At 72.1% G+C, this 114718-nt stretch carries 88 protein-coding genes, 4 tRNA genes and 2 pseudogenes (2 of these 94 running past the window's edge); 53 read left to right on the top strand and 41 right to left on the bottom strand.

Annotated elements, in window-relative coordinates; genetic code table 11:
* Together OEIGOIKO_RS27040 and OEIGOIKO_RS27035 are read right to left on the bottom strand one after the other, a co-directional pair.
* On the bottom strand, positions 1-1091 hold the 5' portion of the coding sequence (locus OEIGOIKO_RS27040; RefSeq protein ID WP_125056174.1) for a dihydrodipicolinate synthase family protein. Its footprint begins 37 nt before the window's first position; 1091 of the gene's 1128 nt are visible here — the first part of the coding sequence; the start codon lies at positions 1089-1091; the stop codon falls past the left edge of the window.
* Entirely contained in the window at positions 1088-2239 is a 1152-nt protein-coding gene (locus tag OEIGOIKO_RS27035) for a Gfo/Idh/MocA family protein (RefSeq protein ID WP_125056173.1), read from the bottom strand. Before OEIGOIKO_RS27035 ends, OEIGOIKO_RS27040 begins: the two co-directional genes overlap by 4 nt.
* 223 nt (positions 2240-2462) lie before the next feature.
* On the opposite strand from OEIGOIKO_RS27035, the gene OEIGOIKO_RS27030 reads away from it, so the two are divergent.
* From OEIGOIKO_RS27030 to OEIGOIKO_RS27010, 5 genes are all read left to right on the top strand, one after another.
* A complete protein-coding gene (locus OEIGOIKO_RS27030) occupies positions 2463-3719 on the top strand; it encodes a LacI family DNA-binding transcriptional regulator (protein WP_125058992.1) in 1257 nt (418 codons plus the stop codon).
* A gap of 42 nt (positions 3720-3761) precedes the next feature.
* Positions 3762-4721, top strand: a complete 960-nt coding sequence (locus OEIGOIKO_RS27025; RefSeq protein ID WP_125056172.1) for a bifunctional helix-turn-helix transcriptional regulator/GNAT family N-acetyltransferase — start codon at positions 3762-3764, stop codon at positions 4719-4721.
* Between the two features lie 29 nt (positions 4722-4750).
* A complete protein-coding gene (locus OEIGOIKO_RS27020) occupies positions 4751-5560 on the top strand; it encodes a sugar phosphate isomerase/epimerase family protein (protein ID WP_125058990.1) in 810 nt (269 codons plus the stop codon).
* Between the two features lie 809 nt (positions 5561-6369).
* Positions 6370-8193: a glycoside hydrolase family 3 protein gene (locus OEIGOIKO_RS27015; protein WP_125056171.1), complete on the top strand. Its 1824-nt coding sequence runs from the start codon at positions 6370-6372 to the stop codon at positions 8191-8193.
* 344 nt (positions 8194-8537) lie between these two features.
* Entirely contained in the window at positions 8538-9215 is a 678-nt protein-coding gene (locus tag OEIGOIKO_RS27010; RefSeq protein ID WP_125056170.1) for a hypothetical protein, read from the top strand.
* A 187-nt stretch (positions 9216-9402) separates the two neighbouring features.
* Here the strand turns inward: OEIGOIKO_RS27010 and OEIGOIKO_RS27005 are convergent, their stop codons facing one another.
* From OEIGOIKO_RS27005 to OEIGOIKO_RS26985, 5 genes are all read right to left on the bottom strand, one after another.
* Positions 9403-10824: a S28 family serine protease gene (locus OEIGOIKO_RS27005; protein ID WP_125056169.1), complete on the bottom strand. Its 1422-nt coding sequence runs from the start codon at positions 10822-10824 to the stop codon at positions 9403-9405.
* A 237-nt stretch (positions 10825-11061) separates the two neighbouring features.
* Entirely contained in the window at positions 11062-15099 is a 4038-nt protein-coding gene (locus tag OEIGOIKO_RS27000; RefSeq protein ID WP_125056168.1) for an ABC transporter ATP-binding protein, read from the bottom strand.
* Between the two features lie 110 nt (positions 15100-15209).
* On the bottom strand, positions 15210-16481 hold the full coding sequence (locus tag OEIGOIKO_RS26995; RefSeq protein ID WP_125056167.1) for an esterase-like activity of phytase family protein: 1272 nt from the start codon (positions 16479-16481) through the stop codon (positions 15210-15212).
* Positions 16482-16576: 95 nt separating this feature from the next.
* Positions 16577-18283: a penicillin-binding transpeptidase domain-containing protein gene (locus OEIGOIKO_RS26990; RefSeq protein ID WP_125056166.1), complete on the bottom strand. Its 1707-nt coding sequence runs from the start codon at positions 18281-18283 to the stop codon at positions 16577-16579.
* Positions 18284-18551: 268 nt separating this feature from the next.
* Positions 18552-21470, bottom strand: coding sequence for a discoidin domain-containing protein (locus tag OEIGOIKO_RS26985; protein WP_174857224.1), 2919 nt, complete (start codon positions 21468-21470; stop codon positions 18552-18554).
* 205 nt (positions 21471-21675) lie between these two features.
* On the opposite strand from OEIGOIKO_RS26985, the gene OEIGOIKO_RS26980 reads away from it, so the two are divergent.
* The 5 genes from OEIGOIKO_RS26980 (at position 21676) to OEIGOIKO_RS26960 (ending at position 28926) form a co-directional block, all read left to right on the top strand.
* Positions 21676-22488 (top strand): ATP-binding cassette domain-containing protein, encoded by an 813-nt coding sequence (locus tag OEIGOIKO_RS26980; protein ID WP_125056165.1) that lies wholly within the window; start codon positions 21676-21678, stop codon positions 22486-22488.
* Entirely contained in the window at positions 22460-24874 is a 2415-nt protein-coding gene (locus OEIGOIKO_RS26975; RefSeq protein ID WP_125056164.1) for a YhgE/Pip domain-containing protein, read from the top strand. The genes OEIGOIKO_RS26980 and OEIGOIKO_RS26975 overlap by 29 nt, the downstream gene beginning before the upstream one ends.
* A complete protein-coding gene (locus OEIGOIKO_RS26970; protein WP_125056163.1) occupies positions 24871-25575 on the top strand; it encodes a TetR/AcrR family transcriptional regulator in 705 nt (234 codons plus the stop codon). The genes OEIGOIKO_RS26975 and OEIGOIKO_RS26970 overlap by 4 nt, the downstream gene beginning before the upstream one ends.
* Before the next feature lie 175 nt (positions 25576-25750).
* Positions 25751-27436, top strand: a complete 1686-nt coding sequence (locus OEIGOIKO_RS26965) for an NAD-dependent malic enzyme (protein WP_125056162.1) — start codon at positions 25751-25753, stop codon at positions 27434-27436.
* Positions 27437-28008: 572 nt separating this feature from the next.
* Complete coding sequence (locus OEIGOIKO_RS26960; protein WP_125056161.1) at positions 28009-28926, top strand: nitroreductase/quinone reductase family protein; 918 nt, start codon at positions 28009-28011, stop codon at positions 28924-28926.
* Between the two features lie 454 nt (positions 28927-29380).
* Here OEIGOIKO_RS26960 and OEIGOIKO_RS26955 read toward each other — a convergent pair whose 3' ends face one another.
* On the bottom strand, positions 29381-29806 hold the full coding sequence (locus tag OEIGOIKO_RS26955) for a MarR family winged helix-turn-helix transcriptional regulator (RefSeq protein ID WP_125056160.1): 426 nt from the start codon (positions 29804-29806) through the stop codon (positions 29381-29383).
* Positions 29807-29933: 127 nt separating this feature from the next.
* Here OEIGOIKO_RS26955 and OEIGOIKO_RS26950 point away from each other — a divergent pair, with 127 nt between their 5' ends.
* Positions 29934-30764, top strand: a complete 831-nt coding sequence (locus OEIGOIKO_RS26950; protein ID WP_125056159.1) for an SDR family NAD(P)-dependent oxidoreductase — start codon at positions 29934-29936, stop codon at positions 30762-30764.
* Between the two features lie 239 nt (positions 30765-31003).
* Here OEIGOIKO_RS26950 and OEIGOIKO_RS26945 read toward each other — a convergent pair whose 3' ends face one another.
* Positions 31004-31963 carry a DMT family transporter gene (locus OEIGOIKO_RS26945; RefSeq protein ID WP_246177554.1) on the bottom strand — a complete coding sequence of 320 codons (960 nt, stop codon included), beginning with the start codon at positions 31961-31963 and terminating at the stop codon, positions 31004-31006.
* Between the two features lie 92 nt (positions 31964-32055).
* On the opposite strand from OEIGOIKO_RS26945, the gene OEIGOIKO_RS26940 reads away from it, so the two are divergent.
* Entirely contained in the window at positions 32056-33051 is a 996-nt protein-coding gene (locus tag OEIGOIKO_RS26940) for a LysR family transcriptional regulator (RefSeq protein WP_125056158.1), read from the top strand.
* Positions 33052-33261: 210 nt separating this feature from the next.
* Here the strand turns inward: OEIGOIKO_RS26940 and speB are convergent, their stop codons facing one another.
* Complete coding sequence (speB, locus tag OEIGOIKO_RS26935; RefSeq protein WP_125056157.1) at positions 33262-34257, bottom strand: agmatinase; 996 nt, start codon at positions 34255-34257, stop codon at positions 33262-33264.
* Positions 34258-34369: 112 nt separating this feature from the next.
* Here speB and OEIGOIKO_RS26930 point away from each other — a divergent pair, with 112 nt between their 5' ends.
* Positions 34370-35164, top strand: a complete 795-nt coding sequence (locus OEIGOIKO_RS26930) for a phosphatase (protein ID WP_125056156.1) — start codon at positions 34370-34372, stop codon at positions 35162-35164.
* A gap of 192 nt (positions 35165-35356) precedes the next feature.
* Here OEIGOIKO_RS26930 and OEIGOIKO_RS26925 read toward each other — a convergent pair whose 3' ends face one another.
* The 3 genes from OEIGOIKO_RS26925 to OEIGOIKO_RS26915 all read right to left on the bottom strand — a co-directional run bounded on the left by OEIGOIKO_RS26925 (position 35357) and on the right by OEIGOIKO_RS26915 (position 38263).
* A complete protein-coding gene (locus OEIGOIKO_RS26925; RefSeq protein ID WP_125056155.1) occupies positions 35357-36241 on the bottom strand; it encodes an acyl-CoA thioesterase in 885 nt (294 codons plus the stop codon).
* A 76-nt stretch (positions 36242-36317) separates the two neighbouring features.
* On the bottom strand, positions 36318-37475 hold the full coding sequence (locus OEIGOIKO_RS26920; protein WP_125056154.1) for an acyl-CoA dehydrogenase family protein: 1158 nt from the start codon (positions 37473-37475) through the stop codon (positions 36318-36320).
* A gap of 80 nt (positions 37476-37555) precedes the next feature.
* Entirely contained in the window at positions 37556-38263 is a 708-nt protein-coding gene (locus tag OEIGOIKO_RS26915) for an SACE_7040 family transcriptional regulator (protein WP_246177553.1), read from the bottom strand.
* Positions 38264-38414: 151 nt separating this feature from the next.
* Here OEIGOIKO_RS26915 and OEIGOIKO_RS26910 point away from each other — a divergent pair, with 151 nt between their 5' ends.
* Genes OEIGOIKO_RS26910 through OEIGOIKO_RS26895 form a run of 4 tightly spaced genes read left to right on the top strand, consistent with a single transcriptional unit; the run spans position 38415 to position 44163 of the window.
* Positions 38415-40040 (top strand): carboxyl transferase domain-containing protein, encoded by a 1626-nt coding sequence (locus tag OEIGOIKO_RS26910; RefSeq protein ID WP_125058984.1) that lies wholly within the window; start codon positions 38415-38417, stop codon positions 40038-40040.
* 32 nt (positions 40041-40072) lie between these two features.
* On the top strand, positions 40073-42070 hold the full coding sequence (locus OEIGOIKO_RS26905; protein WP_125056153.1) for an ATP-binding protein: 1998 nt from the start codon (positions 40073-40075) through the stop codon (positions 42068-42070).
* Complete coding sequence (locus OEIGOIKO_RS26900) at positions 42067-43005, top strand: hydroxymethylglutaryl-CoA lyase (RefSeq protein WP_125056152.1); 939 nt, start codon at positions 42067-42069, stop codon at positions 43003-43005. The genes OEIGOIKO_RS26905 and OEIGOIKO_RS26900 overlap by 4 nt, the downstream gene beginning before the upstream one ends.
* 3 nt (positions 43006-43008) lie before the next feature.
* The gene (locus OEIGOIKO_RS26895; RefSeq protein ID WP_125056151.1) at positions 43009-44163 is read left to right on the top strand and encodes an acyl-CoA dehydrogenase family protein; all 1155 of its coding nucleotides are present in this window, start codon (positions 43009-43011) and stop codon (positions 44161-44163) included.
* A gap of 101 nt (positions 44164-44264) precedes the next feature.
* Here OEIGOIKO_RS26895 and OEIGOIKO_RS26890 read toward each other — a convergent pair whose 3' ends face one another.
* Positions 44265-45878: a beta-N-acetylhexosaminidase gene (locus OEIGOIKO_RS26890; protein ID WP_246177552.1), complete on the bottom strand. Its 1614-nt coding sequence runs from the start codon at positions 45876-45878 to the stop codon at positions 44265-44267.
* A gap of 203 nt (positions 45879-46081) precedes the next feature.
* Between OEIGOIKO_RS26890 and OEIGOIKO_RS26885 the strand changes: the two genes are divergently transcribed.
* Together OEIGOIKO_RS26885 and glmS are read left to right on the top strand one after the other, a co-directional pair.
* The gene (locus OEIGOIKO_RS26885) at positions 46082-46357 is read left to right on the top strand and encodes a hypothetical protein (RefSeq protein WP_030018892.1); all 276 of its coding nucleotides are present in this window, start codon (positions 46082-46084) and stop codon (positions 46355-46357) included.
* Between the two features lie 71 nt (positions 46358-46428).
* Complete coding sequence (glmS, locus tag OEIGOIKO_RS26880) at positions 46429-48258, top strand: glutamine--fructose-6-phosphate transaminase (isomerizing) (RefSeq protein ID WP_125056149.1); 1830 nt, start codon at positions 46429-46431, stop codon at positions 48256-48258.
* Between the two features lie 675 nt (positions 48259-48933).
* Here glmS and OEIGOIKO_RS26875 read toward each other — a convergent pair.
* Positions 48934-49455 (bottom strand): universal stress protein, encoded by a 522-nt coding sequence (locus OEIGOIKO_RS26875; protein ID WP_031004673.1) that lies wholly within the window; start codon positions 49453-49455, stop codon positions 48934-48936.
* A 421-nt stretch (positions 49456-49876) separates the two neighbouring features.
* Here OEIGOIKO_RS26875 and OEIGOIKO_RS26870 point away from each other — a divergent pair, with 421 nt between their 5' ends.
* The 4 genes from OEIGOIKO_RS26870 (at position 49877) to OEIGOIKO_RS26855 (ending at position 52798) form a co-directional block, all read left to right on the top strand.
* A complete protein-coding gene (locus OEIGOIKO_RS26870; protein ID WP_246177551.1) occupies positions 49877-50149 on the top strand; it encodes a hypothetical protein in 273 nt (90 codons plus the stop codon).
* A 348-nt stretch (positions 50150-50497) separates the two neighbouring features.
* A complete protein-coding gene (locus OEIGOIKO_RS26865) occupies positions 50498-52000 on the top strand; it encodes a GlxA family transcriptional regulator (RefSeq protein WP_125056148.1) in 1503 nt (500 codons plus the stop codon).
* A gap of 5 nt (positions 52001-52005) precedes the next feature.
* Positions 52006-52614 (top strand): oligoribonuclease, encoded by a 609-nt coding sequence (gene orn, locus OEIGOIKO_RS26860; RefSeq protein WP_030018887.1) that lies wholly within the window; start codon positions 52006-52008, stop codon positions 52612-52614.
* A 108-nt stretch (positions 52615-52722) separates the two neighbouring features.
* A tRNA-His gene (locus tag OEIGOIKO_RS26855) sits at positions 52723-52798 on the top strand.
* Positions 52799-53138: 340 nt separating this feature from the next.
* Here OEIGOIKO_RS26855 and OEIGOIKO_RS26850 read toward each other — a convergent pair.
* The gene (locus tag OEIGOIKO_RS26850) at positions 53139-53789 is read right to left on the bottom strand and encodes an NAD(P)-dependent oxidoreductase (RefSeq protein ID WP_125056147.1); all 651 of its coding nucleotides are present in this window, start codon (positions 53787-53789) and stop codon (positions 53139-53141) included.
* Positions 53790-53935: 146 nt separating this feature from the next.
* On the opposite strand from OEIGOIKO_RS26850, the gene OEIGOIKO_RS43060 reads away from it, so the two are divergent.
* From OEIGOIKO_RS43060 to OEIGOIKO_RS26830, 3 genes are all read left to right on the top strand, one after another.
* Entirely contained in the window at positions 53936-55036 is a 1101-nt protein-coding gene (locus tag OEIGOIKO_RS43060) for an AraC family transcriptional regulator (RefSeq protein ID WP_246177550.1), read from the top strand.
* 303 nt (positions 55037-55339) lie between these two features.
* Positions 55340-56557, top strand: coding sequence for a glycoside hydrolase family 5 protein (locus OEIGOIKO_RS26835; protein WP_125056146.1), 1218 nt, complete (start codon positions 55340-55342; stop codon positions 56555-56557).
* Positions 56558-56610: 53 nt separating this feature from the next.
* Positions 56611-58104: a glycoside hydrolase family 6 protein gene (locus OEIGOIKO_RS26830; protein ID WP_125056145.1), complete on the top strand. Its 1494-nt coding sequence runs from the start codon at positions 56611-56613 to the stop codon at positions 58102-58104.
* A gap of 737 nt (positions 58105-58841) precedes the next feature.
* Here OEIGOIKO_RS26830 and OEIGOIKO_RS26825 read toward each other — a convergent pair.
* A complete protein-coding gene (locus OEIGOIKO_RS26825) occupies positions 58842-60026 on the bottom strand; it encodes a LacI family DNA-binding transcriptional regulator (RefSeq protein WP_125056144.1) in 1185 nt (394 codons plus the stop codon).
* A gap of 190 nt (positions 60027-60216) precedes the next feature.
* Between OEIGOIKO_RS26825 and OEIGOIKO_RS26820 the strand changes: the two genes are divergently transcribed.
* The 4 genes from OEIGOIKO_RS26820 to OEIGOIKO_RS26805 all read left to right on the top strand — a co-directional run bounded on the left by OEIGOIKO_RS26820 (position 60217) and on the right by OEIGOIKO_RS26805 (position 65044).
* Positions 60217-61548, top strand: a complete 1332-nt coding sequence (locus OEIGOIKO_RS26820) for an ABC transporter substrate-binding protein (protein WP_125056143.1) — start codon at positions 60217-60219, stop codon at positions 61546-61548.
* A 45-nt stretch (positions 61549-61593) separates the two neighbouring features.
* Complete coding sequence (locus tag OEIGOIKO_RS26815; protein ID WP_125058982.1) at positions 61594-62556, top strand: carbohydrate ABC transporter permease; 963 nt, start codon at positions 61594-61596, stop codon at positions 62554-62556.
* A 9-nt stretch (positions 62557-62565) separates the two neighbouring features.
* Complete coding sequence (locus OEIGOIKO_RS26810; RefSeq protein WP_125056142.1) at positions 62566-63408, top strand: carbohydrate ABC transporter permease; 843 nt, start codon at positions 62566-62568, stop codon at positions 63406-63408.
* A 181-nt stretch (positions 63409-63589) separates the two neighbouring features.
* Complete coding sequence (locus tag OEIGOIKO_RS26805) at positions 63590-65044, top strand: GH1 family beta-glucosidase (protein ID WP_125056141.1); 1455 nt, start codon at positions 63590-63592, stop codon at positions 65042-65044.
* Positions 65045-65145: 101 nt separating this feature from the next.
* Here OEIGOIKO_RS26805 and OEIGOIKO_RS26800 read toward each other — a convergent pair.
* From OEIGOIKO_RS26800 to OEIGOIKO_RS26790, 3 genes and pseudogenes are all read right to left on the bottom strand, one after another.
* Positions 65146-66084, bottom strand: a pseudogene (locus OEIGOIKO_RS26800) (chitinase); the annotation flags it as partial.
* A gap of 382 nt (positions 66085-66466) precedes the next feature.
* The gene (locus OEIGOIKO_RS26795) at positions 66467-67912 is read right to left on the bottom strand and encodes a sensor histidine kinase (protein WP_125056139.1); all 1446 of its coding nucleotides are present in this window, start codon (positions 67910-67912) and stop codon (positions 66467-66469) included.
* A gap of 94 nt (positions 67913-68006) precedes the next feature.
* The gene (locus OEIGOIKO_RS26790; RefSeq protein ID WP_031011274.1) at positions 68007-68699 is read right to left on the bottom strand and encodes a response regulator transcription factor; all 693 of its coding nucleotides are present in this window, start codon (positions 68697-68699) and stop codon (positions 68007-68009) included.
* 200 nt (positions 68700-68899) lie between these two features.
* Here OEIGOIKO_RS26790 and OEIGOIKO_RS26785 point away from each other — a divergent pair, with 200 nt between their 5' ends.
* Positions 68900-69487: a hypothetical protein gene (locus OEIGOIKO_RS26785; RefSeq protein WP_125056138.1), complete on the top strand. Its 588-nt coding sequence runs from the start codon at positions 68900-68902 to the stop codon at positions 69485-69487.
* 54 nt (positions 69488-69541) lie between these two features.
* Here OEIGOIKO_RS26785 and OEIGOIKO_RS26780 read toward each other — a convergent pair whose 3' ends face one another.
* Positions 69542-70408, bottom strand: coding sequence for a spermidine synthase (locus OEIGOIKO_RS26780; RefSeq protein ID WP_125056137.1), 867 nt, complete (start codon positions 70406-70408; stop codon positions 69542-69544).
* A 201-nt stretch (positions 70409-70609) separates the two neighbouring features.
* Complete coding sequence (locus OEIGOIKO_RS26775) at positions 70610-70996, bottom strand: hypothetical protein (protein WP_246178112.1); 387 nt, start codon at positions 70994-70996, stop codon at positions 70610-70612.
* A gap of 405 nt (positions 70997-71401) precedes the next feature.
* Here OEIGOIKO_RS26775 and OEIGOIKO_RS26770 point away from each other — a divergent pair, with 405 nt between their 5' ends.
* Entirely contained in the window at positions 71402-73027 is a 1626-nt protein-coding gene (locus OEIGOIKO_RS26770; protein ID WP_246177549.1) for an ATP-binding protein, read from the top strand.
* Positions 73028-73279: 252 nt separating this feature from the next.
* Here OEIGOIKO_RS26770 and OEIGOIKO_RS26765 read toward each other — a convergent pair whose 3' ends face one another.
* Positions 73280-73873 carry a histidine phosphatase family protein gene (locus OEIGOIKO_RS26765; protein ID WP_125046833.1) on the bottom strand — a complete coding sequence of 198 codons (594 nt, stop codon included), beginning with the start codon at positions 73871-73873 and terminating at the stop codon, positions 73280-73282.
* Positions 73874-74192: 319 nt separating this feature from the next.
* On the opposite strand from OEIGOIKO_RS26765, the gene OEIGOIKO_RS26760 reads away from it, so the two are divergent.
* From OEIGOIKO_RS26760 to OEIGOIKO_RS26725, 8 genes and pseudogenes are all read left to right on the top strand, one after another.
* On the top strand, positions 74193-75227 hold the full coding sequence (locus OEIGOIKO_RS26760) for a phosphatase PAP2 family protein (protein ID WP_125056136.1): 1035 nt from the start codon (positions 74193-74195) through the stop codon (positions 75225-75227).
* A complete protein-coding gene (locus tag OEIGOIKO_RS26755; RefSeq protein WP_371858969.1) occupies positions 75127-76464 on the top strand; it encodes a hypothetical protein in 1338 nt (445 codons plus the stop codon). The genes OEIGOIKO_RS26760 and OEIGOIKO_RS26755 overlap by 101 nt, the downstream gene beginning before the upstream one ends.
* Positions 76455-78008, top strand: coding sequence for a hypothetical protein (locus tag OEIGOIKO_RS26750; protein ID WP_125056135.1), 1554 nt, complete (start codon positions 76455-76457; stop codon positions 78006-78008). Before OEIGOIKO_RS26755 ends, OEIGOIKO_RS26750 begins: the two co-directional genes overlap by 10 nt.
* 164 nt (positions 78009-78172) lie before the next feature.
* A complete protein-coding gene (locus OEIGOIKO_RS26745; protein ID WP_125058977.1) occupies positions 78173-79456 on the top strand; it encodes an AAA domain-containing protein in 1284 nt (427 codons plus the stop codon).
* A gap of 99 nt (positions 79457-79555) precedes the next feature.
* A pseudogene (locus tag OEIGOIKO_RS43985) lies at positions 79556-79684 on the top strand (pentapeptide repeat-containing protein); the annotation flags it as partial.
* Between the two features lie 261 nt (positions 79685-79945).
* Entirely contained in the window at positions 79946-80335 is a 390-nt protein-coding gene (locus OEIGOIKO_RS26735; RefSeq protein ID WP_031011254.1) for a hypothetical protein, read from the top strand.
* A 260-nt stretch (positions 80336-80595) separates the two neighbouring features.
* Positions 80596-81285 carry a hypothetical protein gene (locus tag OEIGOIKO_RS26730; RefSeq protein WP_246177548.1) on the top strand — a complete coding sequence of 230 codons (690 nt, stop codon included), beginning with the start codon at positions 80596-80598 and terminating at the stop codon, positions 81283-81285.
* 141 nt (positions 81286-81426) lie between these two features.
* Positions 81427-81500: transfer RNA gene (locus OEIGOIKO_RS26725), tRNA-Lys, on the top strand.
* Between the two features lie 136 nt (positions 81501-81636).
* On the opposite strand, the gene OEIGOIKO_RS26720 is transcribed toward OEIGOIKO_RS26725, so the two are convergent.
* On the bottom strand, positions 81637-82863 hold the full coding sequence (locus tag OEIGOIKO_RS26720; RefSeq protein ID WP_246177547.1) for a M6 family metalloprotease domain-containing protein: 1227 nt from the start codon (positions 82861-82863) through the stop codon (positions 81637-81639).
* A 265-nt stretch (positions 82864-83128) separates the two neighbouring features.
* Between OEIGOIKO_RS26720 and OEIGOIKO_RS26715 the strand changes: the two genes are divergently transcribed.
* Positions 83129-85195 carry a putative bifunctional diguanylate cyclase/phosphodiesterase gene (locus tag OEIGOIKO_RS26715; RefSeq protein WP_246177546.1) on the top strand — a complete coding sequence of 689 codons (2067 nt, stop codon included), beginning with the start codon at positions 83129-83131 and terminating at the stop codon, positions 85193-85195.
* Positions 85196-85334: 139 nt separating this feature from the next.
* Here OEIGOIKO_RS26715 and OEIGOIKO_RS26710 read toward each other — a convergent pair whose 3' ends face one another.
* The 3 genes from OEIGOIKO_RS26710 to OEIGOIKO_RS26700 all read right to left on the bottom strand — a co-directional run bounded on the left by OEIGOIKO_RS26710 (position 85335) and on the right by OEIGOIKO_RS26700 (position 88429).
* The gene (locus OEIGOIKO_RS26710; RefSeq protein WP_371858968.1) at positions 85335-86480 is read right to left on the bottom strand and encodes an LLM class flavin-dependent oxidoreductase; all 1146 of its coding nucleotides are present in this window, start codon (positions 86478-86480) and stop codon (positions 85335-85337) included.
* Between the two features lie 139 nt (positions 86481-86619).
* A complete protein-coding gene (locus OEIGOIKO_RS26705; RefSeq protein ID WP_125056132.1) occupies positions 86620-87360 on the bottom strand; it encodes a maleate cis-trans isomerase family protein in 741 nt (246 codons plus the stop codon).
* Positions 87361-87499: 139 nt separating this feature from the next.
* On the bottom strand, positions 87500-88429 hold the full coding sequence (locus tag OEIGOIKO_RS26700; protein WP_125056131.1) for a maleate cis-trans isomerase family protein: 930 nt from the start codon (positions 88427-88429) through the stop codon (positions 87500-87502).
* A 208-nt stretch (positions 88430-88637) separates the two neighbouring features.
* Between OEIGOIKO_RS26700 and OEIGOIKO_RS26695 the strand changes: the two genes are divergently transcribed.
* Together OEIGOIKO_RS26695 and OEIGOIKO_RS26690 are read left to right on the top strand one after the other, a co-directional pair.
* Complete coding sequence (locus OEIGOIKO_RS26695) at positions 88638-89603, top strand: D-2-hydroxyacid dehydrogenase (RefSeq protein ID WP_125056130.1); 966 nt, start codon at positions 88638-88640, stop codon at positions 89601-89603.
* A gap of 56 nt (positions 89604-89659) precedes the next feature.
* Positions 89660-91084 carry an amidase gene (locus tag OEIGOIKO_RS26690; protein WP_125056129.1) on the top strand — a complete coding sequence of 475 codons (1425 nt, stop codon included), beginning with the start codon at positions 89660-89662 and terminating at the stop codon, positions 91082-91084.
* On the opposite strand, the gene OEIGOIKO_RS26685 is transcribed toward OEIGOIKO_RS26690, so the two are convergent.
* Positions 91065-91565 (bottom strand): DUF3830 family protein, encoded by a 501-nt coding sequence (locus OEIGOIKO_RS26685; protein ID WP_125056128.1) that lies wholly within the window; start codon positions 91563-91565, stop codon positions 91065-91067. The two genes, OEIGOIKO_RS26690 and OEIGOIKO_RS26685, sit on opposite strands and share 20 nt — an antisense overlap.
* A gap of 268 nt (positions 91566-91833) precedes the next feature.
* On the opposite strand from OEIGOIKO_RS26685, the gene ehuB reads away from it, so the two are divergent.
* The 6 genes from ehuB (at position 91834) to OEIGOIKO_RS26655 (ending at position 96210) form a co-directional block, all read left to right on the top strand.
* Complete coding sequence (ehuB, locus tag OEIGOIKO_RS26680; RefSeq protein ID WP_170251866.1) at positions 91834-92766, top strand: ectoine/hydroxyectoine ABC transporter substrate-binding protein EhuB; 933 nt, start codon at positions 91834-91836, stop codon at positions 92764-92766.
* Positions 92763-93494, top strand: a complete 732-nt coding sequence (gene ehuC / locus OEIGOIKO_RS26675) for an ectoine/hydroxyectoine ABC transporter permease subunit EhuC (RefSeq protein ID WP_125056127.1) — start codon at positions 92763-92765, stop codon at positions 93492-93494. Before ehuB ends, ehuC begins: the two co-directional genes overlap by 4 nt.
* Entirely contained in the window at positions 93491-94144 is a 654-nt protein-coding gene (ehuD, locus tag OEIGOIKO_RS26670) for an ectoine/hydroxyectoine ABC transporter permease subunit EhuD (RefSeq protein WP_125056126.1), read from the top strand. The genes ehuC and ehuD overlap by 4 nt, the downstream gene beginning before the upstream one ends.
* Entirely contained in the window at positions 94134-94967 is an 834-nt protein-coding gene (gene ehuA, locus OEIGOIKO_RS26665) for an ectoine/hydroxyectoine ABC transporter ATP-binding protein EhuA (RefSeq protein ID WP_031011223.1), read from the top strand. Before ehuD ends, ehuA begins: the two co-directional genes overlap by 11 nt.
* A 300-nt stretch (positions 94968-95267) precedes the next feature.
* Entirely contained in the window at positions 95268-96026 is a 759-nt protein-coding gene (locus OEIGOIKO_RS26660) for an IclR family transcriptional regulator (protein WP_125056125.1), read from the top strand.
* A 110-nt stretch (positions 96027-96136) separates the two neighbouring features.
* Positions 96137-96210, top strand: a tRNA-Lys gene (locus tag OEIGOIKO_RS26655).
* Between the two features lie 84 nt (positions 96211-96294).
* Here OEIGOIKO_RS26655 and OEIGOIKO_RS26650 read toward each other — a convergent pair.
* The 6 genes from OEIGOIKO_RS26650 to OEIGOIKO_RS26625 form a co-directional block, all read right to left on the bottom strand.
* Positions 96295-96882, bottom strand: a complete 588-nt coding sequence (locus OEIGOIKO_RS26650) for a lytic polysaccharide monooxygenase auxiliary activity family 9 protein (RefSeq protein WP_125056124.1) — start codon at positions 96880-96882, stop codon at positions 96295-96297.
* Between the two features lie 204 nt (positions 96883-97086).
* Positions 97087-97680 (bottom strand): lytic polysaccharide monooxygenase auxiliary activity family 9 protein, encoded by a 594-nt coding sequence (locus tag OEIGOIKO_RS26645; protein ID WP_125046807.1) that lies wholly within the window; start codon positions 97678-97680, stop codon positions 97087-97089.
* 168 nt (positions 97681-97848) lie between these two features.
* On the bottom strand, positions 97849-99036 hold the full coding sequence (locus tag OEIGOIKO_RS26640) for a hypothetical protein (protein ID WP_246177545.1): 1188 nt from the start codon (positions 99034-99036) through the stop codon (positions 97849-97851).
* Positions 99037-99100: 64 nt separating this feature from the next.
* Entirely contained in the window at positions 99101-100051 is a 951-nt protein-coding gene (locus OEIGOIKO_RS26635; RefSeq protein WP_125056123.1) for a C40 family peptidase, read from the bottom strand.
* A 24-nt stretch (positions 100052-100075) separates the two neighbouring features.
* Entirely contained in the window at positions 100076-101617 is a 1542-nt protein-coding gene (locus OEIGOIKO_RS26630; RefSeq protein ID WP_246177544.1) for an SPFH domain-containing protein, read from the bottom strand.
* A gap of 11 nt (positions 101618-101628) precedes the next feature.
* Positions 101629-103011 carry a peptidoglycan-binding protein gene (locus OEIGOIKO_RS26625; RefSeq protein WP_125056122.1) on the bottom strand — a complete coding sequence of 461 codons (1383 nt, stop codon included), beginning with the start codon at positions 103009-103011 and terminating at the stop codon, positions 101629-101631.
* Positions 103012-103342: 331 nt separating this feature from the next.
* Here OEIGOIKO_RS26625 and OEIGOIKO_RS26620 point away from each other — a divergent pair.
* From OEIGOIKO_RS26620 to glxA, 4 genes are all read left to right on the top strand, one after another.
* Positions 103343-103416, top strand: a tRNA-Lys gene (locus OEIGOIKO_RS26620).
* Positions 103417-103562: 146 nt separating this feature from the next.
* Positions 103563-104243: a FadR/GntR family transcriptional regulator gene (locus OEIGOIKO_RS26615; protein WP_125056121.1), complete on the top strand. Its 681-nt coding sequence runs from the start codon at positions 103563-103565 to the stop codon at positions 104241-104243.
* A 350-nt stretch (positions 104244-104593) separates the two neighbouring features.
* Complete coding sequence (locus OEIGOIKO_RS26610; protein WP_125056120.1) at positions 104594-106558, top strand: glycosyltransferase family 2 protein; 1965 nt, start codon at positions 104594-104596, stop codon at positions 106556-106558.
* Entirely contained in the window at positions 106555-108528 is a 1974-nt protein-coding gene (gene glxA, locus OEIGOIKO_RS26605; protein ID WP_125056119.1) for a radical copper oxidase GlxA, read from the top strand. The genes OEIGOIKO_RS26610 and glxA overlap by 4 nt, the downstream gene beginning before the upstream one ends.
* Positions 108529-108588: 60 nt before the next feature.
* Here glxA and OEIGOIKO_RS26600 read toward each other — a convergent pair whose 3' ends face one another.
* From OEIGOIKO_RS26600 to OEIGOIKO_RS26570, 7 genes are all read right to left on the bottom strand, one after another.
* Positions 108589-109662, bottom strand: a complete 1074-nt coding sequence (locus OEIGOIKO_RS26600) for a glycoside hydrolase family 6 protein (RefSeq protein ID WP_125056118.1) — start codon at positions 109660-109662, stop codon at positions 108589-108591.
* Positions 109663-110054: 392 nt separating this feature from the next.
* The gene (locus OEIGOIKO_RS26595; protein WP_125056117.1) at positions 110055-110768 is read right to left on the bottom strand and encodes a class F sortase; all 714 of its coding nucleotides are present in this window, start codon (positions 110766-110768) and stop codon (positions 110055-110057) included.
* Positions 110758-111546, bottom strand: a complete 789-nt coding sequence (locus OEIGOIKO_RS26590) for a hypothetical protein (RefSeq protein WP_125056116.1) — start codon at positions 111544-111546, stop codon at positions 110758-110760. The genes OEIGOIKO_RS26595 and OEIGOIKO_RS26590 overlap by 11 nt, the downstream gene beginning before the upstream one ends.
* A gap of 177 nt (positions 111547-111723) precedes the next feature.
* Complete coding sequence (locus OEIGOIKO_RS26585) at positions 111724-112503, bottom strand: HAD-IIA family hydrolase (protein WP_031012488.1); 780 nt, start codon at positions 112501-112503, stop codon at positions 111724-111726.
* Between the two features lie 196 nt (positions 112504-112699).
* The gene (locus tag OEIGOIKO_RS26580) at positions 112700-113761 is read right to left on the bottom strand and encodes a 2-aminoethylphosphonate ABC transporter substrate-binding protein (RefSeq protein WP_125056115.1); all 1062 of its coding nucleotides are present in this window, start codon (positions 113759-113761) and stop codon (positions 112700-112702) included.
* 66 nt (positions 113762-113827) lie between these two features.
* Positions 113828-114625, bottom strand: coding sequence for an ABC transporter permease (locus OEIGOIKO_RS26575; protein WP_125056114.1), 798 nt, complete (start codon positions 114623-114625; stop codon positions 113828-113830).
* Positions 114612-114718 carry the 3' end of a 2-aminoethylphosphonate ABC transporter permease subunit gene (locus OEIGOIKO_RS26570; RefSeq protein WP_125056113.1) on the bottom strand. Its footprint extends 805 nt past the window's final position, so 107 of the gene's 912 nt are visible here — the last part of the coding sequence; its start codon lies beyond the right edge, outside the window — the gene reads right to left on this strand; its stop codon occupies positions 114612-114614. Before OEIGOIKO_RS26570 ends, OEIGOIKO_RS26575 begins: the two co-directional genes overlap by 14 nt.

Raw genomic sequence — 114718 nt, 5'->3', positions numbered from 1 at the left:
ATACGAGCCGCCGCCAGCTCCGGGTCGGGGAACAGGTCCAGGCCGTCGGCCAGTTCGTAGGCTCGCTTCAGATGGGGCAGCGAGCGTGCCGACTGGAGGCCGCCGACCATGGTGAAGTGTGACTGGTGCCCCGCGAGCCAGGCGAGCAGGACGACTCCGGTCTTGTAGTAGTGCGTCGGTGTCTGGAAGAGGTGGCGGGCGAGCGCGACAGTCGGATCCAGTATTTTGCGGAAGCCGGCAGTGTCACCATCGCCGAGAAGGCGCACGGCTTCGGCAGCCAACGGGGCGAGCGGGTCGAAGATGCCGAGCAGCGCGTCACTGAATCCGTGCGCGTCGCCGGCGATCAGCTCGGGGTAGTGGAAATCGTCGCCCGTATAGCAACGCACACCCTCCGGGAGACGACGGCGCAGCCGGACTTCGCGGTCGGCGTCCAGCAACGACACCTTCACGCCGTCCACCTTGGCGGGGTGCTCGGCGATGATCTGAAGCAACGTCTCGGTTGCCAGGTCCAGATCCGGGCTGCCCCAGTAGCCGTGCAACGCGGGGTCGAACATCGGGCCGAGCCAGTGAAGGATCACGGGCGCGGCGGCCTGGCGCAGCAGGTGGCCGTAGATTTCCACGTACGCTTCCGGCCCGGTGGCCGTCGCGGCGAGATGCCGGGAAGCCATGACGATGGCTTGGGCGCCTGCGCCCTCCACCAGTGAGAGCTGCTCCTCGTAGGCGGCCCGGACATCGACCAGCCTTACTTCAGGCGCGGTCAGTTGGTCCGTGCCGACTCCGCAGGCGATGCGCCCGCCTGTCGCCGCGGATTCGGCGGCGGAGCGGCGGATCAGTTCGGCCGCCGACGACCAGTCGAGGCCCATTCCGCGCTGCGCGGTGTCCATGGCCTCGGCGACGCCCAGGCCGTGCGACCAGAGGTGATGGCGGAAGGCCAGGGTCGCGTCCCAGTCGATGGCGGCAGGGTCTTCGGGGGTGGTGTCGGCGAAGGGGTCTGCGACCACGTGGGCAGCGGCGAAGACGGTACGGGAGGCGGCGGGAGGCGTGCCGGCAATGGCTGGCTCTCCGGATGCTCCGCTCCCCCGGACGCTCATCGTCCGAGCTCCGGCACGTCCAGGCGGCGGCCTTCCGCCGACGACTTCAGCCCTAGTTCGGCGAGCTGGACGCCACGCGCGCCCGCGGTCAGGTCCCAGCGCCAGGGTTCGTCCCGAACGACATGGCGCAGGAACAGTTCCCACTGCGCTTTGAAGCCGTTGTCGAATTCCGCGTTGTCCGGTACCTCCTGCCATTGCTCGCGGAACGGTTCGGTGGCCGGGATGTCCGGGTTCCAGACCGGCTTCGGAGTAGCGGCGCGGTGCTGAATACGGCACTTTCGCAGCCCCGCGACGGCGGAGCCTTCTGTGCCGTCCACCTGGAACTCGACCAGTTCGTCGCGATGGACCCGCACCGCCCAGGAGGAGTTGATCTGCGCGACGACGCCGCCGTCCAGCTGGAAGATTCCGTACGCGGCGTCGTCCGCAGTGGCCCCGTACGGCTTGCCGTTCTCGTCCCAGCGACGCGGTACATGGGTGGTGACCTGGGCCTGCACAGTCCGTACCCGGCCGAAGAGTTCGTGCAGGACGTACTCCCAGTGAGGGAACATGTCGGCCGCGATGCCGCCGCCGTCCTCGGCACGGTAGTTCCAGGACGGGCGCTGCGCCGACTGCCAATCGCCCTCGAAGACCCAGTAACCGAACTCGCCCCGCACAGAGAGGATGCGTCCGAAGAACCCCCCTTCGACCAGGCGGCGCAGCTTGAGCAGGCCAGGCAGGAAGATTTTGTCCTGTACGACGCCGTGCTTGACGCCGGCTTCGTCGGCGAGGCGGGCCAGTTCCAACGCGCCGTCGAGGTTGGTGGCAGTGGGCTTCTCGCAGTACAGGTGCTTCCCGGCAGCAATCGCTTTCTTCACGGATTCCTCGCGCGCGCCAGTGACCTGGGCGTCGAAGTAGATGTCGACGCTGTCGTCGGCGAGCACCGCGTCGAGATCGGTGCTCCAGTGCTCCAAGCCGTGGCGCTCGGCGAGCGCCCGCAGCTTGTGTTCGGCGCGGCCCACAAGAATCGGTTCGGGCCAGATCACCGCGCCGTCACCGAGATCCAGCCCGCCGTGTTCTCGCAGCGCGAGGATGGAACGGACCAGGTGCTGGCGGTAACCCATGCGTCCAGTCACGCCGTTCATGGCGATGCGTACGGTCGTGCGTGTCACGGTCCGGCCCTTCCTTACGGAGAACTCCACTCACGGGGCGGGCGCGGTACGGGCGCCGGCCCGCACGGCGGGCGAAGAACAGCGGTTGACGTTTCATGACGACGGTGGCCAAGCCGACGGCGAGCGCGGACCAGAAACGCGCAGTAAGCGCTTTCCATCGCGGGAGAAGCTAGCCTGCGGCACGAGGCAAGGACAAGAGGCACGACAGGGGGCGGGGCGATCGATGGCAGTGACACTGGCGGATGTCGCGGCACGGGCGCGGGTGTCGGCAGCAACGGTTTCGCGCGTTCTGAACGGCAACTACCCGGTCGCCGAGAGCACCCGTGCCCGCGTGCTGCGCGCCGTGACAGATCTGGAATACGTGGTCAACGGCCCGGCCAGCGCGCTGGCCGCCGCCACTTCGGATCTGGTGGGCATTCTCGTCAACGACATCGCCGACCCGTTCTTCGGGATCCTCGCCTCGGCCGTCCAGTCCGAGGTGAGCAGCAGCTCAGGCACTCCGTCGGCTGGCGGAGCGGGCACACGAACGGGTGACGGCGGTATGCGCCACCACCCAAGCGCCCCGAACCCGCCGGCACGTACCGACGAAAAGCTGGCCGTCGTGTGCAATACCGGTGGCTGTCCGGAACGCGAGCTCACCTACCTCACGCTGCTCCAACGGCAACGCGCATCCGCAGTTGTCCTGACCGGCGGCGCGGTGGAGGACGCCGTTCACGCCGAGGCCGTGGCCGCGGCGCTGACACGGCTCGCCGGGGCGGGCACGAGGGTCGTGCTGTGCGGACGACCGCCTGTCACACCAGGGGCAGGCAGGCAGCGCCCTGGGGCCGGCCCGGCCCCGCAAACGCGCACCACAGCGGAAGGCTCCCACGCCCGCACCGCCCCTCATGGCGGCCACTTCGCCCCACAGCACATTCCCTCGCAGCATTCCCCCTCGCAGCTCGTCACCCTTGCATTCGACAACCGGGGTGGCGCCCGACGGCTGACGGAACACCTGGTCTCACTCGGCCACCGCGACATCGGGTACGTCGCCGGGCCGCCCGGCCGTACCACCACCCGCCACCGCCTGGAGGGCCACCGAGCCGCCCTCGCCGCGCATGGCATCCCCGACCCGGCCCACCGCACCGTCCACGGCGCGTACGACCGCGCCGCCGGCTACGACGCCGCCCAGGAACTGCTACGCCGAGACGCTTCCTTGACCGCCATCGTCGCGGCCAACGACACCGCCGCTCTTGGAGTGTGCGCCGCGCTGCGCGACCGCGGCCTGCGGATACCCGGTGACGTTTCCGTAGCCGGCTTCGACGACCTCCCGTTCAGCGCGGACGCGGCTCCGGCGCTCACCACCGTACGGCTTCCGCTTCAGGAAGCCGGCGCGCGGGCCGGCCGGCTGGCGATGGGGCGTGAAACGTCACCTCCGGGAGAAGTCGCTACATACCGCGCCGAGTTGATGGTGCGCGCGTCCACGTCCGTGCCGTACTCTTGACGCAGTCAACCTTGACTGGGTCAATGGTAAGGCGGGTGCGCCATGTCAGCCCACGAGGTCCAGGAAATCCGCAGGTTCAACCGCTTCTACACGAACCTCATCGGCGCGCTCGACTACGGCCGCCACCTCTACACCCCGTTCACGCTCACCGAAGCCCGGGTCCTGTACGAGATCGCACACACCCAGCAGGTGGACGCCGCCGATCTGCGCGCCTCGCTCTCCCTGGACGCGGGCTACCTCAGCAGGCTGCTCAGCAGGTTCGAAGAGAGCGGGCTGATCATCCGTGGCCCTTCCGAGCGGGACGGGCGGCGGCAGCGCATCACACTCACGGAGGACGGCCGCGCGACAGCGAAACTACTGGAGGAACGTTCGTGCGACTCCGCGGGAACGCTCCTCAACCGCCTTCCCCCCTGGGACCGGGCGCGCCTCGCGGAGTCGATGGCGACCATAAGAGAGCTGCTCGGCGACACGGCGAACCGACCGGAACCGGTGCTGCGGCTGCGCGCCCCCGCTCCCGGCGACCTCGGCTGGATGGTGCAGCGCAATGCCGCCCTGTATGCGCGGGAGTACGGTTTCGACCTCGGTTACGAGGCGTTGGTGGCCCGTATCGTCGCCGAATACGGCGAGCGCCACGACGCGCGCTGGGATCGCGTCTGGATCGCCGAACTGGACGGAGATCGGGTGGGCGCCGTCATGTGCGTACGGGACGGGATCGACACGGCCATCGCCCCGGCGGACGAGACACCTCCTCGTACGGCCCGGCTGCGACTGCTGCTGGTCGAGCCGGAAGCGCGCGGGCGCGGCGTCGGCCGAGCGCTCGTGTCCGCGTGTGTCGATTTCGCGCGCGAGACCGGCTTCCGTGAACTGGTCCTGTGGACGAACTCCGTACTGAGTGCGGCGCGCGTCCTGTACGAGCGCGCCGGCTTCGAGCTGACCGCCGAGAAGCCGCACCACAGTTTCGGGCGGGACCTCGTCGGACAGGACTGGCGTTTGCCGCTCTGATCTGTGTTCACATGGTTCTCATGAGCGATATGCGATATGCGTTCTCGACACTCGGAGTGCCCGGGATGCCGGTGGGCGAGGTCGTGCAGCTGGCGGCCGGCGCCGGATTCGACGGGGTGGAGCTGCGGGCCCACCCCGAGGAAGAGGTGCATCCGCGCGTCGGGTTGCGCGAACGGTCGGCAGTACGTGAACAGTTCGCCGACGCCGGGGTGAGCATTCTGGCGGTGTCGGGGTACGCGCGGGTGGCCGCGGCCCATGACGAGCGTGGCGAGGAGGAGCTGGCGGCGGAGCTGACCGAGCTGGTCGTGCTCGCTTCGGATCTGGGAGCGAAGTTCGTGCGGGTGTTCCCCGGTGGGGGCGACCGTCCCGCCGAGGAAGCCGATGCGGAGGCTGCCCGGCACCTGGCCGCGGTCGCGCCGTTCGCGGCGGAGCGCGACGTGCGTGTTCTTCTGGAGACGCACGATTCGCATCCCCGCGGTGCTGATGCGGCGCGCATCGTGGGCCCCGTGGGGCATCGGCACATCGGTGCGCTCTGGGACGTACTTCACCCGTGGCTCGGCGGTGAGGCGCCGGTCGACACGTTCGCGGCGCTGGCGCCGTATCTCGGGTTCGTGCAGGTCAAGGACGTTGCTTCGGCCGAGGACACCACTCCCTTGCCGCTCGGCGCGGGAACGGTCCCGCTGGCCGACTGCGTCGGGGCGCTCACTCGCGCGCAGTGGGACGGTTGGCTGTGCTGGGAGTACGAGAAGCGGTGGTATCCACGTGCCGCCGACCTCCCCGGGTTGCTGAGCGCGGGGCGCGAGCACCTGGAGCGGCTGGTGGCGTCGGCTGCGTCCTGAGCAGCGCGGTATCGGGAGGCCAAGCTGCGCGGGGCCGTCGGTCGCGTCTGGCTGCGGGAGTGTCGTCCGACAGAAGGCGTCATGCGTACACGTGTCGCGACGCCGAGGGGCGTTGAGCCGGCCTGGACGTACGGAGCTGCGGAGCCCCGGAGGCGGAGGTAAGAGAAAAAACGGGGCACGGGAGTCCGGATCCACGGAAGTACGGAACCAGAGGCGTACGGAACCACAGGCGTACGCAGCTACGGGTGTACGGAGCTACGGGCATGCGGGGTTCCCGCCCGTCACGCCCGGCTGCGGAAACGTTCCTGCGCCGCCCGCGCCCGCCTCAGGAACACATCGCCCCACATCCGTACCTTTTCCCGTATTCACGCCGAACCGGGGAACCCACCCGGCCCGCCGACCGTCAAAACGGTGTGCTGTGTGACCCCGCAGTGCGGTGTCGGCCTCGCTGCTGGCTGCGTTGCTGACCACCCTCTCCGCCGCCTGCGGCCGACAGCACCCGCCACCGGTGCACCCCCCTCCAACGCGCCGGTGGCGGATCACCGTCCCTGGACCGTCCCGCCACGTGCCCGCGGGCCCCGGACCGCCCACCACAGCCCAGCCGCCATAACCCAGCCCAGCCCCTGCGCACCGATTGCGCCTACGCGCCGCCCCATCCGCACCGCTGCCTACGCACCACCGCATCCCCCGACTGGCAGAGCCGTCGAGCATTGACCGGCATTCCTTTTCCGGTTACTCGTGACTTCTTGGAAGTTTTCTTCGGACCGCCGGGCAGCACTCGGCGAGGAAGCTTTCCGGAAGGAGCGCCGATGCACTCCAGACGTACCGTCCTGACCACCGCCGCGGCCGCCGCCTGTGCCATGGGTACGGGCGGCGGCGCCGTTCACGCCGTCGCTTCCGGCCCGCGTGCCGCAGGGGCCGCCGATGCCCGCGTCCGTGCGGCTCGACTCGTTTCCCGGATGAACCTGGAGGAAAAGGTCGGCCAGTTGTTCGTTATGCGGGTCTACGGACACTCCGCGACCGATCCGGACCCCGCCGACGCCGAGGCCAACCGCAAGGAGATGGGCGTTTCCAACGCCGCCGAACTGGTCGCCAAGTACCACCTCGGCGGCATCATCTACTTCGGCTGGGCGCACAACACCCGTGATCCCCACCAGATCGCCGACCTCTCCAACGGCATCCAGCGGGCCGCCGCCGCCCAGCGCGTCCCCGTACCGTTGTTGATCTCCACCGATCAGGAACACGGGATAGTGGCACGGATCGGCGCGCCCGCCACACTCTTCCCCGGCGCGATGGCGCTGGGCGCCGGGCGGTCGCGCGAGGACGCCCGCACGGCCGGCCGGATCGCGGGCGAGGAGTTGTACGCGATGGGCATCCGGCAGGACTACGCTCCGGTCGCCGATGTGAACGTCAATCCCGCGAATCCCGTGATCGGCGTACGCTCCTTCGGTTCCGAGCCGAAGGCGGTGGCGCGGCTGGTCACCGCGCAGGTACAGGGGTACCAGCGCGCCGGGGTGGCCGCGACGGCCAAGCATTTCCCGGGGCACGGCGACACCGACACCGACAGCCACGTCGGGCTGCCGTACATCCGGCACACCGCCGAGGAGTGGGAGCGGCTGGACGCCCCGCCGTTCCGGGCCGCGATCGAGGCCGGCATCGATTCGATCATGACGGCGCACATCGTCGTGCCCGCCTTCGACGCGAGCGAGGACCCGGCCACGCTGTCCCGGCCGATCCTCACCGGCGTCCTGCGCGAGCGTCTCGGTTTCGACGGTGTGGTGGTGACCGACTCGCTCGGAATGCAAGGTGTACGGACGAAGTACGGTGACGCCCGGGTGCCGGTGCTCGCGCTCAAGGCGGGGGTCGACCAGTTGCTCAATCCGCCGGACATCGCCGTCGCTTTCGCGAGCGTGCTCAAGGCGGTACGGACGGGCGAGCTGACCGAGCGGGCCATCGACGAGAAGCTGATCCGTATTCTCCTGCTCAAGGAGCGGCGCGGGCTGTTCGACGATCCGTACACGACGCATCGCGCGGTGGAACGTTCCGTCGGCACGCGGCGGCATCTCGCCACGGCGGACCGGATCGCGGACCGCACCACCACGCTGCTCGTCAACGACGACGGGTTGCTGCCGTTGTCCCGGCGCGCGCAGCGGCGTCTGCTGGTGGCCGGCGCCGACGCGGCGTCGCCGTCCGGGACCGGGGGCCCGCCCACCAAGGTGCTCGCAGAAACCTTCAATCAGCTGGGTTTCACGGCCACCGCGCTCCCCACCGGCACCGCCCCCACCCAGGAACTGATCGACCGGGCGGTCACGGCGCTCCGTACGCAGGACGCGGCGATCGTGACGACCTACAACGTCACGGCGGCGTCGTCGCAGCGCGCCCTGGTCGAAGCGCTGCTGGGCACCGGCAAGCCGGTGGTTCAGGTGGCCGTGCGCAATCCGTACGACATCGCCCAGTTGCCGGGCGTACGGGCGGCGCTGGCCACCTACTCCTGGACGGACGTGGAACTGCGGGCCGCGGCCCGGGTGATCGCCGGGCGGCGTGATCCGGAGGGGAAGCTGCCGGTACCGGTGATGCGTGCTGACGCGCCGGGGAGCGTTCTCCACCCGGTCGGGCACGGGCTCTCGTACTGACGGGGTGACGGGCTGACGGGCTGACGGGCTGACGGGCTGACGGGCTGACGGGCTGACGGGCTGACGGGCTGACGGGCTGACGGGCTGACGGGCTGAGTCGACGGTGCCGGAAGCATCACCGGCACCGGTACCGGCACCGGCAGCGGTGCCCACAGTACCGACGGTGAACATGCGTACGGAGCTTCGGCGCTGCCGGGCTCCGTACGGGCCGTGTACCGCCGGCCCCGCAGCGCTGCGTACTGCGCGGCCCGTACCTCGTGCGCAATGCGCCCGTTACGCCTGGCGTGCGCCCGAATGGGCGGGCCAGGCTGAGGTGCACGCACCGGGGGACGCAGGGGGCCGCGATGCGCAGGGTCAAGAGGTTCGGGAGCGGCACCGTGGGCTGCGTGGCGGCGGCTCTGCTGCTCGTGGCGTTGTCCGCCTGCCAGCGCGACGGCAGTGGCTCGGCCGCGAACGGTGACGGAAATGCGCAGAGGAACGGAAGCGGGAACGGAAGTGGCGGGGCGGCGACCGCGTCTCCGTCTCCGGCAGCCACCTTTCTCGCCCCGGGTACGTGCAGCAGCCGCGGGCGTACCGTCTTTTACCAAGTGTCCTGCCGCAGCGAGAGGGCCGCGGCCCTGGTGCTCTCCCGGTACGACGGCCCGCAGGCGCAGGGCCCGCTGTGTCCGGAACGTACGGACTTCGTGCTGCACATCAGCGAACGCCGGCCCGCTTCCGACAAGACTTCCCGAGAGAACGGCGACGGCGCGGTTCCGCAGGGTTACGCCTGTATGCGCAATCTGGAAGCGCCGCATCCCGGTGATCCTGGCGGGGGCGGCGGCCCGCGCACCATCGTCGGGGACTGCGTCCGCCCGTCGCGGCAGGGCGAGGTGAAGGAGACCGCCTGTGACGGGTCGGGCGCCCACGCGCCGCAGTTCACCGTGACAGCGGCGGTCCGCACCCGTGCTGCCTGCCCGGCCGACACGGACTTGTACGTACAGCTGGGCGGCGGGGCACCAGTAGGGTGCGCCCGCCGCCTGTGAACCGACGGCCCGTACGCCAGGCCGCCCCTCGGTCGTAACGCATCTCGCGTCGTACGGCACGCGCCAACGTCACGCATCTCGCGCCACTTATCTCGCGCCACGCGCCACGCGTCACACGGAACTCGTCACGCGGAACGCGCCACACGGAACGCGCCACACGGAACGCGTCACGCACCGCGCGACGGCATCACGGACGCAGCATCTGCATCTGCGAGTCGTCCCGCTTGTCCAGCTTCTTGTCGTACGGAGCCAGCGGCGCGGCCTCGGCGCCCTGCGGAGCGTCGACGTCCGCCCAGTCGAGCAGGGCCTCGGTCGCCGCCTTACGGTCGGCCTCCCGCAGCTTCGCGATGTTCGAGCCGTGGTTGCCGCCGGGGACCTTGTAGACGTACGAGTCCTCGGAACCGGAGCCCAGCCGGAACGGCTCGGAGCTCCACGGGTCCCACTCACCGTTGACGAACATCATGCGCTCGCCGTGGTGGCGCACCCACCGGTCCACGTCCCGCATCGCGTTCTTGTCGAAGTGCAGGGGAATGTCACGCGGCACGAAGGTCCGGGAGTTGTTGATGCCCGGGTAGCGCAGCAGGTCCTTGAGGTGGTCGTACTTGTAGCTGGGCTCGCCGAGCTGGGTGCCCGCCTGGTAGTAGTACGGCAGATTGCGCTCAAGGCCCTGGTCGGTGTAGCTGTCGAAGCCGCCGACCTTGTCGATCCACTTCCACAGTTCGTCCGTGGTGGCGGTCTTCTTGGGGACCTCGGGGCAGGCGGTGGCAGCCGGCTGGTACTGCCAGAAGCCGAACACCAGGTCGGTGACGAGGACCTCGTACGCCTTGTCGATGTTGCCGACGAGCTTGAAGGTCTTCTTGTTGTCCTGCGCCCACTTCGTGTAGCGGTTGACGATCTCGCCGCGGCGCAGCAGCGCCTCGCGCTCCAGTGCCGCGAGGTCCTTGCGGCACTGGGCGGTGCCGACGGTGCGGAAGAACCGGTCGTACGCCGAGTCCTCCTTGTTGTTCACGTCGTTCGGCGCGACGTAGGCGACGGTGCCGTCCATGTCGTCCGGGAAGAAACGGCGGTAGTACGTGGCGGTCATGCCGCCCTTGCTGCCGCCGGTGGATATCCAGTTCTGGTCGTAGATCCGGTGCAGCGCCTTGAAGATGCGGTGCTGGTCGTTGGCCGCCTGCCGGATGGTGAGCTTCTTCCAGTCGGCGGGCTGCGGCCGCGACGGCGTGAAGTACCGGTACTCCATCGACACCTGGTTGCCGTCGATGATCTGCGTCGGCTCGCTGCGCCGTACGTCCGTGTTGAGGTTGTAGCCCGAGGTGAAGAAGACCGTGGGCCGGTCGACGGACTTGTGCAGCAGGGTCAGCCGCTGCTGGAAGGACCCCTTGGAGGGGTGCTGGTGGTCGATCGGCTGGGTGTAGTTCAGGACGAAGAAGCGGTAGCCGTCGACCGGCTTCTCCTGGACGAGACTCATCCCCGGGATCGCCAGGATCCGGTCCTTGATGTCGGTCGCCTTCGGCTGCGCGGCGGTGGCCGCGGTCGCCGACGCCGTGCCCGCACTCGCCGTGCCTATGAGCACCGCGAGTGAGAGCAGGCATCTGATGGCCTTGCGCATTGCACCCTCCCCTTGGGATAGCAAAGGTCGGGGTGAACCTATCGGCGCGGCAACGGTCCCACCAGCCCCTTCTTTTCGGGGAGGAGCGGTGGTAAGTGGCGATAGGTGGTCGCGCCGCCGGCCGCCGATCGTCCGGGTCGTCCGGTCAGCTCGGTGGCCGGCCGGGCGGCGATGCGCACGGCCGGCCGGACGCGGATGCACACGGCACCTCGGCGGTCAGGGTGTCGTGGCGGGCGTTCAGGCGGCCACCGGCTCCTCCTCGCCCGTGAACGTGCGCCACAGTTCGGCGTAGCGGCCGCCCCTGGCCAGGAGTTCGGCGTGGGTGCCGTCCTCGGCGATCCGGCCGTGGGCGAGGACCACGACCCGGTCGGCGCGGGCCGCGGTGGTCAGGCGGTGCGCCACGACGAGCGTCGTACGCCGTCCCGACAGCCGGTCCGTGGCCTCGTTGACGGCGGACTCGGTGGCCAGGTCGAGCGCGGCGGTGGCTTCGTCGAGCAACAGGATGTCGGGATCGACGAGTTCGGCGCGGGCGAGCGCGAGCAACTGGCGCTGGCCTGCGGAAAGGTTACGGCCGCGTTCGGCGACCTCGTGGAGGTAGCCGCCGTCCAGTCCGGCGATCATGTCGTGCGCGCCGACCGACCGGGCCGCGGCCTCCACCTCGGCGTCGGTGGCGTCCGGCCGTCCGTACGCGATGGCGTCGCGCACCGTACCGGCAAACAGGTAGGACTCCTGCGGTACGACGCCGAGGCGGTGCCGGTAGCCGGTGAGGTCCAGTTCGCGCAGGTCCGTACCGTCGACTCGGACGCTGCCCGCGGTCGGGTCGTAGAACCGCGCCACCAGCTTGACCAGGGTGGATTTGCCCGCGCCCGTTTCACCGACGAAGGCGACGGTCTGCCCGGCGGGAATGGTCAGGTCGATACCGGAGAGGGCTGTGACGGTGGAGCCGTGAGAGCCGTGGGAGCTTTTAGAGCCGCGGGAGCCGCAGGAGTCGTTTGAGGCGCCCGACGCTTCGGTGACGGTACCGGTTCCGGTATCCGTCCCGGTTCCGGTTTCGCAGGCGGCACCCCCGTACCGGAAGTGCACGTCCTCGAAGGTGATCTCGCCCGACAGCTCGCGCACCGCGCGCGGATGCTCGGCCTGGGGTGTGGTGGTCGGCTCGCGCAGCAGTTCCTGGATGCGGCCGAGCGAGACGGCGGCCTGCTGGTAGCCGTCGAAAACCTGCGAGAGCTGCTGTACGGGGGCGAAGAACAGGTCGATGTAGAGCAGGTACGCGACCAGCGCGCCCGCCGTGAGGGTGCCGGCGCCGACCCGTCCGGCGCCGACGATCAGGACGAGTGCCGCGGCCACGGAGGAGAGCAGCTGGACGAACGGGAAGTAGACCGAGATCAGGAACTGGCCGCGGATGCGGGCCGCGCGGTAGGCGTGGCTGCGTTCCGCGAACCGGTCGGCGCCGCTGCGCTCGCGGCGGAAGGCCTGCACGATCCGCAGTCCGGCGACGCTTTCCTGGAGGTCGCCGTTGACGACGCTGATGCGTTCGCGGGCGAGTTCGTACGCCTTCACGCTCTGCTTGCGGAAGAAGTACGTACCGATGATCAGCGGCGGGAGGGTGGCGAAGACGACCAGGGCCAGCTGGACGTCGATGACCAGGAGCGCCACGAGAATGCCGAAGAACGTCAGTACGGAGACGACGGCGGTGACCAGGCCGGTCTGCAGGAACGTGGACAGGGCGTCCACGTCCGTCGTCATCCGGGTCATGATCTTGCCGGTCAGTTCGCGCTCGTAGTAGTCGAGGCCGAGGCGCTGGAGCTGCGCGAAGATTTTGACGCGCAGCGAGTAGAGGACGCGTTCGCCGGTGCGGCCCGTCATACGGTTCGAGCCGATCTGGGCCGCCCACTGGGCGAGTACGACGAACAGCGCGAGGCCGGCCGCCGTCCAGACGCCCGCCAGTTGTGCGCGCCGTACGCCGTCGTCGATGCCGTGCCGGATGAGGACCGGAAGCAGCAGTCCGGCGACGGCGTCCACGGCGACCAGAGCGAGAGCGACGGCCAACGGGCCGCCGAAACCGCGCAGCAGCCGGCGCAGACCGTAGGACTTCTCCGGGCGGGCGGCTCGCTCCTCGTCTATGTCGGGGGTGTCGGTCGCGGGCGGGAGGGCGGCGACCCGGGCGAGGAGTTCCGGACTGGCGGACATGCCGGGTGCGGCTTCGGTGGCTCCGGCGGCCGGGCCGGTTTTCCTGTCGGCTTCCGTGGCAGCTTCCGTGTCGGCGCGCTTCCACTGGTGCGGAGTGATGCCGTTGACGCGGTGGTCGGGGACCGCCGCGGACGGAGCGGGGGCGCCGGAATCCACCGCGGACGGAGCGGGGGCGCCGGAATCCGCCGCGACCGGGCGTTCCAGCAGGCCGCTCGCCGCGGACTCACCGCCGAAGCCGGGACGCTCCAGGCCGGTACCGCCCGGCTCGCCCGTACCTCCCATCTCATCGGCCCCACCCAGCTCCTCGGCACCGCCGGGCCCGCCGGTGGCGCCCAGCTCGTCCGGATCGGTCAGCAGCCGGCGGTACAGCTCGCAGCGGCTTTCCAGTTCCTCGCGCGTACCGATGTCCACCAGCCGGCCGCCGTCCAGGACGGCGACGCGGTCGGCGAGGGCCAGGGTGGAGGCGCGGTGGGCGATCAGCAGCGTCGTACGGCCCGCCATCACCCCGCGCAGGGCCTCGTGTATCTCGTGCTCGACGCGGGCGTCGACGGCGGAGGTCGCGTCGTCCAGGACCAGCAGTCGCGGGTCGGTGAGGATCGCGCGCGCCAGCGCGACGCGCTGGCGCTGGCCGCCGGACAGGGTCAGGCCCTGTTCGCCGACCTCGGTGTCGTACCCGTCGGGCAGGGCCGATATGAAGCCGTCGGCCTGTGCGGCACGCGCGGCGATACGTATCTGCTCGTCGGTCGCGTCCGGAGTTCCGTAGGCGATGTTGTCGCGCAGGGAGTCGGAGAACAGGAAGCTGTTCTCCGGTACGAGGCCGATGGCCGCACGCAGCGACGCGAGGCTCAGGTCGCGTACATCGTGGCCGCCCACCAGAACCCGGCCCGCGGTCGCGTCGTAGAAGCGGGGCAGCAGCAGCGAGACGGTGGACTTTCCGCTGCCGGAGGTGCCGACGACGGCGACGGTCTCGCCGGGCTCGATGCGCAGCGAGAAATCCTCCAGTACGGGCCGCCCGTTGCCGTAGCCGAAGGAGACCTGCTCGAACTCGACGGTGGCCGGCGCGTCGGCGGGGAGTTCGAGCGCGTCCTGGCGCTCTTCGATCATCGGCTCGGTGTCGACGAGTTCGAAGACCCGCTCCACGCCGGCCCGTGCCTGCTGTCCGACGGTCAGCATCATCGCGAGCATCCGTACGGGCGCGACGAGCTGCGCGAGGTAGGTGGAGAAGGCGACGAAGGTGCCGAGGGTGATCTGCCCGTTGGTGGCCAGCCAGCCGCCGAGGGCCAGCATGGCGACCTGCCCGAGTGAGGGCACGGCCTGGAGGGCGGGGGTGTAGCGGGCGTTCATCCGTACGGTACGGAGCCGGCCGGCGAAGAGGCGGCGGCTGACCGTACGCAGCTTGCCGGTCTCCTGCTCCTCCTGGCCGAAGCCCTTGACGACGCGGACGCCGGAGACCGCGCCGTCGACGACGCCCGCGACGGCGGCGGCCTGGCCCTGCGCGTACCAGGTGGCGGGGTAGAGACGGTTGCGGCTGCGCTGGGCGATGAACCACAGGGCGGGGGCGACGGCCAGGGCGACGACGGTGAGCAGCGGGGAGAGCACCACCATCACGACCAGCGAGATCGCGAAGAGCAGTACGTTCCCGATCATCATCGGCAGCATGAACAGCAAGCTCTGGATGAGCTGCAGGTCGCTGGTGGCCCGGCCGACCACCTGGCCGGTACTCAGTTCGTCCTGCCGGTGCCCGTCCAGCCGCGCGATCGACCGGAACATACGGGTGCGCAGGTCGTGCTGGACGTCGAGCGCCAGCCGTCCGCCGTAGTAGCGGCGTACGTACGTCAGCGCGTAGACGGCGAGCGCGGCGACGACCAGCAGGGTCGCCCACGGGGCGAGCGGGCGGTCGTGGCTGACGATGACATCATCGATTATCAGCTTCGGAATGAGCGGGACGAGGGCCATCACGCCCATTCCGGCGAGTGACGAACCGAGTGCGAGCAGTACGTCCTTCTTGTACTGCCAGCACAGGCGTGTCAGCCGCCGCGCCCAGCCGCCGCCCTTTTCCGCTGGACCGCTCCCCGTCCCCGTCACGCGCTGCCTCCCGCGTCTCGTCGTTCACCAGGAGGCACCAACGCCGTGGGCAGCGGATTTCATCCCGCCGCAACAATCGGGGACGGGAAAACCCTTGACGCCGTCAATGATCAACGGCCGCCGGGCCGCACCGTCAGGCTGTACAGGCGGGTGATCTGCTTCGGGCTCTCGTTGTCGTCGCTGACCAGGAGGACGCGCAGCCGTCCGCCGGGCGCGCGGCCGGCGATCGCCATGCCCTCGACGTTGTCCAGCAGCGGATTCGTCTGCGGCTGGTGCGCGGGGGCGCCCAAGGAGGGGCAGGCGCCGAGGTCGGCGAGGAGCTTCTTGCGTGCGGGGCGTACGGCCTTGCCGCCCGGCAGTCCGCCGACGCCGCTGATGTCGCTCGCCCGGCGCGGGTCGGCGAGGTAGAGGCGCACCGTGTTGCCGACGCCGGCGGTGAACCCGCGTTCCAGGACGAGCAGCCGGCCGTCGGGGAGCGCGGCGATCTCGGAGATGCCCAGTCCGGCGTCCACCGGGTACGCGTACTGCCTGCTCAGCCGGTACGGGGCGAGACCGGCTCCGCCGCCCTGCCGCTGCCAGGTCTGGAAGCGCAGCAGGGGGTGACCCGCGCCGTCCTTGCCGTCGCCGGTGAGCTGTCCTTCCATGGCGGCGGTCAGCGTGCGGCCGCCGGGGGCGAGCGTGAGGCCCTCGAAAGTCTGATTGGACTGGGCGCGCCCGGCCGGCTCGACCTGGAGCGCCTTGGGGACAGGCAGCCGTCCGAGGAGCGCGCCGGAACGGTCGTAACGCCGTACGGAAGGTTCGGTCTCGGACGAGACGAGGTAGCGCCCGCCCGGTTCGACGGCCAGGCCCTCGGCGTCGAGGACGGCGCCCTTCTCGTCGGTGATCCTGGTTGCCCGTACCGGCCGATGACTCCGTCCGTCCAGACCGATCAGTACAGAACGGTCGGAGAGGGCGGCGAGGGAGCCGTCGGTGTCGCGGGTGACGGCGGAGAGGTTGCCCACGAAGGTGCCCTGGAAGGTGGTCTTGTCCAGGGCGTCGGAGTAGCGGTCGATGGAGACGGACGGAGAGCAGGGGTGTCCACCCGCGACCGAGGAGCGGTCGTTCCGGCCCGAAGGGTTCGAGGGGCCCGAGGGGTCCGAGGCCTGGCCGCCTGCGGCTGAGGGAAGACCGCCGCCCTTGTCCGTACGAGCCGAGGCGGCGGACGTTCCCGGCCCCGTGGCGGACGAGGCGGTCCGGCCCGCGGTGGCCGAGGCGGCCGAGTCCGCGGCGGTCTTTGCCGCCCCGTCCGGCCCCGCCGCCGGTGCCCCCTCGGCGCACGCCGTGAGACAGCCGGCGGCCAGCACTGCTGCGGTGACACGGACAACCGCGGAACGTACGCGCACGAGGGAGCCTCCCGTTCGTCGACGCCCGGGGGCGGACGTGCCCCCGGGGTGCGGGCAGGCCCCGACGCGGGCACGCCCAGTGTCGACCCTTCCCCTCAGCGGCGCGCCGCGAGCACCCTTCGGACAATCGGTCCCGCCGCGTCGCCGCCGTGACCACCCTGCTGGACGACCGCGGCCGCCGCGGCGTCGTTGCGGTAACCGAGGAACCAACTGTTGGCGTCGCCCTGGCCGTCGGCCTCCGCCGAACCGGTCTTCGCGCCGATGTCGCCGCTGAGTCCGGCCATCGCCCGCGCGCCGGTGCCGCTCACGGCCGTACGCCGCATCATGGCCCGCAGCTGCGCGGCGACCGAAGGGGGCAGGGCGCGGCTCGCGTGGGCGACCGGCCGGCCGTCCAGTTTTGGCGAGACCAGGACGGGCTGGGAGAAGTACCCGGCCTTGGCGGTGGCGGCCACGGACGCCATGTTCAGCGGGTTGGCCTGGACACGGCCCTGGCCGATGAGCGCCGCCGGGGTGTCCGCGCCGTCGCTCTGCGGCACGCTGCCGTCGAACGTCGGTATCCCGGCCTTCCAGTCCTTGCCGAGTCCGAATACTTCCTGCGCCTCGTTGCTCAGGTCCGTGCCCGAGAGGCGGTCGGCCAGGCCGATGAAGGCGGTGTTGCAGGAGCGCGCGAAACTGTCGGAGAACGTACCGCCGCTGATCGCGAACATGCCCTGGTTGTGGAACGAGCGCCCGCCTGCCGACGCGTACTTCGGGCACTCCACGCTCTTGTCCGCGGAGACCAGGCCCTTCTCCATCAGCATCGCGGCCGTGACGACCTTCATCGTGGAGCCGGGCGCCAGCCGGCCCTGGAAGGCCGCGTTGAACTGGTCCGTACGGTGGTTGGCCACCGCAAGGATGTCACCGCTGCCCGGCTTGACCACGACAACCGACGCCTGGCGGTAGTCGTTGACCGCCGCTTCGGCCGCGCGCTGCACGTTCACGTCCAGCGTCGTGCGCAACGTTCCTTCACGGCCCTTGACGACGGTGTGCAGCGTCCTGCCCGGCTCGCCGCCTTCGCCCACGACGCGTACTTCGATGCCCTGGACGCCACCCGCCTTCTCCCCGTAGCTCTCCCGGAGGGCGGGCAGGATGGCGCCGAGCGACGGGAGGGCCTCGGCATCCAGTTCGGCGCCGTTACGGTCGACCGCCTTGACGGGCGGCGCGCCGTCGGAGCCGGTCTGCAGGCTCTCGCCGCGGTGCAGGGCGGGGTGGACCACGGTGGGCTGCCAGTCGACGAGCGCCTTGCCGGTGGTCTTGCCGCGTACGACGCGCAGCGCGGAATCGTACGACCAGGTCGAGTGCTCCGGTCCGCCCTTCCCCTCGTCCGCCTCCTTACCCTCGTTCATACCCGCGTCGGAGTCCTCGCCCTTCCTTTCGCCCTTACCCACAGAGAGCTCGGCGGTGACGTGGAAGGGGACCTTCGCGCCGTTGCTCTGTCCGGCCTCGAAGGACACCTTCGACACCAGGGCCTCGTCGTGGAAGCCGGTCAGCGCCTGACGCGCGCCCTCGGCGTTGTCCGTGAGGAGGGCGGCGGTCTCGGTGTCGCCCTTGCTCCAGGCCGCGAGAAAGTCGCGCGCGGTGTTGCGCACTTCTTCCTCGCTCGGTGGACCGGTCGGTCTGGAGGCGGACGTACCGGCCGATGTCTCGGACGTACCGGAGTTGCCGCCGGCGAATGCCTCGTAGACGTTGTACGCGCCCACGCCGGCCACACCCACCATCGCGGCGAAGACTCCGCCGACCACGTACTTCACACCCGTACGCACAGTTCCCCTCCCAGGTCAGACACACCGTGCGTGTCCGGACACTATGTGACGGAAGCGGTCACAGATGTCTCGTTCAGGGGACGGATTGGTCACTTTCGGTCCAGACCAATGGCCCGAGCCAGTCACCCGGACCAGTGGCTCAGGCCAATGGCCGGACAGTGACCAAATCAATGACTGCGTCAAAGAAAAACGGACCAGGTCGCTACGCGGGGGTTTGCAGGGGGCGTCGACCTGGGCCGTTCCGAGGGGGAAGCCGGGCCGTTCCCGGTTACTCCCCGGCCGCCGGTCCTGCGGCCTTCTGCACCGTCAGCTCCGCGAGCCCGGGGCGTCGGCCGTCCTTCGTCGCCTCGGCGCCGTGCACCGTGAGCCGTACGTAGCGGGCCGTCGTGCGCCCGTCGTACCCGGTGCCGTACCAGTGCTTGCCGTCCGTCGAGACCTGCGCCACGTACGAGGCGGGCTCGCCGCCCTTCCAGCGCGGCATGATCTGCCCGATCCGTGACGACTTGCCGAGGTCGACGGTCAGGGTGCCGTCGGGACCGTCCGGCGTCCAGGAGGTGGCCGCGTTGCCGTCCACCGCAGCGCCCGCGTACATACCGGGCTCCTCCGACGTGGCCCGCGCCGCGGTGCAGCGGGCCACGTTGTCCGTCGCCGCGAGGTCGGGGCGACGGGTCTTGAGCGTCAGCGGTACGCCGCGGCTCACCACCCGCTCGCCCTCCGGCGACTCGACGCGCATCGGCGCGCCCGCCGTCAGCCGCACCGTGGTGCTGTGCGCCCCGATCTCCACGTCGTACGTACGCCCCTGCCAGCGCAGCCCGCGCAGCGTGACGCCGTCGGACAGCTGCGGCGGCAGCATCGGGTCCAGGTGCACCCGGTCCTCGCGCATCCGCATCCCGGTCAGCCCGTTGGTGAAGGTCTGCAGGAAACCGCCCTTGCCGGTGAGGAAGTCCTGCGCGGGCGATCCGGCGTGCGGGTCGCCCGCGCCCGCCTTGTCGCCGCGCGCCTCGGAGAACTGGTGGAAGGCGCCGCGTACGAACGGTTTGATCGAACGCATCATGTACGTGTACGTCGAGCAGCCCGGCTCACCGGCTCCGGCGGCGGCGACGGCGTGCACCGAGTCGGTCATGGCGGGGCCGTCCGGGTCGGTGAGAGCGGCGTAGTGGTCGAGTGTGCTGACCTTGGCGCGCTGCGACATCGGCCATTCCAGCGGGTACATGAGCAGGACGGTGTCGGCCTGCTTGATCATCGTGTGCCGGTAGCCGTCGTACTGCTGGAAGACGTCGTTCTTCGCGTCGTACGGGATGCGGATGCGGTCGGCGATGTCCTTCCAGGCGGCGGGGGCGGACCGGCCGAGTAGTGCGGCGGCGCGTCCGGCGTTGCGCAGCGCGGTGACTGCGCCGGCGTTGGTGAAGACGCCGTCGTTCACGCCGTTGCTGTACTCGTCCGGCCCGGCGACGTTTTTGACCGAGTAGCTGCCGTCGGCGTTACGGGTGACGCGCGAGGCCCAGAATTCCGCGATGCCCTTCAGCACCGGCCAGCCGCGTTCACGCAGCCAGGTGGTGTCCTTGGTGGCGAGGTAGTACTGCCAGGCGGCCAGGGACACGTCGCCCATCAGGTGGTTCTGGGTCTTGCAGTGCGGCGGGTCCCAGCTGTGGCACTCGTTCCAGAGGTCGCCCTTGCTGCCGCTGGTCCACGGGTAGAACAGACCCTTGTAGCCCAGCTTCTTCGCGTTCGCGGCGGCGCCGGCCCGGGTCTTGTAGCGGTAGTCCACGACGGACTTGGCCAGGTCGGGGTGGGCAGCCAGGAGTCCCGGGTACATCCACGTCTCGGCGTCCCAGAAAATCTCGCCCGCGTAATTGTCACTGGTCAGTCCGGCCGGGCTGATGCTGTTGCTGCTGCCGGAACGCGTACTGGACAGCAGCCCGTACTGCGCCGCACGCACCCACGCCTGCATGTCCCGGTGTTCGCGGCCCTTCACCTCGATGTCGCTGCGCCACAGTTTCTGCCAGGCGGCGGCGTGCTTCCGGTACAGGGCGTCCCAGCCCCGGCCCGCGGCCCGCTGCGCGGCGGTGGTCGCGGCGGCGCGCGGAGAACGGGAGGTGAGGGCGGTGTCGACGCCCACGTACTTGGTCAGCTCGTAGGAACGCCCGGCCTGTACGGGGAATGTCACGCTCTGCTGGTTGCTCAGGTCCTTCGCCGCGCCCGCGCCCGCCTGCTGCGCGGTCGTGTGCTTCGCGGTCGCTTCCTGCGGGCGGATCTGGGAGCCGGGGCGCAGGGTCGAGGCGATGGCGCCGTCCGTGTTCGTGCCGTCCGTACGGAAGGTCACGTCCATCGTCCGGCTGCCCGGCCGTGCGCCGCCGCCGGTCTGCGTCATACGGCGCGCGCCGCGTCCGTCGAGACGGTCGGTGACGGTAGCCCGGCCGCCCCAGTGCGGCGTCATGCGCAGCCGTACGGCGCCGGTGTGCGCGCTGGTGCGGTCGGCGAGTACGTCGTACACGAGGTCGGTGGCGCGGCCGTCGGCGGCCGTCCATGTCAGTGACGTACGGACCAGTCCGCAGCGGATGAACTGCGTCTGGCGGTAGTTCGAGATGCGGCCCGCCGGGGTGGAGGAGTCGAAGGTCTGCGGGCGGTCGCCGGCTGCAGTGACGTCGAGGCCGGTCCAAGTGGGGAGCGCGGCGATGGCCTGGCGGCCCTTCAGCTTCTCCGGGCCGCGTGCATACAGGCCGGAGACGAAGGAGCCGTCGTAGCGCGGTGTCTTCAGCGGCCAGCCGGTCGTCTCGCCGGGGGCCGTGTAGCCGGCGCCGTTGGGGGCTATCCGCTGGCCGAGGTAGCCGTTGCCGACGAAAGCGTGGTGGCCGTCTTCGGGGTCGATACGGGTGGCGGTGGGGGTCCAGCCGTCGCCGTCGTCCGTGGCGGAACGTTTCCCCTCGGAGGGCCGCGCGCCGTAGCGGTCCAGATCCCGCGGGGAGCAGGAGGCGCTGGACGACTGGGCAGGCCCGACGGGTCGGGTGGGGCCGGCGGGCCAGGCGGATCCGGCGGGCCCGGTGGCAGGCCCAGCGGCCTGCGCCGCCGCTGCCGCCGAAGCGCCCGGTGCCGAAGTGGCTGCCGGAGTGGCCGCCGACGCCGGTGGGAGCGTCGTGACGAGGGCCCCCGCGAGGAGCGGGGCGATCAGTTTGGCCGAGTGAGTCATCGGTCTCCGTCGCAAGTGTCCAACCGGTACGGCCGTGCGCTCAGCACCACGGACCACACCGAGAACATCACCAACAAACGCCCCAAAAGCATCGGAGCGCCCCACCCGCCACATGACGGAGTTCACAGGATCGCGCGCTGATTGGTCAATAGCCCACTCCATACGGCACACTTTTAGACTGACCAGTCAGATCAAAGGAGGGGCCGTGGACACCACCCGCCAGGGGGCGGCGGTCAACGCCAGGGGAATCGGAGTGAAAGGCCCGCGGGGGTGGGCGTTCAGAGACGTCCACATCACCGCGGACCCGGGTGCGCTGATCGCCGTCGAGGGCCCTTCGGGCTCCGGCCGCACCTGTCTCCTGCTGGCGCTCACCGGCCGGATGAAGCTCGCCGAGGGCCACGCGACGGTCGCCGGCTTCCCCCTCCCCAAGCGCATGGGTACGGTGCGCAGCCTCACCGCCATCGCGCACGTCCCCGGCGTCGCCGACCTGGAACCGGCCCTGACCGCAGGGGAACACCTGGAGGAGCAGGCCCTGTTGGGCCGCCGGATGGCCGGTTCGCTCGGCGCCCGGCTGCCCTGGGGCCGCCGCTACAAGGAGGCGACGCGGGCCCGCGTCGAGGCCGCGCTGACTGCCGTCGGCCTCGACCCCGCCACGCTGCCCAAGGGCCTGCGCACGGCCGTACGCGACCTGGAGCGCATTGACGCGCTGCGGTTGTCAATCGCACTGGCCGTCATGCACGGCCCGCGGCTGGTGGCCGTCGACGACGTCGACCTCAAGCTCTCCGAGGACGAGCGTTCGCTGGCCTGGCAGATGCTGCGGGACCTGGCGCTGCACGGCACGACGGTGGTGGCGGCCGCCAGCACCGCCCCGCGCGACGCGATCGTCGTACGGACCACGCCCGCGGCCACCGAGCCCGCCGCCTCCCCCGCCCCCACTTCGACCACCGGCACGGCCGGTACGACCGACATCCACGAGGAGGAAGCAGCCCATGCGCTCGCCGAAGCTCGCCGCGCTTGAGCTCAAGCGCTTCGGCAGGGGCAAGCTCCCCCGGCTGGGCCTCGTCGCCCTGATGCTGATCCCGCTGCTGTACGGCGCGCTGTACCTGTGCTCGTTCTGGGATCCGTACGCGAACCTGGACAAGATCCCGGTCGCGCTCGTCAACGACGACCAGGGCGCCACCGCCGCCGGCAAGAAGGTCCAGGCCGGCGACGAACTCGTCAAGAACGTCAAGGACAGCAAGACGTTCAACTGGGAGGAGGTCAGCTCCGCCGACGCCGAGAAGGGTGTCGAGAACGGTACGTACTACCTCTCCCTGACCGTTCCGAAGGACTTCAGCGAGCGGATCGCCTCCAGCTCGGGCGACCACCCGGAGACGGGTGCGCTCCAGGTCCGTACGAACGACGCGAACAACTACATCGTCGGCTCGATCTCCAAGACGATCTTCTCGGAGATCCGCGCGAAGACCTCGGCGAAGTCGTCGCGGGAGTTCTTCGACAAGATCTTTGTGTCGTTCTCGGATCTGCACGACCAGACCGCGAAGGCCGCGGACGGCGCCACCAAGCTCGACGACGGCCTGGGCAAGGCCAAGGACGGCACGGACAAGCTCGCCGACGGCCTCGGCACGGCCAAGGACAAGAACGGTGAGCTGACGGATGGGCTGGGGAAGCTGGACAAGGGGTCCGGTGACCTGAGCAAGGGCGCGGGGACGCTGCGCGACAAGACCGGTGAGCTGAGCCAGGGCGCGGGTGCGGCGAACAAGGGGGCCAAGGACCTCAACAACGGCGCCGGCGATCTGAGCAAGGGAGCCAAGCAGCTCAACTCGGGAGTCGCCACCGCCGGTGCGAAGGCCAAGCAGCTCAGTGACGGCGCCGGCCAGGTGGCCGCCGGCACGAAGCAGCTCGCCGACAAGGTCAACGGCATCGCCAAGCAGGACCTGCCCTTCTTGAAGGCGCACAGCAAGGAGATCGCCGAGAAGGCGCGCGTCGTCGCCGACCTCAGCAAAGCGCTCGACGACGACCTCGGCAAGCTGCCGGGGAACTCCGCCAAGGCTGCCGCCGAGGCGCGGAAGAACGCCGAAGACGCCCAGGCTCTCTACCAGGAGAGCTGTGGCGGATCCGCCACCGGCAAGGTCGACTGCGCCAAGCTCAAGGGCGTCGCGGCCGGCAGCGCCGTGGCCGCTGACGCTGCGGAAAAGGTCAACGCCATCATCGCCCGGGCAGACCTTCAGCACCTCCGTACTCAGCTTCGCGATCTGCACCGCGGTGCCGCATTGGTCGCCGAGAAGGTCCCGGCGATCGCCGACAACGCGGACACCGCGATCCGGCAGATCAACGAACTGAATGCAGGCGCGCAGAAAGTTTCCACGGGAGCGGGGCAGTTCGCCCAGGGGATCGGCGCGCTCGCCGACGGCAGCGGAAAGCTCGCCGACGGCAGCGGAAAGCTCGTGGACGGTACGGGGAAACTCGTGGACGGTACGGGCAAGCTCGCCGACGGCAGCGGGAAGCTGGCCAACGGTGCCGGTGACCTCGCCAACGGCGCAGGCCAGCTCCACAACGGCATCGGCGACGCCAAGACCGGCTCCGGAAAGATCGGTGACGGTCTCGGGCAGCTGGAGGACGGCGCGCTCGACCTCAAGGGTGGCGTCTACAAGCTGAAGGACGGCTCCAACCAGCTCGCCGGTGGCCTGAACAGCGGCGTGGACAAGATCCCGGACTACGACAAGAAGGACCGCGACGCCCGTACCGACGTCATGTCGAACCCGGTCGAGCTGGCCTCGAAGTCGATGCACAAGGCGCCGAACTACGGCACCGGTCTCGCCCCGTACTTCATCCCGCTGTCCCTGTGGGTCGGCGCGATGGTCGCGTACATGCTGCTCGCGCCGCTCGGCAAGCGCGCGCTCGCCGCGGGGGCGCCGGGCTGGCGGATCGCGCTCGGGTCCTGGCTGCCGGCCTTCGCCATCGGCGTCGTGCAGGTGCTGGCCCTGATGGCCGTACTGCACTGGGGCCTCGGCCTGGAGATGGAACGCGCGGGGGCCACCATCGGCTTCCTGCTGCTGGCGACGGCCGCGTTCACCGCCATCATCCAGTTCTTCGGCGCGCAGTTCGGGCCGGCGGGCCGCGTCCTGACCCTCGTCGTGCTGATGCTTCAGCTGACGTCGGCGGGCGGTACGTACCCGGTGCAGACCAGCCCCGGATTCTTCGGCGCGATCCACCCGTTCCTGCCGATGAGTTACGTGGTGGACGGCCTGCGCCGGCTCATCACCGGCGGTGACCTCGGGATCGTGTGGCAGGGTTCGATCGTCCTGGCCGTCTTCACGGTCGCCGCGCTGGCGCTCACGGCGCTGACCGCGCGCAGCCGACAGGTCGTACGGATGAAGGACCTGCACCCGGAACTGAGCCTGTGAGCGTGCGGACCGAGCACCGGGGCAGGCACGGGGGCGGCGCCGTTCGCGGCGCCGCCCCCGGCGCCGGGCCCGAAGCCGCCGCCCCGGCCCACGGGCCCCGCCGCGGCGCCACCCGGCGCAAGCTGTTCGACGCCGCGGTCACCCTCATCGCCGAACAGGGCTTCTCCGCCACCACGGTGGACGAGATCGCCGAACGCGCCGGTGTCGCCAAGGGCACCGTCTACTACAACTTCGCCAGCAAGAACGTCCTCTACGAGGAACTGCTGCGCGACGGCATCGACCTGCTCGCCGCCTCCCTCCGGGACGCCGCCGACCGGGCGGTGCGGGCGGACGGCGGCACCCGGGTCGACGCGCTGGACGCGATGATCCGGGCCGGCCTGGACTTCATCGCCGGCTCGCCCTCCCTGACCCAGCTGTACGTGGCGGAACTGTGGCGTACGAACCGGGTCTGGCAGCCGACCTTGCAGTCCGTACGGGGCCGGGCGGTCGCCGTCGTCGAGGACGTGCTGCGGGACGCCGTCGAGGTCGGCGAGCTGACCGAGGAACTCGACGTACCGCTGACGGCCTCCGCCCTCCTCGGCATGGTGCTCGTGGCGGCACTGGACTGGCTGTCGTTCCAGCCGCACCGTTCGGTGGAGGACGTGCACGCCTCCCTGTCGCGGCTGCTGCAGGGCCGGGTCAGCCCCCTCCGCGCGGACTAGCGCGAAATCGCGTACACGCAGGTCAGAGCCCCGCCCCCGTATCCACCGGATGCGGGGGCGGGGCTCTCGCGTGAGACTGGCGGGGCATGTGCAACTGGCCGGGGCACGTGAGACGAGATGGATCTCGTGCGGCTGGCCGGGCAGGCGGCAGACGAGCGCCGGGAGTGGCGGACGGATGAGCAGACAGCCGCGGCTCCCGTGGGTCATGAACGATCCGCTGACCAATCGCGGAACCGCTTTCACCGCCGCCGAACGTGACCGCCTCGGCCTCGTCGGCCGGCTGCCCGACGCGGTGCTCACGCTGGACCAGCAGGCGCGGCGCGCGTACGAGCAGCTGCGCCGCCAGCCCGACGACCTGGCCTCGTACATTCATCTGGAGCAGCTGCACGACCGCAATGAGGTCCTCTATCACCGGCTGCTCACCGATCACCTCGCCGAGCTGCTGCCCATCGTCTACGACCCGACCGTGGGCGAGGCGATCAAGACATACAGCCATGAGTACCGGCGCCCGCGCCGCGTCTTCCTCTCCATCGACCGGCCCCAGGACCTGCGCCGCTCCTTCGAGGAGCTGGATCTCGCGCCGGACGAGGTGGACCTGGTCGTCGTCACCGACGCCGAGCAGATCCTCGGCATCGGCGACTGGGGCGTGCACGGAATCCAGATCTCGGTGGGCAAGCTGGCCGTGTACACGGCGGCTGCGGGCATCGACCCCGCGCGGTGCCTGCCGGTGGTCCTGGACGTCGGTACGGACAACGAGACGCTGCTCAACGATCCGCTGTACCTCGGTGTACGGCACAGCCGGGCGCGCGGCGAACGCTATGACGCATTTGTCGCCGCGTACCTGGACACGGTCTCGACGCTGTACCCGGACGCGCTCCTGCATTTCGAGGACTTCGGCGCGGGCAACGCACGGCGCTTTCTTGAGCAGTACGGCGAGCGCTACCGCATGTTCAACGACGACATGCAGGGCACCGGCGCCATCACGCTCGCCGCCGTCCGGTCCGCGCTCGACGTCACCGGCGTGCCGTTCCGTGAACAGCGCGTCGTCGTGTTCGGGGCCGGGACAGCCGGCGTCGGCATCGCCGACCAGCTCCGCGAGGCCATGGTCCGCGACGGCCTGGAGGGCGCCGAAGCGACCCGCCGCATCTGGCTCGTCGACCGGCCGGGGCTGCTGCTCGACGGCATGGACGGGCTGCGCGACTATCAGCGGGGTTACGCCCGGCCCAGAGAAGAGGTCGAGAACTGGAGGGCCGACGGTGCCGGACGGGACGGCGTCGATCTGCTGACGGTCGTACGGAACGTGCGCCCGACCGTACTGATCGGCACCTCGACCGTACGCGGTGCCTTCACCCGGCAGATTGTGCGGGAAATGGCGGAGCACGTCGAGCGACCCGTCATCTTTCCGCTCTCCAACCCGACCGAGAAGATCGAGGCGATGCCCGCGGACCTGCTGCGCTGGACCGGTGGCAAGGCCCTGACGACGGCCGGCATCCCGGTGGACCCGGTGGAGATAGACGGCGTCCGGCACGTCATCGGCCAGGCCAACAACGCTCTCGTCTACCCGGGGCTCGGGCTGGGCGTGGTGGTTTCGCGCGCCGAGCGGCTGACGCCCGGGATGCTGCTGGCCGCCGCCGATGCGGTCGCCGGGCAGGTTGACGGACGTACCGGCGGCGGCCCGGGCGCGCCGCTGCTGCCGCAGGTGGAGAATCTGCGTGCTTCTTCGGCTGCCGTCGCGGTCGCGGTGGTACGGGCGGCCGTCGGCGAAGGAGTCGCGCGCGTGGTCCCCGACGATGTCGTCCAGGCGGTGCAGGACGCGATGTGGCAACCGGAGTACGGGCGGACGCCGTCACCACCCGGTTGACGAGCCGTCGGCCGCTGGATCTAATAGGAACGCGTGTGCGCGTGACGTCGGCCAAAGAGCAGTGGGCCGGCCGGCGGTCGGGCGACACACCTTTTTCTTCAGGGACGACACCATGAGTTCATACTCCACGGGCTGAGCCTGACATCAGCGCGCCGAGTGGGCGCGCGGCGGTGCATCGCATGCCCGGGTTGTGTTCCGGTTCCAGCATTCTGGTTCCCGCGTTCCGGCCCCAGCTCCGGTTTCGGTCGGGTTCCGGTTGCGGTCCCGCTCCCGGTCCCGGTCCCGGCGTTCTGCGTACGGCGTGGGGCGCGTGTCATCCAGGAAACGCAATCGATGACGTGACGCGTAATCGATTATGTGCAACGCAATCGATTACGCGGCCCGCAGCCGGTGGCACGACAGGTAACCGGTGACCTCTCCGAACGAGGTCGCGTGCGGCGACTGCCGCACGCGGCAAGCGTCAGCATGCCCGTGCGCTCCTCCGCGCCCTTTTCATTTCTCCCCGCTTCCTTTCTCCCCTCTTCCTTTCTCCCTTCCTCCTCCCCTTTCACCTTTCGGAGAGCGGCATCAGCATGTCCCAATCCTTCAACCAATCGATCATCACCGAGTTCCGGGCCAACGGTGGAAAAGTCGGTGGCCCGTTCGAGGGCAGTGACCTTCTTCTGTTGACCACCACCGGCGCTACCTCCGGGAAGCCGCACACCGTGCCCCTCGGGTGTGTCCGCGACGGCGGCCTGATGCTCGTCGTCGGGTCGAATCTCGGCGCGCCGGACCACCCCGACTGGTACCGGAATCTGCTCGCGCACCCGCAGGTGCGGGTGGAGTTCGGCACCGAGACGTTCGACGCGATCGCGGTACCTGCCGAGGGCGAGCACCGTGACCGGCTGTTCACGCAAGTGGTGGACGTGGCGCCCGGGTACGGCGAATATCAGGCGGCTACGTCCCGCACGCTGCCGGTCGTGGTGCTGGAGCCGGCCGAGCCGGAGTACGTGGCAGCGGACGGAGAGAATCCGGTCGCCGTGACCTCGCTCGCCGACAAGCTTGTACAAGTGCATACATGGCTGCGCGCGCAGTTGCGGCACGTACGCGACGAGGCGGAAGCCCACCTCGCGGCGCGGGCCGCTCACCGTGGGCCGGGAGCGCCGCCGGCACCGGGGCTCGGGCTGCAGGTCCGGCAGCACTGCCTGGCGTTCTGCCAGAGCCTGGGATTCCACCACACCGGCGAGGACGCGCACATCTTGCCCACCGTCGCCCGCTACCACCCCGAACTGCGCCCCGCCATCGACCGGCTCCAGGAGGAACACCGCACCATCGCCCGCATCCAGAACGACCTGCTGGCCCTCCTTACGGACATCGGCACCGCCGACCCGAAACGTTTCCTCACCGATCTGGAACGGATGTCCACCGAATTGCGCGCCCACCTCGCCTATGAAGAGGAGCAGTTGATCCCGGCATTGGCCGACGTTCCGTGGCCGCCGCCCGCACCGTAAACGGCCGGGACAGCGAGAGCGGCCAGGGCCCGGCACTGAGCTGGACAAGGGCTTGGTCGCGCACGGCCGGCCGGGGTCGCGCACGGCCGGCCGGGCCCGATCTGAAGCCCGTCGAGTCTGAAGCCCGTCGAGGGTCAAGACGCTGATCGGACGCCGGTTTCACAAGAGCGGTACCGCCCGGTTCACAAGGGCTGCACCGCCGATTTCACAAGGGCTGCACCGTCCAGTTCACAAGAGCTGCACCGCCCAAGGAGTGGCGGTGCAGCTCAAGTGGCGTGGCCGGACCTGCCAGGCCCCCCGCCCGCCGTACGGCGCTCATCCGAGACGGCGCGAAAGCCCATCTGCTCTATGAGCAAAGGCATTTCACCGCCCGCCAAGGCCAGCCGACCGACTACTCCTTCGATGCCGATACCGGTGCCGGCGCCGGTGCCGATACCGATGCCGAGGAAGAAACTCAGTCGGCCGATCTGTCCAGCACCTGCTCCAGCAACTCGGCGAGTTGGCGCAATTCCTCGGCCTCGCACTCCGCGAACGGGCTCTGCCGCAGGAGCAGGTCCACGACACGCTCCCGCATCTCCCGGCCCCGCCTGGTCAGTACGGCCACCCGGGCCCGCCGGTCGGCGGGGTCGGTGCCGCGCTCGACGAGTCCGCGGTCGACCAGCTGGTTGACGACGAAGCTCAGGTTGGGCGCGTTGCAGTACAGCCGGCCCGCCAGCACCTTCATCGACGGCGGCGGCCGGTCCGGGTCGATGGCCCACAAGGCCTGCGCGGTCGCCAGGGTGAGACCCATCTCCTCCAGCGGCCGGGACACCCGGTCACCGGTGCGCATGAACAGCTCGTGGTTGGCGCGCACCACCGATTCCAGCAGCGGGTCGGTCATGGGCCGAGATTACCACTTGCTTCGAGGCTCGAAGCTGTTACCTTTTCCGGCGAAGGATACTTCGAGACTCGAAGTACATGTGCGGCGCGTCCGTGAGGTGGCTCGCCGTGGAACGAAGGGACCGCGCATGACCCGCTACACCGGCATCACCGCCCTGGTCACGGGCGCCTCGAAAGGCCTGGGCACGGCGTACGCCCGGGAACTCGCCCGGCGCGGCGCCCGCCTCGTCCTCGTGGCCCGCTCCGGCGACGCGCTGCGCCGGGTCGCCGACTCCGTACGCGAGGAGTACGGCGCCGAGGTGACGACCGAGGTGGCCGACCTTGCCGCATCCGACGGCGTCTCCCGGCTGGTCGCGGCGCTCGACCGGCGAAACATCGCCGTCGACCTGCTGGTCAACAACGCGGGCGCCGGCGCCGTCGGCCCGTTCCTCGGCTCCCCGCAGGACCGACACATCGACAGCGTCGAGCTGAACATCGTCGCCCTCACCCGGCTCTCCCACGCGCTGGGCGGCAAGATGGTCGCGCGGGGCAGCGGCGGCATCATCAACGTGGCGTCCACGGCCGCCTTCCAGGCCATGCCGTACCAGGCGACCTACGCGGCCACCAAGGCGTACGTCCTGTCCTTCACCGAGGCGCTGGCCGAGGAGTTCCGCGGGAGCGGGGTCCGGGTCATGGCGGCCCACCCCGGCGCCACCGCCACCTCGTTCTTCGAGGGCACCACCGCCGCCCTGAAGCCGGCCTTCACCGACCGGCCCGAGACGGTCGCCGCCCGGACCCTCGACGCGTTCGCCAGGGGAGCCGTCAACGCCTATCCCGGGCGCACCGGTCTGCGGGCCATCACCTGGGCCACTCGGATACTTCCCCGCACGACGACCACTCGCGTCTCAGGACGCCTCAACCGGGCCCTGGGCCTGGACCAGGCCCACGACATCAGCACCCCGGCCCCGGAGCCTTCCTGAACCGGACCAGGGCCAGGGCCAGGACCCAGGACCAGGGCCAGGGCCAGGGCCAGGGCCAGGGCCAAGGCCAAGGCCAAGGACCGAACCCAAGGACCGAACCCAGCCCCGGCCCCAGAGCCGAACCCGAACCCAGCCCCGGCCCCAGATCCGGACCCGGACCCGGACCCGGCCCAGGAACCCCGAATCCAGCCCCGCCCCGCCCTGCTGATCACCACCTACCGGCCCCACCCTGGCCCCCGTCACCGCCGTCCGCGCCCGAGCGCTCGCCGCCCCGGAGCCGCCGGGCCGACGCACCACACCATCACGACGACCAGCACGCACCCCCCGAACTGGCTCACGGTGGGGCGCTCGCCGACCGCCATTCCGAGGCCGATCGCCATCACCGGCTGAAGGAGCAGCAGCGCGGCGCCGGCATCGGGCGGCAGTTTCGGCAGCGCGGGCGTCAGCATCAGCCAGGCGAGGACCTGCCCGACGAGGGCCAGCACCGTCAGCCAGGCCCAGGCGCGACCGTCGAGGGAGAAGTCGATGCCCGTCCACGCTCCTCCCAGGAGGGCGGCGGCGGTCGCGGCGGCCGCGGTGGACGTGCACACCGGGCTGACGGTGTGCCCCTGCCCGCCGCCGAGTCGCATCAGGAAGAGGTATCCCGCGTATCCGCAGCCCGCGATCAGCCCGAACACCGCTCCCCGCGCGGGGTCGCTCCCGTGGACCGGGGCGCCGACGGTCCCGCTGGCCAAGGCGATTCCCAGCAGCATGACGGGGGCCACGGCAACGAAGCACCGCGGCACGGGAGTACGGGTGAAGAGCCGCGCCAGCAGCGGGTAGATCACCACCTGAATGTTGACGATCACGGTGGCGACGGACGCTCCGATGCTGTGCACCGCCCCGGCCCAGAACACGAAGTCGACACCGAGCGCCGATCCCGCGGCCAGGTCAAAACGCCGCAGCCGCCACGCCCGCCGTCCGGCCGTCCGCCGTTCCGCGAGCGCGAGCGGCACCAGTACGGTCAGCGCGATGGCGCAGCGGAAGAAAGCGGCCGTCCCCGCGCTCGTACCGGACAGTTCGACGAAGGCGGCGGACGCGGAGATGCAGAGGCTGCCGCCGATCACCATCCATACGGGCAAGCCGCGGGTGCCGCCGTCGCGCCCCGCCGCTGTACCGGTCCGGCCGGTCCGGCATGCGCCGCCCCCTGATTCCGTCATTTCTCCACTCTGGCCCCCACCACCCATCAACAAAAGCGACGTTCTGTCACCACAACTCGGTACCTCTGCTTACGAGTCGCTAACCTGAGCACGTGATCAACTTGGAGCGACTGCGTGCCCTGGCCGCGGTGGACACCCACGGATCCATCGCACGCGCCGCACAGGCCCTGCACATCACGGCGTCCGGGATGAGTCAGCAGCTCAGCAAGCTGGAACGGGAGTGCGGGCACCGGCTCTTGGAGCCGGAGGGACGCAGCGTACGGCTGACGCACGCCGGCCGGGTGCTGGCGGATCACGCGGCCGCGGTCATGTCCCGGGTGGGCGCCGCGGAACAAGATCTGGCCGCACTGGAAACGGAGGTTCTGGGTCCGTTACGGATCGGCGCCGTGGGCAGCGCCATCCGCACCCTGCTGCCCGCCACACTGGCCACGCTGGCCGCACGCCATCCGCGGCTCACTCCGTCGGTGTGCGACGGCGAAGTGACCGGCCTGCTCCCCGCTCTGCTGCACGGCGAGCTGGACCTGCTGCTCATCGAGAACTGGTCGAACCGGCCGCGGCACATTCCGGAAGGCGTCGCCGTCCGGACGATCGTCACGGAGGAGGCACGGGTGGCGCTGCACGCGGACCATCCGCTCGGCGTCCGGCCCGTACTGCGCCTCGCCGACCTCGGCGGCGTTCCATGGGCGGCGTGCCCGCCGGGGGCCGAAGCGCGCGAAGCGCTCGTACAGGCCTTGCGCGCCCACGGCGTCGAGCCGGAGATCCGCTACAGCGTCGGCGACCACGCCACCCAGCTCACACTGGTGGCGTCCGGCCTGACCGCCGCGCTCATACCGGACGCGGCGCTGCAGCAGGTGCCACCTGCCGTGCTGTGCGTACCGACGGATCCGCCGCTGCGCCGCCATGTGCAGGCGGCCTGGCTCCCTCGTACGGAAACGCCGCCCGTCCGCGCCTGCCTTGACGTCCTCGCGCAGCTGCCCCGCCCGGAGGAGTCCGCCACCGTGTGGGAAGCCGCCTCCGAGGAGAGCCGCGCGGGCGGGCGCGACTCGGGTCGAGTTGACCACCACCGGTACCGGCCCAGTACCTCCTGAGACGGCACCGGCTCGATCGTCCGTACGGACGTACGGACGATCGAGCCGGTGCCGCGCATTGCCCGGCGGACATACCCGGCCCAGCGGACATTCCCAGCCCGGCCTACCAGCCCCGGCTCGACCCGACGGCCCCGACCCGCCCCGCCGGAGCCGGACAGCAGGACCGGCCGGAGCCAGGCAGCAGGACCGGCCGGAGCCGGGCATCCGGCCTCAGCCCTTCGACGCCGCGATCTGCCGCGACATGATCGTCGTCAGCTCGTACGCCGTGTGGGAGGCCGCCACCGACGTCATCTCGGCGTGGTCGTAGGCGGGCGCCACCTCCACGAGGTCGGCGGAGACCAGGTTGCAGCCGGCCAGGCCGCGCAGGATCTCCAGCAGTTCCCGGGAGGTCAGGCCGCCGGCCTCCGGGGTGCCGGTGCCGGGGGCGTGGGCCGGGTCGAGGACGTCGATGTCGATGGATATGTACAGCGGGCGGTCGCCGATGCGCTGGCGGAGCTGGTCGGCGACCTCGTCGACGCCGCGGCGCATGACGTCCGCCGACGTGACGATGCCGAAGCCCATCTTCTCGTCGTCGTCGAGGTCCTTCTTGCCGTAGAGGGGGCCGCGGGTGCCGACGTGGGAGAGGGCGGAGGTGTCGAGGATGCCTTCCTCGACGGCGCGGCGGAACGGGGTGCCGTGGGTGTACTCGGCGCCGAAGTAGGTGTCCCAGGTGTCCAGGTGCGCGTCGAAGTGGAGCAGCGCGACCGGGCCGTGCTTCTTGGCCATGGAGCGCAGCAGGGGCAGCGCGATGGTGTGGTCGCCGCCCAGCGTCATCAGGCGGGCGCCGGTGTCCAGGAGGTCGTCGGCGGCGGCCTCGATGGTCTCGACGGCCTCGTTGATGTTGAAGGGGTTGGCGGCGATGTCACCGGCGTCGGCGACCTGCGCGAGCGCGAAGGGGGACGCGTCCTGGGCCGGGTTGTACGGGCGCAGCAGGCGCGACGCCTCGCGGATGGCGTTGCCGCCGAAGCGGGCGCCGGGGCGGTAGGAGACACCGGTGTCGAAGGGGACGCCGACCACCGCGACGTCGGCCGTGCCCACCTGGTCGAGGCGGGGCAGGCGGGCGAAGGTCGCCGGGCCCGCGTAGCGGGGGACGCGGGAGGAGTCGACGGGGCCGACGGGGCCCGCGGGGTCCTGGGAGGCGCCGGGAGCGGCGGATGCGGTGGTCATGGGGGTGACGGTAGGCAGCGGGACCGGGGGTGGCCATGGACATTTGTGGTGATGTGCCGCCGGTCGATGGACATCACGTCCATCGCGGGGTGCTTCAAGGGACAATGACCTCATGCCGATACTGCCGCCTGTTCCCAGCCGCACCGAACTCGTCGACCATCTCGTACGGACCCGGATCGCCGGTGAGGTCGCCACTCCCCGCGAGAACAACCTCGACCACTACCGCAAGCTGGCCAACGGAGACCGTCACTACTGGCTCGGGCTGGAGCTCGGGGACCGCTGGACCGATGAGCAGGACGTGCTCGCGGTGATGGCGCAACGATGCGGCGTCATTGACGACACCCGTCACCGGATGGGCCAGGACACCATCGATCCCGAGCTGACGGTGGACGCCCTGGACCGCGCGGCCGCCCGGCTGCGCAAGGCCGCCGCCGGGCGCGAACGCGTGCTGTTCGCGACCGGGCACCCGGGCGGGCTGCTGGACGTGCACCGGGCCACCGCCGAGGCGCTGCGCGCCCAGGGCTGCGACATCGTCGTCGTGCCGGACGGGCTGCAGGCGGACGAGGGGGTGGTGTTCCAGTTCGCCGACGTGGCGATGCTGGAGCGCGGCGCGACACTGTGGCACACCCACTCCCCCGCGCCGATGGCCGCCGTACTGGACGGTCTTGAGCGGGCGGGTGAGGCGCTGCCCGATCTGGTCATGGCCGATCACGGCTGGGCCGGATGCGCGGGCCAGCGCGGTCTGGACGCCATCGGGTTCGCGGACTGCAACGACCCGGCGCTGTTCGTCGGCGAGGCGGAGGGCACGCTGCAGGTGACGATTCCGCTGGACGATCACGTCCTGAGCCCGCGGTACTACGACCCGCTGACGGCGTACCTGCTGGGCGCGGCGGGCCTGACGGGCTGAGGGAATCCTGACCGGCTGAGAAAAATCCGACCGGCTGAGAGAAGCCTGACAGGCTGAGAGAAGCCTGACGGGCCGAGGAAAGCCTGACGGGCCGAGGAAAGCTTGACCGGCTGAGGGAAGAAGTCCTTCCACGGTCCGTTCGCCGGCTACGGCGAACGGACCCCTCCCCGCGCCCCCTCACCCCCGCGCCCCTCACCCCCGCGGCACCCGGATGACCCCCTCCTGGATCACCGACACCGCCAGCTGCCCGTCCGCCGTGAAGATCCGGCCCTTGCCCAGTCCCCGCCCGCCCTGCGCGGTGGGCGACTCCTGGTCGTACAGCAGCCAGTCGTCGGCCCGGAACGGCCGGTGGAACCACATGGCGTGGTCCAGGCTCGCGCCGACCACGTCGCCGACCGCCCAGCCGCCGCGCCCGTGGGCGAGCAGCACCGAGTCCAGCAGGGTCATGTCGGAGACGTAGGTGACCAGGCAGATGTGCAGCAGTGGCTGGTCGATGTCGCCGTCGAGCTTGCCGTGCGTGCGGAACCAGACCTGGGAGCGCGGTTCGCGCGGCTCGCCCGCCGTACCGAACGGCGGCGCGTCCACGTAACGCAGGTCGACGGCGGCCCGCGCCTCCAGGAGTCGCTGGGCGACGCCCGGTTCGCGGAAGCGGTCGGCGTAGCGGGGCAGCATCTCGGCGGCGGTGGGCAGGGTAAGCGGGTCCGGTGCGTACGGCATCGGCTCCTGGTGCTCCATGCCCTCCTCATACACCTGGAAGGAGGCGGAGAGGTGGAAGATCGGCTGGCCGTGCTGGACGGCGACGACGCGGCGGGTGGTGAAGGACCGGCCGTCGCGGATGCGGTCGACGGTGTAGACGATGGGCGCGCCGGGGTCGCCGGGGCGCAGGAAGTAGGCGTGCAGGGAGTGCGGCGGGCGGTCCTCGGGGACGGTGCGTCCTGCGGCGACCAGGGCCTGGGCGGCGACCTGGCCGCCGAAGACCCGGGGGACGACGGACGGGCGGCTGGTGCCGCGGAAGATGTCCTGCTCGATGCGTTCCAGGTCGAGCTGGGCGAGCAGGGCGGTGAGGGCGTCGTTCACGCGCGTACGGCTTTCGTTCGGGCTGCGGCGCGCGGGCTCGGGCGCCGGCGCGGCAGCGGCAGCGGGCCGTGGGGCCTCACAGCCCCATGGACTTGGCGACGATCGAGCGCATGACCTCGCTGGTGCCGCCGTAGATGCGGGTGACGCGGGTGTCGGCGTACAGGCGGGAGATCGGGTACTCCTGCATGTAGCCGTAGCCGCCGTGCAGCTGGAGGCACTTGTCGATGACGACGGCGGCGCGCTCGGTGGTGAACAGTTTGGCGGAGGCGGCGTCGGCGGCGGTCAGGTCGCCCGCGTCGTGGGCTTCCAGGGCGCGGTCGACGACGGCCTGCATGGCGTCCACCTCGGACTTGCAGTCCGCGAGGACGAACTTGGTGTTCTGGAAGGAGGCGACCGTCTTGCCGAAGACCTCGCGCTCCTGGACGTACTCCTTGGCGAACCGGACGGCGGCGGCTGCCTGGGCGTAGGCGCCGATGGCGATGCCGAGACGTTCCTGCGGGAGGTTCTGGCCCAGGTAGGAGAACGCCTTGCCCTCCTCGCCGAGGCGGTCCTCGACGGGCACCTTGACGTCGCTGAAGGACAGTTCGGCGGTGTCGGAGCTCTTGAGGCCGAGCTTTTCCAGCTTGCGGCCGACGGCGTAGCCCTCGGAAGTGGTGTCGACGACCAGGAGGGTGATCCCGCCGCGGCGGTCCTCCGGGGTGGGGGCGGCCGTACGGGCGCAGACGATCACACGGTCGGCGAGGACGCCGCCGGTGATGAAGGTCTTGGCGCCGTTGAGGACGTAGTGGGTGCCGTCCTCGGAGAGCTTGGCGGTGGTCTTCATGCCGGCCAGGTCGGAGCCGGTGCCGGGCTCGGTCATGGCGATGGCGGTCATCATGTCGCCGGAGACGAACGGCGGCAGCCAGCGCCGCTTCTGCTCCTCGGTGGCGTACTTGAGGAAGTACGGGAGGCACAGCGCGGTGTGCACGCCGGAGCCGCCGAAGCTGACGCCGGCCCGGGCGCACTCCTCGGTGATGACGGCGTTGAACTTGAAGCTGGTCTCGCCGGCGCCGCCGTACTCCTCCGGGACCTCGATGCCGAAGACGCCCAGTTCGCCGAGTTTCTTGTAGAAGTCGCGGGGCGCCTGCCCGGCCTGCAGCCACTCGTCGTAGACGGGGACGACCTCGGCGGCGATGAAGGCGCGGATGGTCTCCCGGAACGCCTCGTGATCCTCGTTGAACACCGTACGACGCATCCGCCGCCTCCTCAGGTCCGCCGGCCGGCCACCACCGACCCCTCGACTAAGCGCTTGCTCAGCCGAAAGCTACCCGCCGGTCAGTGAGGCTGTCCAGAGGTGCCCGAGGGGGCGGAGAGCCCCCCGGGCACGCCCGCAGCGCCGCCCGCGCGCCCGCTCGCACTCCCGCTCTCGCGCCCGCGCGCACCCTCGTCCGCGCCCACCGCCGCGAACGCCCCCCTGGCCAGCCGGTGCAGCAGCGCCGACATCTCCGTACGGCCCGGGAGCGCGCCGGGGCGGCTGAGGTGCGGGGTCGAGTTGAGCAGGCCGAACACGGCGTGCACGGAGGCGCGCGCGTCCGGTTCGGTGTACGCCGGGTACACCTCGCGCACCACCCGCACCCACAGTTCCACGTACTCGCGCTGGAGGCGGCGCACCCGCTTGCGGTCGGCCTCGCGCAGCCGGTCCAGTTCGCGGTCGTGGACGGTGATCAGCGGGCGGTCGTCGAGGGCGAAGTCGATGTGCCCCTCGATCAGGGCGTCCAGCACCGCGGCGGGGCTGTCGCCGCCGGAGGCGGCGCGGATGCGGCCGCCCTCCAGCAGCCGTTCACTGATACCGACGAGCAGTTCGGCCAGCATCGCGTCCTTGCCGGCGAAGTGCCGGTAGAGACCGGGCCCGGAGATGCCGACGGCGGCACCGATCTCGTCCACGCCGACACCGTGGAACCCGCGCTCGGCGAAGAGGCGGGCGGCCTCCTTGAGGATCTGCTCGCGTCGGCTGGTGGCTGCCGGGGCGTGTGTGCTGCTCATACAACTAATTGTAGACAGGCGGGTTAGTGGTCGTTAACCTGAGAGAAATGAAGTTAACGCCCATTAACGGCCGGGCGACCCCCGGCGTCCGCGGCAGCCGTACGCAGCAGCCGTGGTGAGGGAGCCGAAGGAGGCGGGGGCACGGATGCGGATGGACCCGGCGGAAGTGGCACCGGTGCTGGACAGCACGGCCGACCCGGCGTCGGACACCTGGCGCGCCAACGAGGCCGCCCACCAGGAGCTGGCCGAGGACCTGCGCGCCCGGCTCGCCGCGGCCCGCCTGGGCGGCGGCGAGAAGGCCAGGGCCCGGCACACCGCGCGCGGCAAGCTGCTGCCGCGCGACCGGGTGGACGCCCTGCTGGACCCCGGCTCGCCGTTCCTGGAGCTGGCCCCGCTGGCGGCGGAGGGGATGTACGGCGGTGCCGCGCCGGCCGCGGGCGTGATCGCGGGCGTCGGGCGGGTCTCCGGCCGCGAGACGGTGATCGTCGCCAACGACGCGACGGTCAAGGGCGGCACGTACTACCCGATGACGGTCAAGAAGCACCTGCGCGCCCAGGAGGTGGCGCTGGAGAACCGCCTGCCGTGCCTGTACCTGGTCGACTCGGGCGGCGCCTTCCTGCCGATGCAGGACGAGGTCTTCCCCGACCGCGAGCACTTCGGCCGGATCTTCTACAACCAGGCCCGGATGTCCGGCGCGGGCATCCCGCAGATCGCGGCGGTCCTCGGCTCCTGCACGGCGGGCGGCGCGTACGTACCGGCGATGAGCGACGAGGCCGTGATCGTACGGAACCAGGGCACGATCTTCCTGGGCGGCCCGCCGCTGGTGAAGGCCGCGACCGGCGAGGTCGTCACGGCCGAGGAGCTGGGCGGCGGCGAGGTGCACTCCCGTACGTCCGGCGTCACCGACCACCTCGCCGAAGACGACGCGCACGCGCTGCGCATCGTGCGCACCATCGTCTCCACACTCGGCGGCCGCGGCCCGCTGCCCTGGACGGTACGGCCAGCCGAGGAGCCCAAGGCCGACCCCGCCGGGCTGTACGGGGCGGTGCCCGCCGACTCCCGTACGCCCTATGACGTACGCGAGGTCATCGCGCGCGTCGTGGACGGCTCCCGCTTCGCCGAGTTCAAGGCCGAGTACGGCACGACGCTGGTGACGGGCTTCGCGCACATCCACGGCCACCCGGTCGGCATCGTCGCCAACAACGGCATCCTGTTCTCCGAGTCCGCCCAGAAGGGCGCGCACTTCATCGAGCTGTGCGACCAGCGCGGTATCCCGCTGGTCTTCCTCCAGAACATCTCCGGCTTCATGGTCGGCCGCGACTACGAGGCGGGCGGCATCGCCAAGCACGGCGCGAAGATGGTCACGGCGGTGGCGTGCACCCGCGTCCCCAAACTGACCGTCGTCATCGGCGGCTCGTACGGCGCGGGCAACTACTCGATGTGCGGCCGGGCCTACTCGCCCCGCTTCCTGTGGATGTGGCCAAACGCGAAGATCTCGGTGATGGGCGGTGAGCAGGCCGCCTCCGTCCTCGCGACGGTCAAGCGCGATCAGCTGGAGGCACGCGGCGAGGAGTGGAGCACCGAGGAGGAAGCCGCCTTCAAGGCCCCGGTCCGCGAGCAGTACGAGACGCAGGGCAGCGCGTACTACGCGACCGCGCGCCTGTGGGACGACGGGGTCATCGACCCGCTGGACACCCGCCGGGTGCTGGGACTGGCCCTGACGGCGTGCGGCAACGCGCCGCTGGGCGAGCCGGGCTACGGCGTCTTCCGGATGTGAGGGGAGTGCGGGGAGTGAAGGAACAGATGAGCATGTTTGACACCGTCCTGGTCGCCAACCGGGGCGAGATCGCGGTCCGCGTCATCCGGACGCTGCGCGCGCTCGGTGTCCGCTCGGTCGCCGTCTTCAGCGACGCGGACGCCGACGCCCGCCATGTCCGCGAGGCCGACACGGCAGTCCGCATCGGCCCGCCGCCGTCCACCGAGAGCTATCTGCACGCGGGCCGCCTGATCGAGGCCGCGCACCGCAGCGGCGCGCAGGCCGTGCATCCCGGGTACGGCTTCCTCGCCGAGAACACCGCGTTCGCGGCGGCCTGCGCCGACGCCGGGCTGGTCTTCATCGGGCCGTCCGCCGAGGCCATCGAGCTGATGGGCGACAAGATCCGCGCGAAGGAGACGGTGCGGGCGGCCGGCGTGCCGGTCGTGCCCGGCTCCTCCGGCAGCGGCCTGACCGACGCCCAACTGGCGGCCGCCGCGCGCGAGATCGGGATGCCGGTGCTGCTCAAGCCGTCCGCGGGCGGCGGTGGCAAGGGCATGCGGTTGGTGCGGGACGAGGCGCTGCTGGCCGACGAGATCGCCGCCGCCCGCCGCGAGGCGCGCGGCGCCTTCGGCGACGACACGCTGCTCGTGGAGCGCTGGGTGGACCGCCCCCGGCACATCGAGATCCAGGTGCTGGCGGACGGCCACGGCAACGTCGTCCACCTGGGCGAGCGCGAGTGCTCGCTCCAGCGCCGCCACCAGAAGGTGATCGAGGAGGCACCGTCCGTCCTGCTGGACGAGGCGACCCGGGCAGCGATGGGCGAGGCGGCCGTGCAGGCGGCGCGCTCGTGCGGCTACCGGGGCGCGGGCACGGTCGAGTTCATCGTGCCGGGCGACGACCCGTCCTCGTACTACTTCATGGAGATGAACACCCGCCTCCAGGTCGAGCACCCGGTCACCGAGTTCGTCACCGGCCTGGATCTGGTCGAGTGGCAGCTGCGGATCGCGGCCGGGGAGCCGCTGGCGTTCGGGCAGGACGGCGTCCGGCTGACCGGGCACGCCGTCGAGGCCCGGATCTGCGCCGAGACGGTCACCGTGAAGGAAGGCGCGCGCGGCTTCCTTCCGTCCGGCGGTACGGTCCTGGCGCTCGCCGAGCCGCAGGGCGACGGGGTGCGCACGGACTCCGGCCTGGCCGAGGGCACCGAGGTCGGCAGCCTGTACGACCCGATGCTCTCGAAGGTGATCGCGTACGGCCCGGACCGGGCGACCGCCCTGCGCAAGCTGCGCGCCGCGCTCGCAGAAACGGTCGTGCTCGGCGTGCCGACGAACACCGGCTTCCTGCGCCGGCTGCTGGCCCACCCGGCCGTCGTCGCGGGCGAGCTGGACACCGGGCTGGTCGAGCGCGAGATGGACGCGCTGGTGCCTGCCGACGTCCCCGCCGAGGTGTACGCGGCCGCCGCTGCCGTACGGAACGCGGCGCTGGAGCCGGTGCCGGACGGCGGCTGGGTGGACCCGTTCGCCGTACCGGACGGCTGGCGGATCGGCGGCCGCCCGGCGCCCGTCGCCCACCAGGTCAAGGTGCCCGGCCACGAACCGGTGGCCGCCACCGGCACCGGCCAGGTCACCGCCGGCCGGGTCCGCGTCACCGTCGACGGTGTCGTGCACACCTTCCACCGGGCCGGCGACTGGCTGGGCCGGGACGGCGACGCCTGGCACGTCACGGACCACGACCCGGTCGCCGAGACGCTGCGCGGCGCCGCCGGAGCACACGGGATGGACGCGCTGACCGCGCCGATGCCCGGCACCGTCACCGTCGTGAAGGTGGCCGTCGGCGACGAAGTGGCCGCCGGGCAGGGGCTGCTGGTCGTCGAGGCGATGAAAATGGAACACGTCATCTCCGCGCCGCACGCCGGCACGGTCAGCGAGCTGGGCGTCACCCCCGGCAGCACCGTGGCCATGGACCAGGTGCTCGCCGTCGTCGATCCGCACGAGTCCGGCGCGCGGGGGCCGGACGCGCAGGCGGCCGCCCCGACCGAGGAGGCAACGGCATGACCGCTCCCGGACTCCCCATGCCCGTCCCGGCCCCCGGCCTGCCCGCCCGGGTCCGTATCCACGAGGTCGGCGCCCGCGACGGCCTGCAGAACGAGTCGGCCGTCGTCCCCACCGAGGTCAAGGCCGAGTTCGTCCGCCGCCTCGTGGACGCCGGGCTGACGACGGTCGAGGCGACCAGCTTCGTGCACCCCAAGTGGGTGCCGCAGCTCGCCGACGCCGAACAGCTCTACCCGATGCTCGCGGACCTCGACGCGCGGCTGCCCGTCCTGGTCCCCAACGACCGCGGCCTGGACCGCGCGCTGGCCCTCGGCGCCCGCCGTATCGCGGTCTTCGGCAGCGCCACGGAGTCGTTCGCCAAGGCCAACCTCAACCGCACGGTCGAGGAATCGCTGGCCATGTTCACCCCGGTGGTCGCCCGCGCGAAGGAGGAGCAGGCGCACGTGCGCGGCTATCTCTCCATGTGCTTCGGCGACCCCTGGGAGGGACCGGTGCCGGTCGCGCAGGTCGTACGGGTCTGCCGCGCCCTGCTCGACATGGGCTGCGACGAGCTGAGCCTGGGCGACACCATCGGCGTGGCCACCCCCGGCCACGTCCAGGCGCTGCTCGCCGCGCTGAACGAGGCGGGCGTGCCCACCGACCGCCTCGGCGTGCACTTCCACGACACGTACGGCCAGGCGCTGGCCAACACCCTCGCCGCGCTCCAGCACGGCGTCAGCACCGTCGACGCGTCGGCGGGCGGCCTCGGCGGCTGCCCGTACGCCAAGAGCGCCACCGGCAACCTCGCCACCGAAGACCTGGTGTGGATGCTGCACGGCCTCGGTATCGAGACCGGGGTCGATCTGGGCCGGCTCACCGCCACCAGCGGGTGGATGGCCGGACAGCTGGGCCGTCCGAGCCCGTCCCGCACCGTCCGCGCCCTCTCCCACAAGGAGTGAACGATGTCCCTGGACCACCGCCTGTCCCCCGAACTCGAAGAGCTGCGGCGCACGGTCGAGGCGTTCGCCCACGACGTCGTGGCGCCCAAGATCGGCGAGTTCTACGAGCAGCACGAGTTCCCGTACGAGATCGTGCGGGACATGGGCCGGATGGGCCTGTTCGGCCTGCCCTTCCCCGAGGAGTACGGCGGCATGGGCGGCGACTACCTCGCCCTCGGCATCGCCCTGGAGGAGCTGGCCCGGGTCGACTCGTCCGTGGCGATCACCCTGGAGGCGGCCGTCTCGCTCGGCGCCATGCCGATCTACCACTTCGGCACCGAGGAGCAGAAGCGCGAGTGGCTGCCCCGGATGTGCACGGGCGAGGTGCTGGGCGCCTTCGGCCTGACCGAGCCGGACGGCGGCTCGGACGCGGGCGCCACCCGGACCACCGCGGTCCGTGAGGGTGACGAGTGGGTGATCAACGGCAGCAAGTGCTTCATCACCAACTCCGGCACCGACATCACCGGTCTGGTCACGGTCACCGCCGTCACCGGCCGCAAGGACGACGGCAGCCCGCTGATCTCCTCGATCATCGTGCCGTCCGGCACCCCGGGCTTCACCGTCGGCGCCCCGTACTCCAAGGTCGGCTGGAACGCCTCGGACACCCGTGAGCTGTCCTTCTCCGACGTACGGGTCCCGGCGGCCAACCTGGTCGGTGCGGAGGGCCGCGGCTACGCCCAGTTCCTGCGCATCCTGGACGAGGGCCGGATCGCCATCGCGGCGCTGGCCACCGGTCTCGCGCAGGGCTGTGTGGACGAGTCCGTCCGCTACGCCAAGGACCGGCACGCCTTCGGCCGGCCGATCGGCCACAACCAGGCGATCCAGTTCAAGCTGGCCGACATGGAGATGCGCGCCCACACCTCCCGGCTGGCCTGGCGGGACGCCGCGTCGCGCCTGGTGCACGGCGAGCCGTTCAAGAAGGAGGCCGCCCTCGCCAAGCTGTACTCCTCCGAGATCGCGGTGGACAACGCCCGCGAGGCCACCCAGATCCACGGCGGCTACGGCTTCATGAACGAGTACCCGGTCGCCCGGATGTGGCGCGACTCCAAGATCCTGGAGATCGGCGAGGGGACGAGCGAGGTGCAGCGGCTGCTGATCGCGCGCGAACTGGGCGTGTAGCGCGGCGTTCCGTACAGCTTCCCGTACGGCAGGTACGGCGCGTACGGCACAGGGCGGGACCGGTGCTCCGGTCCCGCCCTGCTGTCGTCGCCGCCGTCAGCTCACTTGCGCCACGGCACCTGCGGGGACCTGTAGTAGTCGAAGCCCATGGCCTCCCAGCGGGGGGCCTGGGACGCCAGCCGGTGCTTGTAGGTGTTCCAGTCGTGCGTGGACCTCGGCGACCAGCCCAGCTCGGCGATGCCGGGCAGCCGCGGGAAGGTCATGTAGTCGAGGTGCTGGTTGGTGGAGAGCGTCTCCGTCCAGATGGGCGCTTCGACGCCCATAATCGATTTTTGCGGCGCGCCCTTCAGATACGTCGCGGGATCCCAGTCGTAGGACCGCTGGACCTCGACGTACCCGGCCCAGGCCTTACCGAGCTTGGTGTCCTTGGTGTACTTCATGTCGAGGTAGGACCGGTCGGCCGGCGACAGGATGAGCCCGGCGCCCTTCCGGGCGGCCGCCGCGACCTGCTCCCGCTCCTTGGCGGGGGTCTTGTCGTAGCCCCAGTACTGCACCGCGGCGCCCTTGGCGGGCGTGACGGCGGTCATCTGGTGCCACCCTATGACCTTCTTCTTGTGCTTGGTCACCAGCGGCTGGGCCTTGTTCATGAAGGTCATGTAGTCGGCGTGGCTGGTGGAGTAGGCCTCGTCGCCGCCGATGTGCAGGTACGGGCCGGGGGTCAGCGCCGCGACCTCGCGGAAGACGTCGTCCAGGAACTCGTACGTCACCTTCTTGGGCACGCACAGCGAGCTGAAGCCGACCTCGACGCCCGTGTAGATGGGCGGCGCGATGTTGTTGCAGTTCAGCTTCGCGTACGAGGCCAGCGCGGCCTGGGTGTGCCCCGGGGTGTCGATCTCGGGGATGACCTCCAGGTAGCGGCTGGCGGCGTACCGCAGGATCTCGCGGTACTGGGCCTTGGTGTAGTAGCCGCCGGGGCCGCCGCCGACCTGGGTGCTGCCGCCGTAGGTGGCGAGCCGCGGCCAGGAGTTGATCTGGAGCCGCCAGCCCTGGTCGTCGGTGAGGTGCAGATGCAGCTTGTTGTACTTGTACAGCGCAAGCTGATCGATGTAACGCTTCACCTGATCGACCGTGAAGAAGTGCCGGGACACATCGATCATCCCGCCGCGGTATCCGTACCGCGGGGTGTCGGAGATGGTGCCGCCGGCGACCTTCCAGGGGCTGTGCTGCCCGCTGCGCTTCTCGACGGACGGCGGCAGCAGCTGGCGCAGGGTCTGCACACCGTGGAAGAGACCGGCGGGCCGGGCTGCGGTGATCGTCACCGCGTGCCGGGTGGAGGTGAGGCGGTAGCCCTCGGCGCCGAGCGCCTTGGCGTCCTTGCCGCCCAGGCGCAGCACGATGCCGTCCCGGCCGTCCTTGCCGGTCACCGGCAGCGGATAGCCGGTGGACGGGCGCAGGACGTCCGCCAGATAGCCGGCCACCCGCCGGACCTCGCCCGACGCGCCGGGCACCCGGATCTGCGTCCGGTGACCGATGGTGTACGGATCCTTGCCCGGCTTGACCGAGGCGGGCGCCGGGATGACCTGGTCGAGGGCTATCGGCTTGGCGTGGCGGGCGGACGGGCTGCCGCGGTCGGCCGCGGCGGACTGCGCCCCGGCCGTCGACAGGCCGGCCGCCGCCACCAGCAGCAGCGAGCAGAACAGTCTGCTTCGTCTCACGAGATTCCCTTCGCTGGGCTCATCGTGCAGGGCCGTGCGTGGACGTCGTACGTGGCATGGAGCAACCGAACGTCAACATTGAGTACCGCGCGCCCCCCTGGTGGTCAAGGTGGACACCGTGTCTGACGCCATTCGGCGTGTCGCTTGCCCGATATCGGGCAGATTTCTTGCGTAACCCGATCCGACCCATCAGTATTCATCGGGTGCTCGATCGCCGTTCGCCCCATGAGGACCTCGTCGACCACCTGGTGCGCAGCACGCCGCTACAGCGCGGTGAGGCCGCCCGGGTGGTGCTCGACGTCCTCGCGTACTTCGACGAGACGACCGAGGACTACGTCCGCAGACGCCACCGGGAGCTGCAGTCGCAGGGACTGCGCAACGAGGCGATCTTCGAACGCATCGGCCAGGAGCTGCCGCACCGCGCGGTCCGCCCGCCCGAGCTCTCGGCGCGCCAGCTGCGCCGCCTCGTCTACGGCTGAACCGGCCGAGCACGCCGGCGCGCGCCGCATCGTGCGCCACTGTCCAACTGCCTGACCGGGAGGGTCACTACATGTGCGGGATCGTCGGCTACATCGGTAAGCGGGACGTGGCTCCCCTGCTCCTCGAAGGACTGCAGCGCCTGGAGTACCGCGGGTACGACTCCGCCGGTATCGCCATCCACGCCAAGGGCACCGGCAAGGCCCCCGGCGGCCTGAAGACCGCCAAGGCCAAGGGCCGCGTCCGCGAGCTGGAGTCCCGCCTGCCGAAGCGCTTCGCGGGCACCGCCGGCATCGCGCACACCCGCTGGGCCACCCACGGCGCGCCCACCGACGAGAACGCGCACCCGCACGTCGACACCGAGGGCAAGGTCGCCGTCGTCCACAACGGCATCATCGACAACGCCGACGAGCTGCGCGCCAAGCTCACCGCCGACGGCGTCGAGTTCGTCTCCGAGACCGACACCGAGGTGCTCGCCCACCTGATCGGCCGTTCCCAGGCGCCGACCCTGGAGGAGCAGGTCCGCGAGGCCCTGCGGGTCATCGAGGGCACGTACGGCATCGCCGTGCTGCACGCCGACTTCCCCGAGCGCATCGTCGTCGCCCGCAACGGCTCGCCGGTCGTGCTGGGCATCGGCGAGAAGGAGATGTTCGTCTCCTCCGACGTCGCCGCGCTGGTCTCGCACACCCGCCAGGTCGTCACCCTCGACGACGGCGAGATGGCCACCATCAAGGCCGACGACTACCGCACGTACACCACCGAGGGCTCGCACACCTCCGCCCAGCCGACCACCGTGGAGTGGGAGGCCGAGTCGTACGACATGGGCGGCCACGACACCTACATGCACAAGGAGATCAGCGAGCAGGCCGACGCCGTCGACCGCGTGCTGCGCGGGCGCATCGACGACCGCTTCTCCACCGTGCACCTGGGCGGGCTGAACCTGGACCCGCGCGAGGCGCGCGCCATCCGCCGGGTGAAGATCCTGGGCTGCGGCACCTCGTACCACGCGGGCCAGATCGGCGCGCAGATGATCGAGGAGCTGGCCCGTATTCCCTCGGACGCCGAGCCGGCCTCCGAGTTCCGCTACCGCAACCCGGTCGTGGACCCCGACACCCTCTACATCGCGGTCTCCCAGTCCGGTGAGACCTACGACGTGCTGGCGGCCGTGCAGGAGCTCAAGCGTAAGGGCGCGCGCGTCCTCGGCGTGGTGAACGTGGTCGGCTCGGCGATCGCCCGGGAGACCCACGGCGGTGTGTACGTGCACGCGGGCCCCGAGGTCTGCGTGGTCTCCACCAAGTGCTTCACCAACACCGTGGTCGCCTTCGGGCTGCTGGCGCTGCACCTGGGCCGCATCCGCGACCTGTCCGTCGCCGACGGCAAGCGGATCATCGAGGGCCTGCGCAAGCTGCCCGGCCAGATCCAGGAGATCCTGGCGATGGAGGACGAGGTCAAGCAGCTGGCGGCGGAGTACGCCGAGGCCAGGTCGATGATGTTCATCGGCCGGGTGCGCGGCTACCCGGTCGCCCGCGAGGCGTCGCTCAAGCTCAAGGAGATCTCCTACATCCACGCCGAGGCGTACCCGGCGTCCGAGCTCAAGCACGGTCCGCTGGCGCTGATCGAGCCCGCCATGCCGACCGTGGCGATCGTCCCGGACGACGACCTGCTGGAGAAGAACCGCGCCGCGCTGGAGGAGATCAAGGCCCGCAGCGGCCGCATCCTGGCCGTCGCGCACCAGAAGCAGGACAAGGCCGACCACACCATCGTCGTGCCGAAGAACGAGAACGAGCTGGACCCGATCCTGATGGGCATCCCGCTCCAGCTGCTGGCCTACCACGTGGCGCTGGCCATGGGCCGGGACATCGACAAGCCGCGCAACCTGGCGAAGTCCGTCACGGTCGAGTAGCCGACCGGGGGCGGGGGCCTTACGGGGCGGTCGGTCGCTCCTGGATGCGTGACCGCCCGGGGGACCGGCCAGGGGACGAGCGCCCGCTCCGGGGTGCCCGCCCCGGCGAATGACCGCCCGCCGGTGAATGACCGCCCGTGGCCGTGAGGTCCTGTCCACCTCGCGGCTGCGGGTGTCCGTCCGGGGGACGGGCGGCCTACGGGGGGCCGCCCGTCCCCCGGACGCTGCGCTTTTCGGGGCGGGGGGCGGGGCCCCGCGCGTGCCACCAGACGCGCGGGGCCCCGCCTCCCCTGTTGCCGGCGTCGCCCTTACGCCGGCGGTGGCCGCCTTCCCGGGAACCGTCACCTCCCGGGCGGCAGCACGCTGTTGACGGCCGGAGAGCCGGGCGGCGGACCGCCCCGTCCGCCGGGGTGCCCGCGCTCCCCGGGAGCCGCGCCGGCCGCGTCCGGCCGTCCCGGCCGTTCACGCTCCGTTCGCGCCCTCTTGATCGGTTTTCTACCCCCCGGCACCGCGCATTCCACCTCTACGGGCCGGTAAATATGCCGACTGCGAAGGTACGGGGCGCTGGTGACGCTCCCTCACCTCACGCCCCAGGGGGTCACGGTGCGTCAGGAGCGCGGGGCCCGGTGACGGGCGGAGGGCCGGCCAGGGAAGCGGCCGTAAGGGAAGCGGCCGTCAGGGAATGACGACCACGGGCCGCTGGGCCCGCCGGGCCAGCCGTCCCGCGACCGAGCCGAAGATCCGCCCCACGATGCCGTGCGTCGAGCCGACCACGATCGCGTCGGCCTCGTACTCGTGACCGACCTCTTCGAGCTCGTGGCAGATGTCGCCGCCGCGCTCCACGAGGACCCACGGGATCTCCGCGAGGTGGTCGGCGCAGGCGAGCTCCAGCCCCAGCACTTCCGTACGGTGGTCCGGCACGTCCACGAAGACCGGGGGTTCACAGCCCGCCCAGACCGTCGTGGGCAGCCGGTTGGCCACATGGACGATGATCAGGCCGGAGCCGGAGCGCCGTGCCATACCGATTGCATACGCCAACGCCCGCTCGCTCGACGTCGATCCGTCGAAGCCGACGACGACACCGTGCCGGAAGGCGGGATCGCAGGAGTGACGTGTCTGATCCGCCGCTTGGAGGTCCGCCGTCGGATCGGCGACCTGCTTGCGGTCCGCTGGTTCGGGGATTTCGTGACCGGCCATGGTGTCTCGGCGAAGGAGGTCCTTGCGGAGGGGCGGACGGGGAGCGGCGATTGACTTGATCCGGCAGTTGACTGAGTTGGCTTGATCGCGAAGTCGGCCCTGTAGTTCAAAGGGGAACAACACGACCGGGAATCATCTTCCCAATGCCTTACCCCAAGAGTACGGCGCCAGCCCCCCGCTGCCCAGAGCCCCGCGCGGACGGCGGACCCCTGATGCGGGAGCGGCCCCCCGCGGCCACACGGGCGGAGTACCGCTCGAACATTCCCCGGAGCATGCCGGAGCGTGGGCCGGATGGCAATGCCCCGGCCTGCCCCCGTACGTACCCATCGCGGTGACCCATGGACCCCCACAGCCGTTGTAGTACCAGCCTGCCTGGAGGGAGTACGCCGTGCCCGGTCCTTCGAACACATCAGCCGATCCAGTGAGCGATCTCGTCCGCTGGGCGGCGTTCAGCTGCGCCGTGGTGCCCCTCGTCCTCGTCCTGTGCGGCGCGTCCGCCGCCGGGGCGCTCGGCACCGCCGTGGGACTGGCGACGGTGACCTGTGCCTGCCGGGCCCTGCTGCGCCAGTCCGAGCGCACCGCGGCCCGTCCGTCGCCCGACGAGATCGCCCCGCACCGCGGCCGGCACAGCCGTACCGGGACCGGAGCCCACCGGGGAGGGCGCCGCTCCGAGGGGCGTACGCCGGAGGAATGACGCGCTCGCAAGCCTGCCCAGGTTCGTTTTCGGCCAACTTCGTGACCGAGTGCATCCCTTGGCAAAAGCGACCCGTAACCCGGGCCTGAGCTGCAAGGAAAGGACCGCGGGGCGTGGTTGCGCCCTACGGCTTACGGGCAGAGGCGAGAGGCGTACTTCCCAGCAGGCCCGACGAGTGGAACGCTTCGTGATCGAATGCTTCGCGCCAAGTTGCCATATCGACATACGAGCGGGTGGTGAACTTGGCACTCCATCCTCACGGGACGCAGTAGATTCGATCTTGGCAATCACGGCGGGGGAACAGTGCAGGACCGAGAGGGAGAGACGACCGAGGGGGGCTTAAGTGCCATGAGCCAGGACTCCGCTGCCGTACCAGATGCCGCACGCAAGCTCGCCGCCCGACGACGCCGCGAAATAGTCGCGGTGCTCCTCTTCAGTGGCGGCCCGATTTTCGAGAGCTCCATTCCGCTCTCGGTCTTCGGCATCGACCGCCAGGACGCGGGTGTTCCGCGGTACCGACTACTTGTGTGCGCGGGCGAAGATGCGCCTTTGCGCACCACCGGGGGGCTCGAACTGTCGGCCCCCTACGGGCTGGAGGCGATCGCCCGCGCGGGCACCGTCGTCGTTCCGGCCTGGCGGTCCATCACACAGGCACCACCACCGGCCGCGCTGGAGGCGCTGCGCCGGGCACACGAAGAAGGGGCCCGCATCGTCGGGCTCTGCACGGGGGCCTTCGTGCTCGCCGCCGCAGGGCTCCTCGACGGCAGGCCCGCGACCACCCACTGGATGTACGCGCCGACGCTCGCCAAGCGTTATCCGTCCGTCCATGTGGACCCCCGCGAGCTCTTCGTCGACGACGGCGACGTGCTGACCTCCGCGGGGACCGCCGCCGGCATCGACCTGTGCCTGCACATCGTCCGTACCGACCACGGGGCGGACGCGGCCAACGCGCTCGCCCGGCGGCTGGTGGTCCCGCCCCGGCGCACCGCGTCGGACCTGGGGCACCAGAGGTACCTGGACAGGTCGTTACCGGAGGAGATCGGTGCGGACCCGCTCGCCGAGGTCGTGGCCTGGGCGCTGGAGCACCTCCACGAGCAGTTCGACGTGGAGACGCTGGCGGCCCGCGCCTACATGAGCCGCCGTACCTTCGACCGCCGTTTCCGGTCCCTGACCGGGAGCGCTCCGCTGCAGTGGCTGATCACCCAGCGCGTCCTCCAGGCGCAGCGGCTGCTGGAGACCTCGGACTACTCCGTGGACGAGGTCGCCGGACGCTGCGGCTTCCGGTCGCCGGTCGCCCTGCGCGGCCACTTCCGGCGGCAGTTGGGTGCCTCGCCCGCGGCCTACCGCGCGGCGTACCGCGCGCGCAGGCCGCAGAACGGGGTGCCCGAGCAGGCCACCCGGTCGGACCGGCCGGAGCGCGGCGAGCGCCCCGGTGCCGGTGCGGACCGGTTCGCCGCGGCCGCGGCGGGCCACCTGCCGGGAGGCCACGGACCGCTGCACCACGGGCAGACGTCGCACAGCCAGGCGACGCACAGCCAAGGGGGACTCGGTCCGGGCGGGCACACGCAGGGCCACCCTCAGAGCGGTCACGGTCCGGGCGGGCACCCCCAGGGTTCGCACGGCGGACTCGGGGGGCACGGCGGTCCGGGCGGGCACGGGTCGGGCGGTCAGCCGGGGCACAGTACGGCGGGCCACAACCAGCCGGTGCACAGCCAGGCCACCGCGCTCGCGCCGACAGAGCCGGGCAAACCGGAATCCGATGCCTACGCGCCGCGGCTTCCGGAACAGCCCGCCGGTCGGCCGGCCGGCCGACCGGTGCTGCCCAGTCAGCGGGAGCGCCCCGTAGGGTGAGGCGTATGAACGATCGCATGGTGTGGATCGACTGCGAGATGACCGGGCTCTCGCTGGCGAACGACGCGCTCATCGAGGTGGCCGCCCTGGTCACCGACTCGGAGCTGAATGTCCTGGGCGACGGGGTGGACATCGTGATCCGCCCCCCGGCCGAGGCCCTGACCACCATGCCCGAGGTCGTGCGCCAGATGCACACCTCCTCCGGGCTGCTGGCCGAGCTGGACAGTGGCACCACACTGGAGGACGCACAGGAACAGGTGCTCCAGTACCTCAAGCAGCACGTACCGGAACCCGGCCGGGCACCGCTGTGCGGCAATTCCGTCGGCACCGACCGGGGCTTCCTGCTCCGCGACATGCCGGAGCTGGAGAGCCACCTGCACTACCGGATCGTGGATGTGTCGTCCGTGAAGGAACTGGCCCGGCGCTGGTACCCGAGGGCGTACTTCAACAGTCCGGAGAAGAACGGGAACCACCGGGCACTGGCGGACATCCGTGAATCCATCGCGGAACTCCGCTACTACCGGGAGGCGGTCTTCGTGCCGCAGCCCGGCCCGGACTCGGACACCGCGAAGGAGATCGCGGCCAGGCACGTCCTGCCCGCGGACCCGGAGTGACGCAGCTCGCTCCCGGCCTGACCCAAAGCCGGGAGCGAGCACCCCTCCAGACCCTGTACACTTTTTCTCAGCCGGTGGGGAACAAGACACCACACAGCACCGGTCATGGTGGGTATAGCTCAGCTGGTAGAGCACCTGGTTGTGGTCCAGGATGTCGCGGGTTCAAGTCCCGTTACTCACCCCAACGAGTAGGGCCCCCGGACGTGAAAGCGTCCGGGGGCCCTACTCGTTGGTGGGGGTGGGGGCCTCGGGCCGGGGCGGACCTGAAGGTCCACCCCGGGGGGGCTGGCGGGTGTGACGGCTGACACAGTTGCGGGGCGGGGGCCTTCGGGGTGATGGTCCGGGGGGCCGGTGATACGGCAGGTCGCGGGCCCGGCGGCCCGGCGGCCCGCGGGCTCAGCAGCTTGGTGGCCCGGTGGCCCGCAAGCTCAGTGCCCCGGTGGCCCGGTGGCCCGCGGACTCAGTGGCCCGGTGGCCCACGGGCTCAGCGCCCCGGCGGTCCGGGGCCCCGGTGACCCGCAGGCTCAGTAGCCGACGGTGAAGCGCTCCCCGATGTGCTGCGGCTTCTCGATCTCGTCCACGAGGGCGACGGCGTAGTCCTCGGCGGAGATCCGGCTGACGCCCTCCGCGTCGGCGACCAGGTCGTCCAGGGCGGTGCGGTAGGCGCCGGTCCGCTCCCCGGGCTCGATCAGGGCGGCCGGGCTCACGTTCGTCCAGCGCACGTCCGTGACGGTGCGGTAGAAGTCCAGCGCGTCGCCGTGCGCGTGCATGATCTGGAGCAGGAACTCCGGCAGTCCCTCCGCGTCCCAGACCTGCTTGCCGTCCGGCGTACGGAGCGAGCCTGCGCCGCCCACGGAGATCAGCCGGGGCGCGGACTCGCCGAGCGTGCGCACACCTGCGACCAGGGACTCGGCCGAGGGCTTGATCGTCGCGATGTGCCCCGGGCCGTCGCCGCCGCCCACCGCGCTGACCAGGACGTCCTGGCCCTGGGCCACGGCCGCCACGGAGGCCGGGTCAAGGATGTCGCCGGTGGTGACGGTCAGGTTCGGGTCGGTCTTGGTGATCTTCGCGGGGTCGCGGACGACCGCGGTGACCTGGTGGCCGCGGCGCAGCGCCTCGTCGAGGACGCGGCTGCCGATGGTGCCGTTGGCTCCGAAAATGGCGATCTTGGACATGTCGGTACTCCCTGCGCCCCTGCCGGGGCCTGGTCCGGTTCGGGTCTGACTCGGGTCTGGCTTTCCGTTTTCCGTCATCAGCCGCGCTGACGTCTTCTACGCTAGGGGCGCGAACACGACATACCGGGGTAGGCACGGGACCATCGATGGTGAAAAACCGACACGCTGCTCAGGACGCCGGGGAGAGCATCCCGGAAGTCCCCTTCACCGCGCCGGCCGGGCGGCCCGCCGGGGTGGAGGTGCTGACCCTCGCCGAGCTGCGCGACCGCGCCGATGCCTGCGCCCTCGCGGTACCGCACCGCCCGGACTTCCACCATCTCCTGGTGGTGGACACCGGACATCTCCGGCACACCGTGGACTTCCGAAAGTATGAGCTGTCGGCGAATGACTGGATGTGGGTGCGTCCGGGGCAGGTTCACCACTTCGGCGATTTGTCCGGGGCCGAAGGGCGGCTGGTGCTGTTCGAATCCGGCTTCCTCGACCCGTCGACGGCGGCCGCGGCCCGGCTGGAGGACTGGTTCGGCCCCGCCGCGCACCGGCCGGAGGGGGAGGAGGCGCAGGCGGTCGAGAGTGCCCTGCGCCACCTCCACCAGGAATTCGGGGCGCTGCGCGGCCTGCCCCTGGAGACGCACATCGAGGTGCTGCGGCATCTGCTGGCCGTACTGGTCCTGCGGGCCGCCCGGCTGTCCGTACGGGACGAGGGGGCGCGGGAAGAAGGCCTGTGGGGCGGGGGCGTGTGGGGCGGGGGTGGTGTACGGGGCGGGAACGGCGTACCGGGTGGGAACGGCGTGCGGGATCGGGGGGCGCGGGGCGGGGGCGTACGGGGTCCGGGGGCGCGGGAAAACGGCGCGCGGGGCCCGGAGGCGCGGGACGGCCGTGCGGCGGGTGGCGGAAGCCACGGCGGCGGTGTCTGCGAGGCGAGCGAGACCTTTCTCCGCTTCCGCGACGCGGTGGAGCGCGGCTTCACCCGCAGCCGCCGCGTCGAGGACTACGCGCGGGCGCTCGGGTACTCGCCCCGTACCCTCTCCCGCGCGACCGCCGCCGCCACCGGCGTGGGCGCGAAGGAGTTCATCGACCGTCGCGTGGTGCTGGAGGCCAAGCGGCTGCTGGCCCACGGTGACCAGACCGCCGCCCGGATCGCCGTACGCCTCGGTTTCGCCGACGCCGCGAACTTCGCCAAGTTCTTCCAGCACCGTACGGGCAGTACGCCGATCTCCTTCCGTACGGAGGTACGCGGCCCGGCGTGAGGCCGCGGCGTGCGAAGGGACAGCTTGCGGGGTTGCAGCTTGCGGGTGCAGCGGGGCCGGGCGCGCCGGAGGGGCGCGCGCCGGGTCGTCCGACAAGAACCAGTGGGAGCGCTCCCAAGGATTGGGGCGGGCGAGCGGGCCGTCAAGAGGGAAGGGCCACGCGCCTGACACAGGCCCCTGTGGCGAGATTTACGCAACTCTGCTGTGAAACTGCGCGAGTTGGTACTACTCTCCGGGCAACCAGTGGGAGCGATTCCATCCGTCGCGGGCCGCCGAGCCCGCGGACGACCCTAGGAGTCGCTCATGCGCAGACCGTTACGCCTGTACGCGCTGGCGGTGACCGCGGTACTCGCTCTACCGGGGGCGTCCCCGACCGCATGGGGCACCCAGGCCGCACCGGTCGCCTCAGTCGCCCCGGCCGCAGCCGTTCCCTCCGCCGTCTCCCCCGCCCCGGCCGCAGCCGTTCCCTCCGCCGTCTCCCCCGCGCCCGTCGCGTCCCGGGCCGCGCCGCCGCTGCTGCGCGTCGAGGGCAATCGTTTCGTCGACCGGGCCGGCACCCCGCGCCGCCTGCTCGGGGTGAACCGTTCCGGCGCCGAGTTCTCGTGCGTGCAGGGCCGCGGGATCTTCGACGGGCCGGTGGACGACGCGTCCGTCGCGGCGATCGCGGGCTGGGGCGCCAACACCGTCCGCGTCCCGCTCAACGAGGAGTGCTGGCTGGCTACGCCCAACATCGACCCCCGGTACGCGGGCGCCGCCTACATCTCGGCCGTACGCGACTACGTACGGCGGCTGACGGCCCACGGCCTGACGCCGGTCCTCGAACTGCACTGGAGCCACGGCCGCTACACCGGCCCCTCGGCCGGCTGCGCCGACGAACACGCGAGCTGCCAGAAACCCATGCCGGACCGGCGCCACTCCCCCGCCTTCTGGTCCTCGGTCGCCGACACCTTCAAGAACGCGCCCGAGGTCGTGTTCGACCTGTTCAACGAGCCGTACCCGGACCGCGCGACCCCGGACACCGAACGGGCCTGGGCCTGCTGGCGGGACGGCGGTACCTGCCCCGGCATCGGCTACGAGGTCGCCGGGATGCAGACCCTGGTGGACGCCGTACGGGCCACCGGCGCCCGCAACCCGGTCCTGGTGGGCGGTCTCGCGTACGCCAACGACCTCAGCCGGTGGACCGCGTACGCGCCGAAGGACCCGGCGGGCAATCTCGCGGCCGCCTGGCACGTGTACAACTTCAACGCCTGTGCCGACGAGAGCTGCTGGTCCCGGACGGTGGGGCCGGTCGCCGACCGGGTACCGCTCGTCGCCGGCGAGATCGGCGAGAACACCTGCGCCCACTCCTTCACCGACCGTGTCATGCGGTGGCTGGACGGGCGCCGGGCGTCGTACCTGGGCTGGACCTGGAACACCTGGGACTGCGCCGCCGGCCCGGCCCTCATCCGCGACTACGCCGGGACGCCCACCGCGTACGGCGTGGGGCTGCGTGATCACCTGCGCGCCCTGAACCCGGCGTGAGTCCGGGGCCGAGACACGTACTGGATCCCGTACCGAGAAAGGACGACCCGTTCATGAGACATTCCGCTGAGCACTTTTCCCCCGAGCGCGAAAACGAACGCGAACTCGGACACGATCAGCGCCGCACCGTGCAGAACCGCACCCGCTCTGTACGGAACTGCACCCGCTCTGTATGGAACCGCAGTCGCGCCGCCCGGCGCCGCACCCGCGCCGTCGCGCTCGCGGCCTGCGCACTGCTGGCCGCCGCCGGGACCGCCGACGCCCTTCGGGGCACCGCACACGCCGCACCGGCCGCAGCCCGCGTCGACAACCCGTACGCGGGTGCGGGCGTCTACGTGAACCCGGAATGGGCGGCAAAGGCGGCGGCCGAGCCGGGCGGCGCCAAAGTCGCCGGTCAGCCGACCGGCGTCTGGCTCGACCGGATCGCGGCCATCAACGGCACCGGTGGCTCGATGGGCCTGCGCGGCCACCTGGACACCGCCTTACGGCAGGCGGCGGGCCGGCCGCTCGTCGTCCAGCTGGTCATCTACAACCTGCCGGGGCGGGACTGCGCGGCGCTCGCCTCCAACGGCGAACTGGGGCCGACGGAGATCGACGCGTACAAGACCCGCTACATCGACCCCATCGCGGCCGTCCTCGCCGACCCGAAGTACGCGTCGCTGCGGATCGTGACCACCGTGGAGATCGACTCGCTGCCCAACCTCGTCACCAACACGGGCGGGCGGGCCACCGCCACGCCGCAGTGCGACGCCATGCTCGCCAACGGCAACTACGTCAAGGGCGTCGGGTACGCGCTCAACAAGCTCGGCGCGGTCCCGAACGTCTACAACTACGTGGACGCCGGACACCACGGCTGGATCGGCTGGGACGACAACTTCGGCGCGTCGGCACGACTGCTGCACCAGGCCGCCACGGCCGAGGGCAGCACGGTCGACAAGGTGCACGGTTTCATCACCAACACCGCCAACTACAGCGCGCTCAAGGAGGAGAACTTCGCCCTGGGCGACAGTGTGGCGGGCCGGTCGGTACGGGAGTCGAAGTGGGTGGACTGGAACCGTTACGCCGACGAGCTGTCGTTCGCCCAGGCGTTCCGGCAGGAGGCGGTACGGGCCGGGTTCCGCCCGGACGTGGGCATGCTGATCGACACCTCGCGCAACGGCTGGGGCGGCAGCGCGCGGCCCGCCGGCCCCGGGCCGCGGACGAGTGTGGACGCGTACGTCGACGCGGGCCGGTACGACCGCAGGCTGCATGTCGGCAACTGGTGCAACCAGGCTGGGGCGGGGCTGGGCGAGCGTCCTCGGACGGCTCCGGCGACGGGCGTCGACGCGTACGTGTGGATGAAGCCGCCGGGTGAGTCGGACGGCTCCAGCTCGGCCGTCCCGAACGACGAGGGCAAGGGCTTCGACCGGATGTGCGACCCGTCGTACGAGGGCAATCCGCGCAACAACTACCACCGGTCGGGCGCACTGCCGGACGCGCCGCTGTCCGGGCACTGGTTCCCGGCACAGTTCCGGGAGCTGCTGAAGAACGCTCACCCGGCGGTGTAAGGGTGGGCGGGTCCGGCCCCAGGGGGTAGGGCGCCGAGGCTCCGGGGGAGCTGAGGCACGGAGTCCGGGGGATGGGGGGTGGGGTGCGGCGCGGGTCCCGGAGGTGGGGCGCGGCGCGGATCCGGGAGCTGGGGCGCGGATCCGGGAGCTGGGGTGCGAGGGCCGGGGAGCGGGGCCCGGGCTGGGGCGTCTCTCCCGGGGCCGGAAAGCGCCTCGGGGCGGGGCACAGGCCCGGGGCGGGGCACAGGGCCGGGCTGGGGGCTCGGGCCCGGGTCGAACTCCGGCCTCCGGCCGGGAGGAGGGCCCCGCCCGGGGCAAGCTCCGGCCTGGGCCACGGGTCAAACTCCGGCCCGGAGGAGAATTCCGCCCGGGGCAAGCTCGGGCTCGGGGCAAGCTTCGGCCCGGGCCCGACTCCGGCCGGAAGGAGACCCCCGCCCGGGCCAAGCTCCGGCCAGGCTGGGGCTCGGGCCCGGGGCAAGCTCCGGCCCGGGTCACGGGTCAAACTCCGGCCCGGAGGAGAACCCCGCCCGGGGCAGGCTCCGACCCGGGCTGGGGCTCTGGCTCGGGGCAAGCTCCGGCCCGGGGCAAGCTCCGGCCCCGCAGGGTGCGGCTCCGGCCCGGCTGGCGCCTTCGGGGGCGGCGACCCCGGCCCGGGCTGCGCTTCAACCCTGGGCCCCGGGTCCGGAGTTCGGAGCCGGGCGCCACCCCGGCGGCGGGTCGGCCCCTCCCCGCACTGCTCAGGACGACTCCCGTCGCACCAGCTCCGTCGGGAACACCAGGTGGCGCCCGACCGGACCGGCCTGGCCTGCCGGGCCTGCCGATCCGACTGCTCCGACTGCTCCGGCCGGGCCCGCCGACCCGGTCAGGCCCGCCGCCCCGGCCGACCCCACCGCCCCGGCCGACCCAGCCGCCCCGGCCGCATCGCGCGCCTCCGGCCCCCCGCTCTCCCCTCCCCCGGTGATCTGCTCCATCAGCAACCCCGCCATCGCCCGCCCCATCTCCTCGATCGGCTGGCGGACGCTGGTGAGCGGTGGGTCCATGTGCCGGGCGATGGCGGAGTCGTCGAAGCCGACCAGGGCCACGTCGTCCGGGATGCGGCGGCCCGCCGTACGCAGTTCCCGGCGGGCGCCCGCGGCCATCACGTCCGAGGCGCAGAAGACGGCGTCCAGGGCGGGGCGGCGGGCGAGCAGTTCGCGCAGGGCGCGCCGGCCGCCCTCCTCGGTGAAGTCGCCGCGGGCGACGAGGGCGTCGTCCTCGGGGTGGCCGGCGGCGCGTACGGCCTGGCGGTAGCCGTCGAGGCGGCAGTGGGCCACGTACATGTCGGGCGGCCCGGCGATGGTGGCGACCTGGCGGCGGCCGCGGCCGATGAGGTGTTCCAGGGCGCTCTGCGCGCCGCCGGTGTTGTCGGAGTCCACGTACGGGACGGTTTCCCCGGCGGTGCGGCGGCCGTTCAGAACGGTCGGGATCGCCATCCGGCCCAGCAGGTCGGGCAGCGGGTCGTCGCCGTGCACGGAAACCAGCAGGACGCCGTCGACGCGGTGCGCGGCGAGGTAGTCGGCGAAGCGGCGCCGCTCCTTGAACGTACGGATCAGGGTGAGCAGCAACTGCATGTCGTGTTCGGCCAGTCCGGCGCTGACGCCGCGCAGGATGCCGGAGAAATAGGGCTCGGCGAAGAGCCGGGCCTCGGCTTCCGGTACGACCAGGGCGACCGTGTCGGCGCGGTGGCCGGCCAGGGTGCGGGCGGCGCGGTCGGGTACGTAGCCGAGGTCGGCGACGGCCTGCTGGACCAGGGAGCGGGTCCGTTCGCTGACCCGGGGCGAGCCGTTGATCACGCGGGAGACCGTGCCGCGGCCGACGCCCGCGCGCGCGGCGACCTCTTCGAGGGTGGGCCTGCCGCCCCCGCGCCGTCCGACTGGTGCCATCGCCGCCTCCGCCTGCCGTCCTGGCCGTACATTCAACAACGAACCGCCCGGCGGGTGTTGGCGCGCGCGCCCTTGACATGCGTACCCGGGAACGGCGACCCTTCACCTCATCACGACTGGGAGCGCTCCCACAGTACTGGACACCCCACATCCCGCACGCACGGTCTGCAGGGCACCAGGAGGAGACGCCATGCGAACGACGATCCGTGGCGCCCGTCGGCGGGCGGTGGCCCTCGCGGCCGCCGCCGCGCTCGGGGCCGCACTGCTCGGCGGCTGCGCCGAGGACAGCGACACTCCCGCCGCGCGGGACGCGTCGGGAGCCGCCGCCGGGAAGACCACCCTGACGGTCGGCGTCTTCGGCGTCTTCGGCTACAAGCAGGCCGGGCTCTACGACGCGTACATGAAGCTGCATCCGGACATCACGATCAAAGAGACCTCGATCGAACGGAACGAGAACTACTACCCGCAGCTGCTCACCCACCTGAGCACCGGCAGCGGGCTCGCCGACATCCAGGCCGTCGAGGTCAACAACATCGCCGAGGTCACCGCCACCCAGGCGGGCAAGCTCGTCGACCTCTCGAAGGCGCCGGGTGTGCGGAAGGCCGACTTCATCCCCTGGAAGTGGGGGCAGGCGACCGACGCGAGCGGCAAGACCGTAGGCCTGGGCACGGACATCGGGCCGATGGCGATCTGCTACCGCAAGGACCTCTTCGCCAAGGCCGGACTGCCGACCGACCGCGACGCGGTGGCCAAGCTCTGGGCGGGCGACTGGGGGAAGTACCTCGACATCGGCGAGCGCTATAAGGCCAAAGCTCCGGCGGGCACGTCCTTCGTGGACTCCGCCTCCGGTGTCTACAACGCGGTGATCTCCAGCAGCGCCGAACGCTATTACGACCGGAACGGCAAGCTGGTCTACAAGGACAGCCCGTCGGTGCGGCAGGCGTGGGACGCGGCGATGCGGGCGGCGACCGGCAAACTGACCGCCCGGCTCCAGCAGTTCCAGAAGTCCTGGGACCAGGCGTACGCCAACGGGCGCTTCGCGACGGTCTCCTGCCCGCCGTGGATGCTCGGCTACATCAAGGAGAAGTCCGGCGACCAGGGCCGTGACAAGTGGGACGTGGCCGCCGCGCCCAAGCCCGGGAACTGGGGCGGCTCGTTCCTCGCCGTACCGGAAGCGGGCCGGCACAAGAGCGAGGCGGTCAAGCTGGCGGCCTGGCTGACCGCGCCCGAGCAGCAGGCGAAGCTGTTCACGAAGCAGGCCAGCTTCCCCAGCGCCCGGGCGGCGTACGGGCTGCCCGCGGTGTCCGGGGCCAAGCATCCGTACTTCGGGGACGCGCCGATCGGCAAGATCTTCGCCGCGGCAGCCGAGGGCATCCCCGACCAGGTCCTCGGCCCGAAGGACCTCACCGTCAACCAGAACATCACCGATGTGGGGGTGCTCCAGGTCGACCAGCAGGGCAAGACCCCCGAACAGGGCTGGCGGGCAGCGGTCGAGTCGATCGACAACGCGCTGGACCAGTGAGCCGTGAACGGCCGGACGACCCGCTCCCCCGACCGCCCCGCCGCCGTGCTCGGCCGGACGCCTCCCTCCACCGACAGCCCCGCCGCCGTCCGCGCGCGGGAGCGCCGCAGCCGCCGCTACCGGCGGGACCTGCGCTGGAGCCCGTATCTCTACATCGCCCCGTTCTTCGTCTTCTTCGCCGCCTTCGGACTTTTCCCCCTCCTCTACACGGGCTGGGCCGCACTGCACCGTGTGGAGCTGACCGCGCCCACCGACATGGAGTGGGCCGGGCTGCGCAACTTCACCCGGCTGCTCGGCGACGACTTCTTCTGGAACGCCCTCGGGAACACGTTCGTCATCGGCGTCCTGTCGACCGTCCCGCAACTGCTGATGGCGCTGGGCCTCGCGCACCTGCTCAACTACCGGCTGCGCGGCTCGATGTTCTTCCGGGTGGCGCTGCTCACGCCGTACGCCACCTCGGTGGCCGCCGCGACGCTGGTGTTCGTGCTGCTCTTCGGGCGCGACTACGGGCTGGTCAACTGGCTGCTGAGCACGGTCGGCGCGGACGGCGTCGACTGGGAGAACGGATCCTGGAGCGCCAAGCTGGCGGTCTCCACGATCGTCGTCTGGCGGTGGACGGGGTACAACGCGCTGATCTACCTGGCCGCCATGCAGGCGATACCGCACGACCTGTACGAGTCGGCGGCGCTCGACGGCGCCTCCCGGTGGCAGCAGTTCCGGTACGTCACGGTGCCGTCGCTGCGGCCGACGATCCTGTTCACCTGCGTGGTCTCGACGATCGGCGCCACGCAGCTGTTCGGCGAGCCGCTGCTGTTCAGCGGGAGCGCCGGGGCCTCGGGCGGCGCCGACCACCAGTACCAGACGCTGGGCCTGTACCTGTACGAGCAGGGGTGGGTGAACCTCCATCTCGGCCGGGCCTCGGCCATCGCCTGGACGATGTTCCTGATCCTGCTGGTGATCGCCGCGGTCAACGCGCTGATCGCCCGCCGGCTGCGCACCAGCCAGTGAGGAGGAGCCATGACCGCCCGACGCGCCGGCCGGCACCTGCACGGCGGGAAGGTGACCTACGCGGTACTGATCCTCTTCACCGCGGGCTCGCTCTTCCCGCTGCTGTGGACCGCCGTCGCCGCCTCCCGCAACAACACCCGGCTCGCCCAGACGCCGCCGCCGTTCTGGTTCGGCGGGAACCTGTTCAAGAACCTCGGTACGGCCTGGTCCGACGCCAACATGGGCGCGGCGCTGCTGAACACCACGGTGGTGGCCACGACGATCGCGGCGGGCACGGTGGTCTTCTCGACCGTCGCCGGGTTCGCCTTCGCCAAGCTGCGCTTCCGGGCGAAGAAGCTGCTGCTGTTGCTGGTGATCGGCACGATGATGGTGCCGCCGCAGCTCAGTGTCGTACCGCTGTTCATGACCGTCGCCGAGCTGGAGTGGACCGACCAGCTGCAGGCCGTCATCCTGCCCACCCTCGTCAGCGCCTTCGGGGTCTTCTTCATGCGGCAGTACCTGCTCCAGGCGCTGCCCACCGAGCTGATCGAGGCCGCCCGCACGGACGGGGCGAACAGCTGGCGCGTGGTGTGGCACGTCGTCTTCCCGGCCGCCCGGCCCGCGATGGCGGTGCTCGGCCTGCTCACCTTCGTCCAGGCGTGGAACGACTTCTTCTGGCCGATCATCGCGCTGACGCAGAACGGCAACCCGACCGTGCAGGTCGCGCTGACCGGTCTCGGCCGCGGCTACATCCCCGACCAGTCCGTGATCATGGCGGGCGCGCTGCTCGGCACGCTGCCGCTGCTCGTCGCGTTCGTCCTGTTCGGCAAGCAGATCGTCGGGGGGATCATGCAGGGCGCGGTCAAGGGCTGACCGGTGAGCCGCCGCGCCGCTCCGCCGAGCCCGTACGGTCCGTACGTGCTGCCGTACGGGCCGGGCCGGCTCCGTGAACCACTCGCACCGCCCGCACCGGATGCACCGTCTGCACCACTCGCGCCACGCGCTCCGCACGGCCCGTGCCGTGCGCCGCGTCCTCGTGAACGGGAGTACCGCCATGTCCTGCCCCCTCCGCTTTCCGCCCGGCTTCGTCTGGGGTGCGGCCACCGCCGCCTATCAGGTCGAGGGCGCCGCCCGGGAGGGCGGCCGCACCCCGTCGATCTGGGACACCTTCAGCCACACCCCCGGCAAGGTCGCCGGGGGCGACACCGGTGACGTCGCCGTCGACCACTTCCACCGGCGCCACGAGGACGTGGAGCTGATGTCCGCCCTCGGGCTCGGTGCCTACCGCTTCTCCGTCTCCTGGTCACGGGTGCAGCCGACCGGCCGCGGCCCCGCCGTGCAGCGCGGCCTCGACTTCTACCGCCGGCTCGTCGACGACCTGCTCGCCCACGGCATCAAGCCGGTGCTCACGCTCTACCACTGGGACCTGCCGCAGGAGTTGGAGGCCGACATCCACGGCGGCTCCGCCTCGGGAGGCGGCTGGCCGCACCGGGACACCGCGCAGCGCTTCGCCGACTACGCGGGGATCGTCGCGGACGCCCTCGGCGACCGTGTCGAGTGGTGGACCACCCTCAACGAGCCGTGGTGCAGCGCGTTCCTCGGCTACGGGTCGGGGGTGCACGCACCCGGCCGCACCGATCCCGAGGCCGCCCTGCGCGCCGCGCACCACCTCAACCTCGCGCACGGGCTGGCCGTCCAGGCGCTGCGCGCCACGCTGCCCGCCCGCGGCCGGGTCATGATCAGCCTCAACCCGGCGGCCGTACGGGCCCGCACCGACTCACCCGGGGACCTGGAGGCTCAGCGGCGGATCGACGCGCTGGCGACGCGTATCTTCACCGGGCCCCTGCTGCGCGGCGCGTACCCCGCGGACCTCCTCGCGGACACCGCGCGTATCACCGACTGGACCTTCGTCCGCGATGGCGATCTCGCCGTCATCAAGCACCCCCTCGACGCGCTGGGCATCAATTACTACACACCCACAGTGGTATCAGGCGGCACTGACAACGCCCCCCTGCCGCGGCACGACGGGCACGGTGCCGGGGCCGGTTCGCCCTGGCCGGGAGCCGATCGGGTGGCTTTCCACCAGCCGCCGGGCGACCGTACGGCCATGGGCTGGTCGGTGGATCCGACCGGCCTCTACGACCTGCTCATGCGCTTCCACCGGGAGGCCCCCGGCCTGCCTCTGTTCATCACCGAGAACGGCGCGGCCTACGACGACCTGCCCGACGCGGAGGGCGCGGTGCACGACCCGGAGCGCATCGCCTACGTCCACGGCCATCTCGCCGCCGCGCACCGCGCGGTCACCGACGGCGCCGACCTGCGCGGCTACTTCCTGTGGTCGCTGATGGACAACTTCGAATGGGCGTACGGCTACAGCAAGCGGTTCGGCTCGGTGTACGTGGACTTCACGACGCAGGCCCGTACGCCCAAGTCGAGCGCCCACTGGTACGCGGGCGTGGCGCGCACCGGCGAACTGCCCGCCTGGAGCGGCGATGTGACGGTCTCATGAGGGCGGCGGGACACAGCGGCGGGGGGTGTCCGCTGTGTCCCGCCCGGGGGTGTGGATCGATGCTGGGCCCTGTCGGGCCCGGTTCGTGGCGCCGTCCGGCTTCAGTACGCGCCGAGCGCCTTGGTGAAGTCGAGCGGCTTCTGGGCGACGGAACTGCACGTCGGCTGCGCGGAGTTCTGCGGGCCGCCGGGGCATGCCTTGTCGCGCGTGGCGGACCACATAGACAGCCAGCCGAGGTGTTTGGACTGAGCGAACTTGACCAGTTCCTTGGCGTCCTCGACCGTGAAGATCTCCTTCTGCACGTCGTTGACGCCGATCATCGGGGTCACGGCGACGGCCTTCCAGGCGGCCGCGTCACCGAGGCCGAGCGTCTTCTTGAGCTGCGCCTGGGTGGCCGTGGCGGCCCGGACAGCGTACGTGCCCATGTCGCCGTCGTAGGAGGCGCCGTAGTCCATCGCCATGATGTTGACGGCGGAGATCCGCACGCCGTTCTTCTTGGCGTCGGCGATCAGGTTCACCCCGTCCTGCGTCAGCCCTTCGGGCATGACCGGCAGCGTGAAGGAGACGTCCAGCCCCGGGTGGTTCTTCTGGAGCTGCGCGATCGCCTGGGCCCGGCGGGTGTTGGCGGCGGCGTCCGGCAGCGCGCCGCCCTCGATGTCGAAGTCGGCCTTCTTCAGCGCGAACTTGTCGAGGACCTTGCCGTACGCGGCGGCCAGCTCCCCCGCCGACTTGCAGGCCAGTCCCAGCTCGGACCCGTTGGCGCCGCCGAAGGAGATCCGTACGTCGCCACCGGCCTTGCGCAGGGCCGGGATCTGCTTGGCCACCGCGTCGTCGCCCAGCCCGCCCACACCGCCCCACTTGGGTTCGCAGCCGCCGCCTCCGGAGGTGACGAAGGCGAGGTTGAAGGTCTTCACGCCGGTCTGCTTCGCGGTGCCGGCCAGGTCGTACGCGGGGTACAGGGACGTGTCGACGTACGGCGAGAAGGCGCCGCCGGCCTTGGCCGCCGGAGCGGCTTCCGGCGCCTTGGTGGCCAGCGCGGAGCCGGCGACGGCGAAGGCGCCGCCCGCCGCCAGCGCGGCCGCCACTGCCGTACCGGTCAGCCTGGCCTTGCGGCTCGTGCGGCGGCGGTGTGCCGAGGGACTCATGTGGTGCCTGCCTGTTCGTCATGGGGAGCGGTGGTGCGGCGGTGCTGTGATGCCGTGGTGCGTCCCGCACGCTAGCGATCAGGAAACGGACAAATACCGGTTTCGGTACGGCAGTCGGAAGCCTTATGGCGCCGTTAAGGGAGCGAAAGGGACCGGTTAAGCACAGCGGCCGAACGGCCCGGCGGGCGGAGCCCGGCAACCGGCCCGGCGGAAGGCCGGCAACCGGCGACCGGCCCGGCGGACACGCGCCCGTGGCTCCGGCCGAAACCCGAAACGTTCATTCCCCGCCGCCCCCGCCCTGCGTACGCCCCGCCGCCCGCCGCCCCCGCGACCGTCCGAGGCGCCGTCCCAGCCGTCGGCGCAGCCGGTGTCCGGTGTGCCGGCGGCGCCCCGCACGCGCCCGCCGTACGCCGTCCAGCGCCAGCCACACCCGTACCTCGGTGCCGCCGAGCACGGACCGGCCGATCCGGACGTCCCCGCCGGTCGTCTCCGCGAGCCGCCGCACGATGTCCAGGCCGAGCCCGGTGGACCCGTCACCACCGTCCCCGTGGCCGCGCCGCAGGGCCGCGTCCGGGTCGTCGATGCCCGGGCCCGCGTCCGAGACCAGCACGATCACCGCGTCCTCCGCGTTGTGCACGTCCACCGCGAAGGCGGTGCCCTCGGGGGTGTGCCGGAAGACGTTGCCGAGCATCGCGTCCAGCGCGGCGGCGAGGTCGGGGCGTGCGACGGGGACGCGTACCGGCCGGTCTGCGCCCGCGACGCGCACCGTGCGCCCCTCGTCCTCCGCGAGCGCCGACCAGAAGTCCATCCGCTCCCGGATCACCTCGGCCGCGTCGCAGCCGGCCGCCGCGGCCGCCTGCTGGGTGTGCGCCCGCTGCTGCCGCGCGGTACGGATGATCTGGTCGACCTCGCGCTCCAGCTGGGCGACCGCCTCGCGGGTCTGGTCGGCCGCGGGGCCATCGCCGAGCGAGGCGGCGTTCAGACGCAGCACGGTCAGCGGGGTGCGCAGGCGGTGCGAGAGGTCGGCGGCCAGCTCGCGTTCGTTGGCCAGGAGCTGGACGACCTGGTCCGCCATCGCGTTGAAGGCGGCGGCCGCCGCGCGCAGTTCCCTGGGGCCGTCCTCCCGTACCCGTACGCCCAGCTTGCCCTTGCCCAGGTCGTGGGCGGCGCCGGCCAGCCGTTCGGCGGGCCGCACCATCCGGGTGCCGAGGCGGTCGGCGACGGCGACCGAGCCGACGACCAGCGCGAGGCCGACCGCCGCCAGCACCGCCCACGAGGTGGTGACGCCGTTGGTGAGCGCGGCGTCCGGCACGTACACCTCGACCACCGCGATGCCGGAGGCCACGGCGGTGGGCTGGAGCAGCACCGAGCCGCCGGGCACCGGGGCGATGGAGGCGCGGCCGAGGTCGACCGCGGCCTCGACGTCCGCGGGTCTGGCCCGCCGGGAACCGATCTCGGCCGGCTCACCGCCCTTCGCGCCCGCCGGGACGTGGACGCCGATGCGCCCCAGGGGGCCGCTCTCGGTGCTGGCGACGGCGCGTTCCAACTGCGCGTGGTCGGTGGTGATGGCCAGAACAGGCCCGATGGTGGCGGCCTGCCGCTCGGCGTTGGAGAACGCGCGGTCCTTGGCCATCTCCTTGACGACGAGCCCGAGCGGTACGGCGAAGGCCACCACGACCATCGCGGTGACGGCCAGGCACACCTTGACCAGGGCCCATCTCACGGCGCCGGCTCCGGGGGGAGGGCCCGGGAGGGTCCGGTGGCGCGCGCGGGCGGCTCCGGCGCGTACGCGCCCCGGCGCCCGGTCCGCGCGGGCGTCACAGTGGTGGCTCCAGTTTCACGCCGACCCCGCGCAGGGTGTGCAGGTACCGGGGGCGTGCGGCCGTCTCGCCCAGTTTGCGGCGCAGCCAGGAGAGGTGGACGTCGATGGTCTGGTCGTCGCCGTACGACTGCTGCCAGACCTCGGCGAGGAGTTCCTTACGGGGTACGACGACGCCCGGGCGGCCGGCGAGGAAGGCGAGGAGGTCGAACTCGCGGCGGGTCAGGTCGAGCGCCGTGCCGTCCAGTTCGGCCTGGCGGCGCAGCGGGTCGATGCTCAGGCCGCCCACCTGGAGCACCCGGGACGGCGGCTCGCCGCCCGTCGCCGCGCCACGGGAGCGGCGCAGTACGGCGGCCATCCGGGCGGAGAGGTGTTCCACCGAGAACGGTTTGGTCAGGTAGTCGTCGGCCCCGTCGTTGAGGAGGCGGACGATCTCGGCCTCGTCGTCCCGCGCGGTGGCGATGATCACAGGTACGTCGGTGATCCCGCGCAGCATCTTCAGGGCCTCCGCCCCGTCCAGGTCGGGCAGACCGAGATCCAGGATGACCACGTCGAAGCCGACGTGGGCCACCTCGCGCAGCGCCTCCAGGGCCGTACCGACGCTGCGTACCGTGTGGGACGCCTCGGTCAGATGCCGGATGAGGGCCGAGCGCACGAACTGGTCGTCCTCGACCACGAGCACACTTGCCATGGGCGGCACCGTACGCCATTCGAGGGCACTTCTTTACTTGAGGTTGACACCTCGGCCCGTACCATCGGCCCGCATTTCCGCGGGTGTTGGCCGTCGCGTCCGCCCTGCCCCGGAAGATCCCGCAGTATCACCTTCGCTCCGCCCCCTCCGGACCCTCCGGCCCTCTGCCCCGGTGAGGCGCGTGGTGCACCATGAACCAGATGCACAGAGCACTGGTTCACACGGCGGCCTGGACGCTGGCGACAGGCGCCGCCGTCACACTGTCGTGGTTCGGCGTGCACACGGTGCTGGCCGGGACGGCGTACGACCCGCCGCGCGCGCTCCCGCTCTCCGAGAGCGCGCCGTCCCCGTCCGCCGGAACCGACGGCGGGGCCACGCCCCGCGCCTCCTCCACGCACCGGCCGAAGCCGTCCGCTCCGGCCTCCCCCCGTCCCGGGCAGTCCACCAAACCGGGCGGTCACCCCATAGGGGACGGCGGCGGCACGTCCGGCAGTGGCGGAAAAGGCGCGGGCAGCGGCCCGCACCCGCCGCCCGGCACCGCCGTCCCGCCCGCGACGGGCAGCGCGGTGAAAAGTTTCTCCACCGCGGGCGGCCGCGTGGTCATCGACCTGGGTGCCCGCTCCGCCCAGTTGGTCTCGGCCACCCCGGAAGCGGGCTGGCAGATGCAGGTGTGGCAGCAGGACCAGTGGCTCCGGGTCGACTTCCGGGGCGGCGCGGGGCACACCTCGGTCATCTGCGCCTGGAACGGGCATCCGCCGACGGTCGAAACGGACAACCACGCGACGTGAGGGCCGTGTCGACCGGGAGTCTCCCCGGGCCACCGCCCGGCCTCCCCGCCCCGCTCAGATGAAGACGGCGGGCGGCGGGGACGGCGAGTCCACCGCGGTCGCGTCCGTCACCGGCTGCGCTCCCCCGGTGAAGTCCAGGAGCGCGCGCCCGTGTTCGACCCGGCCCTGCTCCGGATCGGTCGCGGCCCGCCGGGTCAGTTCGGCGACCGGGAGCGGGCCGGCGGCCGCCAGTAGTACGGCGTTACCGAAGCGCTTGCCCCGGAGGACGGCCGGGTCGGCGGTCAGGCACAGCTCGGGGAAGACCGTACGGACCGTGGCGACCTGCGCCCGTACGAAAGCCAGCGGCGGGCCGTCCGCGAGGTTCGCCGCATACCAGCCGCCGGGCCGCAGCGCCCGCGCGACCTCGCCCGCGAACTCGGCGCTGGTCAGGTGCGCCGGAGTCCGTGCGCCGCGGAACACGTCCGCGATCACCAGGTCCGCCCAGCCGTCCGGGATCTTGGCGAGCCCCGCGCGCGCGTCCGCGTTGCGCACCCTGATCCGCCAGCCGCTGTCCAGGGGCAGCTCCCGGCGGACCAGTTGGACCAGCGGCGCGTCGATCTCCACGACCTGCTGGGTGGAGCGCGGGCGGGTGGCCGCGACGTAGCGCGCCATCGTCAGCGCCCCGCCGCCCAGATGCACCACCTGGAGGGGTTTTCCGGGCGGTCCGGCGAGGTCGGCGATGTGACCGAGGCGGCGCTGGTACGCGAAGTCCAGGTAGGCCGGGTCGTCGAGGTCAACATGGGACTGCGGAGCGCCGTCGACGAGCAGGGTCCAGCCGCGCGGCCGGTCCCGGTCGGGACGCAGCTCGGCGGTGCCGCCGTCCACGGTTTCCTCGACGGCCTCGGGCCCCGTACGGGACCGGCCGCGCCTGCTCTTCGCCATGCCTCCAGTATGCCGCGTAGCCGCAGGTCAGAGTGTGCGGCGGGAGGCGGCGGGAGGCGGCGGGAGGGGCCGGCGGCCGAGGTGGGGCCGGGCCCGGCGGGAGGGGCCGGCGGCCGAGGTGGGGCCAGACCCGGCGGCCGGAGGCGGCGGCCACGCCGGGGGCATGCCTCGGGGGCGGAGGCGGCCACGCAGGATCCTGCCTCAGCGGCAGCGGTCGACGGCCTCGATCGTGCGGGCCGCCTCGCCGAGGGCCTCGCGCAGGACGACGGGGTCGGTGGCCGTGCCGCACGCCCCGTCCGGGGAGACCAGCCAGTCGGTGCCCGTGACGGGCGGCTCGGCGGGGGCGCCACCGGCGTTCCGCACGCCCCCGTCGGGCGCTTCGCGCTCGTACGTCTGGGTACACGCGCTGCCCGGCAGGTCCCAGCCGTCGGCCGTGCCCGGCGGCACCAGGAAGCCGAGGGTGTCGCAGGCGTCGTCGTGCAGGACCGGGCCGACACCGGCACGCAGCCGCAGGATGTCGACCGCCTCCAGGCCCTGGCGGGCCGGCACCGTCACCAGGTCGCAGGTCCGCGGCGCCTCGGGGAGCAGACCGCGGTCCGCGGAGGGCCAGCGCCGGTCAGCGGCAGGTGAACCGTGCGCGCCCGGACGGCCGTTGGAGTGCGGCGGGCGCCCGGCGCGTCCGGCTCCGCCGTGCGCCGTCCCCCCGGCACCCGCCTCACCGTTGACGGCGGTCCTGACGTCGGCCACACCGGTCTCCCGCACGGAAACCCCTCCTCTGCACACGCCGCTCCCTTTACTTCCTGTTCAACGTCCGGACACGTCAACGGCTACGGCGGCGGACCGCCGCAAAGGATGGCACTTCATGGCGGATCAGGTGTGAGATATCCGTTTTGTAGCCAAACCCAGTGTGTCGGTCCGGTCACAGCTAGTACCGTCGACCCGCCGCTCCGCCAGGCCGCGGCACCGCCACGGAGAGGGCACGGAGGCTCCGCCATGGCATCGCCAGCCGCGAGATCAACGCCGTCCCAGCACGTTCCCGCCCAGCCCAACCGCGCCTTCCGGCAGTTGCGCGGCCGGCTGTCACCGGGCGAGTTCGCGGCGGCGGTGCGCCGCGCCGCGCGCGAGATCGGGGAGCAGGTCGCGTGCGACGCCCGTTACGTGGGCCGCGTCGAGGCCGGGGAGATCCGGTGCCCGAACTACGCCTACGAACGGGTGTTCCGGCACATGTTCCCCGGACTCACCCTCACGGACATGGGGTTCGCGCCCCGCGAGACGGTGCGCGGACGGCGGGCCCGGGCCGCCCGGGCGGACGACGCAAGAGAGGCGGGCGGCGGCACCAGTGCGCCGCCCGGTACACGGACAGGCGCCGGACCGGCTGCCGGGCACCCGGAAGGGCCCGGGGCCGGACCCGGTCGTCGCGACACGGACATCCAGACCGGCAAGGAGAGCGACGTGCTGCGTCGCGCGTTCATCACGGGCGGCCCGGCCGCCGCGCTGGGGCTCACCGCCCTGCCACCGTTCGTCCCGGAGGCCGCGGCCGGGCCCGGACTGCCGGACGCGGTGCCCCGCGTACCGCGCCCCTCCCCGGCGGACGGCCCCGGACGGGCCGGAGCGGCCGAGGCGGACGCCGTGGAGGAGGCGGTGCGCCGTATCCGGCTGCTGGACGACCGGCACGGCGGCGAGGGGCTCTACCGGCGCGCCGCGCAGCCGCTGCGGACCGCGTACGAGCTGCTGGACGCCGGGGTGCAGCGCAGCTCCGTCAGCGACCGCCTGCACGCGGGCGCGGGCGAACTGGCCATCTCCGTCGGCTGGCTCGCGCACGACTCCGGCCGCTTCGGTGATGCCCGGTCGCACTACGCCGAGGCGCTGGCCACCGCCCGGGTGGCCGGTGACGCGGCCCTGGAGGCGCACGCCTTCTGCAACACCGCCTTCCTGGCGCGCGACGCGAACCGCCCCCGGGAGGCCGTACGCGCCGCACAGGCCGCACAGCAGGCCGCGAAGAACCTGGGGTCGGCCCGCCTGCTGTCCCTCCTGGCGCTGCGCGAGGCGGGCGGCTGGGCGGGCCTGGGCGACCGCAGGAGCTGCGAGCAGGCGCTCCTGCGGGCCCAGCGGCTGCTCGCCCGGGGGCCGTCCGACAACGACCCCGAGTGGATGTCCTTCTACGGGGAGGCCGAGCTGGCGGGCCTGGAGGCGCAGTGCTGGTCCGCACTGGGCGAGCAGGGGCGCGCGGCGACGCACGCGCGCCGGGCGGTGGCGCTCCAGGACCCGCACTTCACCCGGAACATCGCCCTGTTCACCGCGGAGCTCGCGGGCGATCTCGCGCTCAGCCGGGCGCCCGAGGAGGCCGCGACGGCCGGTACCCGGGCGCTGGCACTCCTGGAGGACGTCAGGTCGGCCCGTATCCGCACGATGCTGGACGCGACGGCGCGGGCACTGCGGGCGTACCGGAACGGCGCGGGAAGGGCGGGCGACGAGGTCGGCACCTTCCTGGACCGGCACGCCGCCACCCGGCCGCCCGTGCGGACGACGGTCGGCAAGGGCGGGCGGCGAGCGGCGTACGGGGCGCGGCCGGGGCCGGGGCCGGGGCCGGGGCCGCAGAACGATGCGCATACGGCATGACCGGGCTCCGGGCGGAACGGGCCGGGGGTAGCGGACGGCCCGGGGGGAGGGTACGGCCTTCCGGGAGGGGCGAGGTCGGCTCGGTGAGGCGGGGTGCGGCCCCGAGGGGGCGGGGTACGGCCCCGAGAGGGCGGGGCGCGGCCCCGAGAGGGCAAGGCGCAACCCCGACAGGGCAAGGCGCGGCCCCGAAAGGGCGAGGTGCGGCCCCGAAAGGCGGCGGGCCGCTGTCCTCCGGGGCCGTCGCGCCGGGGTTCAGCCCAGGTGGCCGGTGTCGTTCCAGCGCTCGATGGCGGGCTCCCCGTACGCCCAGCCCAGTACGGACAGCGACGTCGGCTCCAGGCGGATGCGGGCGGCGAAGGAGACGTCCAGGCCGAGCCAGCGGGCCCCCAGGGAGCGCAGGATGTGGCCGTGCGCGAAGACCAGGACGTCCCGGTCGGCGGAGCGCGCCCATTCCACGACCTCGTCGGCCCGCGCCGCGACCTGGGCCAGCGTCTCGCCCTCGGGGACGCCGTCGCGCCAGATGAGCCAGTCCGGGCGCCCGGCCTTGATGTCGGCCGGGGTCAGGCCCTCGTACGCGCCGTAGTCGACCTCCATCAGCGCGTCCCAGTCCTGGGCCCGGTCGCCGAATCCGGCCAGCTCGCAGGTCTCCTTCGCGCGCACCAGGGGGCTGGTGCGGACCTCGACGTCCGGCAGGCCGTCCCAGGGCGCGCGGTGCAGCCGCTCCCCCAGGAGCTTGGCGCCGCGGCGGCCCTCCTCCAGGAGCGGAATGTCCGTACGGCCGGTGTGCTTGCCGGACAGGGACCACTCCGTCTGCCCGTGCCGGGCCAGCAGAATGCGCGGTGCCATGGGAAATACCTCTGGCCGATTGCTCGGCTCTTCCGTCTTCGGAGCCCGCTCCGGGGCTGTGCTGCTCGACTGGTGCGCGTCCGGTGCTCGTCCGGCGCCCGGCTCGCGTCGCCTCGTTGCGGTGGCCGTCCGTTCCATCATCGCGCATCGCCCGGCACCACCGGGGTGGACCCCTCCCCGCCGGGAGCTTCGCGCCGTACGGCGTACGGTGGAGGGTCGGCGTTTTCCGCGCCGACGGGTGCCGCCCCCGCGCCGCACCCCCTCGCACCAGGCCCGCGACCGATCCGCCACGGGCCACGCATGTTGGAGAACGACCAGGATGGACGCCGTAGCGCGCCGCCCAGCGGCAGCCGGCAGCCGGCTCCGGTGGTGGACGGAACTGCCACTGCTCGCCCTCGTGTACGCGGCCTATTCCGCGGGCCGTCTCGTGGCCCGCGGCGACGCGCACACCGCCGCCGGGCACGGGCGGACGATCCTGCGGTGGGAAGAGCTGCTGCGGCTCGACCCGGAGCGCGCGCTGAATCGTCTCTTCACCGCCATGCCCGCTCTCGGCGTCCCCGCCGACTTCGCGTACGCCTCGCTGCACTACCTGGTCACACCCCTGGTCCTGGTGTGGCTGTGGAACCGGCGCCCCGGGCACTACCGCGCGCTCCGTACATGGCTCATGCTCGCCACCCTCATCGGGCTGGTCGGCTTCACGCTGCTGCCGACCGCGCCGCCCCGCCTGCTGGAGACGGGCAGCGGGTTCGCGGACACCATGGCGCAGTTCTCGTCCTACGGGTGGTGGGGCGAGGACGCGAGCGCGCCGCGCGGGCTCGGCGGCATGACGAACCAGTTCGCGGCGATGCCCAGCCTCCACGTGGGGTGGGCGCTGTGGTGCGGCGTGGTGCTGTGGCGGCACGGCCGGTCGCGGCTGACGCGGGCGCTGGGGGTGGCGTACCCGCTGCTGATCGTCCTGGTGGTGATGGGCACCGCCAACCACTACCTGCTCGACGCGCTGGCCGGTACGGCCGTGATGGGCCTGGGCCTGCTGCTGACGCGCCCGGCGCTGCGGCTGGCGGACGGGGTGCGCGGGCGGTTCCGGGCGGCCCGTCCGGGCGCGGGAACCGGCACGCACGCACCCGCGGCCGGCGCGGACACGCCTGCGGCCGGCGCGGAGAACGGCTCCCTCGCGGGTGCGCCGCGCGATCTTCCGGCCGCCGGGACGCCGGGGGCACACGCGAATGTCAGTGGCGGATGCCAGACTTCCGCGGGTGAACGTTTTCCGCGACAGCCGACCCGCCGCGGCCGACCGGCCGCCGGAGCAGCCGCCGCTGCCGCAGCCGACGACGGGGCTGCGACAGCGGCTCGGTGAGCTGCGCGGCCCCGGCGTACGGCCACGGCCGCTGGACGCCCGCGCGCTCGCCGCGCTGGCCGCCAACCCCGGCTGCCGCCGCCGCGCGCTGCTGGACGGCGCCGGGGTCGACAAGACGGCGCTCGCGGGCGCGCTCGGCTCGCCCGCGGCCTTCGGGCAGTCGCAGTTCGCGCTGGCCCGGGGCAACTCCTTCGAGGCCCGCGTCAAGGCGGACGGCGGCGCGGACCTGATGATGCTGCTGTACGAGCGCATGGGCGGCGGCGCGGAGGCCCCTGAGCCCGGCCGGGTCGCCGTCCCCGACCTGTCCGCCGCCGGTCCCGAGGGGCGTGCGGCCCGTACGGCGCTGGCCCTGCGCGAGGCCACCGCCACCGGCGGCTGGACCCTGCTGGACCATCCGCTGATCACCCTGGACGTCGCCGGGTCGCCCGCCTACCTGGAGCCGGACGCGGTCGTGGTGCATCCGGACGGCGGCTGGACGGTCGTGGAGATCAAGTCCTTCCCGATGATCGACGGTTCCGCCGATCCGGCGAAGGTGGGCGCGGCGGCCCGGCAGGCCGCGGTGTACGTACTGGCGCTGCAGCGGGTGGCCGCCCAGGTGCTCGCCAGTACGGGCCGTCCGGTGACGGTGCGGGACCAGGTACTGCTGGTCTGCCCCAAGGACTTCGCGAACCTCCCCACCGCCGAGGCCGTCGACATCCGTAAACAACTGGCGACGACCAGGCGGCAGTTGCAGCGGCTCACCAAGGTCGAGGAGATCGCCGGGCAGCTCCCACCCGGCACCACCTTCGACCTCCGGCTCGCGGACGACGGGAAGACCGTGACGCGGTCCGCCGCCGAGCTGGCCGAGGCGGTCGGGTCCGTGGACGCGGCGTACGCGCCGGAGTGCCTGTCCGCCTGCGAGCTGGCGTTCCACTGCCGGGAGCAGGCGCGCGCCGCGGGCGCCGTGGAGTCGCTGGGCCGCGGGGTGCGCGGTGAGCTGGGCGGGCTGCGCACGGTCGGGGAGGTCCTGGCGGCGGCGCGCACGGAGGACGTGGCGGACGAGGCGACCGACGGGTCCGAGGGCGCGGGCGCCACCGCTGCCTGCTCTCCGGACGGGGACACGGACGCGCCCGCCGCCGAGGCACTGCGCCGGGCGGCGGCCCTGCGCGCCGAGGCGCTGGCCGGGGCCGGACCGGGCGGCCGGAGTGGCACAGCGGGGCGGGCCGACGGGGCCGAGGGGGTGCCGGCATGTCGTTGATCGAGGTGCTCGCCAGGATGGAGGCGGTGGCGGCGGGCCGCGCCCAGCCGCTGACGACGGTCCGGCACCGGCATCTGTCCGCCCGTCCGCTGGTGTTCGTCCCGCTGACGACCTCGGGTGAGGCGGGCGCCCCGCTGGGCGCGCTGGTCGGCACGGACCGCGAGAAGCCGCTGCTGCTCGCCGTACCCCAGCCGCGCGACCGTGACCTGCGGTTCGCGTTCCTCGCCGAGCTGGCCGAGGCCGTCCTGCCGTACGTGGACGGGTACGCGGACACCGTCGAGCTGGAGCAGCGCAAGGAGACCGACCCCGAGACCGGCAAGAAGGTCCCGGTCGAGGTCGAGCTGTGCGCCGACGCGCCGCAGATCGTCGTGCCGAGCGCGGCCGGTGTGGAGTACGTGCGCCTGCTGGGCCGGTCCATGCGGTTCCGGCGGACCGCCGACCAGGACCCGGACACCCCGCATCCGGCGCCGCCCCATGTGCCCCTGCTGGGGCGTTGGTTCACCCACTTCGGCGAGCGGGCCCGGGTGCCGGGCGCGAGCCTGCTGCTGCCGATGACCGGTCTGCTCGCCCGGCACTGGGCGACCGGCCAGAGCAACCTGGAGGACCAGCACCTGGGCGCGCTGCTCGCCTGGATCGACCCGCCCGAGGGCGAGCCCGGCGCGACGGCCGCGCGGCGCGCGGAGACGGCACGGGACGCGGACGGCCAGCTGCTGTGCCCGCCGGCCGGCCCGGCCACGGACCCGGCGTTCGACAACAAGCGCCTCGCCCCGGCGATGGCCCGGTACGACGCGGGGCTGCCCGGTGCCGAGGACGCGGTCCGCGAGCTGGTCGAAAGCCAGCTGCGTCCCGCCTGGGACGCCGTGTGGCACGGCATCGACCTGCTGCGGGCCCTGCCGGAGGGTTCCAGGGTGGCCGACCGCTGGAAGCGCGACCGCTGGTCGTACACCGGGCACCGCGACCGGGTACGGGCCGGTGAGCCGCCGCAGCCCAAGCGGGACGACGCCATCACGGCCGCCCGCAAGCTCGCTTCCCGGGAGACCGCCCAGGCGCAGCTGGACGCGCAGGAGGCGCTGGACGACCCGCTGGTCATGGCGGGCCGGCGGCTCACCGGGGAGGCGCTGGCCGGCGAGGTGACCGGCGTCGAGATGGCGTATTCGGAGGGCAAGCGGCCGATGCCGCGCCCGTTGGTGACGCTGACGACGGACGACCGGCCGCAGCTGACCGAAGGCGACAAGCTGTACCGCGCGCTGCCGGACGGGAAGGCCCAGCCCGCCGAGTTCGTCGCGTACACGGCGGACGGGCCGGGCGGGCTGGTCGTCCGGCTGACCGGCGGCATGGGGCGGGGGAAGACCCCGGAGCCCGGGTCAGTGCCCGAGCCCGGTGACAACGTGTGCTGGACCCTGTTCGAACACCAGCCACGCGGCGGACCGGAGCTGCCCGAGCCCGAGGACACGCCGTGGACGCACGGCGGGCCGCCCGTGGCCGACACCGCCGTACTGCCCGTGGACCAGCCCGATCCCGTCACCGCGGAGGACTTCCTGTGACCGAGGCCCGCCCCGCGCACCCCGACGTGCCCGCCGCCCGGCGGCCGGACGGCGCACCGCACGCCGCACCGGGCGTACCGCCGGCCGCCCCCGGGGCGTCACCGTACGGACCCGGCGCGGCGCCCTTCGACCCGGGCGCGGCGGCGGCCGCGGCCACCGACGCGATCGTGCACAGCACGCTGCACGGTACGCACCGCGGTGTCGTCGTCGACTCGCCGCCGGGCGCGGGCAAGTCCACGCTGGTGGTGCGGGCGGCCCGTGAACTGGCCGCGGCCGGACGCCCGTTGATGATCGTCGCGCAGACCAACGCGCAGGTGGACGACCTGGTGCTGCGGATCGCCGAGAAGGACCCCGAGCTGCCGGTGGGCCGGCTGCACAGCAGCGAGCCGGGCGCGTTCGACCCCGCGCTGGCGGAACTGCCCGCCGTCCGTACGTCGGCCAAGGTCGCCGATCTGGCAGGGCTGGACATCGTCGTCTCGACGGCCGCCAAGTGGGCGTACACGAAGGTCGACGAGCCATGGCAGCACGCCATCGTGGACGAGGCGTACCAGATGCGCTCGGACGCGCTGCTGGCCGTCGGCGGGCTGTTCGAACGGGCGCTGTTCGTGGGCGATCCGGGGCAGTTGGACCCGTTCAGCGTGGTCGGTGCCGAGCAGTGGGCCGGGCTCGCCTACGACCCGTCGGCCAGCGCCGTGACGACGCTGCTGGCGCACAACCCCGGCCTGCCGCAGCACCGGCTGCCGGTGTCGTGGCGGCTGCCCGCCTCCGCGGCGCGGCTGGTCTCCGACGCGTTCTACCCGTACACGCCGTTCCGCAGCGGCACGGACCACGGCGACCGGCGGCTCGCCTTCGGGGTGCCCTCCGACGGCTCGGGGGTGGACCGGGTGCTGGACGAGGCCGCCGAGTCCGGCTGGGGCCTGCTCGAACTGCCCGCCCGCCACACCCCGCGTACGGACCCGGAGGCGGTGCACGCCATCGCGCGGGTGGTGCGGCGGCTGCTCGACCGGGGCGGCGCGGCCACCAGCGAGCGCGGCCCCGATCCGGTGCCGCTGACCGCCGACCGGATCGCGGTCGGCACGGCCCACCGCGACCAGGCGGCGGCGGTACGGGCCGCGCTGGCCGGACTCGGCGTCGGGGGCGTCGCGGTGGACACCGCCAACCGCCTCCAGGGACGGGAGTTCGACGTCACGGTCTTCCTGCACCCGCTCTCCGGCCGCCCCGACGCGACCGCCTTCCACTTGGAGACCGGCCGGTTGTGCGTACTGGCCTCGCGCCACCGGCACGCCTGCATCGTGGTCAGCCGGGCCGGCATACCGGAGCTGCTGGACGAGCACCCCTCGGCGGACCCCGTCCAGCTGGGCGTCACGGTCAAGTTCCCGGACGGCTGGGAGGCGAACCACGCGGTCCTGGCCCATCTGAACGAACATCGGGTGGCTTGGCGGCCCTGACCGGCCAGCGGTGAGGTCGGCGGAGAGGCCGCCGGTGCGCGGTCGGGCCGGAAGCCGCCGGAGCCGGCCGGTGCGCTGTCCGGGTGAGGCAGGGGCCGGATCAGGCACGGGCCGCGTCAGGCACGGGCCGGGCTGAGGCCGGACCAGGCCCGGCTGGACCGGGCCCGGCTGGACCGGGCCCGGCTGGACCGGGCCCGGCTGGACCGGGCCCGGCTGGACCGGGCCCGGCTGGGCCGGGCCGACCCGCGCAGTGTCGCGTACCGCCGCGCGCGCTGGGGCGCCCAGGGGCGGGTATCGGTCGGCGCGGCTCACTTGCGCCCGGGTGCGCCGCGCACGGCCGTACGGTGGCGGTACAGGCGCGGAACGGGGGCGCGCGGCGCGTGGTGTGCCGCCCCCGGCAGGCGGCTGAGCCCCGTAGGTGCGCGTCGCCAGGCACACTTGCGCGGCGCGGGACAATGGAACGCGGCACACGATCCAGGAGGTACGTACATGTCCGAGCCGCAACCGGCTTCCGACCCGCGCGGAGCTGCCTCCGCGCCCCGGCGCCTGAAACCGGCTCCGCTGCTCTTCGAGCCTCCGGAGGCCACGTCCGACCCCGAGCACTTCTTCGACCTGGAGTCCATCGAGGACCCCAAGGAGCTGCTCGCCCGCTCCACCGAGCTGACACTCGCCTTCCGCGCGGCGGCGGACCGGGCCACCGAGTTCCAGGCGATGGCGGCGGCCCACCTCGCCGACCCCCGGCGCTTCGACCGGCTGCCGCTCTCCGTGATCGCGGAGCGTGCGGACTGGACCGAGGACTACGCGGCGAAGATGGTCGAGTTCGGCCGCGGTCTGCTGCGCAACGGTGGCGGCAGCCGCCTGGACGCCACCGCCGACTGAACGGTTCAGCAGCTCCCGGCACCCGCCTCCCGGCCGCCTCGGCTCCGGACGGGCACCGCCCGGCCGGCCCGGCCCTCGCGTCCCCGCCCCACCGACCCGCCGTCGCATCCCCGCCCTCGCGCCCCGGCCCGTGATCCCGCTCGTGGATCATGGGCCGCCGGCATATGCGAGCGCGGGAACATACCCCATAGCGCCCCGTCCTGTCCGGATTTCAGCCATTCCGCAGAAACGGAACACCGCATACCGGTAAACCGGGGCCCATGAGCGACTGGCCCTCCGAACACCCCCGCCGACCCGCCCCCGCCGCCTTCCACACCGCGGCGTACGTCACCCTCGCCGGCGCCGACTGGCTCGCCTCCGCCGACCCGTGCCCCGAGAGCGTGCACGCCCGGTGGGCGTCCTGTCCGGAGGCGCCGAGCACGCTGCCGTGCGGCACGGTCTTCGACGTGATCAACGCGCCCGCGCTCTTCGGCCGCGACCTGGTGGACCGCTTATGGACCGCGGGGCCCGGGTCCGGCCCCGTCGCCACCCATCGCGGCCGCATCCTGCTGTTCGCCGAGCCCGGTACGGCCCGGCGGCTGCCCGCCCTGCTCGGCTGGGAGGAGTGGTCCGGCTCCGTACCGCCGCTGCTCTGCCACGGACCGGGCGACGCCGTGACCATCCCGCCCCTCTTCCCCCAGCGGCCACCGCAGTCCGACCCGCCCCACGCACCCCACAGCGGTCAGGACCTCACCGCCTCCCGCTGGCTGGTGGCCCCGGACGTACGCCACCCCTGGCTCCCCGGGCCGGGCGCCCTCCTCTGGGCCTGCATACGTGCCGCCCGGCGCGCCACCACCGTCGCCGCCGCAGCACCCGACGGTGCCGTCGCCACCGCGGCACGCGACAGCCCCGACGCCCTCGCCGAACCCACCACCACCCGAACGGCGCCAACCCTCACCCCACCCCTGTGACCAGCGCCACCACCGCCCCGGGCCCCTGGAACACGGGCCCGTACCGGGCTTCCCGCCCCGCGCACCCCGGTGCGGGGCGGGCCTCGCTGAATCGATTTTTGCGCCACCCGATCAGGATGCTAATGTTTTCCACGTCAGCAGGCGCCGCTAGCTCAGTTGGTTAGAGCAGCTGACTCTTAATCAGCGGGTCCGGGGTTCGAGTCCCTGGCGGCGCACCGACAGAAGAAGGCCCCCACCTCGGTGGGGGCCTTCTTCGTACGCCCAAAAGCCGGGAAGCCTGGAAGCCGTAAGCCGGGAACCCGGGAACCGGGAAGCCGGGGCGGGCGCCCGGCCGGGCCCGGACACCCGCCCTCAGCCGCTCCGCTCCACCTTGACCGTCCAGTCCCCCGAGGACGACCGCCCGTACACCTGTACCCGCACCCCGTCCTCGGTGGCGTCCAGGCTTTCGCCTTCGCCGAGCGGCGCATCAGCAAGCCGGGGGAATACGGAAGTCCCCCAACACGCCTCGGTACCGGGGTGTCCGTCCAGCACCTCCACCGGACCGCTCCCGGACGCGGTCTCGCTGTGCACGCGGTAGACCAGGACGCCCTCGGCGCAGACGTCGTGATCGTTGCCCACCGCGCCGCGCGCCTCGACGGCCAGCGCGCTGCGCGGACCGGTGCGGACGACCAGCAGCCGCGCCCGCCGCCCGTCGCCCGGCCCCATGGGGGCGGACACCGGCCGCAGGGTGTGCACGGAGGAGCGCCGCTCCCGGCCGAGGGAGACGCAGGTCACCTGGCGGCCGCCGAGCCAGCCGACCTTCCACTTGTGCCAGCCGAAGGGGTCGGGGGCGAGGCCGAACTGGCTGCCCATGAGGTCCCAGTCGCCCACGTGCGTGTCCCAGTCGCCCTTGCCCTCCTGGGGCCGGTGGTAGAGGTCCGGCAGGTCGAAGACGTGGCCGGTCTCGTGGGCGAGCACGTTGCGGTCCGGCGGGCTCTGCTCGAAGAGCGTGACGAACCGGCTGAGGTCCGCGTCGTCGGCGCGCAGCGGGCGGTCGAGGTTGACGACCTTGGTGGCGTCGGAGTCGACGCCGGCCGCGTCCGGGTCGGCGACGAGGTAGACGACGTCGTAGCGGCTGAAGTCCACCGAGCCGTCGGCGGCGGCGACCGCGTCCCGGAGGTAGGCGGCGCGGTCGCCGGCTGCCCAGTCCCGGCGTATGCCGTACGTGCTGGAGTTCTGCGGCATCCGTACCCAGCGGCGCTGGATGTCGGGGCGCAGGGTGAAGCGGCCGTAGGACGCGCGCTCGAAGAAGCGGGTGGTGGCCGGGAAGTAGTCGGCGGCCAGTTCGCGAGGGTCGGCGACCGGCTCGGAGTCGGGGAAGGACAGGAAGACCATGACGGCGTCAAGGGTGCGGACCGGGCGCGGGTAGGCGCGGTTCCAGGTGTCCAGGCCCTCGGAGTGGTGGGCGTCGGTACGGGCCAGGGCGCAGGGCGGCGAGCCCTCGGACGCGGTGGCGGGGCCCGCGATGACGGAGGTGGCTATGACGGCGCTGAGGGAGGTGGCCACGGCGGCCACCCGGCGCAGCGCGCGACGGCCCACCTCCGGAGGTTGCTGGGCGCGTGGCACATCGACCTCCCGGTACGGATTCGGAGCACCCTCACCACCTTGTGGGGAATTGCCGGATTCCGTCCTGTTCCGGGGCCCCAGACGAGTGACCGGCCCAACTCCCCACCCCGTAACGGAAAGTCACTATCGATCGTTGACCGGATACGCACGAACACAGCCGGACGGAAATGGCCAAACTTCCGCCACAGGTGCCGATGATCACGGTTACGTCGCTGGATAGGCCCTTGCGGCAGCCTCTATGATCGCCACACTTTCCAGCGCGGATTCCCCCCTCCATCACGAGACAAGCGCCATGCGGGAGCGAGCAGTGAGCGGATACCCCGGCGGCACGGGCCGCGCGCCCGGAACGACGCTCTCCGCGGTGACGGAGCGTAAAGAACCGACCAATGAATCCGACGGAGGTCCGGACGGCGCCTCCGACCCGGCCCCCACCGGCGGCCCCACCGCGGCCGACGGCCCCGTCCGGTCCTCCACGGCCGGCGGACACCCCCAGAACGGCGAGTCCCGGTCCGGCCCGCCCGGCGAGCCGCGGACCGGCGTCCGGGGCGAACCCGACGCCGGTGACGGCTCGGCGGCCTCGCTGCGCGACTACCGCGCCGCCTTCCGGGCCGCCCGCGCCCCGCTGGCCGTGCTGAACCGCGACGGCCTGGTGCTCGCCGCCAACCCCGCCTTCGGCGAACTGGTCGGCGCGGCACCGGACGACCTGGTCGCGGCCACCGCCGCCGACCTGACCGAGCTGGGCACCGACCCGCGCATCTGGGCCGCGTACCGGGAGGTCCTGCGCGGCCACAGCGACCGATTGCGGTGCACCCGGCGGCTGAAACATCCCGACGGGCAGTTCCTGTGGGCCGAGGTGACGGTCGAGCCGCTGCCGGACGAGGACTGCGTCCTGCTGTCCGTGGCGGACATCAGCGACCGGCACGACCTGCTGGCCCGGCTGCGCCACCTCCAGATGCACGACCCGGTGACCCGGCTGCCCAACCGCGCGCTGTTCTTCGAGCGGCTCGCGGGCGCGCTGGAGTCGGCCGCCTTCGAGCAGCACGGTACGGGCCGGGTCGGCCTGTGCTACCTCGACCTGGACGGCTTCAAGGCCGTCAACGACACCCTCGGGCACCGCGTCGGCGACCGGCTGCTGAGCGCGGTGGCGCAGCGCCTGACGCACTGCGCCGAGAGTCTGGCCGAGCGCGGCGCGGTGCGCGGCGGCAGCGGCCACCTGGTGGCGCGGCTGGGCGGCGACGAGTTCGCCCTCCTGGTGGAGGACTCGGCCGGTACCGAACAACTCGCCGAACTGGCACAGCGCGTCCTGGACGCGCTCCAGCGGCCGTTCGACCTGGCCGGTCAGCGGCTGTCGGTCTCGGCGAGCATCGGCGTCGTGGAGCGCGCGGCGACCGGCACCACGGCGACCGGCCTGATGCAGGCCGCGGACACCACGCTGTACTGGGCGAAGGAGGACGGCAAGGCCCGCTGGACGCTCTTCGACCCCGAGCGCAACGCGCACCGGATGACCCGGCAGGCGCTGTCCAGCACGCTGCGGCCGGCGGTGGACCGCGGCGAGTTCACCCTGGAGTACCAGCCGCTGGTCGGGCTCGGTGACGGGCGGGCGCAGGGCGTCGAGGCGCTGGTGCGCTGGCGGCATCCGCAGTTCGGCACACTGTCGCCGAATCGGTTCATCGGATTGGCGGAGGAGAACGGCTCGATCGTCGAGCTGGGCCGCTGGGTGCTGGCCCGCGCCTGCCACCAGGCCCGCGCCTGGCAGCTGGCCCGCCCCGGCGCCGAGCCGCTGTTCGTCAGCGTGAACGTCGCCGTACGCCAGGTGTGGGACTCCGACCTGGTCGCGGACGTGGCGGGCATCCTCGCCGAGACCGGCCTGCCGCCCGCCCTGCTCCAGCTGGAGCTGACCGAGTCGGCCGTGATGGGCTCGGCCGGGCGCCCGCTCCAGGCGCTCCAGGCGCTGAGCGAGATGGGCGTACGGATCGCCATCGACGACTTCGGCACCGGCTACTCGAACCTGGCCTACCTCAGCCGGCTGCCGGTGTCCGTGCTGAAGCTGGACGGCTCCTTCGTGCGGGGCTTCCGTTCGCAGGAGCATCCGAACCCGGCGGACGAGACGATCGTGGAGGCGCTGGTGGCGCTCGCGCACCGGCTGGGCCTGACGGTCACCGCGGAGTGCGTGGAGAGCGCCGAACAGGCGGAACGGTTGCGCCGTATCGGCTGTGACACCGGGCAGGGGTGGCTGTACTCCCGCCCGGTGCCGCCGGACCGGGTCTGCGATCTGATCGGGGCGGGGCGGGAGACCGGCGCGTAGCAGCTGCGAGGGGAGTCGCGGAGGGAGCGGGCGAAGCGGCGCGCTCCCCCGTTCACTCCGGTGCACCCGCCCGCCGCCCGGACAGCACGACGGTCACGCCGCCGTCCGCGCGACGGTCACACCGCCGGCGCCACGGCCGTCACACCGCCGGCAGCCCGTACGCGTCCGCGATCAGCTCGTACGAACGCAGCCGGACGTCGCCGCCGTGCGCGTTGGCGGTGATCATCAGCTCGTCCGCGCCGGTGCGCTCGGCCAGGTCGTCCAGGCCGGTACGGACCGCGTCGGGCGTGCCGTAGACGATGTTGGACAGCCAGCTGTCCACGAAGTCGCGCTCCATACCGCTGAACGCGTACGCCGCCGCCTCCTCGGGGCTGGGCACCAGCCCGGGGCGCCCGGTGCGCAGCCGGATCATGGACAGCGCGCCGGTGAGGATCTGGCGGTGCGCCTCCTTCTCGTCCTCGGCGGCCAGCGCGGCGACGCCGATCAGCGCGTACGGCTCGGCCAGGACGGCGGAGGGGCGGAAGGACTCGCGGTACAGGTCCAGCGCGGGGATGGTGTTCGCCGCCGAGAAGTGGTGGGCGAAGGCGAACGGCAGGCCCAGGCGGCCCGCCAGCTGGGCGCTGAAGCCGGAGGAGCCGAGCAGCCACAGCGGCGGCCGGTGCGCCGACTGGACGCCGCCCGGGGACGTCGCCTGGACCGGTCCCGGCACCGCGTGGATACGGCTGTACGGGTGCCCGTCGGGGAAGTCGTCGTCCAGGAAGCGGGTCAGCTCGGCGAGCTGCTGCGGAAATTCGTCGGCTCCCTCGTGCAGTCGCTCCGTACGGCGCAGCGCGGCGGCGGTGGCGCCGTCGGTGCCGGGCGCGCGGCCGAGGCCCAGGTCGACGCGGCCGGGGGCCATCGCCTCCAGCGTGCCGAACTGTTCGGCGATCACCAGCGGCGCGTGGTTGGGCAGCATGACGCCGCCGGAGCCGAGCCGGATGCGGTCGGTGTGCGCGGCGAGGTGCGCCAGCAGGACCGCGGGGGACGAGGAGGCCACACCGGGCATCGAGTGGTGCTCGGCGACCCAGTAGCGGTGGAAGCCGCGGCGCTCGGCCGTGCGGGCGATGCCGACGGCGGTGCGTACGGCCTCGGAGGCGGTGTGCCCCGCGCCCACGGTCACCAGGTCCAGTACGGACAGGGGGACGGGCGCGGTGCCGAGGGCCGCGCCCCGGATGCCGTCGCCGTCGCGGGCGTCGCCGCCCCGGCTCTCTTCGTGGTCCCGGATCTCGTCGTGGTCGCCGCTCACGGTGCGGGCCCTCCTCGCGTCGCTGGTCTGCCCGGAGAACAACCGGAGCGCTTCTCCGGTTATTCCCGGGCGGGCGAGGAGGGCGATTCTGCTGCCGGGCGGGCGAGGAGACCGGTCCGGGGAGGCGGTTCCCCCGCCGCTACCCCACCGTGGACGGCACCGGCACCCCCGCGAACAGCGTGCCCAGCGCCGGACAGGCGACCGTGCGCTCCAGCAGCCGCAGCCCCTCCCAGGCGGTGACCTGGTTGGCGGTGAGCACCGGCTTGCGCAGCTCCGCCTCGATGGCGGGGAGGTACCCGGCGGTGTGCAGGGCCGTGTCGGGCAGCAGCACCACCTGGGCGTCGGGGTGGTCCCCCGTACGGGCGAGGAGCAGGACCTCCTCCAGTCCCCAGGTGCCGACCTCGGCGGCGGTGATGATCCCGCTGCCGCGCGTCGAGACGACTTCGGTGCCCGCGGACTTCAGGAAGGCGCGGAAGCACTCGGCGACGTCGTCGGGGTAGGTCGCGGCGATGGCCACTCGTTCGGCTCCCAGGGCCCGTACGGCGTGCGCGAAGGCGAAGGACGTACTGGAGGCGGGCAGCCCGGCGGTGGCCGACAGCTCGCGCACCTGCTCGTGGGCGCCTTCCCAGCCGAAGACGAAGCTGGCGCTGGTGCAGGCCCAGACGACGGCCTCGGCGCCACGGCGCTTGAGTTCGGCGACGCCGGCGGCGAGCCGGGCGGCGGAACCCATCTCCAGCAGCGCGTCGACGCGGTGGGCGTCCTCGCCGATGTCGGTGTGGACGAGCGGCAGGCTCAGTCCGTTGCCGAGGAGCGCTTCGAGCCGGGGATAGTCGTCCTCGGCGGAGTGGCCGGGGTAGAGGAAGCCGACCGTGGATGCCATGCACGTCTCCTGACGGGGTGGGGGGATGCGTACGGGGTTGTGTACTGCGGGTGCGCGCGCTGCCCCGGGCGTACGTACGCGGGGCGCGCGGGTGGACGCGGAGGGGGGACGGCGACCGGGCGGGCGCCGCCCGTACGCGTCAGACCGGCGCCGGCGGGCCGGGCTCCTCCGGGGGATGAAAGGGCGGTACGTCCAGTCCGTCGGCCGGTTCCGCCTCGGAGGACGGGACCGCCGAGCCGGCGAACGCCGCTTCGGACAGACCGCCGCACCTCGGTATCCCGGCCCCCTCCTCGGGGGCCCAGGAGGCGGTCATGGAGGCCGGTCCGCGTCTGGCGACCGGGTCCACCAGCGCCTGGTACGGGCCGACGGCCTCGGCCCCGATGGCGCGCAGGGAGGCCCACATGGTGACCTGGTTGGCCGACAGGACCGGCATCCGGAGTTCGGCCTCCAGCTGCGGGATGACGTCGTACGTCGGCAGGTTCGTACAGCTGATGAACAGCGCGTCCGCGGCGCCGACGACGGCCTGGCGGGCCATGTCGACGACGTCCCGGTACGGCACTCTCCAGATGTGCCGGGTCAGGCCCAGGTAGGCGCGGCCGGTGACGGTGACGCCGGCTTCCTTCAGGTACTCCTCCAGGGAGTCGGTGACGGACTTGGTGTAGGGGGTGACGACCGCGATCCGCCACGCGTTGATCTCGCGCAGCGCTTCGAGGAGCGCGCCGGAGGTGGTGAGCGCCGGAAGCCGCTCCCCCGCCCGGGTCATGGCGGCGCACATGGCACGCTCGCCCGCCACGCCGCCGACGAAGCTGCCCGAGGTGCAGGCGTACGAGACGACCTGCGGGGAGACGGCGCACAGCGCCTGGACGGCGGCGTGCAGGGTTTCGTGTTCACTGACGAGGCGGGCCAGGTCGAGGCTCACCTCGACGGGTACGAAAGGGGTTCGGGTGAGGTGGAGGGACACATCGTCGGGGATCCAGCGCCACAGCTCGCGGTCCAGGGCGAAGTCGAACGGAGCGACGACACCCACACCGAGCTGAGGCTTCGGTCCCCCCAGAAATGAGACGTCCATGATGCCCCCAGAAGAGCGAAGGGCTGGTAAGGGCAGTGCCTTTGCCAGGGGTTCGTGGTGCTACCGGCACGAGCCGGGGACGTCGGGACAGAGCCGTTGTTGACACGGTAGTTACGACTTCTTAGCGTGGTCAATCCTCGCATCTCAGGCATCTGTCGGCGCCTCCTTTCATTCAAGGGGGCTCACGTTTCAGAACGGTTTCTGGCCTATGTCCGAAAGCACCGTCCTTGTCCTCGGTTCCGACCCGCCCCCCAAACTGGACCGGCTGTCCGGCCGGGCCCGGCTGGTGTACGCCGACGACAAGACCTTCGCCGACCGACTGCCGCACGCCGACGTGGTGTTGGCGTGGGACTTCACCTCCGACGCGGTCCGCGACGCCTGGCCCGGCGGCGGCCCGCGACCCGTTTGGGTGCACACCGCGAGCGCGGGCGTGGACCGGCTGATGTGCCCGGAGCTCGCCGCGGACACGACCCTGGTGACCAACGCGCGCGGCGTCTTCGAGCAGCCGATCGCCGAGTACGTGGCCGGTCTGGTGATCGCCATGGCGAAGGACTTCTACGGCAGTTGGGAGCTCCAGCGGCAGCGGCGCTGGCGGCACCGGGAGACACTGCGGGTGGCGGGCAGCCGCGCCGTGGTGGTGGGCTCGGGGCCGATCGGCCGGGCCATCGGCCGAACTCTGCTGGCACTGGGTGTCAGGGTGGATCTGGTCGGGCGGCGGGAACGTCCGCACGATCCCGACTTCGGCCGGGTGCACGCGGGCGGCACGCTGCACGGTCTGCTGGGCACGGCCGACTGGGTGGTGTGCGCGGCGCCGCTGACCGAGGAGACGCGCGGCATGTTCGACCGGGCCGCGTTCGGCCGGATGCGGCAGCGGGCGCGCTTCATCAACGTGGCGCGCGGAGCGCTCGTCGTCGAGGCCGACCTGGTGGCGGCGCTGCGGGAGTGGCGGATCGCGGCGGCGGCCCTGGACGTCTTCGAGCGCGAGCCGCTGACCTCGGACAGCGTCCTGTGGGACGTGCCGCACCTGATCGTCTCCCCGCACATGAGCGGCGACACGCTGGGCTGGCGGGACGCGCTGGCCGAGCAGTTCGCGGACAACTTCGACCGGTGGGCGGCGGGCGAGCCGCTCACCAATGTGGTGGACAAGCGGCTGGGCTACGTACCGGGCTCCTGATCTTCCGGGACCGTGGGGGCGGAGTGTTCGCGCAGGGTTCGTGAAGGGAGGTCGGGATGGCTGAGGTGACGGATCTGGCCGACTGCTCGGCGGTGCGGCTGGTCGCCGGGTACGCGGCGGGCGAGTTCTCGCCGGTCGAAGCGGTGCAGGCGGTGGTCGAGCGGGCCGGGCGGGCGCAGGAGCGGGTGAACGCCTTCACCCGCATCGACGCGGACGAGGCGCTGGCCGCGGCGAAGGAGTCCGAGGAGCGGTGGCGGTCCGGGCGGCCCGCCGGGCTGGTGGACGGCGTGCCGGCCACGGTCAAGGACCTGCTGCTGACCCGTGGGGCGCCGACGCTGCGCGGTTCGCGCACGGTGCGCGAGGAGGGCGCGGTCTGGGACGCGGACGCCCCGTCGGTGGCGCGGCTGCGTGAGCACGGCGCGGTGTTCGTGGGCAAGACCACCACGCCCGAGTTCGGGTGGAAGGGCGTCACGGACAGTCCACGGCACGGGGTGACGGGCAACCCGTACGACCCGTCCCGTACGGCGGGCGGGTCCAGCGGCGGCAGCGCGGCGGCCGTGGCGCTCGGCGCGGGGCCGCTGAGCCTGGGCACGGACGGCGGCGGGTCGGTGCGCATCCCGGGGTCGTTCTGCGGGATCTTCGCACTGAAGCCGACGTACGGGCGGGTGCCGCTGTATCCGGCGAGTCCGTTCGGGACGCTGGCACACGTCGGGCCGATGACCCGGGACGCGGCCGACGCGGCGCTGCTGATGGACGTGATCACCGGGGCGGACTGGCGGGACTGGTCGCAGCTCGCGCCCTCGCCCGGGTCGTTCCGGGAGGAGCTGGAGCGGCCGGTGGCCGGGCTCCGGGTGGCCTACAGCCCGACGCTGGGCTGGGACGTGCCGGTGCGACCGGAGGTCGCCGCCGCGGTGCGGCGCGCGGTGGACCGGCTCGCCGAGCTGGGCGCGCTCGTCGAGGAGGCCGACCCGGGCATCGCGGACCCGGTGGAGGAATTCCACACGCTGTGGTTCAGCGGCGCGGCGCGGGTGGTGCAGCACCTGAGCCACGCGCAACGGGAACTGCTCGACCCCGGCCTGCGGGAGATCTGCGCGGAGGGCGCGCGGCGCAGCGCGCTGGACTACCTGGCGGCGGTGGACGTACGGATGGCGATGGGCGTGGCGATGGGCCGCTTCCACAGCACGTACGACCTGCTGGTGACGCCGACGGAGCCGATCACCGCCTTCGAGGCGGGCGCCGAGGCGCCGGCCGGGTCGGGGCACACGCGCTGGACGGGCTGGACGCCGTTCACGTACCCCTTCAACATGACGCAGCAGCCCGCCGCGACCGTGCCGTGCGGGGTGGACGGGGACGGGCTGCCGATCGGGGTGCAGCTGGTGGGTGCGCGGCACGCGGACGCGCTGGTGCTGCGCGCCGCGCACGCCCTCTACGCCTCGGGGGCGGCGGGCCTGCCCGCTCCGCCTACGCCCGGCGGAAGTTGAGGGTCTCCCCCAGCGCTCCGGCGCGCCACAGGTCCTGGCAGGCGTCGGCCATCCGGTCCAGGCCGTCCACCACCGAGCCCCACACGATGCCGGGAACCCAGCCCGCGTCACCGTTGATCAGCAGGTTGTTGCGCTCGTAGAACAGCGCGAGGTCGACGACGGTGGCGCGGCCCCGGTGCTCGGCCTGGCTCTCGTAGCCGTACGAGGCGGTGCCCAACTGGGTTTCGCTGAAGGTGAAGTAGCACAGATCGCCGGGGATGGGCGTGACGGTCGGGTTCTCCAGAGGGGGCTCCTCCGGGGCGAACGGCGGGACGAGGGCGTAGATCTCGTTGCGGGCGTACTTGGCGTGGTAGACGTCGCCGCCGAGCGGCAGGGCGTCCCAGACGGCCTTGCAGGTGACCGGCGCGCGGTCGTCGAGCAGCCTGGCGGTGCAGCTCACGCCCCGCTTGTCGAGGGAGACTTCGATGAAACGGTCGACCATTTTGCCTCCTTACGGTGCTTTGCGCCTCCATGGTGGACCAGCGGGCGGCCCGATGCACACGGGAACACCGGACGCGGTACCCGCACTCGCCCCAGGGCGCGCGGCCGCTGACGACCGTCGCCAATCAGCCACCCCCGTACCGGAATTGCCACCCCCGAACGGGTGTCGTATGCACGCATGACCGACATGCGCCACGACCCCGCACCGCTTGCATCAAGGGCCGGAAACGATTGGCATATTTTCAACGAGTTCGGGTAGCCGCGCGCCCATGGCTCCACCACAGGGGAACAGCTCAGGAAGAAACACCGCATCAGGGTTCCGCCGCCGCTCACTGCTCGCAGGAGCGGCGGCGCTGGGTTTGACGGGGGCGCTGGGGGCGACGGCCGGTTGCTCACAGGTCGACATCACCGGAGCTACGGACGGGGGACACCTACTCGATGATCTTCGCAGCAGGAACGTCGTACGGATGGGCATCGCCAGCGAGCCGCCGTACGCGTCGATCAACAGCCAGGGGGAACTGACCGGCGAGGCGCCCGCCGTCGCCAGGACCGTCTTCCAGCGGCTGGGGGTGGAGCGCTTCGAGCCGGTGCCGGTCGAGTTCCAGGCGCTCGTGCCCGGCCTGCACTCCTTCCAGTACGACGTGATCGTGGCCGGCATGTTCATCAACAAGGCCCGCTGCCAGGCCGTGCTCTTCTCCGACCCGGACTACGAGTCGAAGGACGGCTTCCTCGTACCGAAGGGCAACCCCAAGAAGATCGCGTCCTACCGGGACGTGGCCGAGGGCGGCTTCCGGATGGGCACCGGCATCGGGTACGCGGAGATCGACTACGCGGTCGGCAACGGCGTCGCCAAGGAGAAGATCCAGACGTACGGCGACCAGATCGCCGGCCTGGAGGCGCTGGAGGCCGAACGCATCGACTGCTTCGCCGGCACCGCGCTGACCATGATGGAGGCGCTGAAGACCGGCAAGCACCCCAAGGTGGAGATGACCCACCCCTTCACCCCGGAGGTGGACGGCAAGCCCCAGCGGGACGGCGGCGGTTACGGCTTCCGGATCGGTGAGACGAAGCTGCGGGACGCCTTCAACGGCGAGCTGCACAAGATGAAGAAGAGCGGCGAACTCCTGCGCATCGCCCGGCCCTTCGGGTTCACCGAGGAGTTCATGACCGACCTCACGGCGAAGGAGCTCTGTGCCCGGTGACCGGAGCCTTGTGGGAACTGTTCTTCAAAGGCGTGTGGATCACCGTCCAGTTGATGGTCTACAGCGCCGTGCTGGCCGCCGTCGTCGCCTTCGGCATCGGCGTGGCCCGCACCTCCCGGCTGTGGATCGTGCGCTTCCTGTCCGGTGTCTACGTGGAGTTCTTCCGCGGCACCTCGGCGCTGGTCCTGATGTTCTGGCTGTTCTTCGCGCTGCCGCTGCTGGGCTGGCAGCTGGCCGGCCTCTGGGCGGGCACCCTGGCGCTCGGCCTGTCCTACGGGGCGTACGGCTCCGAGGTCGTACGCGGCTCCCTGCAGGCGGTGGCGCCCGCGCAGCGTGAGGCGGCGATCGCGCTGAGCTTCACGCCGTGGCAGCGGCTGCGCAAGGTCATCCTGCCGCAGGCCGTGCCGGAGATGATGCCGCCGTTCAACAACCTGCTGATCGAGCTGCTCAAGGGCACCGCGCTGGCCTCGCTGCTGTCGATCGGGGAGCTGACCTTCCAGGCCAAGCTGGCCCGGCTCTCCACGGGCCAGAGCGCCCAGGTCTACGGGATCATCCTGGTCCTCTATTTCGTGATCGCGTTCGTGGTGACCCGGATCATGCGCCTCCTGGAACGCCGGGCCAAGGCGTCGATCGGCCGCGCGCCGGAGAAGTCCGGCTGGTTCTCGCGGCGCCTGCCGATCGGCGGGCCGGGCCCGCAGGTGACCACCGCCCCCGGAGGTAAGCCGTGAACACCTGGTCGTGGGAGTACGTCGGCGACATCCTGCCGGACCTGCTCAGCGGGTTGTGGATCACTGTGCAGGCGACGCTGCTCGGGTCGCTGGTGGCGTTCGCGCTCGGCCTGGTGTGGGCCTTGCTGCTGCGCTCCCCCAGCCGCTGGGTGACCTGGCCGGTCAGCGCCTTCGTCGAGTTCGTCCGCAACACTCCGCTGCTGGTGCAGCTGTTCTTCCTCTTCTTCGTCCTGCCGGGCTGGGGCCTGACCTTCGACCCGCTGACCACCGGCGTGATCGGCCTGGGGCTGCACTACTCGACGTACACCGCCGAGGTCTACCGGGCGGGCATCGACGGCGTCCCGGAGGGCCAGTGGGAGGCGGCGACGGCGCTGAGCCTGCCGCGCCGGCGCACCTGGACCTCGGTGATCCTGCCGCAGGCGTTCCGCCGGGTGGTCCCGGCGCTCGGCAACTACGTCATCGCGATGTTCAAGGACACGCCGATGCTGGCCGCGATCACCGTCGCGGAGCTGCTCTTCCAGGCGAACAGCATCAGCGCGACCACCTTCGACTACATGGAGCCGATCACGGTCGTCGGCGTCCTGTTCGTCGTGATCTCGTACCCCACCTCCCTTCTCCTGCGAGTCCTGGAGCGTCGCCTTGTCCGATGACAGCACCCCCACCCGGCCGGCGCAGCCGGCGCCGCCCACGGTCGGCACCGCGGAGGACGGCCCCGAGCTGGTCCGCTTCGACCGGGTCACCAAGCGCTTCGGCGCGCACACCGTCCTGGACTCGCTGGACATGACGGTCTACGCCGGCAAGCACGTGACACTGATCGGCCCGTCCGGGTCCGGCAAGACCACGATCCTGCGGCTGCTGATGACCCTGCTGAAGCCGGAGGAAGGGAAGATCAAGGTCGGTGACGCGTACCTCACCCACGAGGAGAAGAACGGCAGGCTCGTGCCGGCGAGCGAGAAGCACTGCCGGGAGGTCCGCAAGAACATCGGGATGGTCTTCCAGCAGTTCAACCTCTTCCCCAACATGAAGGTGCTGCGCAACATCACCGAGGCGCCGGTGCACGTGCTGGGCCTGAGCAAGGACGCCGCCGAGGAGCGGGCCCGCGGGCTGCTGGACCTGGTGGGCCTGACCCAGCACATCGACAAGTACCCGTCGCAGCTCTCCGGCGGCCAGCAGCAGCGGGTCGCCATAGCGCGCGCCCTGGCCATGCGGCCGCAGGTGCTGCTGCTGGACGAGGTGACCAGCGCGCTCGACCCGGAGCTGGTGGCCGGCGTGCTGGACGTCCTGCGCGACATCGCGCACACCACCGACATCACCATGCTGTGCGTGACCCACGAGATGAACTTCGCGCGGGACATATCCGACTGCGTGATGATGTTCGACCAGGGACGGGTGATCGAGTTCGGGACGCCGGAGAAGATCTTCAGCGAGCCGGAGAACGACCGCACCCGGGAGTTCCTGAGCGCGGTCCTCTGACGGCACGGGCCGCCCCCGCGGGCGCCCGGGGGCGGCCGGCGGCCGCGTTCCGGACGCCCGCCGGGCGGCGTACCCGGTCTCCGCCCCGACCCGGAATGACCTGGGCATATGCCGGTGGACCACGCCCCAGTACAAGTGCGTGGCCATCCCCCCTTTTCGGTCAAGACCCCCTCCGGCGGGCCGGTTCGGCCGCTATCGTGGTACGTGCCTCGCTGCCCGGGAACGGCCGGTTATGTTCGACGGTCGTGACCGCCGGCGACGGCAGCGACGCAAACGGTCACAACCTGCTAGGGGGACACCGTGGCGCTGAAGCCCGAGCCGACCGCGCCCTTCCACTCGGTGCAGTACGCCTTGCGCGTGCTCGAAACCGTCGCCCGGCACGCCCGCGGCGTGTCGGACGTCCAGATCGCCCGCGAGACCGGCCTGCCGACCGGGCACCTCGCCCACATGCTGGCGATGCTGCGCCGCGAGGGCTATGTCGCGCAGGTCGCCGACGGCGCGTACGTCATCGGCGAGTCGCTGGTCCTGCTCGGCTCGGGCGGCGGCCGCGCGGAAGCGCTGCGCGACAAGCTCCAGCGCACCCTGGTCGAGCTGCGCGACTCGGTGGGCGCGGCGGTCTACATCAGCCGCTACATCGACGGCGAGGTCAAGATCCTGCACTACGCCGACGGACCGCGGGCCCCCAAGGTCAACGAGTGGGCGGAATTCCGCCGGACGGCACATGCCAGCGCGGTGGGCAAGTGCCTGCTGGCGCAGTTGGACCACGACGGCCGGATGGACCACCTCTCCCGGCACAAGACCGCCCGCCTCACCTCCCGGACGATCACCAACGAAAAGGTGCTCTTCCACAAGCTGGACAGCCAGCCGCCGACCGTCCCGATGCTGGACCTCCAGGAGTACGCGGTGGGGACGGTCTGCGCAGCCGTGCCGATCACGGCGGGCTCCACGGTCGGCTGTCTGGCCCTGTCGCTCCCGCTGGAGCACGCCCACCGGCTGCGGCAGGCCGCCGACGCGCTGAACCGGCGGGCGGCTCCGGTGCTGCTGTCGCTGACGCTCTGATTCCGGGCGCCGGGGCGTCCGAGGGGGATCGCGGGGGCCTCCGTGCGGGCCCGGCCGGGCGGTGGTCGGAAGCACCCCTGCGGACCAGGTAGTATTTCTTTTGTCAGCGCGCGCCGCTAGCTCAGTTGGTTAGAGCAGCTGACTCTTAATCAGCGGGTCCGGGGTTCGAGTCCCTGGCGGCGCACCTGGGAGTGGGCCTCTCGGAGCACAGCTTCGAGAGGCCCACTCGTGTTTTTCCGTACCGTTCCGCCGCTCAGTACTCGACGTCTCAGTACTCGACGTCCGAGCAGGCGTAGAACGCGTTGGCGGTGTCGGCGATCGTCCAGACACCGACGATCAGATGCCGTCCGCTCTTACCGCCGGGCAGTGTGCCCGGGTGCGAGTACGTGGTCGGCGGCTGCTGACCGTTGTAGGGGACGGTCAGGAACGGGGCCGGTTCCAGGTCCGCCCGGGTCAGGGGGCGGCTGGGGTTCCAGCCGTTCTTGGTGATGTAGTACCGGAAGTCCGTGGTGCGGTGCGGGGCGGTGAAGCGCCAGCGGAAGGTGTACGAGCCCGCGCTCACCTTGGTCGCGGGCCACTGGCCGGCGCGCGGGTCGTCCAGCTCCTTGAAGCGGCTGTTGCCGCCGGAGCAGATCTTTCCGTCGGCGGGTCCGCCGTTCGGGAAGCCCTTGGGGCCCTCGACGCTCTGCGGCTCCCACTGGATGGCGCCGCAGTTCTTCACCGTGCCGTTGGCGCACAGTTTCTGTCTGCTGACGGGGGCGTCGGTGTAGCCGTGACTGCCGGCGCCGCTGGTCGACAGGACCGTCGCGCCGATGAGGCCCAGTCCGACGACGGCCGCGCTGATCCTTTTGCGCATGCTTCGCTCCCGGAATGAGGGGGGTTTCCTGCGAGCCGAGTGCACTGCGGTCCAGACCAACCAGCAGAATATTCCCGCCGGTCGGTGCTGCCTAGGGTCGGCGGGCCGACGGATGCGTACGGCTGCGCGAGGGAGCGGGGCGCGAGGCCGGAGAGGGCCTCCCCGGAGGAAGGACAGGGAGGCCCGTGAAGGCTCCGGCGCCGGTTACGACAGGTTGACGTCGGAGCAGGCGTAGAACGCGTTGCCGGTGTCGGCGATGTTCCAGACGCCCAGGATGATGTGGTGGCCGGACTTCTGGGTGGGCACCGTGCCCTGGTGCTGCACGGTGGCGGCCGGCTGCCGTCCGCCCATCGGCACCGTCACGAACGGCTCGGGTTCGAGGTCGGCGCGGGTGAGCGGCTTGCTCGGGTCGTAGCCGTCCTTGGTGATGTAGTACCGGAAGTCGGTGGTGGCGTGCCGGGCCGTCAGGCGCCACTGGAAGGTGTAACCCTGGCCGCCCCTGAGGTTGGTGGCGGGCCACTTGCCGCCGCGCGGGTCGTCCAGCTCCTTGAACCCGCTGTTGCCGCCGGAACATATCTTGCCGTCGGCGGGGCCGGCGGCCGGGAAGCCCTTCGGGCCCTCGACGCTCTGCGGCTCGTACTGGATCGCGCCGCAGTTCTTGACGGTGCCCTTGGCGCAGAGCGCCTGACGGCTGGGGGGTGCGTCGCTGTAGCCGTGGCTGGAGGCGCTGCCCGTGGCGAACAGGGACACTCCGGCGATGCCGAGACCGACCACGGCAGCGCTGAGCTTCTTACGCATGTGGTGCTCCTGAAGAACGAGGGGGGTGTTCCATGAGCTGCTGACTTGCGTGTCGTGCGGTCTAGACCAAAAGGCAGAGTAGTGACGCCGCATGGACATGTCCAGACCAATAACAAGCGGACGGCCGGTAGCCGCTTCCGTACGGCCGCCCCAACAGCTCCCCCGGAATCACGCCACGGCGTTCAGCCGGTCCGCGGCCGCGGGCCCGCCCGGGTGCGCGGCGCAGTGCACCAGACCCGCGTACGTACGCCGCAGCGCGATCAGCGATTCCTGGGCCTCGCGATAGACCGCGGCGTCCGGGCCCCCGCGGTGCGCGAGGGTGCGTACGGGCGCGCAGTGCCGGTCCAGAGCGGTCAGCCAGGCGCGCTGTCCGGCCGGCAGATGGCGGCGCAACTGGCGCCGGCCGCCCTCCCCCGACCGGCGCCCGCCCGTGCCGAGCACCGCGTCGGCCGCCAGGAACACCGGCGGCTCCAGCGCGCCCTGCTCCGCGAGCGCGCCCAGCACCGCGCCCTGCCGTGCGCAAGCCGGGGCCTCCCGCAGAGCCACCGCCTCGCTCCGGAGCTGGGCGCGCAGCGCGTGCTGGATACGGATCAGACGGCGCAGCGCCGTACCGGTGGACGCGTCCGCGGGGGCGCGTCCGGCGAGCGTCCCGGCCAGCCGGAGCAGCCAGATGCCGTGCGCTTCCAGCCGGGTGGTGGCCAGCATCAGCCGGTCCAGCCGGCCGAGCGGCTGCCCTTGCGGCGACCAGCGCACGACGGGGACCAGCGCCTCCGTACGGGCGAGCTGGTCGATGGGCAGGTGGCGGCGCGGCTTGCGTTCGGGCGCCCAGTTCAGGAGAGCCAGCGTGGGGAGCGCCACGAACTGCTGGTGGTCGACGCGGTGCGCGACGGCCGCCCACAGGTCGAGGAAGGCGGCGTCGGCGGTGCGCGGGGAGGCGGGGGCGACCGGGTCCAGGGCGCTCCAGCCGCAGGCCGCCGCGATGACCGCCACCCGCAGGGACGCGGCGTCGGCATTGCGCGGTGACAGCCGCGAGACGCGCTGCCGCAGCGCCGTCAGTTCGCCGTCCCGCCCCGCCCGGGCGACCAGGCCGCGGGCGCTCTCCGTGTCCGGTGCGGTGGCGGCCGCACCGGCCAGCTCGCTCAGCCCCGCCCAGGTGCCGGCCATGGTCCGTACGGGCGGCCGCTCGGGCAGGAAGCCGTGCGCTCCGGGGTCGGGCGTCCCGCCGGGCACCCCGTTGGGCGGGGCCGATGCGGGTATGGCGGAGCCCGGTACCCCCGGGCCGGGTATCGCGGGGTCCGGGCCCGCGGTCGGTCCGTCGGGCAGGGCCGGAAGGGGGGTGGTCACTGTCGGCGGCATGACGGTCGGCCTTTCTCCAGGAGCGAGCCCGCACGGCAGCGGGCGGCGGGGGGTGACCGCGCGGTCAGCCGACCCGCCCGTACAAGGTGGGGCGGTAGGCGGCGAAGGACGAGATCCGGACCGACCGGCCGGACCGCGGCGCCTCCAGGTACTGGCCGTCGCCGAGGTAGATCGCCACGTGATGGACACCGGACGAGGAGCCGTTGGTCGACCAGAAGACCAGGTCACCGCGGCGCAGCTGGGACCGGGTGATCGGCTCGGCGGCGCGGTACTGCGCGTCGGCGACCCGGGGCAGCGAGATGCCCGCGCGCTGGTACGCCTGCTGGACCAGGCCGGAGCAGTCGAACGCGGACGGGCCGTTGCCGCCCCACGCGTAGGGCTTGCCGATCTGGGCCATCGCCCACCGGATGGCGGTCTCGGTGCCGTACCGGGTGGGGGTGCCCTTGCCGGCCCCGCTGCCCGGAGTACCGGCGTCCGGTCCGGCATCGCTGCCGGTGCCGTCGGGCACGTCCCCCGGGGCTCCCTGCCTGCCGGTGCGGGCCTCGTAGCGGTCCCGGTGGCTGGTCCACCACCAGCTGCCGTCCTGCTGGTACCAGTACACGCGGTCGGCGGCGTCCCAGCCGGACCGGCCCCGGAAGGTGGGGTCGGGGTTGTGGCCGCGTGCGCCCGTACCGGCCCCGGACGCGGCCGGTACCGTGGCGGACCTGCTGCCCGCGCCGCCCGCGTGCCGGGCGTACTTCGCGTAGTGGCTGGTCCACCGCCACCAGCCGGTGGCGTCCCGGTACCAGTACTTCGTACCGTCCCAGCCCGCGTGGCGGGGCGCCGGTTCGGCGCCCGCCGTACCCGCCGCCGCGCCGACGAGCGTCACCGCGCCCACCGCCGCCGCGACCGCGCCCCGCACCGTGCACCGCGCCCGGCTGCCGCCGTGGCGCGCCGCGGACTCGACCGCGGCCCCGCTGCAGAAGGCGCATCCGCAGTCGGCCCCGACGACCTCGAAGAACTCCGGTGTCCGCATCCCACTGCCTGCCTCTCCGCTGTGTCAGTTCTTTCCGGCGGCGCTGCCGCGCGCCGTGTAGAAGGCCACGGTCAGGTCCTTGACCAGGGCTTTTCTTTCGTAGTCGTCCAGCTCCACCAGCCCTCTGCTGGTCAGCCGGCGGACGGTGTCGTCGACCGCGTCCACGACCGAGGTCAGTACGCTGTCGCGGTGCTTGGCGTCGATCGCCGCGATCTGCCGTCGCTGCATGGCCGCCGCCACCTCGGGCGCGTACTCGATCCGGGTGGGCTGGACGGAGAAGACCTCGATGCCGACCGGGCGGCAGTCCGCGGCGAGCACCTCGGTGAGGGCCTCGCCGACCGCCTGGGCGTCGCGCAGTGTCGGCGCCTCCTCGTGGAAGGCGTCCGCCGGGAGCTGCGACAGCACCCGCGCCATTCCCGATTCCACCTGTTCCCGCAGGTAGGCGGTGTGATCGCGGACGGTGAGCAGGGCCCGTGCGGTGTCCCTGACCCGCCATACGACGAGCACCACGACGCGCAGCTCGATGCCTTCCGCGTCGACCGCCGGCATCGGCTCGCTGCGCCAGTGCCGCAGCCGTACGTCGACCCGGCGGCGCAGCACCAGCGGGCTGATCCACACCAGGCCGGTCCGGCGCACGGTGCCGCGGTAGCGCCCGAAGAGGGTGAGCACCCAGGCGCTGCCGACCCGCCCGCGGGCCAGCCCGCCGAAGGCGTACACCGCCGCTACTCCGCCGAGGCCGGCCAGGGCCCACTCCCACAGGTGCGGGGCGGGCCGGACGGCGATCTCCAGGCCCAGGGCCCGGACGACCGACGCGGGCAGCATGCCCCGCCGCCACAGGAAGGCCACGGAACAGGCGATCGCCAGGAGGCCGGCGAACAGGGCCAGCCAGCCGGAGAGGGAGAAGCCGCGCCGCTCGGCCGGGCCGGTGTCGTCCTCGGGGGCGGGGCGCACGGTGCTCCCGCGGAGTTCGCGGAACCACGAGGGCCTGCCGTCCGCGCCCGAACCGGGGTCTTTGTCCGTGCCGCCGGGAGCGGCGGACGCGTCCTCCGTACGGGACCGGCTGCCCGCGGCGGCCACCCCGAGCGCGCCGTCGAGCACGGCGCGTTCCGCGGTGTCCAGCAGGTCGGTCGCGGCGGTGATACCGGCCACGGCGGCGTCGGCCGGGGTGACGCGGGCGGGTTCCCGGCCCGCCGGCGGGGCCGCCGACCGCAACTGCTCGGCGGTGTCCGCCTCGGCGGACCCGGTGCCGGGCCCGGACCCGGTGCCGCTGTCCGGATCGGCGCGGAAGAGCATGTCCATGGGGATGCTGTCGCCGTGCCCGGTGGGCCGCAGACGAGCGGACCAGGGGGGTGGTGCGGGTGGGTCCGTGGTCCCGGTCGCCGGGGTGCCGACGCCTGATACCCGCTCAGCCTTGCTGCCCTTCTCAGGTCCTGAGGCGCCGTCAGCACGGGCTGCCGCCGTCGCGAGCGCGCCCCTCTCCCCCACCCCGCCCGGCCCGCCGTGCTCGGCCCCCGGTTCCCCCGCCGCGTCGTTCCCGCTGTCCGTTGTCTCGGTCTTCGTCGCCATCGTGCGCTCCGTCATCGGAAGAGTCGCCGCCATGTCTCGGGGCCGGGGTAGCCGTCGGCGTCCCGGCCGGTCCAGCCCTGGGCCCGCTGGAACGCCTCGACGTTGCGGCGGTCCGCCTCCGTCCACCGGGGTCCGGGGCCGGAGCTGTAGTACTTGCCGAAACCCTTGCTCACCAGCTGCTTCCCGAGGCTGGTGACGTAACTGCTGGACTGCCCGGGCCGGAACCAGCCCCGGCCGGGGAACGCCGTGGCGCCACCGCCGCCGGAGCTGCCGATGTCCCGGCCCGCCCCGTCGACCAGGTACGACCAGGTCGCCGGGCCCGGGATGCCGTCCGCCTCGGCGCCGGTCCAGCCCTGGGCGCGCTGGAACGCTTCGGTGGCCCTGCGGTCCGCCTCGCTCCAGCGCGGGCCCGGCCCGGACGTGTAGAACCGGCCGCCGCCGCGCTCCACCAGCATCCGGCCCAGCCGGGTGACGTACGCGTTGTCCGCGCCCGGCCCGAATTTCCCCGCGCCGGGAAATGCCGAGGTGCCGCTGCCGGGGTCGCCGCCCGGATCGCCGCCCTCGGCGAGGCCGCGGTAGCGATAGGCGACGTACCCCGCCGAATTGCGCCAATAGGCGTACGGCGTGGACCGTTTCACCGTGTGCGGCCGGGTCTGCTCGTAGGCGATGTAGCGCGTACGGGAGGAATCGGCCCAGCCGCCGAAAATGGTGGCGTGGGACCCGGCGCCCGGATTTCCGGGGTTGTGGAAGAGCAGCATGTCGCCGGGCCGCAGTTCGCTCTTCGTTATACGGATGCCGTACTGGGCGAGGCTTCCGGTCCACTGGTTGCGGCCGAGGTTCCAGGCCATCGAGATGAATCCGGAGCAGTCCTGGCGGTATCCGTCGGACCAGTAGCGGCCCATGTTGTACGGGACCTGGGCGCTGACCCAGCGCTGGGCCCGCGCGATGATCTCGTTCCGGGTGAGGGGGCGGGGCGCGGAGGCGGCCACGGCCCGCCCGAGCCCGCTGCCCGTTCCCCCGTACAGCCCGCTGACCTGCCCTTGCGGGGTCGCGCCCGAGGTCAGGGAGAGGGCCGGGGTGTCCGGCCGGGCGGCCCGGAGGTGGCCGGGGCCATGGGCCACGGCGGGGGTGAGCAGGGTCCGCTCACGGCCGGCGGAGGTGCCCGTACCGGCCCCGGCGCCGAGCGCCGCCGCTGCCCCGGGTCCGGCAACGCCGCTGCTCAGGACCGTTCCGGCGGTCGCCACGAGGACCAGCGCGCGGCGGGTGCCGTGCGCGGCGGGGTGTCCGCCGTCCCGGACCGCGAGCGCGTGCCGGCGGGCGCGCCGCTCCTGGGCGCAGCCGCCGCACGGGCAGCCGCCCGCGGGGTCGAATTCCACGAATCCCGGCTCTGCCATTCCCGTTCCCCTCCAGGCTGGTTCCGCTTCCGTACGCCTTCGCACCTGCCACAGCTTCTCAACTGGTAGGAGATATCGCATGTTGACGGGGCAACTGATGATCATCCATTACGAAAGCATAGTCACAGACCAAATCGGTCATCCGGCTCGACGAAGGTCCCGAGATCACGGGACTTTCGCCCTGTCGGACCGCGGAATCCGGCAGGGCGCCAACACTCCCCGGACGGACGCAAAAACGGGTGACGCAGGTCACACATTCGGCGGGCCCGGACGGCCGGGCAGGTGGTCAGGAGCACCCCTGGAGTTCGTGTAAAGTTTTCTACGTCAGCGCGCGCCGCTAGCTCAGTTGGTTAGAGCAGCTGACTCTTAATCAGCGGGTCCGGGGTTCGAGTCCCTGGCGGCGCACGTCACACCGAGGCCTCTCGCAGCAGCGAGAGGCCTCGGTGCTTTTCCGGGCGGCCGCCCCGGCCGCCGCCCCGCTTCCCCGGTTTTCCCGGCGCCGGGCCGGTGCATCGCTGGTCAAAACGGTGATCGGGGTGCACAGTCGCACAATGGCGCGCGACATCCAGGAGCGGATCAAGAAGCTCATCATCGACCGGCGGCTGGCCCCCGGGGCGCCGCTGCCCACCGAGACGGACCTGATGGAGCTGCTCGGGGTCAGCCGGAACTCCGTCCGCGAGGCGCTCAAGGCGTTGCAGGCGATGGGCATCGTGGAGATCCGGCACGGCTTCGGCACCTACGTCGGACCGATGTCGATGGCCCCGATGACCGAGGGACTGGCCTTCCGTACGGTGGCCGGCCACTACCGGGGCGAGGACAGCCTGCTCCAGCTGCTGGAGCTGCGCGAGGCGGTGGAGACCGGGCTGATCGCCCGGCTGGCGGGCCAGGTGCCGGGGGCGGCGCTCGCGGAGCTGGACGAGCTGGTGGAGCGGATGGCGGCGGAGGCCGCGCAGGGGGCGGTGCGGGCCGACACCGACCGGGCCTTCCACGCCGCGCTCTACCGGGGGCTGGACAACCGGCTGCTGAGCGAGGTGCTGGACGCGTTCTGGGAGGCGTTCCACCGCGTACGGACGGACCTGGCCGGACTGGGGGCCGACCCACGGGTCACCCACCGCCAGCACGCGGAGATCCTCGCGGCGGTACGCGACGGCGACGCGCGAAGCGCCGAGCAGGCCGTACGCAGCCATTTCGACAACATCCGGCAGCGGCTGCGCGGTTCGGGTCAGAAGTAATGCCCCCTCCGGCCTGACCCGTCCGGCAATGCACTCGCATGTCCGGTACACCCCGCGTTCCGCCCTTGCGATCAAGATATGAGCTTCGAGACCCTGACGGGATACTGGAGCCCAACTGAGCCTGTGCACGCTCATGTTGAGCAACACACCGGTTGCGATGACTGTGGGAGTGGGGCCCGCCGCGCGGGAAGCGAGTCGCAGCGGGAAGCAGGCAACCGGAAGGCGGCCGTCCTACGTCGTAGGCGTAGGCGGCCGACACCACTTGCGCCCGGGTCGGTCGAGGGGGACCGAGGACTCGGGCCTTGAGAAGACGGGCACGCAGCCAGCATGCGTGCCGGGGGGATGGACTCATGACGTCGCCGCCTACCGGCGCCCGGCAGGAGCACCAGTACGACCCGTCCGCGACGACGCGCCTGCGCCTGCCGCGCCACCACCGGCCGCGCCACCAGCCGCGCAAACCGCTGCCACGCTACGACTACGAGCACTACAGCCGCCTCGCCGGACCGCTCACGCAGCCCGAGCCCGGCCGGCCCTACAAGGTGCGCTACCGCAGCCTGCTGGCGGACGAACCGCACCGAATACGCGCGGCGTTGCTGCTCGGCGCCGCTCCCCTGCTCTCGCTCGGTCTGCTCGCCTGGCTGATGCAGCCGGCCCACTGGACCGAACGCGACCATCCCGCCCACGACTTCCTGCCGGCGCTGGACATCGTCATGCTGGTCTCGATCGGGCTGATCGAGTTCTTCCGGTGCATGAACGTGCTGTCCAACGCGCACGCCACCCTGGTGGCCCGCGACCCTATCCCGGTCGTCCCCGAACACGGCACCCGCGTCGCCTTCCTCACCTCCTTCGTGCCCGGCAAGGAACCCCTGGAGATGGTGACCAGGACGCTGGAGGCGGCCGTCAAGATCCGCCACCGCGGCCTGCTGCACGTCTGGCTCCTCGACGAGGGCGACGACCCGGACGTCAAGGCGGTCTGCGAGCGGCTGGGCGTCCACCACTTCACCCGCAAGGGCATCCCGCAGTGGAACCAGAAGAAGGGCCCGCACCGCGCGAAGACCAAGCACGGCAACTACAACGCCTGGCTCCAGGCAAACGGTGACGCCTACGACTACTTCGCCTCCGTCGACACCGACCACGTACCGCTGCCCAACTACCTGGAGCGGATGCTCGGCTTCTTCCGCGACCCGGACGTCGGCTTCGTCATCGGCCCGCAGGTGTACGGCAATTACGACACCTTCGTCACCAAGGCAGCGGAGTCGCAGCAGTTCCTCTTCCACGCACTGATCCAGCGGGCCGGCAACCGCTACGGCGCCCCCATGTTCGTCGGCACCTCCAACGCCGTACGCATCAGGGCCCTGCGGCAGATCGGCGGTCTGTACGACTCGATCACCGAGGACATGGCGACCGGGTTCGAGATGCACCGGCACCGCAACCCGGACACCGGCCGCAAGTGGCGCTCGGTCTACACCCCCGACGTCCTCGCGGTCGGCGAAGGACCCAACGCCTGGACGGACTTCTTCACCCAGCAGCTGCGCTGGTCGCGCGGGACGTACGAGACCATCCTCAAGCAGTTCTGGAAGGCGCCCTTCACTCTCCCGCCGGGCAAGTTCTTCAACTACACCATGATGGTCATCTTTTACCCGATGTCCGCCCTGAACTGGATCCTGGCGGCGCTCAGTTGCGCACTGTTCCTGGGTCTGGGTGCCTCGGGCGTCCAGATCGACCCGGCGGTGTGGATGATGCTGTACGGCAACGCCTCGGCGCTCCAGATCGGGCTGTACGTGTGGAACCGCCGGCACAACGTCTCGCCGCACGAGCCGGAGGGCTCCGGCGGCGTGGCCGGCATGGTGATGTCCGCGCTCTCCGCGCCGATCTACGCCCGCTCGCTGTTCGACGCGGCGCTGCGCCGCAAGAGCAAGTTCGTGGTGACACCGAAGGGCGACTCCGCCAGCCCGGACACCCTCTTCGGCACCTTCCGGGTGCACCTGTTCTTCATCCTGGTCTTCGGCGGCTCGCTGGCCGCCTCCTTCGTCTTCGGACACAGCCACCCGGCGATGATCACCTGGGCCACGCTGGCGCTGCTGATCACGGCGGCACCCGTCTTCGCGTGGCGCTGGGGCATCCGGCAGGACCGGCGCGGGAAGTCGCGGGGAGATCCGCCGGCGTCCGGTGACGGGGCTCGGCAGGCGCCGCATCCGCAGCGCCGGCCGAGCTGGGCGGCGGCCGGCGGGCGCGATGCCCCCGGTGAGCCGGAACTCCGTACCGCCGCGGCCGACCGGACCGCGCAGACCGCTCTTGGGGGACGTCACACATGAAGTACCGTCCGAGCCGGCGCACCCGCAGAGTGGCGATTGGCGCGGCGGTGGTGCTCGCGCTGGCGGGGATGAACGGTCCGGCCCTGTTCGGATTCGTCTCGGAGAAGTACCACGATTACAAGATCAACCAGCCGGAGTACAAGGCGGCGAACGGCCACTGGGACGTGGTGGACGTACCGCCCGAGTACCGGATCAACACGATTCACGCCGCGCTGCTGCACACCGGCAAGGTGCTGCTGGTCGCCGGGTCGGGGAACAACGCCAAGAACTTCGCGGCGAAGTCGTTCCGTACGGTCCTGTGGGACCCGGTGAAGAACACCTTCAAGAACATCCCCACCCCGAAGGACCTCTTCTGCGCCGGCCACACCCAGCTGCCGGACGGCAAGCTGCTGGTGGCGGGCGGCACCCAGCGGTACGAGAAGCTCGGCGGCGACGTGAAGAAGGCCGGCGGGCTCATGATCGTCTACAACGAGAACCCGGACGCGCCCAAGACGTTCCCCGCCGGGACGCTGTTCACCGGCAAGCAGAACGGCAAGACCTTCGCGTCCAAGGACCCGGTCGTGGTCCCGCGCGCCAAGAAGAAGGCGGACCCGAGGACCGGCAAGGTCACCGTCACCCACAGCGAGGCCCGCGTCTACGTGGAGGCGCTCAAGGAGGGCCGCCAGTACTCGACCGGCGCCCAGGACAACTACCGCATCCACGGCCTGACCGGCGCCGACGCCCGCAACTTCTACGGCATCGCGCAGAAGCTGTCCTTCGACAAGAAGGACTTCCAGGGGATCAAGGACTCGTTCGAGTTCGACCCGGTGGCCGAGCGCTACGTCCCGGTCGACCCGATGAACGAGGCGCGCTGGTACCCGACCCTGACCAGCCTGGAGGACGGCAAGGTGCTGTCCACCTCGGGGCTGGACGAGATCGGCCAGGTCGTCCCGGGCAAGCAGGAGATCTACGACCCGAAGACGAAGAAGTGGACCTACCTGCCCAGGCAGCGCTTCTTCCCGACCTACCCCGCCCTCTTCCTCACCGACAAGGGGCGGCTGCTCTACACCGGGTCCAACGCGGGCTACGGCCCCGACAACATCGGGCGCACCCCCGGCATCTGGGACCTGAAGACCAACACGTTCCAGGTCATCCCCGGGATGAGCGACCCGGACGTCCTGGAGACCTCGATGTCCGTCCTGCTGCCGCCCGCGCAGGCCCAGCGGTACATGGTGCTGGGCGGCGGCGGGGTCGGCGAGGACCCCGAGGCCACCGACAAGACACGGCTGGTGGACCTGCACGCCGACAAGCCGCGCTTCAAGGACGGCCCGCCGCTGTACGCGAAGGCGCGCTATCCGAGCAGCGTGATCCTGCCGGACGACACGGTGCTCACCACCAACGGCTCCGGCGACTACCGGGGGCGCAGCGACAGCAACGTCCTCAGCGCCGAGCTGTACGACCCGAAGGCCAACACCTCGCGGGCGGTGGCTGATCCGCTGGTGGGACGGAACTACCACTCCGGTGCGCTGCTGCTGCCGGACGGGCGGGTGATGACGTTCGGCTCCGACTCGCTCTTCGCCGACAAGGACAACACCAAACCGGGCGTCTTCCAGCAGCAGATCGACATCTGGACGCCGCCGTACCTCTACCGGGACTCGCGGCCGCAGCTGACCGACACCGGGCCGAGGACGGTGCGGCTGGGCGGCCGGGCCACGTACGGGACCAAGCACGCGTCCGCGATCAAGAAGATGCGGCTGATCCGGCCGGGTTCGTTCACCCACGTCACCAACATCGAACAGCGGTCGATCGCACTGGACTTCAAGGTGTCCAAGGACGGTGTCACGGTGACCCTGCCGAAGGACCCGACGCTGGTGCCGCCCGGCTGGTACATGCTCAACGCCGTGGACGACCAGGGCACCCCGTCCAAGGCGGTCTGGGTGAAGGTGCCGACGGCCTCCGAGGCCGAGCTGAAGGGGCTGGGCCTGAACTGAGCCGGCGGTGCGGGGCGCCACGGACTTCCCGGGGCGCCCCGCACCGCCGACCGCCGGCGGCTACTTCGTATTGCGGGCCAGCTCCAGTGCGTACTCCGGCCACCAGTCGCCCGCCTTCGGGCCGCCCTTGCACGTGCCGTCGGACTCGCCGGGACGCTTGATCCACAGGTAGGCGTCCACCAGCGGGTCGCCGGTCCGGGTCGTCGGTGCCGTGCCGAGGGCGCGGCCGGGCGGGTTGCACCAGTTCTCCGGGTCGTCGCCGCCGGGCGCCGGGCCGTTGCCGTTGCGGCTGGTGTCGATGACGAAGTGCTTGCCGCCGAGCATCGAGGAGAGCCGCTTGCCGTACTTGCGGTTCTCCTCGGTGGTCTGGAAGTTGGAGATGTTCAGCGCGAAGCCGTCGGCGCGGTCGAGGCCGGCCCGCTTCAAGGGCTCGGCCATACGGCCGGGGTCCTTGATCCAGTGCGGGTTGCCCGCGTCCAGGTAGACCTTGGTGTGCGGCAGCGCCTTGAGCTTGCCGACGGCCTCCGTCAGCAGGGCGTAACGCTCCTCGTGGAACTGCTCGGGCGTGCACTCGTCCTCGATGTGCGGCAGGGCGTCCGGCTCCAGGACGACCGTGGCGGGGCGGTCCCCGATGCCCTTGAGCACGCCGTCCAGCCACGCGCGGTACGCGTTGCCGTCCGCCGCGCCGCCCTTGGAGTAGCTGCCGCAGTCGCGGTGCGGGATGTTGTAGAGGACGAGCAGCGCCTCGCGGCCGGCCTTGGAGGCCGCCTCCGTGAAGCCGCGGGCCTCGCCCTGCGGGTCCTCGACGCCTATCCACTCGGCCACGGGCTGGGCGGCTATCTTGTCGATCTGCCGGGCGTCGTCGGGCTTGTCGTTCTTCGCGTAGGTGGCGGCCTGCTGAGCCGCCTTGCCCTCCGGGTTGACCCAGTAGGGCACCGTGGCCTTGGGCTGCTGACCGGGTCTGGCCCCGGCCTTCCCCTCCCCTTCGCCGTCCCCGTCGCCGGACGACGAGAAGCACCCCGACACCAGCAGCAGCGCCCCCAACGCCGATACCGTGCCGACCGCGCCACGCCGGCGTGCGGCACGGCGCTCACCCGGGGGCCCGCCCCCGGATCCCCGAACATTGCCGTACATCCACTCCCCCCTCGGAGCACGGGACAAGACCGGTCGAATCCATCCTGGCACACGCCCCTCAAGCGCAGGCCGGGCTGTGGACAACCTGTTACGCCGGTCCCGCCGGGCCGAAAACGGCCGTGCGGGACGCCACCGGTGCCCCACTCCCCCTAGGCGCCGCAGTGCAGCCGTCCTACAGTGAACTCCAGTGTGAACTTCCTGTTGGTCACCTGGCCCCAGCCCCTGGCCGGGCACGTGCACGCGCCTTCGTACAGGCGCCCGCGCACCTCCCGCCGGCGGCAGGGCAACTCCCGCAGTCCTGATACCCGGTGGTCGAGGACCGGCCGGTCGGCGGTTCAGGGGGAGCGAGCCGTCGGCCGGGACCGGTCGGTACCGGGGCCGTGCACAACGGCTCAACCCCGCGGCGCGGGCGTGACCTTCGTCAGGTAGGCGTGTACGACGACGTTGGCGCTGTAGGCGTCGCGCTCACTGTCGTAGATGCCGGCGCAGGTGATCAGCCGCAGTTCCGCGCGGCCCGGCAGGTGCGCGCCGTAGACCTTGCGCGGTACGAAGTTCCGGCGGTCGTAGATCTTGACGTCCTCGACGGTGAACCGCGCGGTGCCGCCGTCCTCCCTGCGCACGTCCACCGGCTGCCCCGGCTTGAGGCTGCCCAGGCGGTGGAAGACCGCGCGGCCGCTGGTCGTGTCGACGTGTCCGGCCAGCACCGCGGCGCCCGCCGTGCCCGGCTGCGGCCCCTTCGCGTACCAGCCGACGCGTCCGGGCGTGCGGTACGGCGGGGTGCCGACGGCGCCGGTGGCGTCCAGGCCGGTCTCCGTCACGTCCGCCCGTACGTCCAGCGCGCCGATCGCGACCTCGGTGGGGCGGCCGCCCGGGGAGGTGGCCAGGGGTGCGTGGGCGGCGGGCAGTTCCTGTTCGAGCGGGCGGCCGACGGCCGCGACGTCGCCGGTGGTCGGGGCCTTGGCGAGGTCTCCGCCGTCCGTCAGGTCCCGGCCCCACTGCCAGAGTCCCAGCAGCAGTACGGCCCACGCCACGCCGACGGTCATCCGGCCGCGGCCGGGAGGGTGCGGAGGGCGGCGGTCCGCCACCGGGTGGTCGTCAGCCCGCATCGCCGTCCCCCGATCCCTTGCGCCGGCGCCGCATCCGCAGCGCCTGTCCGGTGAGCGCGAGGATCGCGCCGCCTGCCAGGACCAGGCCCACCGCGTAGGCACCGTCGCCCTCGTAGCGCGCGGCGGTCGGTACGGCCGCGGTCCGGGCGAGGGGGGTGCGTGCGGCGGCCGGGTGGGGGTGCGCGTGCGGGTGCGGATACGGCTGCGGGTGGGTCGCCGTCCAGCCGCCTCCCGCGCGTACCGGGGCGGAGGGGGAAGCCGGTGGTTCGGGGGTATCGGCGTGCGGGGCGGAGAGCGGGTCGGAGGCCGAGGAGCCGGCGGCTTCCCCGGTGGGGTCCGCGTCCTGGTCGCCGGTGGCGTCGGCGCCGTCGGCCGCTTCCGTATCCGCATCCGTATCCGTGCCGTCGCCGCCGCCCGCGGGTGCCGGGACGACCTCGAAGGAGCCCGCGGCGCGCGCGTCCTCGCCGTCGCAGTGGACAAAGACGGCGTACGTGCCGGGGTCGGCCGTGGAGCGTACCCGGGCGTCGCCCACCAGCCCGGCGGCGACGTTCGCCAGCGGTACGGCGTCGACGAAGGCGGCCGAGGTGGCCCGGCCGTCGCGGCCCGCGCAGCCGGTGACCTGGAGGGCCGCCTCGGTGCCCGGCGCGAGGGCGGACGGGGTGACCGCGACGGTGCCCGCCGTGGCGCCCGGCGCCCGGGGCGCGGACGCGAGCGCGGGCCCCGGCGTCAGCACCGTCACCGCCAGGGCGGCACAGAGAGTGAATCCCGGTGTGCGCATGGTGAACCTCCGAACACTTCCGAAGGTCCGCCCGGCGGCCCGGTTCCGCATCCCGGGCGGGGCCGCGGCTGCGCCGTCCGGGTGAGCGGCCGGGGCCGGGTGCCGGGGCCGGGTGCCGGGGCAGGCACCGCGGCCGGACGCGCCGCGGCCGGGCTCAGGTGCCCGGCCGCGCCCCGGTCACACCAGGTCGACGAGGTCGGCGATGGAGTCGACGACCCGCGACGGCCGGAACGGATGGCGCTCGATGTCGCCCCTGCCGGTCAGCCCGGTCAGCACCAGGAACGTCTCCATGCCCGCCTCCAGACCGGCCAGCACATCGGTGTCCATCCGGTCGCCGATCATCGCGGAAGTCTCGCTGTGCGCGCCGATGACGTTCAGGCCGTGCCGCATCATCAGCGGGTTGGGCTTGCCGACGAAGTACGGCTCGACGCCCGTCGCCTTGGTGATCAGCGCGGCCACCGAGCCGGTCGCGGGCAGCGCGCCCTGGGCCGAGGGGCCGGTCTCGTCGGGGTTGGTGGCGATGAACCGGGCACCGTCGTTGATGAGCCGGATGGCCTTGGTGAGCGCCTCGAAGCTGTACGTACGGGTCTCGCCGAGGACGACGTAGTCGGGCTCGTGGTCGGTGAGGACGTAACCGATGTCGTGCAGCGCGGTGGTCAGGCCCGCCTCGCCGATGACGTACGCGGTGCCGGACGGCCGCTGCTCGTCCAGGAACTGGGCGGTGGCCAGCGCGGAGGTCCAGATGGACTCCCAGGGCACGTCCAGGCCGATCCGGTTCAGCCGGGCGTGCAGGTCGCGCGGGGTGTAGATGGAGTTGTTGGTCAGGACGAGGAAGGGCTTGCCCGATTCGCGCAGCCGCTTGATGAAGGCGTCGGCACCGGGCACCGGGATGCCCTCGTGCATCAGGACCCCGTCCATGTCGGTCAGCCATGACTCGATCGGCTTGCGCTCTGCCACTGCCGGTCTCCCGCCGTGCGTGTCTGCCAGGGGCGCCGGCCGTGCCCGCGCCGTCGCGGGACCCGTACGCGCCGCGCACCCCGGCGGGTGACCTGCGTCTCGTACGTTTGGCCGACGCCCCCAGCCTAAGTCAGCCGCCGCGATCTTGACCCCGCCGAGCGCCCCGGCCGGGCCGTACCCCGGGGGACGGCGGCGGTCAGCTGCCCGTGGCCGCCTTCCAGGCGTCGAGGTAGGTGGACAGGTTCTTGTCGATGTCGTTCCAGTCCGGGCGGAAGATGTCGACACCGTCCATGATTTTGGCGAGTTCGGTGGCGTTGCGATCGGTGGGCCGGATGTCCGTACGGGCGGCGAATCCGCCACCGACCGCGGAGACCTGCTTCTGCACCTCGGGCGAGAGCAGGTGGTCCAGGAACTTCTTCGCCTGCGCCGTGTGCGGGGCGTTCCTGACCAGCCCGGCCGCGTACGGGAGCGCGAAGGTGGACGGCTTCGCGCCGGGGCGGGCGGCCGGGAAGAAGATGCCCTGGTTCGGCATGGACTTCATGTTGGCGTAGTTCATCTGCACGTCACCGTTGGCGACGAGGAGTTCGCCCTTGTCGGTCTTGGGGGCGAGCTGTCCGGTGGAGGAGGCCGGACCGACGTTGTTGGCCTGGAGTTTCTTGAGGAACTCCATGGCGGGGCCCTGGCCTCCGAAGTCGTGCAGGGCCTGGACGACGACAGCGGTGCCGTCCCCGGCGACGCCGGGCGTGGAGTACTGGAGCTTGTTCTTGAAGCGCGCGTCCGTCAGGTCCTGCCAGGTGCGGGGCGGCTGCTGGAGCCGCTGCTTGTTGTAGATGAAGCAGAAGTAGTTGTTGACGACGGCGGTCCACCTGCCGTCCGGGTCCTTGTCCGCGGCGGCGACCTGCTCGGAGCCCTTGGGGCGGTACGGCTCCAGCAGTCCCTTGCCGGCGGCCTGCTGGACGAACGGCGGCAGCGTCACGACGATGTCCGCCTTGGTGTTGGCCTTCTCCCGGACCAGCCGCTGCACGGCGGCACCGGAACCGCTCTCGACCAGGTTGATCTTGATGCCGGTCTTCTTCTCGTAGTCCTTGAAGACCCGGTCGTAGAAACCGTCGCCCCGCTCACCGCGCAGGCCGTCGGCGCTGTAGACGGTGATCTCCCGGGCGTCGGCGCGGGAGACGCCGCCGCAACCGGTCAGGGCGGCGCCGAGGACCAGGGTGCCGCAGACGGCGGCGGCGGTCGGCTTGAGGGGGCTGCGCATGACGTGTCGTGCTCCTTGAGGTGGCAGGGGGGCGGGCCGGGGCCCGAGGTGGCCGGGCCGGTCCCGTCAGCGGTACGAGGCTCTGGTGCGGATACGGGAGACGGCCAGCAGGACGAGCAGCGTGGCGGCCAGCAGCGCCACCGCGAGCGCGGCGCCGGCGAACAGGGCGCCCCGGTCGGTGGTGGCGAAGATCCGTACCGGCAGCGGCGTCCAGTCCGGCGGGTAGATCATCATCGTGGCGCTCAGCTCGCCCATGGACAGGGCGAAGCACAGGCCGGCGGCGGCGGTCAGGGACGGCAGCAGCAGCGGCAGTTTGACGCGCCACAGGACGTAGGCCGGGCGCGCGCCGAGGCTGGCGGCGCTCTGCTCGTACGCCGGGTCCAGGCGGGCCAGCGCGGCCGTCACGGACTGGTACGCGAAAGCGGTGACCAGGACCGTGTGCGCGACGACCACGATCTGCGGGGTGCCGTTCAGGAGCAGCGGCGGCTGGGAGAAGGCGACCAGCAGCGACAGGCCCACGACGACGGACGGCACCGCGACCGGCAGCACGAACAGGCCGTCGAGGACGCGGCGGGCGCGCGGCCGCAGGCGCTGGGCGGCCAGCGCGGCCCAGGTCCCGGCCGTGAGCGCCAGCAGGCTCGCGGTGACGGCCGTGACCAGGCTGGTGACCAGCGCCTCCAGCGAGTCGCCGCGCGCGATGTCCTGGTAGTGCGCCGTCGTCGGGCCGGACGGCAGCGCCCCGCTCCAGCTGGTCGCGAAGGACGCCGCGACGACCACCAGCAGCGGCAGCGCGAAAATCGGCAGGAAAAGGACGAAGAACACGGTCCAGACGGCCCGTCGGGCCCCTTTGCTATGCACGAGCACGGCGGCCGGCACCTCCCGCTGTCGGTGTACGGGCCCCGCCCGCCCGTGCGGCCACGGTCCGGTACAGGGCGTACAGGGCGACGGACAGCACGA

This window comes from Streptomyces paromomycinus (assembly GCF_003865155.1).
In the GTDB taxonomy this organism is placed as follows: Bacteria; Actinomycetota; Actinomycetes; order Streptomycetales; family Streptomycetaceae; genus Streptomyces; species Streptomyces chrestomyceticus.
The sequence above is the reverse complement of the archived record's forward strand: the minus strand, read 5'-3'. Positions and strand labels throughout refer to the sequence as shown.

Excerpts from the sequence above, each read along its gene's own strand:
- OEIGOIKO_RS27030 (WP_125058992.1), top strand. The coding sequence starts at position 2,463 with ATGGCAGTGACACTGGCGGATGTCGCGGCACGGGCGCGGGTGTCGGCA.
- OEIGOIKO_RS27025 (WP_125056172.1), top strand. The coding sequence starts at position 3,762 with ATGTCAGCCCACGAGGTCCAGGAAATCCGCAGGTTCAACCGCTTCTAC.
- OEIGOIKO_RS27020 (WP_125058990.1), top strand. The coding sequence starts at position 4,751 with ATGCGATATGCGTTCTCGACACTCGGAGTGCCCGGGATGCCGGTGGGC.
- OEIGOIKO_RS27015 (WP_125056171.1), top strand. The coding sequence starts at position 6,370 with ATGCACTCCAGACGTACCGTCCTGACCACCGCCGCGGCCGCCGCCTGT.
- OEIGOIKO_RS27010 (WP_125056170.1), top strand. The coding sequence starts at position 8,538 with ATGCGCAGGGTCAAGAGGTTCGGGAGCGGCACCGTGGGCTGCGTGGCG.
- OEIGOIKO_RS27005 (WP_125056169.1), bottom strand. The coding sequence starts at position 10,824 with ATGCGCAAGGCCATCAGATGCCTGCTCTCACTCGCGGTGCTCATAGGC.
- OEIGOIKO_RS26985 (WP_174857224.1), bottom strand. The coding sequence starts at position 21,470 with ATGACTCACTCGGCCAAACTGATCGCCCCGCTCCTCGCGGGGGCCCTC.
- OEIGOIKO_RS26975 (WP_125056164.1), top strand. The coding sequence starts at position 22,460 with ATGCGCTCGCCGAAGCTCGCCGCGCTTGAGCTCAAGCGCTTCGGCAGG.
- OEIGOIKO_RS26965 (WP_125056162.1), top strand. The coding sequence starts at position 25,751 with ATGAGCAGACAGCCGCGGCTCCCGTGGGTCATGAACGATCCGCTGACC.
- OEIGOIKO_RS26960 (WP_125056161.1), top strand. The coding sequence starts at position 28,009 with ATGTCCCAATCCTTCAACCAATCGATCATCACCGAGTTCCGGGCCAAC.
- OEIGOIKO_RS26955 (WP_125056160.1), bottom strand. The coding sequence starts at position 29,806 with ATGACCGACCCGCTGCTGGAATCGGTGGTGCGCGCCAACCACGAGCTG.
- OEIGOIKO_RS26950 (WP_125056159.1), top strand. The coding sequence starts at position 29,934 with ATGACCCGCTACACCGGCATCACCGCCCTGGTCACGGGCGCCTCGAAA.
- OEIGOIKO_RS26945 (WP_246177554.1), bottom strand. The coding sequence starts at position 31,963 with ATGACGGAATCAGGGGGCGGCGCATGCCGGACCGGCCGGACCGGTACA.
- speB (WP_125056157.1), bottom strand. The coding sequence starts at position 34,257 with ATGACCACCGCATCCGCCGCTCCCGGCGCCTCCCAGGACCCCGCGGGC.
- OEIGOIKO_RS26930 (WP_125056156.1), top strand. The coding sequence starts at position 34,370 with ATGCCGATACTGCCGCCTGTTCCCAGCCGCACCGAACTCGTCGACCAT.
- OEIGOIKO_RS26920 (WP_125056154.1), bottom strand. The coding sequence starts at position 37,475 with ATGCGTCGTACGGTGTTCAACGAGGATCACGAGGCGTTCCGGGAGACC.
- OEIGOIKO_RS26915 (WP_246177553.1), bottom strand. The coding sequence starts at position 38,263 with ATGAGCAGCACACACGCCCCGGCAGCCACCAGCCGACGCGAGCAGATC.
- OEIGOIKO_RS26910 (WP_125058984.1), top strand. The coding sequence starts at position 38,415 with ATGGACCCGGCGGAAGTGGCACCGGTGCTGGACAGCACGGCCGACCCG.
- OEIGOIKO_RS26905 (WP_125056153.1), top strand. The coding sequence starts at position 40,073 with ATGTTTGACACCGTCCTGGTCGCCAACCGGGGCGAGATCGCGGTCCGC.
- OEIGOIKO_RS26900 (WP_125056152.1), top strand. The coding sequence starts at position 42,067 with ATGACCGCTCCCGGACTCCCCATGCCCGTCCCGGCCCCCGGCCTGCCC.
- OEIGOIKO_RS26895 (WP_125056151.1), top strand. The coding sequence starts at position 43,009 with ATGTCCCTGGACCACCGCCTGTCCCCCGAACTCGAAGAGCTGCGGCGC.
- glmS (WP_125056149.1), top strand. The coding sequence starts at position 46,429 with ATGTGCGGGATCGTCGGCTACATCGGTAAGCGGGACGTGGCTCCCCTG.
- OEIGOIKO_RS26875 (WP_031004673.1), bottom strand. The coding sequence starts at position 49,455 with ATGGCCGGTCACGAAATCCCCGAACCAGCGGACCGCAAGCAGGTCGCC.
- OEIGOIKO_RS26865 (WP_125056148.1), top strand. The coding sequence starts at position 50,498 with ATGAGCCAGGACTCCGCTGCCGTACCAGATGCCGCACGCAAGCTCGCC.
- orn (WP_030018887.1), top strand. The coding sequence starts at position 52,006 with ATGAACGATCGCATGGTGTGGATCGACTGCGAGATGACCGGGCTCTCG.
- OEIGOIKO_RS26850 (WP_125056147.1), bottom strand. The coding sequence starts at position 53,789 with ATGTCCAAGATCGCCATTTTCGGAGCCAACGGCACCATCGGCAGCCGC.
- OEIGOIKO_RS43060 (WP_246177550.1), top strand. The coding sequence starts at position 53,936 with ATGGTGAAAAACCGACACGCTGCTCAGGACGCCGGGGAGAGCATCCCG.
- OEIGOIKO_RS26835 (WP_125056146.1), top strand. The coding sequence starts at position 55,340 with ATGCGCAGACCGTTACGCCTGTACGCGCTGGCGGTGACCGCGGTACTC.
- OEIGOIKO_RS26830 (WP_125056145.1), top strand. The coding sequence starts at position 56,611 with ATGAGACATTCCGCTGAGCACTTTTCCCCCGAGCGCGAAAACGAACGC.
- OEIGOIKO_RS26825 (WP_125056144.1), bottom strand. The coding sequence starts at position 60,026 with ATGGCACCAGTCGGACGGCGCGGGGGCGGCAGGCCCACCCTCGAAGAG.
- OEIGOIKO_RS26820 (WP_125056143.1), top strand. The coding sequence starts at position 60,217 with ATGCGAACGACGATCCGTGGCGCCCGTCGGCGGGCGGTGGCCCTCGCG.
- OEIGOIKO_RS26810 (WP_125056142.1), top strand. The coding sequence starts at position 62,566 with ATGACCGCCCGACGCGCCGGCCGGCACCTGCACGGCGGGAAGGTGACC.
- OEIGOIKO_RS26805 (WP_125056141.1), top strand. The coding sequence starts at position 63,590 with ATGTCCTGCCCCCTCCGCTTTCCGCCCGGCTTCGTCTGGGGTGCGGCC.
- OEIGOIKO_RS26790 (WP_031011274.1), bottom strand. The coding sequence starts at position 68,699 with ATGGCAAGTGTGCTCGTGGTCGAGGACGACCAGTTCGTGCGCTCGGCC.
- OEIGOIKO_RS26785 (WP_125056138.1), top strand. The coding sequence starts at position 68,900 with ATGCACAGAGCACTGGTTCACACGGCGGCCTGGACGCTGGCGACAGGC.
- OEIGOIKO_RS26780 (WP_125056137.1), bottom strand. The coding sequence starts at position 70,408 with ATGGCGAAGAGCAGGCGCGGCCGGTCCCGTACGGGGCCCGAGGCCGTC.
- OEIGOIKO_RS26770 (WP_246177549.1), top strand. The coding sequence starts at position 71,402 with ATGGCATCGCCAGCCGCGAGATCAACGCCGTCCCAGCACGTTCCCGCC.
- OEIGOIKO_RS26765 (WP_125046833.1), bottom strand. The coding sequence starts at position 73,873 with ATGGCACCGCGCATTCTGCTGGCCCGGCACGGGCAGACGGAGTGGTCC.
- OEIGOIKO_RS26760 (WP_125056136.1), top strand. The coding sequence starts at position 74,193 with ATGGACGCCGTAGCGCGCCGCCCAGCGGCAGCCGGCAGCCGGCTCCGG.
- OEIGOIKO_RS26750 (WP_125056135.1), top strand. The coding sequence starts at position 76,455 with ATGTCGTTGATCGAGGTGCTCGCCAGGATGGAGGCGGTGGCGGCGGGC.
- OEIGOIKO_RS26735 (WP_031011254.1), top strand. The coding sequence starts at position 79,946 with ATGTCCGAGCCGCAACCGGCTTCCGACCCGCGCGGAGCTGCCTCCGCG.
- OEIGOIKO_RS26730 (WP_246177548.1), top strand. The coding sequence starts at position 80,596 with ATGAGCGACTGGCCCTCCGAACACCCCCGCCGACCCGCCCCCGCCGCC.
- OEIGOIKO_RS26715 (WP_246177546.1), top strand. The coding sequence starts at position 83,129 with ATGATCGCCACACTTTCCAGCGCGGATTCCCCCCTCCATCACGAGACA.
- OEIGOIKO_RS26705 (WP_125056132.1), bottom strand. The coding sequence starts at position 87,360 with ATGGCATCCACGGTCGGCTTCCTCTACCCCGGCCACTCCGCCGAGGAC.
- OEIGOIKO_RS26700 (WP_125056131.1), bottom strand. The coding sequence starts at position 88,429 with ATGGACGTCTCATTTCTGGGGGGACCGAAGCCTCAGCTCGGTGTGGGT.
- OEIGOIKO_RS26695 (WP_125056130.1), top strand. The coding sequence starts at position 88,638 with ATGTCCGAAAGCACCGTCCTTGTCCTCGGTTCCGACCCGCCCCCCAAA.
- OEIGOIKO_RS26690 (WP_125056129.1), top strand. The coding sequence starts at position 89,660 with ATGGCTGAGGTGACGGATCTGGCCGACTGCTCGGCGGTGCGGCTGGTC.
- OEIGOIKO_RS26685 (WP_125056128.1), bottom strand. The coding sequence starts at position 91,565 with ATGGTCGACCGTTTCATCGAAGTCTCCCTCGACAAGCGGGGCGTGAGC.
- ehuB (WP_170251866.1), top strand. The coding sequence starts at position 91,834 with ATGGCTCCACCACAGGGGAACAGCTCAGGAAGAAACACCGCATCAGGG.
- OEIGOIKO_RS26650 (WP_125056124.1), bottom strand. The coding sequence starts at position 96,882 with ATGCGCAAAAGGATCAGCGCGGCCGTCGTCGGACTGGGCCTCATCGGC.
- OEIGOIKO_RS26645 (WP_125046807.1), bottom strand. The coding sequence starts at position 97,680 with ATGCGTAAGAAGCTCAGCGCTGCCGTGGTCGGTCTCGGCATCGCCGGA.
- OEIGOIKO_RS26640 (WP_246177545.1), bottom strand. The coding sequence starts at position 99,036 with ATGCCGCCGACAGTGACCACCCCCCTTCCGGCCCTGCCCGACGGACCG.
- OEIGOIKO_RS26635 (WP_125056123.1), bottom strand. The coding sequence starts at position 100,051 with ATGCGGACACCGGAGTTCTTCGAGGTCGTCGGGGCCGACTGCGGATGC.
- OEIGOIKO_RS26630 (WP_246177544.1), bottom strand. The coding sequence starts at position 101,617 with ATGGCGACGAAGACCGAGACAACGGACAGCGGGAACGACGCGGCGGGG.
- OEIGOIKO_RS26625 (WP_125056122.1), bottom strand. The coding sequence starts at position 103,011 with ATGGCAGAGCCGGGATTCGTGGAATTCGACCCCGCGGGCGGCTGCCCG.
- OEIGOIKO_RS26615 (WP_125056121.1), top strand. The coding sequence starts at position 103,563 with ATGGCGCGCGACATCCAGGAGCGGATCAAGAAGCTCATCATCGACCGG.
- OEIGOIKO_RS26610 (WP_125056120.1), top strand. The coding sequence starts at position 104,594 with ATGACGTCGCCGCCTACCGGCGCCCGGCAGGAGCACCAGTACGACCCG.
- glxA (WP_125056119.1), top strand. The coding sequence starts at position 106,555 with ATGAAGTACCGTCCGAGCCGGCGCACCCGCAGAGTGGCGATTGGCGCG.
- OEIGOIKO_RS26600 (WP_125056118.1), bottom strand. The coding sequence starts at position 109,662 with ATGTACGGCAATGTTCGGGGATCCGGGGGCGGGCCCCCGGGTGAGCGC.
- OEIGOIKO_RS26595 (WP_125056117.1), bottom strand. The coding sequence starts at position 110,768 with ATGCGGGCTGACGACCACCCGGTGGCGGACCGCCGCCCTCCGCACCCT.
- OEIGOIKO_RS26590 (WP_125056116.1), bottom strand. The coding sequence starts at position 111,546 with ATGCGCACACCGGGATTCACTCTCTGTGCCGCCCTGGCGGTGACGGTG.
- OEIGOIKO_RS26580 (WP_125056115.1), bottom strand. The coding sequence starts at position 113,761 with ATGCGCAGCCCCCTCAAGCCGACCGCCGCCGCCGTCTGCGGCACCCTG.